This is a genomic window from Methylocystis sp. SB2 (assembly GCF_049817085.1).
In the GTDB taxonomy this organism is placed as follows: domain Bacteria; phylum Pseudomonadota; class Alphaproteobacteria; order Rhizobiales; family Beijerinckiaceae; genus Methylocystis; species Methylocystis rosea.
Genome location: NZ_CP187401.1, coordinates 275966 through 386249, shown reverse-complemented (window position 1 = coordinate 386249; position 110284 = coordinate 275966). Strand labels below are relative to the sequence as shown.

The 110284-nt window shown below is 63.3% G+C and carries 111 protein-coding genes, 1 tRNA gene and 1 riboswitch (2 of these 113 cut by a window edge); of the genes, 45 read left to right on the top strand and 67 right to left on the bottom strand.

Features of this window, described 5'->3' with window-relative positions:
- From sufB to ACPS74_RS01965, 4 genes are all read right to left on the bottom strand, one after another.
- Window positions 1-1241: the 5' portion of a Fe-S cluster assembly protein SufB gene (gene sufB, locus ACPS74_RS01980; protein WP_029651031.1), read on the bottom strand. The gene continues 229 nt to the left of window position 1, outside the view; only the first 1241 of its 1470 coding nucleotides appear in the window; its start codon is at window positions 1239-1241; its stop codon lies beyond the left edge, outside the window.
- Between the two features lie 88 nt (window positions 1242-1329).
- The gene (locus ACPS74_RS01975; RefSeq protein ID WP_036241921.1) at window positions 1330-2487 is read right to left on the bottom strand and encodes a cysteine desulfurase family protein; all 1158 of its coding nucleotides are present in this window, start codon (window positions 2485-2487) and stop codon (window positions 1330-1332) included.
- 96 nt (window positions 2488-2583) lie between these two features.
- Window positions 2584-4608: a vWA domain-containing protein gene (locus tag ACPS74_RS01970; protein WP_029651036.1), complete on the bottom strand. Its 2025-nt coding sequence runs from the start codon at window positions 4606-4608 to the stop codon at window positions 2584-2586.
- 217 nt (window positions 4609-4825) lie between these two features.
- The gene (locus ACPS74_RS01965) at window positions 4826-5365 is read right to left on the bottom strand and encodes an RNA polymerase sigma factor (protein ID WP_029648892.1); all 540 of its coding nucleotides are present in this window, start codon (window positions 5363-5365) and stop codon (window positions 4826-4828) included.
- 169 nt (window positions 5366-5534) lie between these two features.
- On the opposite strand from ACPS74_RS01965, the gene ACPS74_RS01960 reads away from it, so the two are divergent.
- Window positions 5535-6209, top strand: coding sequence for an alpha/beta hydrolase (locus ACPS74_RS01960; protein ID WP_014889742.1), 675 nt, complete (start codon window positions 5535-5537; stop codon window positions 6207-6209).
- A 77-nt stretch (window positions 6210-6286) separates the two neighbouring features.
- Here the strand turns inward: ACPS74_RS01960 and ACPS74_RS01955 are convergent, their stop codons facing one another.
- The 6 genes from ACPS74_RS01955 to ACPS74_RS01930 all read right to left on the bottom strand — a co-directional run bounded on the left by ACPS74_RS01955 (window position 6287) and on the right by ACPS74_RS01930 (window position 15302).
- Window positions 6287-7369 (bottom strand): anhydro-N-acetylmuramic acid kinase, encoded by a 1083-nt coding sequence (locus ACPS74_RS01955; protein WP_029648890.1) that lies wholly within the window; start codon window positions 7367-7369, stop codon window positions 6287-6289.
- A gap of 313 nt (window positions 7370-7682) precedes the next feature.
- Entirely contained in the window at window positions 7683-8432 is a 750-nt protein-coding gene (locus ACPS74_RS01950) for a hypothetical protein (RefSeq protein WP_029648889.1), read from the bottom strand.
- Between the two features lie 40 nt (window positions 8433-8472).
- Window positions 8473-10551 carry a membrane protein gene (locus ACPS74_RS01945; protein ID WP_029648888.1) on the bottom strand — a complete coding sequence of 693 codons (2079 nt, stop codon included), beginning with the start codon at window positions 10549-10551 and terminating at the stop codon, window positions 8473-8475.
- Entirely contained in the window at window positions 10548-13319 is a 2772-nt protein-coding gene (locus ACPS74_RS01940; protein WP_029648887.1) for a DUF4159 domain-containing protein, read from the bottom strand. The genes ACPS74_RS01945 and ACPS74_RS01940 overlap by 4 nt, the downstream gene beginning before the upstream one ends.
- Complete coding sequence (locus ACPS74_RS01935; RefSeq protein ID WP_029648886.1) at window positions 13319-14254, bottom strand: DUF58 domain-containing protein; 936 nt, start codon at window positions 14252-14254, stop codon at window positions 13319-13321. The genes ACPS74_RS01940 and ACPS74_RS01935 overlap by 1 nt, the downstream gene beginning before the upstream one ends.
- A 43-nt stretch (window positions 14255-14297) precedes the next feature.
- Window positions 14298-15302 (bottom strand): AAA family ATPase, encoded by a 1005-nt coding sequence (locus ACPS74_RS01930; protein ID WP_029648885.1) that lies wholly within the window; start codon window positions 15300-15302, stop codon window positions 14298-14300.
- Window positions 15303-15635: 333 nt separating this feature from the next.
- Here ACPS74_RS01930 and ACPS74_RS01925 point away from each other — a divergent pair, with 333 nt between their 5' ends.
- Entirely contained in the window at window positions 15636-15893 is a 258-nt protein-coding gene (locus ACPS74_RS01925; protein ID WP_029648884.1) for a DUF6111 family protein, read from the top strand.
- On the top strand, window positions 15890-17137 hold the full coding sequence (locus ACPS74_RS01920; protein ID WP_029648883.1) for a CCA tRNA nucleotidyltransferase: 1248 nt from the start codon (window positions 15890-15892) through the stop codon (window positions 17135-17137). The genes ACPS74_RS01925 and ACPS74_RS01920 overlap by 4 nt, the downstream gene beginning before the upstream one ends.
- Before the next feature lie 119 nt (window positions 17138-17256).
- Here ACPS74_RS01920 and ACPS74_RS01915 read toward each other — a convergent pair whose 3' ends face one another.
- From ACPS74_RS01915 to recJ, 5 genes are all read right to left on the bottom strand, one after another.
- Window positions 17257-18327 carry a DNA polymerase III subunit delta' gene (locus tag ACPS74_RS01915; protein WP_029648882.1) on the bottom strand — a complete coding sequence of 357 codons (1071 nt, stop codon included), beginning with the start codon at window positions 18325-18327 and terminating at the stop codon, window positions 17257-17259.
- On the bottom strand, window positions 18324-18998 hold the full coding sequence (gene tmk / locus ACPS74_RS01910) for a dTMP kinase (RefSeq protein WP_029648881.1): 675 nt from the start codon (window positions 18996-18998) through the stop codon (window positions 18324-18326). Before tmk ends, ACPS74_RS01915 begins: the two co-directional genes overlap by 4 nt.
- Window positions 18995-20182, bottom strand: coding sequence for a D-alanyl-D-alanine carboxypeptidase family protein (locus ACPS74_RS01905; RefSeq protein ID WP_029648880.1), 1188 nt, complete (start codon window positions 20180-20182; stop codon window positions 18995-18997). The genes tmk and ACPS74_RS01905 overlap by 4 nt, the downstream gene beginning before the upstream one ends.
- An 87-nt stretch (window positions 20183-20269) precedes the next feature.
- A complete protein-coding gene (locus tag ACPS74_RS01900; RefSeq protein WP_029648879.1) occupies window positions 20270-21277 on the bottom strand; it encodes a septal ring lytic transglycosylase RlpA family protein in 1008 nt (335 codons plus the stop codon).
- Between the two features lie 273 nt (window positions 21278-21550).
- Window positions 21551-23347 carry a single-stranded-DNA-specific exonuclease RecJ gene (gene recJ, locus ACPS74_RS01895; protein WP_029648878.1) on the bottom strand — a complete coding sequence of 599 codons (1797 nt, stop codon included), beginning with the start codon at window positions 23345-23347 and terminating at the stop codon, window positions 21551-21553.
- A 293-nt stretch (window positions 23348-23640) separates the two neighbouring features.
- On the opposite strand from recJ, the gene ACPS74_RS01890 reads away from it, so the two are divergent.
- Genes ACPS74_RS01890 through ACPS74_RS01880 form a run of 3 tightly spaced genes read left to right on the top strand, consistent with a single transcriptional unit; the run spans window position 23641 to window position 26303 of the window.
- Complete coding sequence (locus ACPS74_RS01890) at window positions 23641-24069, top strand: hypothetical protein (RefSeq protein ID WP_029648876.1); 429 nt, start codon at window positions 23641-23643, stop codon at window positions 24067-24069.
- A 36-nt stretch (window positions 24070-24105) separates the two neighbouring features.
- Window positions 24106-25071, top strand: a complete 966-nt coding sequence (locus ACPS74_RS01885; protein WP_029648875.1) for a tyrosinase family protein — start codon at window positions 24106-24108, stop codon at window positions 25069-25071.
- Window positions 25072-25112: 41 nt separating this feature from the next.
- Window positions 25113-26303, top strand: coding sequence for a lipase (locus tag ACPS74_RS01880; protein WP_029648874.1), 1191 nt, complete (start codon window positions 25113-25115; stop codon window positions 26301-26303).
- A 17-nt stretch (window positions 26304-26320) separates the two neighbouring features.
- On the opposite strand, the gene ACPS74_RS01875 is transcribed toward ACPS74_RS01880, so the two are convergent.
- Window positions 26321-27007 (bottom strand): MarC family protein, encoded by a 687-nt coding sequence (locus ACPS74_RS01875; protein WP_051381701.1) that lies wholly within the window; start codon window positions 27005-27007, stop codon window positions 26321-26323.
- Window positions 27008-27212: 205 nt separating this feature from the next.
- On the opposite strand from ACPS74_RS01875, the gene ACPS74_RS01870 reads away from it, so the two are divergent.
- Window positions 27213-28097, top strand: coding sequence for an aldose epimerase (locus ACPS74_RS01870; RefSeq protein ID WP_029648871.1), 885 nt, complete (start codon window positions 27213-27215; stop codon window positions 28095-28097).
- 30 nt (window positions 28098-28127) lie between these two features.
- Window positions 28128-29162, top strand: coding sequence for a cysteine synthase A (locus ACPS74_RS01865; protein WP_029648870.1), 1035 nt, complete (start codon window positions 28128-28130; stop codon window positions 29160-29162).
- On the opposite strand, the gene ACPS74_RS01860 is transcribed toward ACPS74_RS01865, so the two are convergent.
- Together ACPS74_RS01860 and mobA are read right to left on the bottom strand one after the other, a co-directional pair.
- Entirely contained in the window at window positions 29159-29728 is a 570-nt protein-coding gene (locus ACPS74_RS01860) for a hypothetical protein (protein ID WP_029648869.1), read from the bottom strand. The two genes, ACPS74_RS01865 and ACPS74_RS01860, sit on opposite strands and share 4 nt — an antisense overlap.
- A gap of 43 nt (window positions 29729-29771) precedes the next feature.
- A complete protein-coding gene (gene mobA, locus ACPS74_RS01855; protein WP_029648868.1) occupies window positions 29772-30386 on the bottom strand; it encodes a molybdenum cofactor guanylyltransferase MobA in 615 nt (204 codons plus the stop codon).
- Between the two features lie 96 nt (window positions 30387-30482).
- Between mobA and ACPS74_RS01850 the strand changes: the two genes are divergently transcribed.
- The 3 genes from ACPS74_RS01850 to ACPS74_RS01840 all read left to right on the top strand — a co-directional run bounded on the left by ACPS74_RS01850 (window position 30483) and on the right by ACPS74_RS01840 (window position 32163).
- The gene (locus ACPS74_RS01850; RefSeq protein ID WP_029648867.1) at window positions 30483-30881 is read left to right on the top strand and encodes a thioredoxin family protein; all 399 of its coding nucleotides are present in this window, start codon (window positions 30483-30485) and stop codon (window positions 30879-30881) included.
- Window positions 30882-30885: 4 nt separating this feature from the next.
- A complete protein-coding gene (locus ACPS74_RS01845) occupies window positions 30886-31617 on the top strand; it encodes a cytochrome c biogenesis CcdA family protein (RefSeq protein WP_029648866.1) in 732 nt (243 codons plus the stop codon).
- Between the two features lie 270 nt (window positions 31618-31887).
- A complete protein-coding gene (locus tag ACPS74_RS01840; protein ID WP_014889772.1) occupies window positions 31888-32163 on the top strand; it encodes a DUF1153 domain-containing protein in 276 nt (91 codons plus the stop codon).
- 54 nt (window positions 32164-32217) lie between these two features.
- On the opposite strand, the gene ACPS74_RS01835 is transcribed toward ACPS74_RS01840, so the two are convergent.
- Window positions 32218-33201, bottom strand: coding sequence for a lysylphosphatidylglycerol synthase domain-containing protein (locus ACPS74_RS01835; protein WP_029648865.1), 984 nt, complete (start codon window positions 33199-33201; stop codon window positions 32218-32220).
- A gap of 147 nt (window positions 33202-33348) precedes the next feature.
- Between ACPS74_RS01835 and ACPS74_RS01830 the strand changes: the two genes are divergently transcribed.
- A complete protein-coding gene (locus ACPS74_RS01830) occupies window positions 33349-33927 on the top strand; it encodes a Yip1 family protein (RefSeq protein WP_239754486.1) in 579 nt (192 codons plus the stop codon).
- Here ACPS74_RS01830 and ACPS74_RS01825 read toward each other — a convergent pair.
- From ACPS74_RS01825 to ACPS74_RS01800, 6 genes are all read right to left on the bottom strand, one after another.
- Window positions 33924-34391: a molybdenum cofactor biosynthesis protein MoaE gene (locus ACPS74_RS01825; RefSeq protein ID WP_029648863.1), complete on the bottom strand. Its 468-nt coding sequence runs from the start codon at window positions 34389-34391 to the stop codon at window positions 33924-33926. The genes ACPS74_RS01830 and ACPS74_RS01825 overlap by 4 nt on opposite strands.
- A gap of 1 nt (window position 34392) precedes the next feature.
- Complete coding sequence (gene moaD / locus ACPS74_RS01820; RefSeq protein WP_029648862.1) at window positions 34393-34644, bottom strand: molybdopterin converting factor subunit 1; 252 nt, start codon at window positions 34642-34644, stop codon at window positions 34393-34395.
- Window positions 34641-35249: a CDP-diacylglycerol--glycerol-3-phosphate 3-phosphatidyltransferase gene (pgsA, locus tag ACPS74_RS01815; RefSeq protein ID WP_029648861.1), complete on the bottom strand. Its 609-nt coding sequence runs from the start codon at window positions 35247-35249 to the stop codon at window positions 34641-34643. The genes moaD and pgsA overlap by 4 nt, the downstream gene beginning before the upstream one ends.
- Before the next feature lie 79 nt (window positions 35250-35328).
- Window positions 35329-35718, bottom strand: a complete 390-nt coding sequence (locus ACPS74_RS01810; protein WP_029648860.1) for a DoxX family protein — start codon at window positions 35716-35718, stop codon at window positions 35329-35331.
- A gap of 11 nt (window positions 35719-35729) precedes the next feature.
- A complete protein-coding gene (locus ACPS74_RS01805; RefSeq protein ID WP_029648859.1) occupies window positions 35730-36341 on the bottom strand; it encodes a malonic semialdehyde reductase in 612 nt (203 codons plus the stop codon).
- 17 nt (window positions 36342-36358) lie between these two features.
- Window positions 36359-37114, bottom strand: coding sequence for a tetratricopeptide repeat protein (locus ACPS74_RS01800; protein WP_029648858.1), 756 nt, complete (start codon window positions 37112-37114; stop codon window positions 36359-36361).
- 233 nt (window positions 37115-37347) lie between these two features.
- Between ACPS74_RS01800 and ACPS74_RS01795 the strand changes: the two genes are divergently transcribed.
- The 3 genes from ACPS74_RS01795 (at window position 37348) to ACPS74_RS01785 (ending at window position 41567) form a co-directional block, all read left to right on the top strand.
- The gene (locus ACPS74_RS01795; RefSeq protein WP_029648857.1) at window positions 37348-37605 is read left to right on the top strand and encodes an acyl carrier protein; all 258 of its coding nucleotides are present in this window, start codon (window positions 37348-37350) and stop codon (window positions 37603-37605) included.
- Window positions 37606-37798: 193 nt separating this feature from the next.
- A complete protein-coding gene (gene ilvD / locus ACPS74_RS01790; RefSeq protein ID WP_029648856.1) occupies window positions 37799-39631 on the top strand; it encodes a dihydroxy-acid dehydratase in 1833 nt (610 codons plus the stop codon).
- 61 nt (window positions 39632-39692) lie between these two features.
- Window positions 39693-41567: a CHASE3 domain-containing protein gene (locus tag ACPS74_RS01785; protein ID WP_029648855.1), complete on the top strand. Its 1875-nt coding sequence runs from the start codon at window positions 39693-39695 to the stop codon at window positions 41565-41567.
- A gap of 25 nt (window positions 41568-41592) precedes the next feature.
- On the opposite strand, the gene ACPS74_RS01780 is transcribed toward ACPS74_RS01785, so the two are convergent.
- Genes ACPS74_RS01780 through tsaD form a run of 3 tightly spaced genes read right to left on the bottom strand, consistent with a single transcriptional unit; the run spans window position 41593 to window position 44204 of the window.
- Window positions 41593-42582 (bottom strand): NAD(P)H-dependent glycerol-3-phosphate dehydrogenase, encoded by a 990-nt coding sequence (locus ACPS74_RS01780; RefSeq protein WP_029648854.1) that lies wholly within the window; start codon window positions 42580-42582, stop codon window positions 41593-41595.
- On the bottom strand, window positions 42579-43130 hold the full coding sequence (locus ACPS74_RS01775; RefSeq protein ID WP_029648853.1) for a phospholipase D-like domain-containing protein: 552 nt from the start codon (window positions 43128-43130) through the stop codon (window positions 42579-42581). The genes ACPS74_RS01780 and ACPS74_RS01775 overlap by 4 nt, the downstream gene beginning before the upstream one ends.
- A 9-nt stretch (window positions 43131-43139) precedes the next feature.
- Entirely contained in the window at window positions 43140-44204 is a 1065-nt protein-coding gene (tsaD, locus tag ACPS74_RS01770) for a tRNA (adenosine(37)-N6)-threonylcarbamoyltransferase complex transferase subunit TsaD (protein WP_029648852.1), read from the bottom strand.
- A gap of 358 nt (window positions 44205-44562) precedes the next feature.
- Here tsaD and ACPS74_RS01765 point away from each other — a divergent pair, with 358 nt between their 5' ends.
- The 3 genes from ACPS74_RS01765 (at window position 44563) to ACPS74_RS01755 (ending at window position 46813) form a co-directional block, all read left to right on the top strand.
- Window positions 44563-45003, top strand: coding sequence for a hypothetical protein (locus ACPS74_RS01765; protein WP_239754488.1), 441 nt, complete (start codon window positions 44563-44565; stop codon window positions 45001-45003).
- A gap of 167 nt (window positions 45004-45170) precedes the next feature.
- A complete protein-coding gene (gene hemC / locus ACPS74_RS01760) occupies window positions 45171-46100 on the top strand; it encodes a hydroxymethylbilane synthase (protein ID WP_029648850.1) in 930 nt (309 codons plus the stop codon).
- Window positions 46097-46813, top strand: a complete 717-nt coding sequence (locus ACPS74_RS01755; protein ID WP_029648849.1) for a uroporphyrinogen-III synthase — start codon at window positions 46097-46099, stop codon at window positions 46811-46813. Before hemC ends, ACPS74_RS01755 begins: the two co-directional genes overlap by 4 nt.
- On the opposite strand, the gene ACPS74_RS01750 is transcribed toward ACPS74_RS01755, so the two are convergent.
- From ACPS74_RS01750 to ACPS74_RS01730, 5 genes are all read right to left on the bottom strand, one after another.
- Entirely contained in the window at window positions 46789-48336 is a 1548-nt protein-coding gene (locus ACPS74_RS01750; RefSeq protein WP_029648848.1) for a serine hydrolase, read from the bottom strand. The two genes, ACPS74_RS01755 and ACPS74_RS01750, sit on opposite strands and share 25 nt — an antisense overlap.
- 43 nt (window positions 48337-48379) lie before the next feature.
- The gene (gene cysG, locus ACPS74_RS01745) at window positions 48380-49789 is read right to left on the bottom strand and encodes a siroheme synthase CysG (protein WP_029648847.1); all 1410 of its coding nucleotides are present in this window, start codon (window positions 49787-49789) and stop codon (window positions 48380-48382) included.
- A 142-nt stretch (window positions 49790-49931) separates the two neighbouring features.
- Entirely contained in the window at window positions 49932-52433 is a 2502-nt protein-coding gene (locus tag ACPS74_RS01740; RefSeq protein ID WP_029648846.1) for a TonB-dependent receptor, read from the bottom strand.
- Between the two features lie 392 nt (window positions 52434-52825).
- Entirely contained in the window at window positions 52826-53224 is a 399-nt protein-coding gene (locus ACPS74_RS01735; RefSeq protein ID WP_029648845.1) for a cytochrome c-554, read from the bottom strand.
- A gap of 204 nt (window positions 53225-53428) precedes the next feature.
- Window positions 53429-54052 carry an alpha-ketoglutarate-dependent dioxygenase AlkB gene (locus tag ACPS74_RS01730; RefSeq protein WP_029648844.1) on the bottom strand — a complete coding sequence of 208 codons (624 nt, stop codon included), beginning with the start codon at window positions 54050-54052 and terminating at the stop codon, window positions 53429-53431.
- 256 nt (window positions 54053-54308) lie between these two features.
- On the opposite strand from ACPS74_RS01730, the gene ACPS74_RS01725 reads away from it, so the two are divergent.
- Complete coding sequence (locus tag ACPS74_RS01725; protein ID WP_244471400.1) at window positions 54309-55916, top strand: ATP-binding protein; 1608 nt, start codon at window positions 54309-54311, stop codon at window positions 55914-55916.
- Between the two features lie 200 nt (window positions 55917-56116).
- Here the strand turns inward: ACPS74_RS01725 and ACPS74_RS01720 are convergent, their stop codons facing one another.
- The 3 genes from ACPS74_RS01720 to mog form a co-directional block, all read right to left on the bottom strand.
- A complete protein-coding gene (locus ACPS74_RS01720) occupies window positions 56117-56740 on the bottom strand; it encodes a 2,3-bisphosphoglycerate-dependent phosphoglycerate mutase (RefSeq protein ID WP_018408349.1) in 624 nt (207 codons plus the stop codon).
- A gap of 15 nt (window positions 56741-56755) precedes the next feature.
- Window positions 56756-57562 (bottom strand): 4-hydroxy-tetrahydrodipicolinate reductase, encoded by an 807-nt coding sequence (gene dapB, locus ACPS74_RS01715; protein ID WP_029648842.1) that lies wholly within the window; start codon window positions 57560-57562, stop codon window positions 56756-56758.
- A gap of 137 nt (window positions 57563-57699) precedes the next feature.
- On the bottom strand, window positions 57700-58245 hold the full coding sequence (gene mog / locus ACPS74_RS01710; RefSeq protein WP_029648841.1) for a molybdopterin adenylyltransferase: 546 nt from the start codon (window positions 58243-58245) through the stop codon (window positions 57700-57702).
- A 342-nt stretch (window positions 58246-58587) separates the two neighbouring features.
- Between mog and ACPS74_RS01705 the strand changes: the two genes are divergently transcribed.
- Entirely contained in the window at window positions 58588-59013 is a 426-nt protein-coding gene (locus tag ACPS74_RS01705; RefSeq protein WP_029648840.1) for a septal ring lytic transglycosylase RlpA family protein, read from the top strand.
- Window positions 59014-59060: 47 nt separating this feature from the next.
- Here the strand turns inward: ACPS74_RS01705 and thiC are convergent, their stop codons facing one another.
- The gene (thiC, locus tag ACPS74_RS01700) at window positions 59061-60887 is read right to left on the bottom strand and encodes a phosphomethylpyrimidine synthase ThiC (RefSeq protein WP_029648839.1); all 1827 of its coding nucleotides are present in this window, start codon (window positions 60885-60887) and stop codon (window positions 59061-59063) included.
- 99 nt (window positions 60888-60986) lie between these two features.
- Window positions 60987-61080, bottom strand: a riboswitch (TPP riboswitch).
- Between the two features lie 389 nt (window positions 61081-61469).
- Between thiC and ACPS74_RS01695 the strand changes: the two genes are divergently transcribed.
- Window positions 61470-62858, top strand: a complete 1389-nt coding sequence (locus ACPS74_RS01695; RefSeq protein WP_029648838.1) for an OmpP1/FadL family transporter — start codon at window positions 61470-61472, stop codon at window positions 62856-62858.
- Between the two features lie 87 nt (window positions 62859-62945).
- Here the strand turns inward: ACPS74_RS01695 and ACPS74_RS01690 are convergent, their stop codons facing one another.
- From ACPS74_RS01690 to ACPS74_RS01660, 7 genes are all read right to left on the bottom strand, one after another.
- Window positions 62946-64082: an Mrp/NBP35 family ATP-binding protein gene (locus tag ACPS74_RS01690; RefSeq protein ID WP_029648837.1), complete on the bottom strand. Its 1137-nt coding sequence runs from the start codon at window positions 64080-64082 to the stop codon at window positions 62946-62948.
- Between the two features lie 52 nt (window positions 64083-64134).
- Window positions 64135-64359 (bottom strand): GDCCVxC domain-containing (seleno)protein, encoded by a 225-nt coding sequence (locus ACPS74_RS01685; RefSeq protein ID WP_029648836.1) that lies wholly within the window; start codon window positions 64357-64359, stop codon window positions 64135-64137.
- 32 nt (window positions 64360-64391) lie between these two features.
- Window positions 64392-64778, bottom strand: a complete 387-nt coding sequence (locus ACPS74_RS01680; protein ID WP_239754495.1) for a VOC family protein — start codon at window positions 64776-64778, stop codon at window positions 64392-64394.
- A 52-nt stretch (window positions 64779-64830) separates the two neighbouring features.
- Window positions 64831-65766 carry a 2-oxo acid dehydrogenase subunit E2 gene (locus ACPS74_RS01675; protein ID WP_051381700.1) on the bottom strand — a complete coding sequence of 312 codons (936 nt, stop codon included), beginning with the start codon at window positions 65764-65766 and terminating at the stop codon, window positions 64831-64833.
- A 2-nt stretch (window positions 65767-65768) separates the two neighbouring features.
- A complete protein-coding gene (locus ACPS74_RS01670; protein WP_029648833.1) occupies window positions 65769-67241 on the bottom strand; it encodes a pyruvate dehydrogenase complex E1 component subunit beta in 1473 nt (490 codons plus the stop codon).
- Window positions 67242-67253: 12 nt separating this feature from the next.
- The gene (pdhA, locus tag ACPS74_RS01665) at window positions 67254-68258 is read right to left on the bottom strand and encodes a pyruvate dehydrogenase (acetyl-transferring) E1 component subunit alpha (protein ID WP_029648831.1); all 1005 of its coding nucleotides are present in this window, start codon (window positions 68256-68258) and stop codon (window positions 67254-67256) included.
- A gap of 93 nt (window positions 68259-68351) precedes the next feature.
- Window positions 68352-69128, bottom strand: coding sequence for a DUF1499 domain-containing protein (locus ACPS74_RS01660; protein ID WP_029648830.1), 777 nt, complete (start codon window positions 69126-69128; stop codon window positions 68352-68354).
- A 222-nt stretch (window positions 69129-69350) separates the two neighbouring features.
- Between ACPS74_RS01660 and ACPS74_RS01655 the strand changes: the two genes are divergently transcribed.
- A complete protein-coding gene (locus ACPS74_RS01655) occupies window positions 69351-69563 on the top strand; it encodes a hypothetical protein (RefSeq protein WP_029648829.1) in 213 nt (70 codons plus the stop codon).
- An 86-nt stretch (window positions 69564-69649) separates the two neighbouring features.
- Entirely contained in the window at window positions 69650-69958 is a 309-nt protein-coding gene (locus ACPS74_RS01650) for a TonB-dependent receptor plug domain-containing protein (RefSeq protein ID WP_029648828.1), read from the top strand.
- A 52-nt stretch (window positions 69959-70010) separates the two neighbouring features.
- Here ACPS74_RS01650 and ACPS74_RS01645 read toward each other — a convergent pair whose 3' ends face one another.
- The 4 genes from ACPS74_RS01645 to ACPS74_RS01630 all read right to left on the bottom strand — a co-directional run bounded on the left by ACPS74_RS01645 (window position 70011) and on the right by ACPS74_RS01630 (window position 73274).
- Window positions 70011-70580: an NUDIX domain-containing protein gene (locus tag ACPS74_RS01645; protein WP_029648826.1), complete on the bottom strand. Its 570-nt coding sequence runs from the start codon at window positions 70578-70580 to the stop codon at window positions 70011-70013.
- 105 nt (window positions 70581-70685) lie between these two features.
- Window positions 70686-71876 carry an elongation factor Tu gene (tuf, locus tag ACPS74_RS01640; RefSeq protein WP_018406022.1) on the bottom strand — a complete coding sequence of 397 codons (1191 nt, stop codon included), beginning with the start codon at window positions 71874-71876 and terminating at the stop codon, window positions 70686-70688.
- Between the two features lie 208 nt (window positions 71877-72084).
- On the bottom strand, window positions 72085-72726 hold the full coding sequence (locus tag ACPS74_RS01635) for a hypothetical protein (RefSeq protein WP_051381807.1): 642 nt from the start codon (window positions 72724-72726) through the stop codon (window positions 72085-72087).
- Window positions 72727-72929: 203 nt separating this feature from the next.
- Complete coding sequence (locus tag ACPS74_RS01630; RefSeq protein ID WP_029651293.1) at window positions 72930-73274, bottom strand: hypothetical protein; 345 nt, start codon at window positions 73272-73274, stop codon at window positions 72930-72932.
- A gap of 185 nt (window positions 73275-73459) precedes the next feature.
- Here ACPS74_RS01630 and ACPS74_RS01625 point away from each other — a divergent pair, with 185 nt between their 5' ends.
- Window positions 73460-73786 (top strand): DUF3611 family protein, encoded by a 327-nt coding sequence (locus ACPS74_RS01625; protein WP_244471432.1) that lies wholly within the window; start codon window positions 73460-73462, stop codon window positions 73784-73786.
- A gap of 236 nt (window positions 73787-74022) precedes the next feature.
- Here the strand turns inward: ACPS74_RS01625 and pyrC are convergent, their stop codons facing one another.
- Window positions 74023-75324 carry a dihydroorotase gene (gene pyrC, locus ACPS74_RS01620; RefSeq protein WP_029651291.1) on the bottom strand — a complete coding sequence of 434 codons (1302 nt, stop codon included), beginning with the start codon at window positions 75322-75324 and terminating at the stop codon, window positions 74023-74025.
- A 141-nt stretch (window positions 75325-75465) separates the two neighbouring features.
- Here pyrC and ACPS74_RS01615 point away from each other — a divergent pair, with 141 nt between their 5' ends.
- From ACPS74_RS01615 to ACPS74_RS01595, 5 genes are all read left to right on the top strand, one after another.
- Window positions 75466-76575 (top strand): two-component system sensor histidine kinase NtrB, encoded by a 1110-nt coding sequence (locus ACPS74_RS01615; RefSeq protein ID WP_029651290.1) that lies wholly within the window; start codon window positions 75466-75468, stop codon window positions 76573-76575.
- A 202-nt stretch (window positions 76576-76777) separates the two neighbouring features.
- Entirely contained in the window at window positions 76778-77440 is a 663-nt protein-coding gene (gene ftsE / locus ACPS74_RS01610) for a cell division ATP-binding protein FtsE (protein ID WP_018408375.1), read from the top strand.
- Between the two features lie 16 nt (window positions 77441-77456).
- The gene (locus ACPS74_RS01605) at window positions 77457-78416 is read left to right on the top strand and encodes a cell division protein FtsX (protein WP_036241983.1); all 960 of its coding nucleotides are present in this window, start codon (window positions 77457-77459) and stop codon (window positions 78414-78416) included.
- A 147-nt stretch (window positions 78417-78563) separates the two neighbouring features.
- A complete protein-coding gene (locus tag ACPS74_RS01600; RefSeq protein ID WP_029651288.1) occupies window positions 78564-79217 on the top strand; it encodes a YdcF family protein in 654 nt (217 codons plus the stop codon).
- Window positions 79218-79282: 65 nt separating this feature from the next.
- Window positions 79283-80071: a lysophospholipid acyltransferase family protein gene (locus tag ACPS74_RS01595; protein WP_029651287.1), complete on the top strand. Its 789-nt coding sequence runs from the start codon at window positions 79283-79285 to the stop codon at window positions 80069-80071.
- A gap of 25 nt (window positions 80072-80096) precedes the next feature.
- Here ACPS74_RS01595 and ACPS74_RS01590 read toward each other — a convergent pair whose 3' ends face one another.
- The 3 genes from ACPS74_RS01590 to ACPS74_RS01580 form a co-directional block, all read right to left on the bottom strand.
- Window positions 80097-80411, bottom strand: coding sequence for a hypothetical protein (locus ACPS74_RS01590; protein WP_029651286.1), 315 nt, complete (start codon window positions 80409-80411; stop codon window positions 80097-80099).
- 77 nt (window positions 80412-80488) lie between these two features.
- Window positions 80489-81058: an RNA 2',3'-cyclic phosphodiesterase gene (gene thpR, locus ACPS74_RS01585; protein WP_029651285.1), complete on the bottom strand. Its 570-nt coding sequence runs from the start codon at window positions 81056-81058 to the stop codon at window positions 80489-80491.
- A gap of 30 nt (window positions 81059-81088) precedes the next feature.
- Window positions 81089-81697 (bottom strand): arylesterase, encoded by a 609-nt coding sequence (locus ACPS74_RS01580; protein ID WP_239754500.1) that lies wholly within the window; start codon window positions 81695-81697, stop codon window positions 81089-81091.
- A gap of 113 nt (window positions 81698-81810) precedes the next feature.
- On the opposite strand from ACPS74_RS01580, the gene ACPS74_RS01575 reads away from it, so the two are divergent.
- Both ACPS74_RS01575 and ACPS74_RS01570 read left to right on the top strand, forming a co-directional pair.
- Entirely contained in the window at window positions 81811-82500 is a 690-nt protein-coding gene (locus ACPS74_RS01575) for an ABC transporter ATP-binding protein (protein ID WP_029651283.1), read from the top strand.
- A complete protein-coding gene (locus ACPS74_RS01570) occupies window positions 82497-85052 on the top strand; it encodes an ABC transporter permease (protein ID WP_029651282.1) in 2556 nt (851 codons plus the stop codon). Before ACPS74_RS01575 ends, ACPS74_RS01570 begins: the two co-directional genes overlap by 4 nt.
- Here ACPS74_RS01570 and ACPS74_RS01565 read toward each other — a convergent pair.
- Window positions 85049-85429, bottom strand: coding sequence for a copper resistance CopC family protein (locus tag ACPS74_RS01565; protein ID WP_029651281.1), 381 nt, complete (start codon window positions 85427-85429; stop codon window positions 85049-85051). The two genes, ACPS74_RS01570 and ACPS74_RS01565, sit on opposite strands and share 4 nt — an antisense overlap.
- Before the next feature lie 251 nt (window positions 85430-85680).
- Here ACPS74_RS01565 and ACPS74_RS01560 point away from each other — a divergent pair, with 251 nt between their 5' ends.
- The 3 genes from ACPS74_RS01560 (at window position 85681) to ACPS74_RS01550 (ending at window position 89053) form a co-directional block, all read left to right on the top strand.
- A complete protein-coding gene (locus ACPS74_RS01560; RefSeq protein WP_239754502.1) occupies window positions 85681-86667 on the top strand; it encodes a DUF2232 domain-containing protein in 987 nt (328 codons plus the stop codon).
- 52 nt (window positions 86668-86719) lie between these two features.
- Entirely contained in the window at window positions 86720-87283 is a 564-nt protein-coding gene (rplI, locus tag ACPS74_RS01555) for a 50S ribosomal protein L9 (protein WP_029651279.1), read from the top strand.
- Between the two features lie 264 nt (window positions 87284-87547).
- On the top strand, window positions 87548-89053 hold the full coding sequence (locus ACPS74_RS01550; RefSeq protein WP_029651278.1) for a replicative DNA helicase: 1506 nt from the start codon (window positions 87548-87550) through the stop codon (window positions 89051-89053).
- Between the two features lie 51 nt (window positions 89054-89104).
- On the opposite strand, the gene ACPS74_RS01545 is transcribed toward ACPS74_RS01550, so the two are convergent.
- The 7 genes from ACPS74_RS01545 to ACPS74_RS01515 form a co-directional block, all read right to left on the bottom strand.
- Complete coding sequence (locus ACPS74_RS01545; protein ID WP_029651277.1) at window positions 89105-89593, bottom strand: PRC-barrel domain-containing protein; 489 nt, start codon at window positions 89591-89593, stop codon at window positions 89105-89107.
- A gap of 148 nt (window positions 89594-89741) precedes the next feature.
- Window positions 89742-90161 (bottom strand): PRC-barrel domain-containing protein, encoded by a 420-nt coding sequence (locus ACPS74_RS01540; protein WP_029651276.1) that lies wholly within the window; start codon window positions 90159-90161, stop codon window positions 89742-89744.
- Window positions 90162-90225: 64 nt separating this feature from the next.
- On the bottom strand, window positions 90226-90642 hold the full coding sequence (locus ACPS74_RS01535) for a PRC-barrel domain-containing protein (RefSeq protein WP_029651275.1): 417 nt from the start codon (window positions 90640-90642) through the stop codon (window positions 90226-90228).
- 48 nt (window positions 90643-90690) lie between these two features.
- A complete protein-coding gene (locus ACPS74_RS01530) occupies window positions 90691-91749 on the bottom strand; it encodes a MaoC family dehydratase (protein ID WP_029651274.1) in 1059 nt (352 codons plus the stop codon).
- A 3-nt stretch (window positions 91750-91752) separates the two neighbouring features.
- Complete coding sequence (locus ACPS74_RS01525) at window positions 91753-92097, bottom strand: DUF167 family protein (protein ID WP_029651273.1); 345 nt, start codon at window positions 92095-92097, stop codon at window positions 91753-91755.
- On the bottom strand, window positions 92090-92386 hold the full coding sequence (locus ACPS74_RS01520) for a YggT family protein (protein WP_026222972.1): 297 nt from the start codon (window positions 92384-92386) through the stop codon (window positions 92090-92092). The genes ACPS74_RS01525 and ACPS74_RS01520 overlap by 8 nt, the downstream gene beginning before the upstream one ends.
- A gap of 93 nt (window positions 92387-92479) precedes the next feature.
- Window positions 92480-95611, bottom strand: coding sequence for a hypothetical protein (locus ACPS74_RS01515; protein ID WP_157055269.1), 3132 nt, complete (start codon window positions 95609-95611; stop codon window positions 92480-92482).
- Between the two features lie 274 nt (window positions 95612-95885).
- On the opposite strand from ACPS74_RS01515, the gene ACPS74_RS01510 reads away from it, so the two are divergent.
- From ACPS74_RS01510 to ACPS74_RS01490, 5 genes are all read left to right on the top strand, one after another.
- Window positions 95886-95961, top strand: a tRNA-Ala gene (locus ACPS74_RS01510).
- Between the two features lie 125 nt (window positions 95962-96086).
- Window positions 96087-96521, top strand: coding sequence for a universal stress protein (locus ACPS74_RS01505; RefSeq protein ID WP_029651271.1), 435 nt, complete (start codon window positions 96087-96089; stop codon window positions 96519-96521).
- A gap of 141 nt (window positions 96522-96662) precedes the next feature.
- Complete coding sequence (locus ACPS74_RS01500; RefSeq protein ID WP_018408411.1) at window positions 96663-96881, top strand: hypothetical protein; 219 nt, start codon at window positions 96663-96665, stop codon at window positions 96879-96881.
- Window positions 96882-97338: 457 nt separating this feature from the next.
- Entirely contained in the window at window positions 97339-97821 is a 483-nt protein-coding gene (locus tag ACPS74_RS01495; protein WP_018408412.1) for an SH3 domain-containing protein, read from the top strand.
- A gap of 75 nt (window positions 97822-97896) precedes the next feature.
- Window positions 97897-98820, top strand: a complete 924-nt coding sequence (locus ACPS74_RS01490) for an MBL fold metallo-hydrolase (protein WP_029648181.1) — start codon at window positions 97897-97899, stop codon at window positions 98818-98820.
- On the opposite strand, the gene ACPS74_RS01485 is transcribed toward ACPS74_RS01490, so the two are convergent.
- From ACPS74_RS01485 to ACPS74_RS01465, 5 genes are all read right to left on the bottom strand, one after another.
- Window positions 98817-99077, bottom strand: a complete 261-nt coding sequence (locus tag ACPS74_RS01485; protein ID WP_239754504.1) for an FtsB family cell division protein — start codon at window positions 99075-99077, stop codon at window positions 98817-98819. The two genes, ACPS74_RS01490 and ACPS74_RS01485, sit on opposite strands and share 4 nt — an antisense overlap.
- Window positions 99078-99182: 105 nt before the next feature.
- Window positions 99183-99869 carry a DUF2497 domain-containing protein gene (locus tag ACPS74_RS01480; RefSeq protein ID WP_244471392.1) on the bottom strand — a complete coding sequence of 229 codons (687 nt, stop codon included), beginning with the start codon at window positions 99867-99869 and terminating at the stop codon, window positions 99183-99185.
- Window positions 99870-100007: 138 nt separating this feature from the next.
- On the bottom strand, window positions 100008-101477 hold the full coding sequence (locus tag ACPS74_RS01475) for a TolC family outer membrane protein (protein WP_029648184.1): 1470 nt from the start codon (window positions 101475-101477) through the stop codon (window positions 100008-100010).
- 114 nt (window positions 101478-101591) lie between these two features.
- Entirely contained in the window at window positions 101592-102296 is a 705-nt protein-coding gene (locus ACPS74_RS01470; RefSeq protein WP_029648185.1) for a protein-L-isoaspartate O-methyltransferase family protein, read from the bottom strand.
- An 86-nt stretch (window positions 102297-102382) separates the two neighbouring features.
- A complete protein-coding gene (locus ACPS74_RS01465) occupies window positions 102383-102865 on the bottom strand; it encodes an RrF2 family transcriptional regulator (RefSeq protein ID WP_029648186.1) in 483 nt (160 codons plus the stop codon).
- A gap of 168 nt (window positions 102866-103033) precedes the next feature.
- On the opposite strand from ACPS74_RS01465, the gene ACPS74_RS01460 reads away from it, so the two are divergent.
- Together ACPS74_RS01460 and cysK are read left to right on the top strand one after the other, a co-directional pair.
- Complete coding sequence (locus ACPS74_RS01460) at window positions 103034-103837, top strand: sulfite exporter TauE/SafE family protein (RefSeq protein ID WP_029648187.1); 804 nt, start codon at window positions 103034-103036, stop codon at window positions 103835-103837.
- Between the two features lie 30 nt (window positions 103838-103867).
- Window positions 103868-104851 (top strand): cysteine synthase A, encoded by a 984-nt coding sequence (gene cysK / locus ACPS74_RS01455; protein WP_018408420.1) that lies wholly within the window; start codon window positions 103868-103870, stop codon window positions 104849-104851.
- Window positions 104852-104986: 135 nt separating this feature from the next.
- Here the strand turns inward: cysK and ACPS74_RS01450 are convergent, their stop codons facing one another.
- Entirely contained in the window at window positions 104987-105394 is a 408-nt protein-coding gene (locus ACPS74_RS01450; RefSeq protein ID WP_029648188.1) for a hypothetical protein, read from the bottom strand.
- A gap of 35 nt (window positions 105395-105429) precedes the next feature.
- Entirely contained in the window at window positions 105430-106380 is a 951-nt protein-coding gene (locus ACPS74_RS01445) for an aspartate carbamoyltransferase catalytic subunit (RefSeq protein ID WP_018408422.1), read from the bottom strand.
- A gap of 243 nt (window positions 106381-106623) precedes the next feature.
- Here ACPS74_RS01445 and nadA point away from each other — a divergent pair, with 243 nt between their 5' ends.
- The 4 genes in view from nadA to nadC are tightly spaced (at most 29 nt apart) and all read left to right on the top strand, a layout consistent with a single transcriptional unit that may run on beyond the window.
- Window positions 106624-107724 (top strand): quinolinate synthase NadA, encoded by a 1101-nt coding sequence (nadA, locus tag ACPS74_RS01440; RefSeq protein ID WP_029648189.1) that lies wholly within the window; start codon window positions 106624-106626, stop codon window positions 107722-107724.
- Window positions 107725-107753: 29 nt separating this feature from the next.
- On the top strand, window positions 107754-108374 hold the full coding sequence (locus ACPS74_RS01435) for a DUF4202 domain-containing protein (protein WP_029648190.1): 621 nt from the start codon (window positions 107754-107756) through the stop codon (window positions 108372-108374).
- 7 nt (window positions 108375-108381) lie between these two features.
- Window positions 108382-109920 carry an L-aspartate oxidase gene (locus ACPS74_RS01430; protein ID WP_029648191.1) on the top strand — a complete coding sequence of 513 codons (1539 nt, stop codon included), beginning with the start codon at window positions 108382-108384 and terminating at the stop codon, window positions 109918-109920.
- Between the two features lie 3 nt (window positions 109921-109923).
- Window positions 109924-110284, top strand: the beginning of a protein-coding gene (gene nadC, locus ACPS74_RS01425) for a carboxylating nicotinate-nucleotide diphosphorylase (RefSeq protein ID WP_029648192.1). 491 nt of this gene lie beyond the right edge of the window; the window shows 361 of its 852 coding nt (coding positions 1-361); the start codon lies at window positions 109924-109926; its stop codon lies beyond the right edge, outside the window.

Below are 110284 nucleotides of genomic sequence, written 5' to 3'. Positions count from 1 at the left end.
GGAACCGTATGCGCCCCGCAGTTGGGCCCGATCAGCAGACTGTCGCACTGGGTAAAATTGCGCGCGCGATCGGCCTTACGATGTGCGGAAACCTGGCCGCGATAGGTGTTCTGCGAACGTCCGGCTGAGATGCCTTTGGAGATGATGCGGCTTTTGGTGTTCTTGCCGAGATGCAGCATCTTGGTGCCGCTGTCGACCTGCTGATAACCGTTCGACACCGCGATTGAATAGAACTCGCCTTGCGAGCCGTCGCCGCGCAGGATGCATGACGGATATTTCCAGGTGATCGCCGAGCCCGTCTCGACCTGCGTCCAGGAGATATGCGAATTGCGGCCGCGACAATCGCCGCGCTTGGTGACGAAATTGTAAATTCCGCCCTTACCCTCGCTGTCGCCAGGATACCAGTTCTGCACCGTCGAATATTTTATTTCGGCGTCGTCGAGCGCGACGAGCTCCACCACCGCCGCATGAAGCTGGTTTTCGTCGCGCTTGGGCGCCGTGCAGCCTTCGAGGTAGCTCACATAGGAGCCCTCATCCGCGATGATCAGCGTGCGCTCGAACTGTCCCGTATTCTGCTCATTGATGCGGAAATAGGTCGAAAGCTCCATCGGGCAGCGCACGCCCTTGGGCACATAGACGAAGGAGCCGTCGGAGAAGACCGCGCTGTTCAGCGTCGCATAGAAATTGTCGGTCACCGGCACGACCGAGCCGAGATATTTGCGCACCAGCTCCGGGTGCGTGTGCACCGCCTCGGAAATCGGACAGAAAATTACGCCGGCTTTGGCCAGTTCCGCCTTGAAGGTCGTGGCGACGGACACGCTGTCGAAAACCGCGTCGACGGCGACGCGGCGGGTTTCGACGCCGGCGAGAATCTCTTGCTCGCGCAGCGGAATGCCGAGCTTCTCGTAAGTGCGCAGCAGCTCGGGATCAACCTCGTCGAGCGACTTCGGGCCGGGCGTCGATTTCGGCGCCGAGTAATAATAGAGATCCTGGAAGTCGATGCGGGGATAGTGAACACGCGCCCAGCGCGGCTCAGCCATCGTCAGCCAGCGCCGGTAAGCGTCGAGGCGCCAGTCGGTGAGCCACTGCGGCTCGCCCTTCTTGGCCGAGATGAAACGAACGATGTCTTCATTCAGCCCTTTGGGGGCCTTATCCGATTCGATATCGGTCGAAAACCCGTACTTATAGGCGTCGACGTCGATGGACTCGACGCGCGCAACGGTCTCCTGACGAGCCGCCATCTGTCTTTCTCCTCGTCACGACGGGTTCAAGGCCCGCCGGCCGATCGTTCCGCCGCCGCCTGCGCGTTGGCGCCCTGTTAGGCGTCGACTAGGCGGCGAAATGCCGGGACCTCATGCGATCCACGACACGTGCAAGAACCTTTCCGAACTGTTCTACATCCTCTTGCGTCGAAGACCAACCGAAACTGGCCCTCAGCGCCTCCCTTTCAGCCGCGCCCATTGCCGCAAGCACGTGCGACTCCGTCATTTTGCCCGAAGAACAGGCTGAGCCTGCTGAAAGCGCGACATTCTCAAGGTCAAGCGCCATCAACATTGTGCGTGGGGCGAGGCCGGGAAGCGAGAAAGCGCTGGCGTTTGGCGCGCGCGGCGCCCTTGAACCGTAGAATCGGGCGTCGGGCGCGACTTTCAAGACGTGCCGCTCCAGCGCGTCGCGCAAATCGGCGAGTCGAGACGCCTCTCCTGCCAAATCTGCGGTCGCCGCCGTCAGCGCCGCTGCAAAGCCGGCGATTCCGGCGACATTCTCCGTGCCCGCGCGGCGTCCGAACTCCTGGCCGCCGCCGCGCAGCGCCGGCGCCTCCAGATGCAGGCTCTCGTCACGAAAGCCGAGCGCGCCGACGCCCATGGGCCCGCCCAGCTTATGTGAGGAAAAGAACATTATATCCGCGTCGGTCGTCGCGAATGTCGTCTTCAGTCGGCCGATGGATTGCACGGCGTCGCAGACAAGGACGCCTTTCGCCGCATGGATTAGCGCCGCCGCCTCGGCGACGGGCTGGATGACGCCGGTTTCATTGTTGACGGCCTGCAGCGCGAGCATCGCCCGGCGGCGGGAGCGCCGCGCCAGCGCCTCTTCCAGCGCGTCGAGCGAAATGACGCCTTCCGGGGTCAACGGAAGGGTTTCAACTGCGTCGGGCGGAAAGCGATGCCCCTGCAAGACGCAGTGGTGTTCGCCGGCGCCGATCAGCAAGACATCGATGGGCGCTTCGTCGCCCTCTCGGCGAAGCGCCGGCGTAAGCGCGAGATTCGCCGCCTCTGTCGCGCCGCTGGTGAAGACGACGCTGCGCCGCTCCGCGCCGATCCCTTGCGCGATCGCGGCGCGCGCGTCTTCAAGCAGCGCCTTCGCCGCCCTGCCCTCGGCATGGACCGAGGAAGGATTGCCGAGCGTCTCCAGCGCATCGAGCATCGCCGCCCGCGCTTCCGGGCGCAGCGGCGATGTCGCGTTGTGGTCGAGATAGACGCGGGCGGACATGGGCCTCGATTTCGGTTGCCGCATTATAGCAGAGCGCGGCGGCGCAGGCGCGTTGTCGTATCTGCGCCACTCTTTCGGTAAGCACCGCGCGCCGGCTTACGGCCGCGCCAACTTCGCCAGCCGCGCCAGATTGACGAATTCCGCGCGGTAGCCGAACGGATCGTCGCCCTTGGCGCTCTGCGCCAGCGCGATGACATCATCATAGCCGTAATCGCCAAGATAGGGCGCGCCTTTCAGCAGCTGCGCGAAGGCCGCGACGGCGATGGAGAATCGCACGTCCTGCGGCGCGCGCGCCAGGCTTTCCATGCTTTGTGGGACGGCGATCGGCTGCGTGATGAGCCGTGAGGCCTCCTCCTTCGGCAGCTTGTAGCGCAGCTTGAGGAAGCCAAGCTCGCTTTCCGCACTTGCCTGCGCCACCGCCGCGGTCTTCCTGCCGTAACGCAGATCGTCAACCAGCTTCTTTTCGGCGCCGACCGGCGTGATCTCGTAGATCGCAGTGACGCGGTGACCTGAGCCGACATCGCCTGCGTCCACCTTGTCGTTGTTGAAATCCTCGCGGCGCAGCGCGCGTGTTTCATAACCGATCAGGCGATATTCGGAGACGCGCGCGGGATTCCACTCCACCTGGATTTTAACGTCCTTGGCGATAGGAAAGAGCGTCGACGACGCTTCCTCGACGAGCGCTTTGCGCGCTTCATTGAGAGTATCGACATAGACCACTGCGCCATTGCCGTTCTGCGCCAGCGCCTGCATCAGCGCGTCGTTGTAATTCCCCTGGCCGACGCCGAGTATGGACAGGAAAACGCCCTTCTCGCGCTTGCGTTCGATCAGCCCTTTCAATTCGCTCTGATCGGTGACGCCGACATTGAAATCCCCGTCGGTGGCCAGGATCACGCGATTAACCGCCGATTTGTCAAAGTTGCTCTCCGCCAAGCGGTAGGCGTCCTGAACGCCTTGCGCGCCGGCGGTCGAGCCGCCCGCGCCGAGCGCGTCGATCGCCGCCAGAATTTTGGCCTTGTCGGCGAGTTTCGTCGGCTCCAGCGCGACGCCGGAGCCCGATGCGTAGGTCACGAGCGCAACCGTGTCGTCAGGCCTCAACTCGTCGACAAGCATTCGTAGCGCGTTCTTCACGAGCGGCAGCCGATCCTGCGGCGACATCGAGCCTGAGACGTCGATCAGAAACACGAGATTGGCGCGCGGGCGCTCGGCGCTTTGCAGCGCATAGCCCTGTATCGCCACATGCACGAGGCGATTGCCGGCGTTCCACGGACTGGGCGTCACAGTGATCGTCGGCTTGAACGGCGTCTGCGCGCTTTCGGGCTTCGGATAATCATAGGGAAAGTAATTGATGAACTCCTCGACCCGCACCGAATCTTTCGGCGGCAGGCGCCCGGCGTTGAGCGCGCGGCGCGCGAAGGCGTAGGAGGCGGCGTCGACGTCGATCGAGAAGGTCGAGACGGGCTCCGCCGCCGCTGACTTGACGGGGTTCGTCTCCTTTGACTCGAACCTGTCGCGAAATTCGCTCTCAGGCGCGACATTCGTGTCGATCGGCGGCGACGGCCGGACGCCTTCTGCGTTCATCGCGGCGACCGGTTTCGCGGGCTGAATAGATCGCGTCAGTGGCGAGCTGGCGAGGCGCGGAGGCGGCGGCGCAGCGACGCCATCGGCTCGGCCGCCGAGCGCGCCCGCTGCAGTCGCGCTCTTCGTTCGCTCTTCTCGCGCCACGGGCGCTGGAGCCGGCTGAACTGCCGCCGGCGCCTCCCTGCGCGGCGCTACGGCGACCTCGGCCGGCGGCGAGATGGGGCCGACAGGATTGGATATGCTCCCACCTCCCGGCGCATAGTTGCGTGAGAGCATGAAGGCGGCGGGCGCGCCGATCATCAGCGCGGCGATCGACGCCGCGAGCGCGCGGTTGAAATAGAACGTCTGACGCATCTTTCTTTTCCCTTCCAATGGAGAGGATGCGTAGCTGAGACGTTGCGGCGCGGCCGATCCTTGGGCCTCGGCTGCGCTTTTTTCAAAAGCGGCCATCGCCGCCGCGAGCGCTAGGCGCTTCGCCTCGCCATCGGGCTGCGGGACGGGCGCGTCGTTGAGCTTTGAGAGATGGTCGCGTTCGGCCACTACGCCGTCTCCCCTCGCGCCAACAGCCAGCCAGCGACCAACCCTCCCCCCGCGAAGCGGCGGGGAGGGTGGTTCGCTAAGCGAACCGGGTGGGGGGCTAAAAGGCGTCCGCACGCGACGGAGTCGCCCCCCACCCCTAGCCCCTCCCCGCCGCAAAAGCGTGGGGAGGGGAACGCCCGGATCGTCACACTCGCGCGAATTTGCGAAAAGCGCAGCGTCACAAAACCTCCAGCATGTTCCTGAGGCGTTTTCGCGCCTCATGCAGATGCCACGACACGGTCTTCTCCGAACAACCCATGAGCGCCGCCGCCTCGCCATGCGACAGGTCCTGCGCATAGACGAGCAGCACGGCGTCGCGTTGCTGATCCGGCAGGGCGCGCACCTCGCGCCAAAGGTCCTGCCCCATGATTTCATCCTCTGGGGTGTCGCCGTCGGCGCTGTCCACGAGCGCCGACATGCGCGCCGGTTCGAGCGCCACAATTTTGCGCCGCGCCCGAATGTGGTCGACCGCGGTCGTATAGGCGATGCGATAGGCCCAGGTCGCAAAGGCGCAGTCATTGCGAAAGGCGCTCATCCCCATCGCCATCTTCACCATTGCGTCCTGAGCGATGTCCTGCGCCTCCGCGCGCGCGCCGCACCAGCGCCAGGCGAGCGCATAGATGCGGTCGTAATGGCGCTCGGCCAGCGCGGCGAAGGCGGCGGCCTCGCCGGCGGCCGCCCGTCGCGCCAATTCGCCATCGGTGTCTTCGCCCGGCAAGTCGCCCCCGTTATTCGATCCCGTCGAGCCTATTGACGGGTGTGAGCGCAAATTCCTTGGGTCGGCGCGGCGAAATTTCGCCGCGGCCCGAGGACTGCCGAATTTCCTTGCATTTTACAGTAGCCCGCGTGGTAGAAGGCGCGCCTGCCCGTTTCGCAAGGGATTCCGAATGCCCGAGGTTATCTTCACCGGTCCGGCCGGCAGGCTCGAGGGCCGGTTCCATCAGTCCGCCACGCGCGGCGCGCCGATCGCGATCATTCTGCATCCGCATCCGCAGTTCGGCGGCACGATGAACAATCAGATCGTTTATCACCTTTACTACGCCTTCGCGGAGCGTGGTTTCTCCGTGCTGCGCTTCAATTTCCGCGGCGTCGGCCGTTCGCAGGGCGCTTTCGACCACGGCTCGGGCGAGCTTTCCGACGCGGCGGCCGCGCTCGACTGGGCGCAGGCGGTCAATCCGGAAGCGCGCGCCTGCTGGATCGCGGGCGTCTCCTTCGGCTCCTGGATCGGCATGCAGCTGCTGATGCGCCGTCCTGAGATCGAGGGGTTTATCTCGATCGCGCCGCCGGCAAACCGTTTCGACTTCTCCTTCCTGGCGCCCTGCCCCTCCTCGGGCCTCTTCATTCATGGCGACCAGGACCGCGTCGCGCCGCTCAAGGAAGTGACCGGGCTGATCGAGAAGCTCAAGACCCAAAAGGGCATTCTCATCGAACATGCCGTGGTCGAGGGCGCGAACCATTTCTTCGAGAACAGGATCGAGCCGCTGATCGCGCATGTCGACGCCTATCTTGACAGGCGTCTTGGCAATCCGCCGAGGATCGCCATTCCCGCGCGGGGCGACTGACGCTTCATTGTCATTCCCCGACGCGCGAAGCGGTCAGGCCTTCGGCCTTCCGGGAACGACACTGCGATCTATGACGCTTACGCGGCCGCTCGCGCCAGCACGCCGCCGCACATGGCTTGAGGCGCGCCGGTCGTCGTCGGGAAAGTAAGCGGCAGCCCTTCCAGCACGCGCGCGGCGAGATAGGCGAAGGCCTGCGCCTCCATCGAATCCGCTGACCATCCGACCGCGTCGGCCGTCGTCACCTTGCACGGCAGGCGCATGACGAGTTCGCGCACCAGGATAGGGTTGCGCGCGCCGCCGCCGCAGACGATCAGCAGTTGCGGCTGAGTCGGCAGATGCGGAAAAAGCCGCAGCACCGAAGACGCCGTAAAGGCGGTCAGCGTCGCGGCGGCGTCCTCGGTCGAGAGCTTGGCGACCGCATCGAGCGCGAAGGCGTTGCGGTCGAGCGATTTCGGCGGCGGCTGATCGAAGAACGGATGCGCCAGCATCTTGAGCAGCGTCGCTTCATTGACGCGCCCGCGCGCCGCCATATGGCCGTGCCGGTCGATCGGCGCGCCGGTGCGCTGAAGCATCAGATCATCGATGAGCGCATTGCCGGGCCCGGTGTCGCAGGCGATCGGCTCCTCGCCGTCCGCGACATAAGTGACGTTGGCGACGCCGCCGATATTGAGCAGCGCCACTTCGCCCTTCATGCCGCCGGCGAGGACAAGCGCACGATGGAACACCGGCACGATCGGCGCGCCTTCGCCGCCGGCGGCGATGTCGGCGGCGCGAAAATCATAAGCGACGTCGAGGCCGAGACGTGCGGCCAGCGCCGGCCCGTCGCCGATCTGGATCGTGAGCCTTTGCTTGGGACGGTGCAGCACCGTCTGACCATGAAAACCGACGATATTGACGCTTGCCGGGTCGATCTCATGATCCCGCAACAACGCCTCGACCGCCTCGGCGTGGCGGTCGGTCACCATGCGCTCGGCGAAGGCCAGAACGCCGGGCCGCGCGTCGCGATCTTGGAGCGTCGCGGCTTCGGCGAGCGCATTGCGCAGCAAGGCGCGGTCGGCGTCGCTATAGGGGTAGTGCCCCGTCGGTCCAAAGACGACAGTGGCGTCGCCATCGGTTTCGATCAACGCGACGTCGACGCCGTCCATGGACGTGCCGGACATGAGGCCAATAGCGCGGTAGGTGGGCAAGGCGAATCTCTCCGAGATGATGGAGATTAGCAGAAGAGGCCTCGCCTTTCCGCAACCTTGCGAGGGTGGAGCGCCTAGGCGTGCGGAGCTTCGGAAACCGTCATGGCCGGCCTTGAGCCGGCCATCCACGTCACGACGCCTCAAACGACCCAGCACTTCGCCGCTTTGCGGCGTGGATGCCCGCGACAAGCGCGGGCATGACGGGAGCGAGGTAATTGCGGTCGATGTCCTCTGGCTCGCTTCGAAAACCAATTCGGAGGCCGGGCCTCGCCATGATGAATTGGTTCTACGTATCCAAGACTTCCGCTAATTGTTTCAATTTTACGAAGCGCACGCCGTATTCGGTCGTGAGCCACGATCGATTCAACTCGTTGAAAACAGATATTGGTGTTCCGCCAGCGCGATCGTCTGTGCATAGTATGTCATTGCGGTAGCCGACGTGCGCTGCGGCCAACTCTCCGTCTGCCCATTCGGCGTAGGCCTTGGAGAATTTTTTTTGGTGAAGCATCCCTTGTTCGATTGCCTGCCATCCTCCGGCAGCATCGAACGCTTGCTTTCCCACTCCACGCTTCCAGATTTCGACATTTACCGCAACTTGTAGCTGTTCGCGTTCGGCCCTCGAATTTTCAGTTTCTTGAACAAAGATTGCAGAGTCACTGATCTCTCGAGGCCATGGCAAACCCATCCAAGCAAGCCCGCGCATCACGAGAAAACCGTTCGATGTTGCTAATTGTAAACGATCGGCCTGAACACTCGGCAAACCGGGATGCTGCTTGTCGCTTGGGCCAATCGACATAAAATGGACGTGCGCTTTGCCCTTCATGTGAACGGTGGACAAAGGAAAAGTCACGTCCATCTTTGGATGCGCAAAATAGCCAATTCGATCTATCTTCCGGACGGCTTCAATTCGAAAAGCAGCTTCGCAAATAAATCCCTCGATTCTCTGATCGGCGAGAGCATTTCGGACCTCTACGCACTCTTTCGCATCGGAATAGAATACTTTCTCCCACACGTTGCTATCGAAGCTAACGCGCATTTCGCCTCCAAATATAGGAAAATCTCATTGTCAGGCTCCGTTACCGCCGCCCCTCCCAGCCCCACGCCGCGACCACTGCGCCGACGAGCGCCAGCATCGCCCATAGACCCAAACCCAGCGGCGCGATTTCGACGCCGACGAGCGTCGAGGCGCCGGTCTGCCTGATCCCGATCCAGTCCGAGCCGCCATAGCGGTTGGCGTCGCGCAATTCGACGACGCGCGGCATGGAGACCGTGTCGGCGCCGCCGTTCGATAAACGCCGCGCCGTGCCGCCGGTCGCTTCGACGAGCGGTTGCAGTTTCTCCGTCGTCGAGGCCACTTCGCGAAACTCGCGCGGATTGGGCGGGCCGACGTTCACAAGCGCGGTGAGGCCTTCGCTCTGGAAGCGCCACAGACCCATTTCCTTGGCGTCGAAACGCGCGCGCCACAGTCCCGGCTCGCCTTGCGCGACTGCGATTTCGTCGCGCGCGCCGGAGGGGGCCGTCGCCATCACTGGCGCCGGTCGCTCCTTCATTGTCTGGCGCTCGACGCTGACCTCGCGGCCATGCGCGGAAGCGCGCAGCGCCTCCTCTTCGAGATCCGGCTCCTTCATCAGCCAATGCGCCAGGCGGCGCGTCAGATCGACATGCGGACCGCCGCCTTCATAGCCGCGCGCCCAGAGCCAAATCTGGTCAGAGAGCAGCAGCGCGACGCGACCCTTGCCTTCGTGCGAGAGCACCAGCAGCGGCTTGTCGCGCACGCCGGACATGATCGAGTCGCCCTTCACCACATTGGCGTCGACCTGCCTGAACCATTCGCCCCAATTCGGCGGCTCGGATTTGGCGCCGGCGAGGCCACGCGTCACCGGATGCTTCTCGCCGTCCTTGCTGACGCGGGCGCGAAACGCCTGCTCAATGAGCGCGCCGTCGGGTCGCGCCGGCAGAATGTTTTCGAGCGGCGAGTAATAGAGTCCGCGTAGCGTCGCGTAATCCGGACCGACAGCCGCGAGAAAGGCGCCGCCATTCTCGACGTAATTGGCGATGTTCTCGAAATAGATCGAGGGCAGCGTCGTCTGGCTCGAATAGCGATCGAAGATGATGAGATCGAATTCGTTGATTTTCTTCCCGAAGAGATCGGCGGTCGGAAAGGCGATCAGCGACAATTCGCTCGCCGGCGTGACGTCGAGCTTCTCCGGCGGCCGCAAAATGGTGAAATGCACCAGTTCGACATTGGCGTCGGCGCGCAAGAGATTGCGCCAGCTCCGCTCGCCCGGATGCGGCTCGCCCGACACAAGCAACACTTTGAGCCGATCGCGCACGCCTTCGATCGTCAGCACGGCCTTATTGTCGAGCGGCGTCAGCTCGCCGGGCGCCGACGGAATTTCGAGTTCGACGACATTTTGTCCGCCATGTTCGATGCGCACCGGGATGCTGACGATGTCGCCCGGCACGGGGCTGAACGTCGGCAGCGCTTCGCCGTCGCGGCGCACTGAAATCGGTATGCGGGCGCCGTCGCCGCCAAGATCGACGACGCGGGCGCGAATGATCTGATCCTTGCCGACGATGCCAAAACGCGGCGCCTCGACGAGTTCGATGCGGCGGTCGCGCTCGCCCTTATGCCCGGTCACGAGCGCTTGAACGGGCGCTTTGAAGCCGAGCGCTTCGGCCTTGGCGGGAATATCGTGAACGACGCCGTCGGTCAGAAGAAAAGCCCCGCCGACGCGCTCCGACGGAACGTCTTTCAAAACTTCGGCAAGCGCGCTGAAGAGCTTGGTGCCGTCATTGCCCGAAGCGTCGTTCGACACCGTGATCGTGCGCGTCTCGACGTCGCCGAATTTGGCAAGCGCAGAGTCGAGCGCCTTGCGCGCCTCTTCCGTTTGCGCGTTTCTCGCGCCGAAATTCTGGCTGTCGCTCTTATCGACAACCACCGCGACGACGCTCTTTTGCGGATCGCGTTTTTCGCGCACGAGCGACGGGTCGGCGAGCGCCGCAATCAGCAAGGCGAAAGCGAACGCCCGGAGCGGCGCGCCACGCTGACGTTTGGCCGCCATCAGCGCCAGCGCGCCGGCGCCAAGCACGCCGAGGACGATCAGCGCCCACCAGGGAGCGAGCGGCGAAAAGGCGAGCGTGAGGTCGCTCACTGGCCCAGCCTTTCCAGCAAGTCGCGCACATGCACCTGATCGGACTTATAATTCCCGGTCAGCGTATACATCACCAGATTGATGCCGCCGCGGAGCGCGAATTCGCGCTGGCGCGCGCCGCCCGGCGTCAAGGGAAACAGCGGCTGGCCGCGTTTGTCATGCGCCCAGGCGCTCGCGAGGTCGTTCGAGGTGATGACGATCGCGGAGACGCTGTCCGTCGCGCGCACCGGACGCGCGGCCTGGTCTTTCGGCTCCGGCGGCAGCGCCTCGACCCAGGTCTCGCCATTGGCGTAACGGCCGACGAATCCATCTAGCAAATAGAAGGTCTTGGTGATGACGTGATCGCGCGGCGTCACTTCTAGCGGCGGAATGTCCAAGCCTTTTGTCAGGTCGCGCAGCCATTGCGCCTCTGGACTCGGCGCGCCGCCGACGCGTTGCGAGAGCGCGTCGCGCGTGTCGAAGATGATTGTGCCGCCCTGCTTCATATAGGCGGTGACTTTCGCCACCGTCTTCGCGGGCGGCTGCGGCGCGCTCGCGACGATCGGCCAGTAGAGCAAGGGATAAAAGGCGAGTTCGTCCTTCGCCGGATCGACGCCCACCGGATCGCCCGGTGCGAAAGAGGTGCGCGCATTCAGCGCCTGAGTGAGCGCCTCGAGGCCCAGCCGCGATACTTCGTCGACGTGGGCGTCGCCCGAGATCACATAGGCGAGCCGCGCCGTCAGCGCGGCGTCCTTGTCGCGCTGGGCGGCGGCGGATTTAGGCGCGGACTCGGCGCGCGTTTCGCCGGTCGTCATCGCCGTCGCGCACAGTAGGCAGAACAGCGCCGCGGTCGCGGCCCCCAGCGGTCGCAGCCGCAGCTTTCCTGCAAGCGCCAGCGCGATCAGCGCATCGGCGATAAAGGCGGCGAGCGCGAAGACGAGCAGCGGCCCGCGCAAATCGAGTTGGCCGCCGGCCCGCAGCACGTCCGCGCTCAGTCCGGCGCCGGCGAAATCGAACGCGCTGATCTCGTCAGTCGGGCGCAAGGTCTGCACCGCGACGAAAGCCTCCCCCGAGCCGTACAGCCCGGGCGGATGTTCGGCGCTTGCAGGCCCGTCAAAGCCAGGCGGAATGCTTTGCGCGCTTAGGCCCGGCGCGCCGAGCGCGCCAAATCCATCGAGTAGGCGCATCGGCGCGAAAGCCGACGGATCGGCGACCATGCCAGACCGTTCGCTGCTCGAAGGCGCCGACTCTCCAGCCATCGCGCTGATCCGTTTCAGCATCTCAACGAAAAGCCCCGAGATCGGCAAATTCGACCAATTGGCGTCGGCGTTGACGTGAAACAGCACGATCAGCCCCTTCCCGCGTCGTTCCGCGGTCACGAGCGGCGTGCCGTCGGAAAGTCGGGCCCAGGTCTTGTCCGCAAGTCCCGGATCGGGCTCGGCGAGCACCTGCCGCTGCACCGTGACGTCTTTCGAAGCCGGCAGGCCGAAGAAGGGGCTCGTGGCGTCAAACTCGGCGAGCGCCTTTGGCTCCTCCCAGGACATGGCCCCGCCGAGCACGCGTCCGTTTCGGCGCAGGCGCACGGGCAGCAGACCATCGTCGGCGTTGGCGAGACGCGGCCCGGCGAAACGAACGAGCGTCCCGCCTTCTTCGACGAAGCGCGACATCGCGTCGAATGTCTCGCCAGGCGCGAGACCGACATCGGCGAGCACCATGATGTTGGGATTTTCGGCGAGCAGCGCCTGCACCGGATCGACTGCGCCCGGACGCGCCGTGCGGATTTGGGCGAAAGGCGCAAGCGCTTTTTCGAGGTAGTAGAGCGGCGAGAGCAGCGGCTGCGCCTCATCGGCGGCGCCGCCTCCGATCAGAGCCACGCGCTTCACTTTCGAGCGCGCGTCGAGAAGCGCGACGGCGCCGGCGGAATTTTCCCCTTCGATGCGCAGATGACTGACGTCGTTGCGTAGTTCGACCGGCAGTTCGATTTTCGCCCGAAGGCGCGGCGCGCCGCCAAAATCCACTGCGGCTCGGCCGACCGTCCGACCTTTCGCGTCGAGCGCGTCGACGACCGCCGACGCGTCGTCGCCGATGCGCAGAACATCGACGCTCAGCGCGGCCGCATCATTTGTCGGCGCGGCGAGCGCGCGCGGCGCATGGTTTTCGACGTAAATCTCGACTCCGGCTGCGCCCGACTCTTTCAGCGCGCGCACAAAGCCTGCCGCGTCACCCTGCGCGACGCCGTCGCTGATCCACACGATGCGCGCCGTCCTATGGGCGTGGGCGAAGGCCGAGACTTGTTCGCCGATCGCCTTGCGGTCCGGCAGAAACGGCTTGGGCCGCGCCGAACGCAATTTTTCCATCGCGCGCGGCCCGTCGCCTGGGACCGGCGCCGCGGATTCGGACGCGAGCGCGACGGCGACCGGACCGCCGGCGCGCGCCACCGACTCGATGATCGACGCCGCGCCGGCAAGTCGCCGCTCCCATGTCGGCGCCGCCGTCCAGCCGTCGTCGAGGATGACGAGCGTCGGCGCAGCGGACGCGACGACGCCGCTCGGCGCCCAGACGGGTCCCGCCATGGCGAAAATCAACGCGGCGGCGAGCGCCAGCCGCAGCGCCATCAGCCACCAAGGGGTTTTTGCCGGCGTCTCTTCATCTGGCTTGAGTTCGCGCAGGATTTTCGTCGGCGGAAACACGATCTCGCGCGGACGCGGCGGCGTGACCCGCAATAGCCAATAGATCATCGGCAGGCTGATGAGACCAAACAGCGCGAGCGGCGCGGCGAAGGAAAACATCAGCGCCGCTCCTCGAAGCTGACTCCATCCGCTCCGAGCAATCCCATGGCGAGCGCCAGCGCCGCTTCGGAGGCTGGCCTGTCGGTGCGATGCTGCAGAAAGATGAAGCCGACGCGTTGCGCCGCGCGGCGCACGGCGTCGCGATGCGCCTCGAAGCGGCGCGCATAGGCCGCGCGCAAGCTGCGCGCGTCGCCTGCGTAGAAGGCGGGGCCGCCGTCGGTGTCGAGAAAAGTGGTTTCGCCGGAGAACGGCAAGGTTTCTTCGCTGGGATCGGTCACCATCAGGACCGCGCCGGAGGCGCCGGCGTCGGCGAAGCGCCGCAGGCGCGCGGCAAGCGCGTCCGGATCGATGAGGAAGTCGGAGATCAGAATGACGCGGGCGCGGGGGCGGATCGGCGCCTGCGGCGGAAGCTCGTCGCGCGTCGACTCCGCTGCGTTGTCAGCCAGTGCGCGCGCCAGCCGGTCGATCACGTCGCGCGCCGAGATCGGCGCGGTCAGGCCCAGCGCCGCCGCCCGCTCGCCGCCGCGAACGAGCACGTCGGCGAGCGCCAGCCCCAGGGTCACGCCGCGGGACAGCTTGTCGTCGGAGGCGAGAGACGAGCCGAAGGCCATGGAAGGAGAACAGTCCATCCAGAGGAAATAGTCATGCGCGGCCTCCCATTCACGCTCGCGCACATAGAGCTGATCGCCGCGCGCGGAGCGGCGCCAGTCGATGCGATGCGCCGACTCGCCCGATGCAAATGGCCGATATTGCCAAAACGTCTCGCCGACGCCCGCGCGCTTGCGGCCATGAACGCCATAGGCGAGGCTCGCCGCGATCTCATGCGCGCGCGCCACCAGCCTCGGCATCCGGCTCGCCAGATCAGCCGCCGTCGCGCCATCTGCGGGCTTGCGCTGTGCAGGATCGTAGGCGCGCGTGGCGACGTCAGCAAACATCGTCATCCTTCTCCGTAAGAGGGAAGAGCCGAGCGACGGCTCGTCACCCGATCCGCGCCACGAGCGTCTGAACCACGTCGGAAACGGTCATCTCGCGGCGCGCGGCGAAATTGAGCGCCATGCGGTGGCGCAACACCGGCGCGGCGAGTTTCGCGACGTCGTCGATCGAGGGCGCAAGCCGCCCGGTGACCAGCGCGCGGGCGCGCGTCGCCAGCATCAGCGCCTGGGCGGCGCGGGGTCCCGGACCCCAGGCGACATGCGGCGCGATTTCCGCGTCGCCCTCGTCTGGACGGGCTGAACGAACGAGATCGAGGATCGCGTCGACGACTTTTTCGCCGATCGGAAGCCGGCGCACGAGCCGCTGGGTCGCCATCAGCTCTTCGGCGTCGAGCGCCTGGCTCGCCTCGGCCATGGTTTCGCCAGTCGTTTCCAGCAGCACCCGCCGCTCGCTGGCGCGGTCGGGATAATGCACGTCGATCTGCATCAGGAAGCGGTCGAGCTGCGCCTCGGGCAGCGGATAGGTGCCCTCCTGCTCCAGGGGATTTTGCGTCGCGAGGACATGGAAGGGTCGCGGCAGGTCATGGCGCTTTCCGGCGACGCTGACATGGTGCTCCTGCATCGCCTGCAACAGCGCCGACTGCGTGCGCGGCGAGGCGCGGTTGATCTCGTCGGCCATCAGCAGCTGAGTGAAGACCGGCCCCCTGATAAAGCGGAACGAACGCGAGCGGTCAGCCCCCTCTTCGAGCACTTCAGAGCCGAGAATATCGGCGGGCAGCAGGTCCGGCGTGAACTGCACGCGCTGCTCCGCCAGGCCGAGCACGCGGCCAAGCGTCTCGACAAGCTTGGTCTTGGCGAGGCCCGGCACGCCGACGAGGAGCCCGTGGCCGCCTGCGAGGATCGTCACCAGCGCCTGTTCGACGACCTCGTCCTGGCCAAAAATGACGGCGCCGATAGCCGCCCGGGCGCGACCGATATGGTCGAGGGCGCGTTCGGCGGATTGAACGACGGCTGATTCGAGCGAGGTTGTCCTGGTGTCGAATGAAGTCATTTCAGCGTGCTCAGGCAGCCTGTCTATGAAGAGGATCGGGCGCATCGTAGCGGCGCTGCCGTGTTTCGCCGCACGCGATTCAAAGCCCCCGCGCCATTCGGCTCCGCATATAAAGCGAAGCGGCGGGGATTAGGGCCAAGCGCAATCTTCGTCTCTCCGCCGCTGCAATTCAAGCGCAACCGGCGCGTTAGGGAGGCATTTTACCGTTAAAACCGCAATTTGGACGTGACAGTTTGTTCATGCATTCCGCATTAAACGCCCTTCGACGGACGCCATGTATATTCATCGGAGTATATTCGTCGAACATCCTCATCACGAAAGGCGTTTCCGCCCATGTGGCGCGCAATCGTTGAAACCGCCCTGCTCTTCCTGACGCCCTTCGTCGCCTATGCGCTTTTCCATTCATTGCAGCTTCGCTGGCCTTTCGTGCGCGAGCTCTGGCATGGCAGGGTCGTATCGCTGCTGACGATCGCGGGCCTCCTCGTCGCGATCGTCGGGGTTGTGACGCTCGGCTTCAGCCGGCTTCACCAGGGCGCTTATGTGCCGGCCCACATGGAGAATGGAAAATTGCAGCCGGGCCGCTTCCAATGAATGCGGCGCTGAGCATGCTAGACGATCCCCGGCTGGCGACGCTGTTTGCGGCGCTCTCGAAGACGGGCGCGGAAACGCGGGTGGTCGGCGGCGCCGTGCGCGACGCTCTGCTCGGTCTGCCGCCTAACGAGATCGACCTCGCGACGACCGCTTTGCCCGACGCCGTCCTTGCGGCCGCGCGCGACGCCGGACTGAAAGGCGTGCCGACCGGCATCGAGCATGGCACGGTGACGATCGTCGTCGCGGGAACTCCCTTTGAAGTCACGACGCTGCGTGAGGACGTCGAGACCGACGGCCGCTTCGCCAAGGTGCGCTTTGGCGGCGATTTCGAGCAGGACGCGAAGCGCCGCGACTTCACCATCAACGCGCTGTCGCTCTCTTTCGATGGCGAGATTCACGATTATACCGGCGGGCTTGCCGATATCGAGGCGCGGCGCATCCGCTTCATCGGCGACGCCGCGACGCGGATTCGCGAGGACTATCTGCGGATCCTGCGCTTCTTTCGTTTCAACGCCTCTCATGGCGCGGGACCGTTCGATCGCGAGGGCCTGCATGAGTCGATCGTCGCGCGAGAAAATCTGTCGCGCCTGTCGCGCGAGCGCATCCGCGCCGAACTGATGAAGCTGCTGCTCGCGCGCCGGTCGCCGGACGTGCTGCGCGCCATGTCGCACGCCGGCGTCATCGAAGTCATTCTCGGCATCGGTTATCCGGCTCGACTGCAGCGCCTCGCCGAACACGAAGCGGCCTTGGGCAACCCGGCGGACGCAGTGTTGCGGCTTGCCGCCTTTTCGGTGCTGACCGCCGAAGACGCCGAGCGGCTGCGCGAGCGGCTGCGGCTCTCCAACGACGAATTCGCGCGGCTTGCGGCGGCGGCGCGAACGCTCGCGCCATTGCATGGAAGCGAGGCTCCGCCGCCGGCGTCGCATCTGCGCGAAATGCTGTTCCTGTGCGGCGCGCGCGCGGCGGCCGACGCGCTGGCGCTGGCGCATGCGGAAAGCGCCGCGGCGGCGGACGATCCGGATTGGCGGGAGGCGGCGCGCTATCTCGAGGAAACGCCGACGCCCGCCTTCCCCATCAAGGGCGCGGATCTCATCGCGCGCGGCGTCGCGCCGGGCAAGCAATTGGGCGATGCGCTTAGAACGCTGCAAGCCGAATGGATTCGCGCTGGCTTCCCGCGCGACCCCGCAGTCGTTCTGCAGCTTCTTGAAAACGCCATGGCGAACAGCGGCCGGGAGGCGCGCTAGCGCCCGCCACGAGAGCGCTCTGCGAAAAAGTGGGAACCGGTTTTTTCGCCTAGAGCGCGCTCTAAACTTTGGGAATCGATCCCGCTGCATTTGGGCGATTCCGCCCAGTGAAGCGTGATCTAGCCGGCTTCGGCTTGCGCCAGCCGATCGAATATCCCCAGCACCAGCGCGCGCTTGTCGAAATTGAACACTTCGGTTTCCCTGGCGGCGTCGCGAATGGCGTCCCAGGCGCTCGCGTAGCGGGCGAGTCTCATCGGCGCGGCGCCGGTCTGCGCGAGCGCGCGGACGCGGGAGTCAAGATGGCGCTGCGTCGCGCGCATGAAGGTCTCATAGGCCGCTTCATTGTCGCGGCCGGTAAGCTTGTCGGCCAGCATATGCGCGCCGAGCCAATCGACCTGCGGCAACCGTTCGAAAAGACGGCGCACGGCCGCGTCGAAGGCGACGCCGTCATCACCCAGCAGCCGCAGCGCCTCCCGCACCGAGCCCTCGGCGCGCGCGGCGGCGACGAGCAGGTCGGATTCAGGCGCGTTGGACCAAGGGGACCCAAGATTTTTCACGGCGGCGATCGTGTCTTCCGGCGACAATGCGCCGAGAATCAACTTGCGACAGCGCGAACGGATCGTCGGCAGCATGCGGCCCGGCTGATGCGCGACGAGCAGAAACAGCGAGCGCTGCGGGGGCTCCTCAATGAGCTTTAAAAGCGCGTTGGCGCTGGCGCGATTGAGATCGTCGGCGCAGTCGACGATGGCGATCCGCCAGCCGCCGGTTCCCGACGCCTGATGGAAGGCTTGAATAACCTTCCGCACGTCCTCGATGCGAATTTCGGTGAAGTGCTTTTTGGTCTTGTCGTTCCAGGCGCGTCGCAGCAGAAAAATATCGGCGAGCGCCATTGACGCGATCCGACGCGTCGCCGGATGGTCCGCCGGCACCGCGAGGCTCTCCGCGGACTGAACCGCCGCTGCGGCGGGTTCGGGATGCGCCAGGAGAAACCGCGCCAGGCGCCAGGCGAGCGTCGCCTTGCCGACGCCTTCGGGCCCGCCGATGATCCACGCCTGCGCCATCTTGTTGCGGCGGTAGGCGTCGAGAAATTCATGCTCCGCCTCAGCATGTCCGAAAAGCGCCAGAGTCTCCCGCGGATGCGGGGCGTCGTCGTAGCGATCGCTTTCCGGATTCCCCTCTTCGCGGCTCATTGCGCGGCTTGTGCGGCGTGCGCCAGGAAGCGATCGTGAACGACACGCTGCACCGCGCGCGCGACGTCGTCGATGGACATGCCGGCGTCAATCACGCAGCAGCGTTCCGGCTCGCTTTCGGCGATGTCGCGGAAGGCCTGCCGCAGCTCCTCGTGAAAGGCCGGCGCTTCGCTTTCGAAACGATCGACCTCTTCGCCGTTTCGCCGCGACGCGGCACGCGTGAGGCCTTCTGGCGCCGGCAGATCGAGCATGATCGTCAGATCCGGCCGCGTATCGCCGACCGCCGCTCTCTCCAGCAGCGCCAGAGTCTTGGCGTCGACGCCGCCGCGCGCGCCCTGATAGGCGCGGGTTGAATCGGCGAAGCGGTCGCACAGCACCCATGCGCCGCGCTTCAAGGCGGGCGCGATCAACGTCTCAACATGATCGGCGCGCGCCGCCGAGAACAGCGCCGCCTCGGCGAGCGGGCCAAGCGGCGCAGCGCGGCCTGACAGCAGGAAGGCGCGCAGCTTCTCGGCTTTTGGCGTGCCGCCGGGCTCGCGCGTCGTCACCACCTCGAAGCCACAATCGCGCAAATGTTCGGCGAGCCGCTCAAGCTGCGTCGACTTGCCGACGCCCTCGCCGCCTTCGAAGGTGATGAAGCGGCCTTTTTCGGGCGTCGCCTGGAAAGTCATTTCTTGCCGGAGAGTTTCTGGTGAATCGCCGCGGCGGCGGATTCGTAAATAGCGTCGAAGGCGCGCCGCGGCAGCGATCCCTGCTCGACCGCTTCCGCAGTTTGCAGCGGTTGTTCGAGCACGACGGAGTTTCCGCGTTTCACTTCGAGGCGTCCAACCGGTGCGCCCGCCTCGACCGGCGCCAGCACCGGGCCTTCGTAAACGATCTTGCCCATCAGCCTCTCATTGGCGCCGCGCGGCAGGAGCACCTTGACGTCTTCCTTGGCGACCAGCTCCACGGAGCCCTGCGTGCCGCCATAGACCTGCGCCGGGCCAACCGGCTCGCCGGCCTTGAACAGCTCCTTCTCTTCGAAGTTGCGGAATCCCCATTGCAGCAATTTGCGCGCTTCTTCGGCCCGCTCCTTCGCGCTCTTCGCGCCGTAAACGGCGACGATCAGGCGTCGGCCGTCCTGCGTGGCGGAACCCACCAGGCCGTAGCCGCTGTCTTTATCGATATTGCCGGTCTTCAATCCGTCGGCGCCGATGCTCATCGTCAGCAGCGGATTGCGGTTCTGTTGGCGGATCTTGTTCCAGGTGTACTCCTTCTCGCCAAAATAGCGGTAATACTCGGGGTAGGTCTTGATGATATGCGCCGCGAGCTTCGCCATTTCGCGCGCCGTCACCTTTTGGTCAGGCCCATCCATGCCCCAGGGATTACCGAAGCGCGATTTAACAAGGCCAAGCTCGGCGGCGCGCTTGTTCATCCGCGTCACGAAGGACTCTTCGGCCCCCGCGAGGCCTTCGGCGAGCGTAATCGCCGCGTCGTTGCCCGACTGGATCACCAAGCCCCGGATGAGATCCTCGACCCGAACGCGGCTGTTGAGGGCGAGGAACATCGCAGAGCCGCCAGCCGGCGCGCCGCCAGTGCGCCAGGCGTGCTCGGAAACCGTGAATTCGTCGTCGAGCTTCAGTTTTCCTTCCGCCAAAGCCTGAAAGATCAGCTCCGCCGTCAGAATTTTGACGGTCGACGCGGGCTTGGCGTAGTCGTCCGCGCCTTTCTCGAACAGAACGGTGTTCGTCCCAGCGTCGATCAGGATGGCGTGCGGGACGCTCGTTTGAAAATTCTGGGCGCGCGACGGCGCTGCGCCAAGCACACACAATGCGAAAAGCGTCAGAATAAAGTGAAGCCCGGGAAATTTCGGCAAGACGCGCTCCCGATTTACGCCGCAGCGCGGCAAGCCGGGAGAAGATGGCGCGCGACGCCGAAAATTGCAATCGCGCTGTGAGGCCGCTCAGTTCGTCCGAACCGAGGAGTTCAGCGCCTGTCGGACGGCGTTGTGAGCGGAAGCTTGACGGGCGCCGCCGAGATGCGCGGGCCGCACTGGCGGCAGCGGCGCCGCAGCTTTCCTAACCTTCTGCGTCGAAGCGACGGGTTCCTCGTCGATGCTGGCTTGCAGCCGTGAGGGAGGCAGGGGCGCGTCGCTCTCCTGCCTGGCATAGGCTCGCATCTGATCATCTGACGCCTGCCCATTCTCATTGGCGACGCGCGCCGCCAGTTCGGCGACTTCCGCCCTTTCATCATAGCGCGCCGCAGGCGCCGGATCCTCGTTCGCCGCCGTCATCACCGGGGCGTCGATCTGCGCGGGTTGGCCATCGTCGCGCAGGGTCGCAAGCAGTTTTTCGTCGTCGTCGCCGGCAAGATCAGCTCGGCCGATCCATTCGACCTTGACGCGTGCTGTGCCGACGCCATGAAAATCAAGCGCATGCGCCACGCGCTGCGAAACGTCCATGACGCGTCCGCCGTGATAGGGGCCACGGTCATTGACGCGCACGACCATGGAACGGTCATTGCGCAAATTGGTGACGCGCGCATAGCTGGGGAGCGGCATTGTCGGGTGGGCGGCGGAAATCGACGCCCTGTCGAATATTTCGCCATTGGCGGTGCGACGTCCGTGGAAATCCGAACCATACCAGGAAGCGGTTCCGACCGAGGAATAGGGCCTCTCGCTCGGGTAATAGGTTCGGCCGGCGATCTTATAGGGCTTGCCGACCATATAGGCGCCGCCGCCCTTCGGCACTTCTTCGCCATCGGCGATGACCCGCGGGCTGGGACGCACCCCGTAACGCGGGTCGATCTGTCCGAATCCGCCGAGGCCGGCGCTCCGATGCGATCCCGTGGTCGAAGAGCATCCGGCGAGCGCGCCGAGACAGACAAGAGGCAGCAGTTTGGAAAGGATGATTGAGGAGCGAACGAGCGGACGCGGCGCATGAGCAGCGTTTTTAAAGACGACAAATCGCATCCAGACGGTCCTTGCCACCAACTTCGATCCGCCGACTGCACTGAAGCCCGCCCCACAAGCGGCGGCGCTTCCTTCATTTTCGACGCGACCTAGAGCCGCCGCGCGGTACAACCTGCGGAGTGTCTCGTTGATGTGTGAAGTTGTCGTTAAACGCAGTTACGCTGGGTCAGCAGGCGTCGCGAATGAGACCAAAATGCGACACATGCCCTCCAAAAGCGCGCGCTCATCGAGATTGAAAACAGATGTGGCCTTGGCGCCACAGTCTGCTCGGCTTCATTGAACGCGCGCGAGGTCGACGATTCGCGTCTCGACGCGCTCTATGCCGCGAAAGACATTGCGTGACAGTTTCGCGGCGACGTGAAGCTGCGCCCCGTCTCCCCTCAAGAGCGCTTCGCCCAGCGGCGACTGCACGGCGCGAAAGGCGATGGCGTCGACCGTCGCGCCGTCGCGCGAGCGCAAGCGGACGCGCACATGATCGGCCCCAACCGTCTGGGCGAATGTGACCTGCTGCTCCGGGAGAGCAAACAGAGGTTCGGGGTTGCCCTGCCCGAATGGACCGGCTCGCTCCACCCGTCGCAGCAGTTCAAGACAGACCCCTCGTCCCGCGACCGCCGCGTCGACAACGAGCGCATCGTCGAGACGCGCGGCTTCGACGGACGCCTCCAGCGCCTCATCGAGAAAGGCGCGAAACTCGTCGATCTTGCCCCGGGCCAACGTCACGCCGGCGGCCATCGCATGCCCGCCCCCCTTGACCGCCAGGCCCATGTCGACCGCGCGCCGGACGGCGGCTCCAAGGTCGACGCCACTTAAACTCCTACCTGAACCTGTTCCATATTCTCCATTGAAAGCAATTACAAATGCTGGAGTATTAAAGCGTTCCTTTAAGCGTGACGCGATCAGTCCGACAACGCCCGGATGCCAGTCCTGTCCATGCACGACGAGACAGGACAGTCGATTGGATCCCGCCAACTGCGCTTCCGCCTCGGCGACCGCTTGCTCCAGAATCATCCTTTCGACGACCTGCCGCTCGCCATTCAGCCGGTCCAGCTCGTCGGCGATGCGACGGGCTTCCACGCCGTCAGCGAGAGTGAGAAGCCTTGCGCCAAGGCCCGCGTCGCCGATCCGACCGCCGGCGTTAATCCGCGGCCCGAGCGCGAAACCAAGATGGTAGGCGCGCGGCGGGCCATCCAAACGGGCGGCGTCCATCAACGCGGCAAGCCCCGGACGGGATCGCGCCGCCATCACCATCAGACCCTTGGCGACGAGCGCCCTGTTGAGCCGCGCCAGCGGGGAGACGTCGGCGACCGTCGCCAGCGCGACGAGATCGAGCGCGGCGAGAAGATCCGGTTCTGGTCGATCATCGCTCCACCAGCCGCGCGCGCGCAGCGTCCTCGACAATCCGATGAGGACAAGAAAAACGACCCCGGCCGCGCAGAGCGCCCCCTGCCCAGAAAGATCATCGAGTCGGTTGGGATTGACGACCAGCGCGTCCGGCAGGATTTCCGGCGCCTGATGATGGTCGAGGACGATCACATCGACGTCTAGCGCGCTTGCGGCGGCGAAGGCGTCGTGACTCGAGGTCCCGCAATCGACGGTGACCAGCAGAGTCGCGCCCCGCGCCGCGAGATCGCGGATCGCCTCGACGTTCGGGCCATAGCCCTCGATGATCCGGTCGGGAATATGGAGCAAGGGCTCCGGCGCGCGGGCCGCGCGCCAGAAGTCGATAAGCAGCGCCGAGGAACAGGCGCCGTCGACGTCATAATCGCCAAAAACGGCGATCTGCTCGCCGCGTTCAATCGCGTCCGCGAGCCGGTGCGTCACGGCGTCCATGTCGCGCAGCGACGAGGGGTCGGGCAGAAGATCGCGCAGCTTGGGATCGAGATAGCCGGCGGCGTCGGCGACCGTGACGCCGCGCCCGGCGATCACCCGCGCAAGAAAATCGTCGATGCCATGCGCCTGGGTCAGCGCGAGCGCTTGCGCCTCGCCTCTGGCGTCGAGCCGCCAGCGCCAACGTCGGCCAAGCACGGAACGCTCGACCCCAAGAAAGGCGGGAACCATCGAATCGGACATTGATGCCTCAAATCGAATCGCTAAGCGCTTGCGGCGAGCGACGCAAGCTGCTCGATGACCATGACGGCGGGAATGCCCGAGTGGCGCAACACCCGATCAATTTTTGACCGCTGGGAATTCACTTGACATCGCTGTCCATTGGCGACGTCATATTCTCGGTGGAAAATCTTCGATCCAATCCGTTTTGATGAGGCGAACGTTCGGCTGAAGTCTTTAGATTTTTCGGGCGCTTAACGAGCGCGTTCGCGCCACGGTTGCAGCAGATTGCATAAAAGAAATTGAGCGGAGACCTTATGGAGTCAAAGAAGCTGGCGACGGGCGCCGCCCCTCGCAAACTCAGCGACTATCTCACGCGTGCGCGCGACAAAGCGCCCGCGCATGTGGCTCATAGCGCCGGCGGCGCCCAGTCCGTCCGCAAGGACAGCTATCGCGACCATGAGATAGAAATCGTCACGACTTACGCGATCTTGGTCGATGGAAAGAAGATTCGCGCGCCGCTCGGCGTCGACGCCTCCGGCCAGGTTCATTGTCATTCATTGCCGAACTACCAAACCGCGTCGGCGGTCGACATGGTGCGGGCGCTGATCGACGGCTTTCCCGAAGAATTCGAGCGAAAGCCGGCCCCGAGCAAGAGCCGCCCCCCAGCAAGCCACAAGCGCCGGCCCGCTCCTGCTCGCAAAAGCAAGCCGGCAGCGAAGAAAACTTCAAAACACGAGCATTGATTTTTCAGGCGAACATTGATTTTCAGGAGAGAGACGATGGCCGTCGTCCGAAGCAATATTTCAACGAATGCAGGGGTTCGCGATCAATATATTGAGGGCGTCAAACTATTGAAAAAAGAGGCGTCCGGCCGAACGACCGATGAATTCGGCATTCCCGGCGCGGCGCGCTCAGTGAGCACCTACGATCTTTTCGTCGTCTGGCACGTCACCGCAATGATGATCGAGACGCCGCCAGGAAATCCCGCGCAGCGGAACGCGGCGCACCGCGGGCCAATTTTCGCGCCATGGCATCGCGTGATGCTGATGGTCTTCGAGCAAAACCTCCAGCGGGTTCTGAACGACGCGAATTTTGGTCTGCCCTACTGGGATTGGGCGGAAGACGGCGACCTGCCGCCGCAGGAGCAGAGCTCGGCCGCCATCTGGGGGGCGGACTGCATGGGCGGCGAGGGAAATCCGGTCTCTACCGGCCCTTTCGCGTTTCACGCGAGCGATCCGTCCGCGTTCAGAGTGCGCATCTCCACGAACATCTCTGGCGAGTTGCGTTCGGTGAACCGCGGCCTCCGGCGCGCCTTCGGCGTCAGCACGGATGCGCTTCCGAGAACGGCGCATGTGACCAATGCGCTGGCGCTGTCACCCTATGATTCGCCCGACTGGGACGCTGACGCGAACAGCTTCCGTAATCGGATCGAAGGGTGGATGAACGACGACGGCGTTTCCGCGACCTGGCTGCACAATCTCGTCCATGTCTGGATTGGCGGAGAGATGTTGCTTGGCTCCTCGCCTAATGATCCGGTTTTTTTTCTCAATCATTGCAACATCGATCGCCTCTGGGAGAGTTGGATGTCCCGAAATGGGCGCGTCTATGTTCCCGACATGACGGCGGGCGCGGATCTCAAAGGTCATCGCATCGACGATCCGATCAGCTCGCCGCTCGGCCGCAGCGCGACGCCGCGGGAGACGCTCGACGTCAGCGCGATCTACGAATATGACGCGCTCGCCTGAGCGCCAAAGCTTATTGATTTTCAATTGAATTCGGATCGGCGATGGCGCTTAAATCCACTCATATTATTTTCGTGCATGATTTCTTCGGCTGGGGGCCTCAAGAGTTCGGCCTTCCCTATTGGGGCGATGCGCTCGATGAGGTCGGCGAACCCTTCGCGGTTCACGAAGCGAAGGTGGGACCGATCAGCTCGTTCCACGACCGCGCCTGCGAGCTTTTCGCGCAAATCGGCGGCGGAAGGGTCGATTACGGCGCGCAGCACAGCAGCGAGGCGCGCCACGCCCGCTATTCGCGGGAATATACAGAGCCTTTCGCGCCTGAGTGGTCGGCGGAAAATCCAGTGATCCTTATCGGCCATGGCGCAGGTGCCCAGACCGCCATGCAGCTGCAGGCGCTGCTCGCCAGCGATTTCTGGGGGCAAGGGACAAACGCTGGCTGGGTCGAAGGGGTGGTCAGCGTCGCCGGCGCCATCAACGGCTCGTTGCTTCCCTATGGCTTTGGATGCGACCGGGTAAATGGCCGGCTTAACCGCAAGCCAAGCCGGCTTATCGCGGAGTCGTTCAACTTTCTTGGAATGGCCGCCGGCGTGCCGAGCGCCATGCGCAGGCCCTTCGATCTCCATCTCGACCAATGGACCGACGGCGAAGTTGACTCGAAAACGGCGATGGCGCGCCTGGACGCTGGCGCCTTCGTTGCGGGCGAGGACAATCTCGCCTTCGACATGACGCTGCAGGGCTGCCGCAACGCCAACGCGCGGTTCAGATCGCATCCAGGCACCTATTATCTGTCGCTGGTGACCAACGCCACGCATGTTCGGGCTTCGGGCTTTTTCAGCAGGACCTGGCGGCCCGACCCGACGATCCATCCCATTCTCTGGCAGCCGGCGCTCTATCAGGCGCTTGAGGCCAACTTCGCCAAAGCGCCGATCGTGGGTTGGGGCGGCGGCGACCTTTCGCTGCCGCAGTGGCGGCCCAACGACGGCGCGGTGAGCGTCATCTCGCAAAGATATCCCTTCACGGCCCGGGAAGAGCCGGTGGGAGGCGAAGGCGTCTTTAAACGCCAAAGACTTAAGCCGGGGCGCTGGTATTACGAATATCTCGACAAAGCCATCGGACAGCGGTTCGACCATTTCGACGCGGTGGTCGGCGCGCAGCTCAAACCATGGGTGCCCGGACTGCGCGACGCGCATCGGGAGATCTATCTGAGGCTCGGCGAAACCTTGCGCGGCCTCTAGCCTTGCACGAAGAGCGGCTAATGCAAGCCGCCAAAGCCTGCCGACCGAAGCGCGTCCATGACGCCGTTAAAGATCAATGACACGCCCATCGCCGAGACAAAGAAGCCGACGATCCTGGTCGCCGCGTCAATGCCCAGCGGCCCGAGCGTTGTGGTCAACCGCGTCGCGAAGGCGAGGCAGGCATAAGTGACGCCCACGGCGAGAAAGATCGCGGCGAGGATGACGCCGAACGCCAACGCCTCGTGGGACGAGTGCTCCACGGTGGCCATCATCCCCAGCACGGTGGCGATCGGCCCGGGGCCGATCATAAGCGGCATCGCGAGCGGCATGAAGGCGATATTGCCCGTCGATCGGGCGAACGCCGGCGTTCCGTCGCCGTCCGACGAGGGTAAAAAAAGCTCAAAGCCGATCTTCATCAGCACGATCCCGCCGGCGATGCGCACCATGCTGAGCGAGACGCCGAAGATTTTTAAGATCACCGCGCCGAAGAACAAGAAGAAGAGGATCAGCAGCAGCGCATAGAGACAGGACATGAAGGCCACGCGACCGCGCTCCTGGTTGCTTTTCTCGCGCAGGAGCAGAAGGAAGACCGGTAGCACCTCAAAAGGATTGATGACCGCCAGCAGCGTCGTGAACGTCGAGAAAAAGAGCGTCAACTCCGTTCTGAAAACGCCGGCGCCGATGTCCGAGACGAGACTATTCATAAGGCCTTCTCATTGGCGTTGCGCTGCGCCAACATGCATTGCGGGTGTGGAGGCTGGCGGCGCGGAGGCGCGGAGGCGCGACCTTATTGCGGCGGGCGCCGCCGCTCAAGCGCCGCACTGGAGGATCGCGCTGATTTTCGAAGCTTCGCTTGAAGCTGATTTTCGAAGCTTCGCTTGGACTTGTGTCCGACAATGGAACTGACCCATGACCGACGCGATTCAGCTCACCCATTCCTCTGGCGACGGCGCGGAGATCCGGACTTTTGGCGCGGAGCTTTTGAGCTGGCGCGCGCGGGAAGTCGACATGATCTGGGCGAAGAACCCTAAGGTCTGGGACCAGACCGCGCCCGTGCTGTTTCCTGTCGTCGGCTGGACGCGCGACGGCCGCGTGCGCGTCGACGGCGAGACCTATCCGCTGGCGCTCCACGGCTTCGCCTGGAAAAAGCGCTTCGACGTCGCCGAGCGGCGCGACGACTATTTGCGCCTCGCGCTCGTCGACGACGCCGAGACCCGCGCGCTGTATCCCTTCGCCTTCCGGTTTGAAGTGGAATTCCAGCTTCGCGCCGGCGCGCTCGAAAATGCACTCATCGTGACGAATGCCGACTCGCGGCCCCTTCCCTACGCTTGCGGACTACATCCCGCCTTTCGCTGGCCGCTCGCCGGCTCTTCTTCGCCGCATACGATCATATTCGAGAAGGCTGAGCGCGCCGAAGTTCCTATCATCGGACCGGGCGGCCTTTTCTCGAAACCCATCCGCAAAACGCCGCTCGTCGGCCGGCGACTGCCGCTCGAACCAGAAATGTTCACGCGCGACGCGCTGTGCTTTCTCAATCTTGCGAGCCACAACCTCGTTTTCGACAATGGCGAAGGCGCGCGTCTTTCGGTCACGCTCGACGATTTCCCCCATGTCGGATTTTGGACGCTGCCGCCTGCTCCTTATCTGTGCATAGAGCCATGGACAGGCCATGGCGATCCGGACGACTTTTACGGCGACCTCTATGAAAAGCCCTCGATGCGAATTCTGGCGCCGGGCGCGCAGGCGCGGCATGGCGCGATTTTCGCCTTTGAGCGGGAGCCGCCGGTCGGCTAGGAACGAACCGCCACTCGCCAGGAATCATCAATGACTGTCGTCGCCTCCAGCGTCATCGAAGCCATCGGGCGCACGCCGCTCATTGAATTGCACGGCGCCTCGAAGGCGACCGGCTGCCGCATTCTCGGCAAGGCCGAATTCATGAACCCGGGCGGTTCCGTGAAGGACCGCGCGGCGCTGTCCATCGTCGAAGACGCCCGCGCGAAAGGATTGTTGAAGCCGGGCGGGGTCATCGTCGAAGGCACCGCCGGCAACACCGGCATCGGGCTCGCGCTCGTCGCGAACGCGCTCGGCTTTCGCACGGTGATCGTGATTCCCGAGACTCAAAGCCAAGAAAAAAAAGACATGCTGCGCCTGCAAGGCGCGCAGCTCGTTGAAGTGCCGGCGGTTCCCTACGCCAACCCCAATAATTATGTGAAGCTTTCCGGCCGTCTCGCCGAGCGCCTCGCCAGGGAAGAGCCGAACGGCGCCGTCTGGGCCAACCAGTTCGACAATGTCGCCAACCGCGTCGCCCATCTCACCACCACCGGGCCCGAGATCTATGAAGCGCTGGAGGGCGCGGTGGACGCCTTCATTTGCGCCTGCGGCACCGGCGGCACGCTCGCCGGCGTCGGCATGGCGCTCAAGGAGAGAAATCCCGACGTAAAAATCGGGCTGGCCGATCCATACGGGGCGGCGCTCTATTCCTATTACACAACCGGCGAGTTGAAGGGTGAGGGCTCATCCATCACGGAAGGGATTGGCCAGGGCCGGATCACCGCCAATCTTGAAGGCGCGCCGGTCGACGTCGCCTACCGCATCCCCGATGACGAGGCGCTGCGCATCGTTTTCGATCTCGCCGAGCAGGAGGGCCTGTTGCTGGGCGGCTCTTCCGGAATCAACATCGCCGGCGCCATCAGGCTGGCGCGCGATATGGGTCCCGGCAATACGATCGTGACCGTGCTGTGCGACGGCGGCGCGAGATACGCTTCGAAGCTCTTCAACGCCGACTTCCTGCGCAGCCAAAACCTGCCGACGCCGCCCTGGCTCGAAGGCGCCGTCGCGATGGATCCGGGCTTCGTTTAGCTCTCTATCGGTTCCGCGGGCGCGGGCGACGCCGCCGGCTCGGCTTCGCGCTGCGGAACGAAATTCTCGCGACGCACGAAGAGCACCTTTCGTAGCTCCGCCTCCCCGACCAGCTTGGCGAATTCGCGGAAGCCAAAGAACGGGATCAGCGCGGCGAAGGTGACCAATCCGACCGACAGGAGCGTGCGCAGATTGTGGAGGTCCACGGGGTCATGGTCCGCATGGGCCGGCCAAAAATGCTCCAGCAGCGCCTGCTCGAGAATGTCCATGTCGATGAGCAGCACGCCGAAAAGAAACGACTTTATCAGGATGGGAACGATCAGCGGCATCGTATCGAAGACGCGCCAGACCCCGAATTTGTTGGCGATGAACAGCACCTTGGCGAAAGCAAGCGCCTTGGCGACCGCAAAGCCCTGATGCTGCACGATATGCGCCTGTGACAGGACGATCGACTTGTGCACCCCGAGCACGGCGAGCAGGAACCACACGTAAAGGAACACCGGAAAAAAGGCCCTGGCTTCCTCCTGAACCTTGTCCTTCAATCCCTTTTTTGTCTGCTCGCTCATGTCCATCCTGCGCCGGTCTCTTCAGCCTTGGCTGCGCGTCAATTTAGCTGCGCGACTCCTCCTTGGCTATCGCATCGGCGCGCGCCAGATCCTCCGGTCGGTTGACGTTAAAAAAAGGGTCGTAGGGCTCGATCGGCCAATCGACGACCGTATTCGCATAACGCCCGATGAAGGCCGACACTCGGCGCTCGTCTTCCGCAACGAGCGCGCGCCGCAAATCTTCGCGCAGCGCGATCGGCCACAGCGCCACGGCGTGATGGGTTCGCCCATTCGAGGCGGCGACGGCGATCGTCGCGCCCGTCCGGCTTCGTGCAGCTTCAAGCCGGGTGAGGAGATCGGCGGGCAGGAACGGGGTGTCGCCCGGCGCGCTCAGCACATGCGCCGCGCCTTTCGCGGCGCCAAAGTCCATGCCGGCGAGAATGCCTGCGAGCGGCCCCGCGAAACCTTCAACGCTGTCGCAGATGACGGGCAGTCCGAAAGCGGAAAAGCGTGCCGGATCGCCGTTGGCGTTGATCGCGAGAAGGCCGCACTGCGGCTTCAGGCGGTGGATCACATGCTGAAGGATCGGCCGACCGGCGATCTCGACGAGCGGCTTGTCGCCCCCGCCCATGCGCCGCGCCAACCCGCCGGCGAGGATGACGCCGATGCAGTCGTTCATGCGCTGTCCGGTTTGGTTTCAAAGAGGGGCGCCATTATGTTCGTTTCATAATCCTGAGCGCCGCTCGCGCAAGGGGCAGCCTTTCGAGGGAAGCACATGATTTCGCGCCGCAGACTCGCCGTTTTCGCCTTTCTTTTTGCTTCCGCGATCCTTTATTCGACGGCGCCCGCCGGCGCCGCGGAACAGAGTTTTACGCCGCAGGCCTTCGCCGCCGCGCAAACGGCCGGCAAATCGATCATCGTGCATGTCTATGCGCCGTGGTGTCCGACCTGCCGGGCGCAGGAGCCGGTGGTGCGGCGCGTCGAAGCCGATCCGAAATATGCCGACGTCGCCATGTTCCGCGTCGATTTCGACAGCCAGAAGAGCGCTCTCCGCACGCTGAAGGCCAACCGGCAAAGCACAATCATCGTCTTCAAAGGCGATAAGGAAGTTGGGCGCTCTGTCGGGGAGACTGATCCGGCCGCAATTTCAGCGCTTCTCTCGAAGGCTCTGTAAATCGATGGACGCGAGCGCGCTTGGCGCCCTCGGCGTCGCCTTTGTCGCCGGCCTGCTCTCGATTTTGTCGCCCTGCGTGCTCTCGCTTTTGCCTTTGGTGCTCGGCGCCGCCGCGGCGGAGCATCGCTACGCGCCTGCGCTTCTGGCGCTGGGCGTCGCCCTGTCCTTCGTCGCGATCGGCCTTTTCATGGCGACGATCGGCTTCGCCGTCGGCCTCGACGGAGACGCGCTGCGGCTCGTCGCGGCGGCTTTGCTGATCGGACTGGGCGTGATCCTGCTTGCGCCTGAGCTGCAGGCGCGCCTCGCCGCCGCCGGGGGCCCGATCAGCGACAAATTGAGCGCGGCCTTTGGCGACGGGGCTCACGGCGGAATGTTCGGTCAGTTTGGCGTCGGCCTATTGCTTGGCGCCGTCTGGAGCCCCTGCGTGGGTCCGACGCTCGGCGCCGCGTCAGTGCTCGCGGCGCGCGGCGAAGACCTGAGCGTCGTCGCGGCGACCATGGCCGCGTTTGGTCTCGGCGCGGCCGCGCCGCTGATGATGCTTGGAGCCCTCTCGCGGCAAGCGATGGCGCGTTGGCGGGACCGGCTGCTAACCGTCGGGAAACAGGCGAAGCAAGCGCTCGGCGCGTCGCTCGTCCTGATTGGCGCGTTGATCGTGTCGGGCTACGACAAGACGTTGGAGACGGCGCTTGTCACGGCTTCGCCAGAATGGTTGACGCAGTTAACGACGCGTTTTTAGCGCTTCGCCAATTTCAATACGGTCGATGCTCGAGACGCTAACCTTGCCGAGCAGGCGCAAGACGCTCGATGCAAGCAAACCCAGGCAAAAGCGTAAGCGGCTCTGGTATTGGCGGGCGAGCGAACGGCGCGCCAAGTCTCCGAACGCCGCATATTCCTAAAATTTAGTTTATTTTCCATTGCTTATAGAGGCTATCCGTTTAGGCAATTCTTAAAGCGACGCCTTTATAAAGACGCTACAACGTGGCTGTTTGAGTAGCGAGTGAGTGAGATGACCGAGACGCACCGTCCCCGTGTCAAATATGTCATCGGTCCCGATGGCAGTCCGCTGACCATTGCGGATTTACCTCCCGCTTCGACCAAACGCTGGGTGATACGGCGTAAGGCGGAAGTGGTGGCGGCGGTGCGCGGCGGCCTGCTCTCGCTCGACGAAGCCTGCAGTCGCTACACGCTGACGGTGGACGAATTCCTGAGCTGGCAGATGTCGATTGACCAGCACGGCCTCGCCGGACTGCGGACCACGCGCCTTCAGCAATATCGTATGTGAACGCGGCGACAGACGCCGAGACGTTCGAAACGCCGGTCCGCGATGGCCGGCGTTTTATTTTTGAGGCTGTTCCTCTATCCGGCGCCAGCGCTCGACGAGTTTCTTGCGCTCGAAAAGCGCGACGACGACGAGCGCGATCAGCAGCGGGACGATGAGGTAGAAGAGGCGCCAGACGAGCAGCGCAGCCAACACTTTCAGCCGCGGCACATCCGGCATGACATTGATGAACAGCAGCTCGAAGACGCCCAGCCCGCCCGGCGCATGCGACACCAAAGCCGCTGAAAAGGACAAGAGAAACGCGCCGAGCACGACGAGAAAGCCCGGATTGCCCTGCTCCGGCAGCGCGAAATAGATGATGCCGGCGGCGCCGATCAATTCCAAGGGAGCCGCGAAGAGCTGGCGGAGCATGATGCCGGGGCGCGGATAGAGGATCTCGAAACGCCCGAACAGCCGGATCGCGCGAAAATGCATGAGCGATCCGAGAATGTATAGAACGACGAAGGCCAGGCAGGACAAACCGACGACCAGCGCGGTGTTCGGGTTCGTAATGATGTCCGGTAGGAAGCCCGACAGTCTTTGCATGATCGCGGGATCATAGGTCAGCAAAAGGCCGGCGAGCAGCACATTGCCGAAACCGAACGTGTAGGAGCACAACACCACCAGCGTGGCGACCTGCGTCGCCGTCAGTCCCTTGGTGGAATAGGCGCGATAGCGCACCATGGCGCCCGAGAAAACGCTTGCGCCGATGTTGTGCGACAGGGCGTAGGTCGTAAACGAACAGACCGAGATAAACAGCCAATTGATGTGTTTGACGCCCAGGTGCAGGAGCGCGATTCGATCGTACCAGGCGAGCGCCGCATAGGCGACAAGCGTCGACAGGCCAGCGAACAGATAGCGGCTCGTCGGAATGGCCTGAAGATTGGCCCAAACCTCTGCGCCGACCGATTCTCCTTTGAATTCGTGATAGAGAAGGAAAAAAGAGGCGACGACCGCGACAAGGCCGACGAGCGGCCAAAAATATTCCAGCAGTTTTCTCATGCGGCCCGTCGCGTTAGATTTCACCGTCGATCATCAAACCGGCCGCAGCTGGCCGCACTCTCCCTCGCATGGAGGCCCGGCGCCCGCAAGCCCGGCTCCATGACCGCCTCGGTAATTAGCGCTTGCGGCAAATCAATGGAGGCCGGAATGCAGTTGCTATCGCGGATCAAGGGCTTAATCCTGGCGCCACAGAGCGAATGGGCGAAGATCTCCGAAGAGGAGACGTCCGTCTTCGATCTCTATCGCAACTATATTGTGATATTGGCGCTTCTTCCGCCCTTCGCGAGCTTCTTCAGCTCATGGCTTTTCGGCTTTTCCCACGGCCCGCAGGGAATCATGCACCCGACGTTCACGGGCGGGCTTTATCGCGCCTTCGTCCAGTATCTGCTGAGCCTGCCGGCGTTTTTTATCGTCGCCTTCGTCATATCGGCCATTGCGCCGCATTTCGATGGGAAGACCGACGACCGCCGCGCTCTGATGCTGACCGCCTATTCGTACACGCCGGTCTGGCTCGCCTCGCTGTTTGGCCTGATTCCGGGCCTTCGATGGCTGGACGTGCTCGGCTTCTATGGAATCTATGTTTTTTCCGTCGGGCTGCCGACGATGATGCGCGTGCCAAAGGAAAACCTCGACGTTTTCACGCTCGCGACGCTGTTTCTGGTCGTCGCGACCGTCGCGCTCCACGGGTGGGTCGTGCATCTGATCGCGCCGCAGCAGCTGATCTAGCGCCACCGGTCCGCAGCCGCATCGTCCTCGGATTTCGCGCTGACCCAGTCGCCGGGCGCGCCATCCGCGCGCCGTTCCTTTTTCCAAAAGGGCGCGCGGGTTTTAAGAAAATCCATCAAAAACGCCGCGGCGGCGAAAGCGTCCGCGCGGTGGCGCGCCGCGGCGAGCACTAGAACGATCTGTTCGCCCGGTTGGATGCGGCCGAAGCGGTGAATGACGGTCAATGCCTGCAAAGGCCATCGTTCGAGCGCTTCATCGGCGACGCGACAGATCTCGGCCTCGGCCATTCCGGGATAATGTTCGAGCTCCAAAGCCTCGAGCGCGCCGTCCTCGTCCCTGCAGAGGCCCACGAAGCTGACGAGCGCGCCGATGTCTCGCCGCCCCTGCGTCAGCAGCGCCTGTTCCCGCCCGAGGTCGAAATCCTCCGCTTGCACGCGCACCGCCGGAGTCGGCCGCGGCGCCATCTCAGCCGCCCGTCATCGGCGGGAAGAAGGCGATCTCCCTTGCTGCGCCGATTGGCGCGTCAGGCGCCGCATGCGTCTTGTCGAGCGCCGCGCGGATCGTCGCCGGGTTGGCGAAGGCGGCCGCATATCCCTCGTCCCGCGCCGACAGCCAGTCGATCAGCTCACGGACCGTGACGACTTCACGCGGCGGCGCGATCTCCTCTTCCGCCAGACCGATGCGCTCGCGCACCCAAGCGAAATACAGCGCCTTCATGCCGCCTCGTCTTCCCCGAAATGGTTCCACGCCGACTGGAGGTAGTCGAACCCGGTGTACAGCGTCAGAATCGCCGCCGCCCACAAGAGCGCCGCGCCGATCTTGACCGTGCCGGGGAGAACGACTTCGCCGGCCGGTCCGGCGATCAGAAAGCCCAGCGCCACGAGCTGCGCCGCCGTTTTCCACTTGGCGATCGCGGAGACGGGCAAGCGCACCTTGAGCTCGGCCAGATGTTCCCGCAGGCCGGATACGAGGATTTCACGGCACAGGATGATGATCGCCGCCCAGATCGTCCAGCCCGCGACCGTTCGATCGGCGACAAGCGCCATCAGGGTCGTCGCGACGAGCAATTTGTCCGCGATGGGATCCAGCATCCGCCCGAGCGGCGACTGCTGCTGCCAGATTCTGGCGAAATAGCCGTCGAGAAAGTCCGTCACCCCGGCGGCGATGAAAATGCCAAGCGCGCCCCAGCGCGCCCAATGCTCCGGAAAGCCGAGGAGCAACCCCGCCACCACCGGGACGGCGGCCATGCGGCCATAGGTCAGCAGATTAGGCAGCGCCAAGGCTTGTGACCGACGCTTGGCGGTGAGGGCCGTCTGGGACATACCGCAAGGGAATATGGCCCCCGTCCCCAATGTCAATAGAAAGGGCGTCGCCGCCGGGAATCGCTTGCGGAAGGCGAAGTCAGTCGCGGTCGATCGCGAATGCGCCGGGTCCGGCCGCTGCAAAGAACAGAAATACGAAGCAGTAGAGCGCGGCGAGTTCTCCCTTGTTGAGGAGCGGCCACAAATCCTGGCCGGCGTGGAAAAAGAAATAGGCGACCGCCATCTGACCCGAAAGAATGAAGGCGACAGGCCGGGTGAAGAGGCCCAGCAGCAGCAGCAGGCCGCCGAAGAGCTCTAGGAGCCCCGCCGCGCCCAACAGCGAGAACAGCTTCAGGTCGTCGAACATCGCAACATGTGGGACGCCGAAGAGCTTGGCGGCGCCGTGCTGCATGAACAGCAAAGCGGCTGCGATGCGCAGCAGCCCTTGGGCGTGCGGGGCGAAGCGCTGGGGAATGATTCGTAGAGTCATAAATTGGCCTCCTAAAGAATACTGGCGATCTCCTCACAAGCGAGCCGCGGGCCGCGAGGATAGAGCTTTGCGTGATCACCGTATCCGATGTTGATCAGAAAATTGGACTTTATCCGCGTACCTTGGAAGAATTCCGCGTCGACCTTCACCCTGTCGAAACCGCTCATCGGTCCGCAATCGAGACCCACCGCGCGCAGCGCGAGAAGAAGATAGGCGCCCTGCAACGAGCCGTTGCGAAAGGCCGTCTCTTCAATCAACGTCTGATTGCCGACGAACCAGGAACGCGCGTCCGTCGCGGGATAAAGGTGCGGGAGAGTCTCTGCGAAATCGAGATCATAGCCGACGATCGCCGTGGCGGGCGCGGCCATGGTCTTGGGACGATTGGCGTCCGACATCGCTGGCGCGAGCCGGGCCTTCGCCTCCGGCGAGCGCACGAAGATGACGCGCATCGGCGAGCAATTGGCGCTTGTCGGCCCCCATTTCGCGTAGTCCACGGCGAGTTCGAGCAGGCTGTCAGGCACGTCTATGGGAAGCCAGCCATTGTGGGTCCGCGCCCCCGTAAAGAGCTGCTCCAGCGCTTCGGGCGCAACCGCGCCCGCGGCCTGCCTGTCGGTCGTCGTCATCGCATTCCCCACAGCGTTCAGATGTCGCGCCCCTCGACTTCGATATGCAGGCGCTCCTCGATCTTTTGAAGCGACTCCTGCCGGGGCGAGATCGCGAGCGACTTTCGATAGGCCGCGAGCGCCCCTTTCTTGTCGCCGGTCTTCTCCTTGAGCGCGCCAAGAGCGGCGAGCGCGTCAAAACGCTTCGGCTCGAGCGTCGCCGCGGTCTCGAGGTCGGCGATCGCGCCGCTGTCGTCCCCCTGCTCCGCCCGCACCTTGGCGCGCTGAACATAGCCCTCCGTCCATTGCGGCGAGAGGGCGACCACATAGTCGAGAAGCTTCAGGGCGAGAGGCGGCGCGCCGGCCGCGTCCGCCGCAAGGGCGCGCGCCGCAAGCAGATTGATCGTGTCCGACTCGGAATGCGCCCAGCGGCTCAGGATCGCCGCCGAAACGCCCTTCGCCTCCCGCTCGTCTTCGGCCTGCTCCAGGCGAAGATAAAGCCGCGCCATCTCTTCGGCGCGCTGCTGGGCGGGGTCCTTGGGCGGGGGCGGCGCTGCGGCGGCCGGCGCGCGCCGCTCGGGAGCAACATCGCGTCCGCCCTGTCCCGGGCCGAGCGCGCGGGTCCCAGGCGGCAGCGGAATCCTTCCGATCCCTGGGATGAAGAGGAAATCGCCCTCCTCCTCGCCCAATGATTCGATCGAAGGCGTTTCCGATGCCTGCGCCAGCGCGATTCCGGCCGGCAGGGCTCCAAGAAAGACCATGATCGTCAGCGGAAGAAGCAGCGGGGTTCGCATTGCCGCTAACATAGCGCAGGACAATAGAAACGGCCACAGCGCCGCGCGCAGCGGAGAGTTAGATTAACCATTTGTAAGCCACGACTCGACGCACGCTCGGCGAATTCATCCTGCGTTCAGGCGAGGCGCCCGAATCCTTTGCGCGCTAGTTAAGGTTGTTAGGAAACCCTCGCGCTTATCGCGACAACAACGCTGCAGCCCGCCTCAACGGCGGAGCTCCTGGAGTTGGATCAATGATTGATACGATACGCCGTTTGCTGCAAGAGCACGGCCGTCTGCATACCCCCGTGGAACATTTGTCGGATTCGGACGATCTCTACAGTGCAGGGCTGACGCCCTTCGCCGCGATCCGCACCATGCTCGCGCTGGAAGAAGCCTTCGACGTCGAGTTCCCGGTCTCCATGCTCCGGCGACAAAGCTTCGCTTCAATCACCGACATTCGAGACTGCGTCAGCAAATTGGCGCCGTCGTCGGAGCGCCGCGCCGCTTAAGCAGCGCGAGTTTTAGGTAGGTCTACGCCAAACTCGCGGCCACGCTGACCGTGTCCGCCCGGCGCACGCGCAGGGCAAACACCACGAAAGCCGCGGCTTCGGCTGCTCCAACCATAGTTGCGGCGGTGCGTTCGCTGCGATAGTCGTCTTTGGAAAGGCTCGAATGACGGGCCTTCGCGACGGCGAGAGTTCAATGCCTCCTTATCATTCACGCACGACGACCCACGGCCGCAACATGGCTGGCGCGCGCGGCCTCTGGCGCGCGACTGGCATGAAGGAGGAGGACTTCGGCAAACCGATCATCGCGGTCGCCAATTCCTTCACCCAATTCGTTCCGGGCCATGTGCATTTGAAGGATCTCGGCCAGCTTGTCGCCGCCGAAATCGAAAAGGCCGGCGGCGTCGCGAAAGAGTTCAACACCATCGCGATCGATGACGGCATCGCTATGGGCCACGACGGGATGCTCTATTCGCTGCCCTCGCGCGATCTCATCGCCGACAGCGTCGAATTCATGGTCAACGCGCATTGCGCCGACGCGCTGGTCTGCATTTCGAATTGCGACAAGATCACGCCCGGCATGCTGATGGCGGCGCTGCGCCTTAACATTCCGGCGGTGTTCGTTTCCGGCGGCCCGATGGAGGCCGGCAAGGTCGTGCTCGCTGGCAAGGAGCACGCGCTCGATCTTGTCGATGCGATCGTCGCCGGCGTGGACGACACGGTCAGCGAAGCCGACGTCGCCACCATCGAGCGCTCCGCCTGTCCGACCTGCGGATCATGCTCCGGCATGTTCACGGCGAACAGCATGAACTGCCTGACCGAGGCCCTGGGGCTGTCGCTTCCCGGCAATGGTTCGACCCTCGCGACCCATGCGGATCGCCGGCGGCTGTTTGTCGAAGCCGGCCATCTCATCGTGGATCTCGCGCGCCGCTACTATGAACAGGACGACGAAAGCGTGCTGCCGCGTTCGATCGCGAGTTTTGAAGCTTTCGAGAACGCCATCACGCTCGACATCGCGATGGGCGGCTCGACGAACACCGTGTTGCATCTACTCGCGGCAGCGCACGAGGCGCAGGTCGATTTCACCATGGCCGACATCGACCGCCTGTCGCGGCGGGTGCCGGTGCTGTGCAAGGTCGCGCCCTCCGCGCCCGACGTTCATCTTGAAGACGTGCATCGCGCCGGCGGCGTCTTCGCCATTCTCGGAGAATTACTGCGCGCCGGTCTGCTGCACGGCGAGCTTCCGACCGTCCACAGTCCTTCGGTCAGCGACGCCGTGGCGCGCTGGGACATCGCCGTCACGCAGAGCGAAACCGCGCGCACGTTCTTTCGCGCCGCGCCGGGCGGCGTGGCGACGCAAGTCGCGTTCAGCCAGGACCGCCGCTATAAAGAGCTCGACGCCGACCGCGAAAAAGGCGCGATACGTGACGCGGCGCACGCCTTCTCCAAGGATGGCGGCCTCGCCGTGCTTACCGGCAATCTCGCTATCGACGGCTGCATCGTGAAAACGGCCGGCGTTGACGATTCGATCTTGAAATTCGCCGGCCCCGCCAGGGTCTATGAAAGTCAGGACGCGGCGGTGTCGGGCATTCTGACGGGCGACGTAAAGGCTGGCGAGGTGGTCGTCATCCGCTACGAAGGCCCGCGCGGCGGGCCCGGCATGCAGGAAATGCTCTATCCGACGAGCTATCTGAAATCGAAGGGACTCGGCAAGGTCTGCGCGCTGGTGACGGACGGAAGATTCTCCGGCGGCACGGCCGGGCTTTCGATCGGCCATGTCTCTCCCGAAGCGGCCGAGGGCGGCGCGATCGCCTTGGTGCGGGACGGCGACAGAATAGAAATCGACATTCCGGCGCGAAGCATTACGCTCGCCGTTAGCGAGGACGAACTGGCGACGCGGCGCGCCGAACAATCCGCGAAAGGCTTCGCTCCGGCCAAGGCGCGGCCTCGCAAAATCACCACGGCGCTACGCGCCTACGCCTCAATGACGACGAGCGCGGCCAAAGGCGCAGTGCGACAGGTCCCCTGAACTTTCGCATTTGGGACGTGCGTCGTAGAGTGGCGCGCGTCCATCCAGTCGCCGGAACAAAATGTCTCCGACACGTAAACTCGTCGCTTCTGGACTGTTTGGCATAGCGCTCGGATTCGCGGTGCTTGCGCTCGCCAGCTATGTCGCCCTGCGCGCCGAATTGCAGCGCCGTGAAGCTGGCGCATGGCTGCGCCACACCATTCAAGTGCAAAGCGATCTTTATCAGCTTTACGGACTGCTGCAGGCCGCCGAGAGCGGTCAGCGCGGTTTTATCATCACCCAGGACGAACGCTATCTGGACGCCAGCTCCGAAGCGATGCGCAAATTGCCCGTCATTGTCGACCGGCTGTCAGAGCGCGTGAGAGACAATCCCAAGCAGCTCGAGATCGTCGCGGAAATGCAGCCGCTGCTTGGCGAAAGGGTCGAGATCATCAATGAGGCGATCGCAGATACGCGCGCACACCGGCTCGACGAGGCGGTGCAGATCGTCAAGTCCGGGCGCGGAAAGGCGCTGATGGACCGGCTCCACGCGCTCATCGACACGATGACTGAAAATGAGCAAAACTTGTTCGATGCGCGAGAGCGCGAGGTCAACGCCGCCGGCGGCGAATTCGACGCGGCCGTTTGGGCCATCGGCGGCATCATCTTCGCGCTTGCCGCTTTTTCGTTTCTCAATGCCCAGAAGCAGATGAACGCGCTGCAAACGTCACGCGACTCATTAAAGACCGCCTATGACCAGCTGATTGGGGAAACGACACGCCGGGAAGCGCTCGAGTCGCAGTTGCGGCAGTCGCAAAAACTCGAAGCGCTCGGCCACCTGACCGGCGGCATCGCGCATGACTTCAACAATATGCTCGGCGTCATCGTCGCGAGTCTGCATCTGTTGCGGCGAAAGCTTGCGAACTCGAGCGACGATTATATTCAGCTGATCGATTCAGCGATGGACGGCGCCGATCGCGCCGCCGCGATGGTTCGCAGGCTTCTCGCATTCTCGCGCCGCCAGCCTTTGTCGCCGCGCCCGCTCGACCCCAACAAGTTCGTCTCCAGCGTCTCGGACATGGTGCGCCGCGCCCTCGGCGAAAAGATCGAACTTGAAACCGTTCTCGCCGGCGGCTTGTGGGCCACAAAAATCGATCAGCACGAACTGGAAAGCGCCATCGTCAATCTCGCGGTCAATGCGCGCGACGCCATGCCGGACGGCGGCAAGCTGACGATCGAGACGGCCAACTGCTATCTTGATGACGCCTACGCCAGCGAAAACATGGAAGTGAACCCAGGCCAGTATGTGATGATCGCCGTGACCGACACCGGACAAGGCATGCCGCCCGAGGTCTTGTCGCAAGCGTTCGATCCGTTCTTCACCACCAAGCCCGCAGGCAAGGGTACCGGGCTCGGCCTTTCGCAGGTCCATGGATTCGTCAAACAATCTGGCGGCCAGGTCAAAATCTATTCCGAGCCGGGACGCGGAACCTGCATCAAGCTCTATCTGCCGCGTTTCAATCAGGTCGAATCGCCCACCGAGCTGCCCCTACCGCGTCCGAGACCTCTCGAACTTCCGCTCGGAAGACCGGAAGAACTCGTGCTGATCGTCGAAGACGACGACACGGCGCGCCGCGTCACCGCGCAAGGCGTGCGGGAATTGGGTTACTCGGTTCTGGAGGCCGAGAACGGACGCGCGGCGATCGACATCATTCGCCGTCGCGCCGACATCGCGCTGATGGTCACGGATGTGGTTATGCCCGACATGGACGGCGCCCGGCTCGCGCGCGAGGCGGTGTTTCGCAGACACAGCCTGCGCGTTCTGTTCATCACCGGCTATACGCGCAACGCGATCGTGCACAACGGCGTTCTTGACAAGGACGTCAAGCTGCTCACCAAACCGTTCACTTTGGAGCAGCTGGCGATGAAGATGCGCGACATCCTTGACTCGAAATAGCGAGCGTTCGTTGCGGCGCTGACGATCAGTCTTCAGCTTTGAGGGGACGCATCAGCAGCGCTTCGATGGCGCCGTCAACGCTCAGCCGCGCGGAGAGAATGGAGTCGACGGCTTCAGCGATCGGCAACTCGACGTCATGCGCGCGCGCCATTTCAACTAACACGCGCGCCGTAAAGGCGCCTTCCGCAAGCTTGCCATGCGTGGCGTCTTCCACCGACTGTCCCTGCCCCAGCGCTTCGCCGAGCGCAAAGTTACGCGACTGCGACGATCCGCAGGTGAGCACGAGATCGCCCAATCCGGAAAGCCCCATCAATGTTTCCTGACGCGCGCCCAACGCGCGCCCGAGACGCATCAGTTCGGCAAATCCGCGTGCGATGAGCGCCGCCTGCGCGCTCGCGCCGAGCCCACGGCCGTGGCTCATTCCAGCGGCGATGGCGAGAACGTTTTTCGCTGCGCCGCCGATCTCGGCGCCGCGCACGTCGGTCGAGCGATAAAGCCGAAACGTCTTCGTCGAAAGCTCTTCGCTCAAGCGCCGCGCCAGCGTTTCGTCATGCGCCGCGAGAGTCACCGCCGTCGGCAATCCTCTGCACACGTCCGCCGCGAAGCTTGGTCCCGAGAGCACGGCGACATCGACGTGGGGCAGTTCTTCCTTCGCGACTTCGCTCAGGAACTTGCGTCGATCGCGTTCAATGCCCTTGGCGCAAATCACAAAGGCGGCGCGCTCGCGCATATGCGGTCGCGCGGCGCGCGCGGTCATGCGGATCGCTTGTGCGGGCGTAACGGCGAGCACGATGTCCGCTTCACGTACGACGGAAATGTCGCTCGTCGGGGCGACGGCTGCAGCAAGCGGCAGACCTGGCAATCGGCGCGTATTCTCGCGGTCGCGCGCCAGGGCTTCGGCGGCTTGAGGGTCATGCGCCCATAAGGGCACCCGCGCGCGGCCTTGCGCGGCGACATTGGCGAGGGCGACGCCCCAGGCGCCGGCGCCGAGAACAGCGACAGTCGCGCGCGTCATCGCACGCCGATCCGCTGATTGTCGGGACGCGACCATAGCCTTTCAAAAGTTTGATGAAACCGCGCGGCGGCCTGTGGGCTCTCGATCACGATCAAATCATTGTCCTGATAGATTTCGCCGGAGACGCTGAAATTCGCGGAGCCGCTGCGCAAGACGCGACCGTCCACCTGATATGATTTCAGATGCATTAAATCGCGCGCGTGGCCTTTGCGGCGCACTTCGACATTCGGGGCGTCGGCGATTTCCTCGACCACAGACGCGCCGCGCCCCATCTCCTCACCGTCGAGATAGATCCGCACCTTGACGCCGCGCATGGCCGCGCGGCCGAGCGCCGTCGTCAGAGAGCGGTCGGTCAGAACATAGGCGGCCATGTCGATCGAGCGGCGCGCGTCGTTGATCAGCCGCCCGTCGACCGCGCCGAAACCGTCGCCGGGCCCGTAGAAAACGCGCACGCCCGCGAAGGTCGGCTCCTCGGTGAGCAGTCCGGCCGGCTGCGGCGTTGGCGCAAGCGTCATGGCCGCAAGCGCCGCAGAAAAAAGGAGGCGCATCGAACCGCCCTAGGCCTTGCCGTGGTGTGATCGGCTCGGCGCGGCGTCGAGCGGCCATCGCGGCCGCGGCGCAAAGTCGAGGTCATCGGTCAATCCGCGTTTTAAGCGCTCGAGACCGGTCCAGGCGATGATCGCGCCATTGTCGGCGCACAGCGCCGCCGGCGGCGAAATGAACCGGAGACCGCTTTCGGCGCAAAGGCGCATAAGAGCGCGGCGAATGGCGCCGTTGGCCGCGACCCCGCCGCCGATCACGAGGCCTTGCGGGGCTCGCCCCTCGCTTGCCGTAAAGAGGCGCACGCCGGAGCGCACCCTGTCCACGATCACGTCGACGATCGCAGCTTGGAAAGAGGCTGCAAGATCCCTGACGTCCTTTTCGCTCACAGTCGGCAGTCTGAGGATTTCCTGCCGCACCGCGGTCTTGAGGCCAGAAAGGGAAAAGTCGGCGCCTTCCCGGCCAAGCATCGGGCGCGGAAAGTCGAATCGTCGCGCGTCGCCTTCAAGCGCGAGCTTCTCGATTTGCGGCCCCCCGGGATATGGCAGCTCCAGCATTTTGGCGACCTTGTCGAAGGCCTCGCCGGCAGCGTCGTCGACGGTGGAGCCCAGCCGGCGGTAGTCGCCGATGGCCTTCACCGCGACGATTTGCGTGTGCCCGCCGGAGATGAGGAGCGCCAGAAAAGGAAAGTCCAGGCGGTCCGTCAGACGCGCGGTTAGCGCGTGGGCTTCCAGGTGATTGACGGCGATGAATGGCTTGCCCAAGGCAAGCGCCATGGCCTTGCCGGCCGTGAGCCCGACGAGAACGCCGCCGATCAGTCCCGGACCAGCCGCGGCGGCGATCCCATCAAGATCTTTCGCCTCGGTCTTGGCCCGCTCCAGCGCGCGTCTGATCAGCCGGTCGAGGACATCGATATGCGCCCGCGCCGCGATTTCCGGAACGACGCCGCCATAGGCGGCGTGGCGGGCGATTTGGCTCAACACCTCATTGGAAAGGATCTCTCCGCCTTCGCCGCCCAGCCGCTCCGAGACGACCGCGACCGCAGTCTCATCGCAAGTGGTTTCAATGCCCAAAACGCGCATGCGAACTCCCTGCGCAAGAAAGCCGCGCCGTTGAACTTCTCAGCGGCGGAACGGAGCTTATACCGCCGTACGGCGGGAAGTTCGAAAATTGTGATTGGAAAAGGGTTTACACCAATCATTCTTAGCTGTTTCGTCCAATCCACGTATACTAATGCAACGCTAAAGATAGTTCCATTAAATTTCTAAGAATTCGCTGACGTCCCTCTTGACACGATCTCGATAGATACAAGTTGGCACTGCAGATCGTTGCTTCCCCGACGACGCCATATCTTGAGCTTAATAGAATTATGGCTAAGGCGAAGAGGTAATTAGCGTCAAGGTTGAGGTTGCTGTCGGTCTAAACTGTATGGAGGTGAAAATGGCGTCGAACAAAATTAAGGCCTTGGCGTTTACGTCCGCGATTGCAATGACGGCCGTGATCGGCTCCACGAGCATCGCCGAGGCGAGGCATTACTGCCGTGCCCATTACGGCTGGCATCGGCACTGCGGAACCACCTGGGGTTACGCGCGTCCGGTGCGCACCTATTGGGGTTACGCGGCGCGGCCCACCTATTGGGGTTCGGCGTATCGTCCGATGCGCTACTCCCGCTGCTACCGTCCGGCCTATTATGGCTATGGCGGCGCCAGCTATTATGGCTCCGCTTGGCCGACCTATGGCAGCTCGTATGGTTGGGGCGGCAGCCCGGGCTATTACGGCTATGGCGGCGGTGGCCTGCTCGGCGCAGGATTGGGCGGTCTCGGCGCGGGCATTGGCCTCGGCGCGGGTCTCGGAAGCGGCCTGTTTGGTGGTTGGTGGTGATCAGTTTAGCAGTCCGCCGGGCCGCGTAGAGTTCGCCCGCGGAGCTAAAAAAGAGCGTCCGCTCCGACGAGCGGACGCTCGCTTTTTGAGGAGTTCCGTCGCCGCGTTTGTTCCGCTTGCGCCTCGCGCGTTCCCGCCTATAGTCGCGCGGATAACGGCGGCGGATAATGACATCTCCCCCTTCCCTTTGCATCGGAACGCGCGGCAGTCCGCTTGCGCTCGCGCAGACGCACATGGTCCGCGACTCGCTGATGCGCGCCCATGGCGGAAGCGAATCGGATTTTCCGATCGAGATCATCCGCACGACGGGCGACCAGATCCAGGATCGGCCTCTGTCTGAATCAGGAGGCAAAGGGCTTTTCACCAAAGAGCTCGATTCAGCGCTCATCGCGGGGACGATTGATCTCGCCGTGCATTCCTCGAAGGATCTGCCGACGCATTTGCCGAGCGAAATCATCATCGCCGGCTATCTGCCGCGAGAGGATGCGCGCGACGCCTGGATATCGCGCGGCGGTCTCGCGCTCGATGCGCTTCCCGCAGGCGCCGTCGTCGGAACCGCCTCGCTGCGCCGCGCCGCGCAGGTGAAGCGCCGGCGTCCAGATCTCGTGACGACGCTGCTTCGCGGCAATGTCGAGACTCGCCTGAATAAAGTCGAGAACGGGGAGATCGACGCGACCCTCCTCGCGGTCGCGGGGTTGAAGCGGCTGGGTCTCGCCGATCGCGCGACGACGCTGCTTTCCTTGGAAGAGTTTCCCCCCGCTTGCGGACAGGGCGCAATCGGCCTCACGCGGCGGGCCGGCGACGACGCCACGCGCGATCTGCTCGCGCCGCTCTTCGACGAAGCCACCGGCTTCGCGCTCATCGCCGAACGCGCCTTCCTTGCGGCGCTCGATGGGTCCTGCCGCACGCCGATCGCCGGCCATGCGCAGGTTCACGGCGCCGAACTGTCCTTCGTCGGCGAGGTGCTCAGAGCCGACGGCGCGGAAGCCTATGTCGTGCGCCGCCGGGGCCTCGCCATCGACGCCGCGCTGATCGGCGCGGACGCCGGCAAGGAAATTCTGCTGCGCCTGCCGCATGGCGTCGCGGGGCTTATGTGAATCTTGTCCTGGTGCTGCGCGCGGCTGAAGACGCCGCGCGCACCGCGGGGAAGCTGCAGGCGCTGAATTGTGCAGCCGTGCTCTCGCCGGTGCTGGAGTTCGCGGCCACGGACGCCGTCATTCCCCATGGGGATTATGACGCCGTCATCGTGACCAGCGCGAAAGGCGTCGAGTTCGCTGGCGATGCGCGCCAATTCAGAGCGGCGCCGCTGCACGCCGTTGGCGAGAAAACCGCCGAAGCAGCGCGCGCGCTTGGCTTCCACCCAGATATCGTCGCCGGGAACGCCGAGGCCATTCTTCCGCGTCTTCTCGAGCGGTATCAGCGAGCGGCGCGTTTCCTTTATCTGGCCGGGCGCGACCGACAGCCGATTCTGGAGGCGGGCCTGCGCGCCGCCGGCCACGAGGTCCACACGGTCGAAGTTTACGAAGCGCGGGCGGCGCGGGCGCTGACCGCCGAGGCCGTATCCGACATCGCCGCCCGGCGCGTCACCGCCGTCCTGCACTATTCCCAGCGCAGCGCGGAAATCTTCCTGCAGCTCGCGCAGTCCGCCGGCCTCGCCGAGGCGTTGCACGACATGACGCATGTCGCGCTGTCCGAACATGTGGCGACGCCGCTTCGAAAACTCGGCTTGCAGACGCTTGTCGCGGCAAAGCCGGACGAGGAAAATCTTCTGTCGCTTCTATCGATTCAGCTGCGCACGAAAACGCCCTGACCGTTCGCGTTGAAATAGTCGATGACGACAGACATCGCCTTTTCGCCGCTACGAGAGAACCTAACCGGACTGACGCCGCTGGCGTTTTCTCCCGGAGGCTGAAAGGTGAAAATGTCGCCTGAATAGTGACGCAGCGGATAGGGTGTGGGCGCCGGGCCGAGCGTCAGCGAAAGCCCGTCGGCCGTTTCGACGACCCCGATGGGTCCGTAAAGCTCATTGCGGTAGGCGCCGACATATATCGCGCGCGACGCGCGCGCCGGCGCGCTGGCGAGCGGCTTCGCGTAATCGGCGTCCCGACCGTATGTGGGGACCGCCATTTTCGCAAAAGCCTCGCCAAAGAGCGCGAGCCAGTCCCGTTCGATCTTCCCCGTCAGCACGATGTCGAGGAAGCTGCGGCAGATGGTTTCTGGCGCGCCGACCGGCGCGGAATTGCTGAGCACGACAATGCCGAACCGCTCCGCCGGCATGACATAGACGCAGGTGGAGGCGCCAAGAGAGAAGGCGCCCGAATGGCTCCAGCGCACCCGCGCCGGACCGCCATAGTCGATGTCCCAGCCAAGACCGTAAAAGGTTGGTCCGCGCATCGGGTCATGGGCCGGTCCCGTGGCGATCTGCGGGAAATGCGTGTCCGCGAGCGCCTCCGGCTTGACGATCTCGCGGCCGTCGAGGGCGCCGCGTCCGAGCTGCATCCTTACCCATGTCGCCATGTCGCGGACGGACGCCGACGCGCCGCCCGCCGGCGCCTGAGCGTCAGGATTTCGCTGTTCGCCGACCACCCATCTGTCGCCGCGACGCACATGGCCGAAGGCGCGGTTCCTGCGCGCGGCGAAATCGGCGTGGCGCGAACTGGCGTTCGCCATTCCGAGCGGCCTGTAGAGATGTTCCTCGCAAATATCTTCCCAGGACTTGCCTGCCGCTTTCGCCGCCGCGAAACCCGCCGCCGAAAACCCCATATTGTTGTAGGCGTAGTGCGTGCGAAAGCTGGTGTCCGGTTTGATGTAGCGCAGCCGGCGAATGATTTCGTTGCGGTCGTAGCCGATATCTTCGACAAGATCGCCGGCATGGTCGGGTAGTCCGCTGCGATGGCAAAACATGTCGCGCAGCGTGATCTCGCGCGTGACCCACGGATCGCTCATCGCGAAATCCGGCAGGCTCCGCACGATCGGATGATCCCACGAAACGACGCCGTCTCCGACGAGGCTCGCGACAGCCGTCGTGGAGAGTGGTTTGGAAAGCGAAGCGAGCTGGAAGACCGTGTCGGCGTCGACGCGTTCGGCCGCGCCGGCGCGGCGCACGCCGAATCCTTTCAAATAGAGCACGCGATCAGGCGAAACGACGGCGACCGACATCCCTGGCACGCCGGTTTTTCTCATGACGTCGACGACGAGGCCGTTGAGTTCGTTCAGATGTTTTTGGGTTGGCTCGCGAACGGGCGACGGTTTGGAGTTCTCCTTGGCGAGCGCTGTGGGGGACAGCAAGCCAAGCCCCGACGCAAGCAGAGCGGATCGTCTCGTGAAGGCCATATCGCTTCTCCGCTCGCGCCTGTTTGCCAACAATAGCGCTGATTCAGTTCTCCGCCAGCGCCCAGCCGATCAGCACCATCACCGGCCCAACGATGGTCTGTTCAGCCGCTTTTGACGGCAAATCCGCGATCGTGCCCTTGACCACCCGCTCTTGCGGCGTGGACGCGCGTTCAATGAGGAAGGCGGGCGTATCATGCGACATGCCCTCCTGCAGCAGACGACGCGACAATTCCGGCAGCGTGCGGTTGCCCATATAGACGGCCGTCGTGGCGCGTTCGTCAGCGAGCGCGCCCCAATCGAAGTCTTCGGGAAATTCGCCGTCCTTCGTGTGCGCGGTGATGAATTGCAAACGCCGTGCCGTCTCCCGGCTCGTGAGCGATGCGCCGATCGCAGCGCCGCCGGCGCAGGCGGCGGTTACGCCGGGCACGATCTCTATGGAGAAGCCTGCTTCGCGCAGCGCGGCGATTTCCTCATTGGCGCGGCCGAAAATGAGCGGATCGCCGCCCTTCAGCCGCACGACGTTCTTTCCCTCCCGCGCGAGTTCGACGAGCAGAGCGCTGATTTCCTCCTGGCGCACCGAGGGCGCGTAGCCGCGCTTTCCCACGTTGATGCGGGTCGCTTCGCGGCGGGCGAGATCGAGAATGCTCGCCGGAACCAGGTCGTCGAAGAGCACGACGTCGGCGCCCGCGAGCGCGCGCATGCCCTTCAGCGTCAGCAGCTCCGGATCGCCGGGCCCTGCCCCGACGAGCGTGACGCGTCCGCGCGCCGTGGCCTTGGCGCCGGCGCGCGCCTCTTCTATCAGCGCCGCGCGGTCGTCCTCTTGCGGCGCGCGCTCGATGTCGCGGAAGGCGAGCCGCGTGAAGCGGCGCCAGAAATCGCGCCGCGCCAGAAAGTCGAGTCCGGACGTGCGCACGAACGGCCGCCAAGCCTGCGCCGCGCGCGCCCAGGCCTGGAATGTCGCGGGCACCAGCGTCTCGATCCGGCCGCGCACCGCCTGGGCGAAAACCGGCGACGCGCCGCCCGTCGAGACCCCGATCACGAGCGGCGAGCGGTTGACGATAGCGCCCATAATGAAATCGCTGAGCGCAGGCCGATCGGCGAGATTGATCGGCACGCCGGCCGCGCGCGCCCACTGATGGGCCTGACGCGCGAGCGAGTCGTCCTCCACTGCGCCGAGCGCCATCGCCGCGCCGGCGAAATCTTCCGGCGCGACGGCGCGCGGATGGATGGAGACATTGTCGCGCGCCGCTCCGATCTCGCGAAGCTTGTCACAGGGCGCCGGCGCAAAAACGTCTACCCGCGCGCCGGTCGCGGCCGCCAAATCGACCTTCCAGGCCGCCGCTTCGCCGCCGCCAATGACCAGCACGCGACGCCCCGCAAGGGCATAGAACACCGGCAGAGTCGCCAGCGGCTGCATCAGATCGGCGGATATTTCGTCGGGTTTGCGGGTCACGGCGCCCTAGGTGCAGGACCAGCGGGCGCGGCGCAAGAGCTTTAACCCGGCGCCGCATGCTTGCGCGGCGTCGAGTTACGGATTTTCACAGGCGCCAAGGCCGGCCATGCAAGCCAATCCGCGGCCGGCAATGTTTCGCAGGCTAGAACCTCGCATTGACAGTGACATAGGCCGAGCGCGGTGCGCCGGGCATGATGTTGTTGTTGTTGTGCGCCGATGCGTAGTAGTAGGCGCCGGTGAGGTTCTCGATGTTGAGCTGGCCGGAGATGTTTTCCGTCACCTTCACGAAAAGCGCGCCGTCAACGCGCGCGTAACCGGGCACGATCACCCTGTTGTCGAGAGACGGGTAGAAGCTCGAAGCATAGATCACGCCGGCGCCGACTCCGAGAACGCCGGGACCCCCGCCAACGAACGACGACAAATCGTAACGGTTCCAATATGAGAATGTGTTTCTTGGAACCGACGGATTAACCTTGCCGACATCCGTCAGGAAGGGCTGCCGCGGATTGAAGGCGGCATCGGTCGACACCACGCGCGCGTCCTGATGTCCGTATCCGAGCGAGACCTGCCATTCGTCGGTCACATTGCCGGTGAGTCCGAGTTCCGCGCCTTGCGTGCGCGTATTGGCGAGAACGGAGGTCAGCGCAGTCAGCGTCAACGCCTGGTTCGAACGGTTCAATTGATAGATTGCGCCAGTGAACAGCAACGTCGGCAGAAGCTGCGCCTTGAAGCCGAACTCGATATTTTCGAAGCCCTGCGGCGCCAGACTCGCGGCCGACCTCGGCAGCTGATTGAACTGATCGCCCGACTGCGGCAGGAACGAGCGCGAATAGGTTCCGTATAGGGAAACGATCTCCACGGGTTTGAAAATCAGACCGAATCTCGGCGACCACTTGTTATCGAGGCGGCTCTGGTTTTCGAAGGTGATCCCGTCGTTGAACCTCATATGGAAGCTGTCGAACCGTACGCCGGCGAGAACATCGAAATATTTGGTCACCTCGATCTGATCCTGGACATAGCCAGAGCCAATGTCGAGGTTCGTGTTCCAACGCCGCGTCGCCGTATCAAAGTAGTTGTCGAAGAAGACCGGCGCGTAAACCGTCGGAGCCCAGAACGGAGTCGTCAGCCTTCGCGGCCCGTTGAACGGATTGTTGAACCGCGAGATGTCTCTTCCCGTAAAAGACCATTGATTGCCGAACTCCGCGCCCACGAGCAGCAAGTGGCGGATCTCGGGCGCCATCTCGAATTTATAGGTCAAGTCCGTCTGGTTGAAGATATTGCGTCGCGGCGTCGGCGCGAGGTAGCCGTCGAGTCTCGCGACACCCACCGGCGTGATCGTGATCGGACTTAGCCCGTTCAGCGCCGGATTGAGTTGCTGCGACAACTGTCCCAGCGTCTGATCGGGGAATGTGTTCTGATATAGCTTGTCGTAATTCGCCCAGGCGAGCTGATTACGGATGTTCAACCCGAACTCGGTCGTATGATCGATCACGAGAGCGGCGCGGTCCATGTTGATTCTGGAGTAGTTCACGTCACGCACGGATGGATTGCCGACGCCGAAGAAAGCCGAACGCGGGGTTGGCAGCGGATAGCCCGGATAAATGTTCTCGCCGAGGAACTGGAACCCACCGAATGACGGCACGCCGCGATCCACCGTTCGGCGATCGCGGAAATGCTCGTAATTGAACAGCACGAAGGTGTTCTCGAAAGGCTTCCATGACAGCGCCGGATTGACGCCCCAGCGCTCGAGCTTGTCGAAGTCGCGATAGCCGTAGGACTGTTCGTAGAGCGCGTTGAGACGCACGGCGATCGTGTCGGTGACCGCCCGCCCGAAGTCGGCGGTGATGCGCTTGCGGCCGAAGCTGCCGGTGACGAACCGAAGATCGTTTATCGTTTCGCCGTCGGCCTTCTTGGTGACGCGGTTGACCACGCCGCCGCCGCCGCCGCGGCCGAAGATCAGCGCGCTGGGGCCTTTCAGCACTTCGACCGCCTGGATGTTGTAGAGATCGCGATAATATTCCGCGTCGTCGCGCACGCCGTCGATGTAGAAATCTGCTGTCGTATTTTGCCCGCGAATGGTGATCTGGTCGCGGTTACGCTCGCCCTGCGCCACCGTTACGCCGGGGACGTAGGCCAAGGCGTTTTCCAGCGCGAGACTGTTGCGATCGTCGAGCTGCTGTCGCGTCAGAACGGTGACCGACTGCGGTATGTCGAGTATCGGCGTGTTGGTCTTCGTCGCGGTTGAAATTCTCCCTGCGAAGTAGCCATGAACGTCGGTCGGGTTACGGCCGACATTGGCGACGGCCGCAGCGAAGGCCGCGCTGCCCGCGCCGGTCGAGGCCGCTCCGACAGTCCCGCTCGAGACGGTCGCCCCTGTGACCAAGGCGGAGCGCACGGGCGCGACCCGAGCGCTGCGCCGCGCGCCTCCAACGTCGATGGGCGGCAACTTTTGGGCGCCGCTCGCGGAGCGCGCCTGCGAAGCGACAGGTTTCGGCTTCGCCTGCGCGACCGCACGGGGTTTCTCCGGCGGCGCCTCGACTCGTATCGGTGGCAGGGGCCCGGACTGGGTTTGCGCAAGAGCGGGAAGCGTGGGCGTCAGCGCTGCGGCAAGAGTCAGTGCGCCGACCGAAGCCGCACCTGTCATCCGGTCAAACGCCCCTGCAAGGGAGGAGAGCGTCTGTACTGACAGGGATTGCTTCTTAATCATGTCTGCCCCTTCCGCGCGGCTCAAGACGCGACTAGGCAATGGTTAAGGTTTGTCCTTGAAAACTGTCAATTATGACAACGACATAGAATGGAAGGCTTCCAACTATTGTTTCCGATTGTAACTGAGTGTTGCTGAATTACGACGTAAAAACGATATTCATCTGGAATTCTTCTAAAGACGAACTCGTTACTCTATTCTTGACTGTTGTATTTTCCACACACCCTGAACCTTGCGTATCGCGCCTGATTCGCCTCCTTATGCGAGAGCGCAACAAAAAAGGCGGCCCTGAGAACAGGACCGCCAGAAACGTCACGTCAGATGATGCGCGCTTACTTTTTCTTGCCGTCGGGGCCGAACTGAACGAGATAGGCCCACACGTTTTCCTGGTCCGCATCGTTGGGCAGGCCCTGGAAGATCATCTTGGTGCCAGGGATCTTGGCCTTGGGATTCTTGATGAACTCCTTGAAGCTGGCCTCATCCCAGACGATGCCGGAATTCTTGTCAGCCTCGGAATAGTTGTAGCCCTCGACGGAGCCCGCCTTGCGGCCGTCGATGCCGTTGAGCTGCGGCGCGACGGCGTTCTTGGCGGTTTCACCGACCTGATGGCAGGCTTTGCACTTCGCGAAGATTTTTTCGCCCGCAGCTGGATCGCCAGCGGCGAGAGCCTGGCCGGCGGATGCGGCGAAAGCGACGCTCGCGGCGAACGTCAGCAGGGAAATTGTCTTCATCCTTGTTCCTTTCCTCTTCCCGGCGTTCGCGTCGCGCCCGCCCTTTTTAAAAATGCGCCCGGCCAAATGTTGGCGCCTCGCCGACGCTCTTTAGACCGGTTAGAAACTACAACGAAGCCGGCGTTCAAGACAACTACGCCGGAGGTTAGGTTTACTTCTTGGGACATTATCCCGAAAGCGGTGAACGCCCGCTGAACCCGAGGCTTAAGTCACGCGCCGAAGCGTCAGATTGACGCGCGCGCCAAGCGCCGCGAGCGCTGGCGGCATAGGCGCCCCGATCGTCGGCAATATCCTGTCGACGCCGTGGTAGCGCATTCTGGCGGGTCCGGAGAGGACGAGCGCGTCTCCGGACGATAGCGTCAGGGCGATCGCGCGATCGCCGCGCCGCGTTCCGCCAAGCTTAAAGCGGCAGTCGGCACCAAGCGACAAAGAGAGAATCGGCGCGTCGAAATCGGCTTCATCCCTATCCTGGTGGGGGCCCATGCGCGCCGTTGCGTCATAGACATTCACCAGACAGGCTTCAGGCGGCTTGTGGTAATGCGCGAGTTCGTTCCACAATTCGAGAAGCCTTTGCGGCATCGCCGGCCAGGGATTCCCGGTCTGGGGATGGCGCGGCTCGTAGCGGTAGCCCCGTTCCTTATCGCTGACCCAGCCGAGCGCGCCGCAATTCGTCGTTCGCACCGACATTGGAGCGCCGGTCTTCGGCATGGTCGAGACATAGAGCGGCGCGGCGGCGATGACCTTTGCGATCTGTTCAGCCAGGGCCGCCTGCGCCGCAGCGTCGAGAAAGCTCGGATAATGGAACGCGCCGGGCGCGATTTCAGACATGAAGCGAGATGTGGCGCCGAACGGGCGTTTCGTCTATCCGGCGCTATGGCTGAAACGCCTCGCGCACGGCTGAACCAATCTGCAGCGCATTGTGGGTGAGCAGCATTTCGACCGAAATGTTGCTGGGCGCCGCAGCGACAACGATCGTGCTAGAAGATTAAGCGAGATCTTTCATGTGAGGCAAAGGCACAGGCGACACTAAAGCGTTCGCGCAAAGCAACGCTGAAGGCTTCGTCCGTCACGCGCCCAGCTCTCAATGCTTCTGCAATTCTTTTCTGGAGCTGGTTACATGCTATCTGCACTGAGCGAGTGGCTTTTTGACACCTCTGGCCTGTCGCCGCATGGATACTGCTTGCTATGGGAACCGGGACTGATCTGGCTCTATGCGGTTTCCGACGCCACTATCGCGCTGGCGTATTTCTCCATCCCCCTGACGCTCGTGATTGTGGGAAAGCGGAGGAGCGATCTCATATTTCGGCCGCTGTTAGGGCTATTTGCCGCGTTCATCCTGCTGTGCGGCATGACGCATTTGTTCGATCTTTTCACCCTCTGGGCCCCGCTCTACGGCTTGCAGGGGCTCGTCAAAGCGGCAACTGCGATCGCCTCCGTAGCGACGGCGGTCGCATTATGGTGGGCTATGCCGAATTTCCTCGCCCTTCCTTCCATGGAGCAGCTACGTCACGCTAACGCTGCGCTGCTCGCGAGCGAGGAGCAGCTGGCCCAGGCGCAAAAAATGGAAGCGCTCGGCCAATTGACCGGCGGCATCGCGCACGACTTCAATAATGTGCTTCAAGTCATCGTCGCTTCCCTTAATGTGATCGAACGCCAGATTGCACTTGGGCGCGCGAACGCGATTGACGGCCCCCTGGCGGCGATACGGAAAGCGTCGACGACCGCCTCCAGCCTCACCAACCGCATGCTGGCCTTCTCGCGTCGACAGACGTTGTTGCCGCGGGAGATCGACCCCAACAAGCTCGTGGCAGGCATAGAGGAAATGCTGCGCCGAACGTTGGGGCCCGAAATCCATCTGGATCTACGCTTGGGCTGCCGCTGGAGCGTGAGCTGCGATCCCTCCCAGCTCGAGAGCGTCTTGTTGAATCTCGCAATCAACGCGCGGGACGCCATGCCGCAAGGCGGCGCGCTCAGGATCGCGACCGCCGATCGGACGTTAGCGCGCGATTCTTCCGATCCCGATGTGGAGCCAGGAGACTATGTTGAGATCGAGGTGACGGATAGCGGCGTGGGGATGAGTCATGATCTGCTCAGCCGCGTTTTCGAACCGTTTTTTTCAACAAAGCCCACGGGACAGGGGACGGGTTTGGGCCTGTCGCAGGTTTACGGCTTCGTCAAACAATCTGGCGGGCACGTGCGAATCGAAAGCGCCCCTGGCGAGGGGACCAGAGCGCGAATTTATCTGCCGGGACACGCGCCGCTTCCATCCCCAGCCGCCAAAGACCAGCCGCCGACCGGGGCAAAATTCGATTCCCCCCGCGCTACGCATCAAGGAAAAACCCTGGTCGTCGAGGATCAAGAGGAGGTGCGCTCTCTAATTGTCGGCGCCCTCGCTGAAATGGGCTACGATACAATTGAAGCCTGTGATGGGACGGCAGGATTGAAAATAATAGAGTCAGGCGCGCCGTTGGACCTCTTGATCAGCGATGTTGGCCTCCCCGGGTTGGGCGGACTTCAATTGGCTGACGCCGCCCGAGCCGCGCACCCTCATCTGCCGATCCTGCTTATTACCGGATACGCGGGCAAATCGACGGAGACATTACAACTGGCCCCGAATATGGAGCTCTTGCGCAAGCCGTTCACGCTCGATGAATTGGCCGAGAGGGTTCAGGCGATGTTCAAAGGGACCTGAGTGACCCGACTTGCGACGCCGTCCACACGCCGCTGAGTCATCGGTGAGTTCCTCGATTACATTGAAATTCGCAAACCACAACGCGCTTCCGCCAACATCACGCGTCGCGCGAAGAGCTGATTCTGACCTTGTTGCAGCGGCACGCCTTCGCGCACCGTCCCGTCGCGCTGCATGAGATTGACGCTTCCGCCGCGCCGACGCTAAGCCAACACCGTCTTCGACGCCACCGTCGAATCGGCGTTGAGCTGATAGATGATCGGAACGCCGGTCGTGAGTTCGAGGGTCGTTACGCTCTCGGGCGTCATCTGTTCCAGCACCATGCAGAGCGCGCGCAGCGAATTGCCATGCGCGGCGACCAGCGCCCGTTCGCCGCGCATCACCGGCGGCAGAATGCGCTGGACATAGAAGGGCACGACCCGCGCGACGGTGTCCTTCAGGCTCTCGCCGCCGGGGGGCGGCACGTCATATGAGCGTCGCCAAAGATGCACCTGCTCTTCGCCCCATTTGTCGCGCGCCTCGTCCTTGTTGAGCCCGGAAAGATCGCCGTAATGGCGCTCGTTCAACGCGCGATCCTTGATGGTCGGGACGTTCGTCTGGCCCAGCTCCTCAAAAATGAGATCGATCGTGTGTTGCGCGCGCAGCAAAGCGGAAGTGAAGCCGACGCTGAACAGAATGTCCCGCTTCTTCAGCTCGCGGCCAGCGCGGCGCGCCTCTTCAATGCCGAGCGGCGTCAAATCGGGGTTTTTCCAACCAGTGAAAAGGTTTTTGGCGTTCCACTCGCTTTGACCGTGGCGAACCAGAACGAGAGTGCGATTCATGCTCATAAACTCTCGTCGATATCAGGCGCCGGTAAGGCCAAGCACGTCAGCCATGGAGTAGAGCCCCGGGGCCTTCTCGCGGGTCCATAGCGCCGCGGCCAGGGCGCCGCGGGCGAACACGCCCCGATCCTCGGCGCGGTGCGAGAATTCGATGCGCTCGCCGGCTCCGGCGAAGACGACCGTGTGATCGCCGACGACCGTGCCGCCGCGCAGGCTCGCAAATCCGATCTCGCCGATCCGCCGCGGACCTGTCAAACCATCGCGCCCACGCGCGCTGTTCTCGCCGAGATCGATTCCGCGACCGTGCGCGACCGCCTCGCCGAGCAGCAGCGCCGTTCCTGATGGCGCATCGACCTTGAGGCGGTGATGCATTTCGACGATCTCGGCGTCCCAAGCCGGTCCAAGCGCGCGCGCCGCGCGTTCGACCAGCACGGCGAGGAGATTGACGCCGAGGCTCATATTGCCGGAACGCACGATCGCCGTTTCGCGCGCACATTCGGCGATGGCGGCCAGATCTTCCTGAGACAGTCCGGTCGTGCCGATAATATGCGCCACCCGCGCGCGCGCCGCCGCCCGAGCCAATTCCACGCTGGTGCTCGGGGTCGAAAAGTCGACGATCGCGTCAGCGTCGCCGAGGGCGGCGCCGACGTCACTCGTGATCGGCACGCCGTTCGGCGCGCCGCCGCCGCTGTCGGCGCCGAGCGCCGGAGAGCCGGGACGCTCCAAAGCGGCAGTCAATCGGACGCCCAAAGTATCGGGTATGATCTGGGTCAGCATCCGGCCCATGCGGCCCGCCGCGCCGACTACCACCAAACGCAGTTCGTTCATGTTCAGTCGCCCCCGCCTCCCGCAGCTTAGCGGCTTCGATTCGGTTTTCGTGACGCGCCATTTTCCTATACAGGCGAGGCGCCGCGATGAGAAGCGCGCAGCTTGAGTCCGCCGTCACAGGCTGCCCGAACGGGCGGTTATTTGGGTTTGGGACGGACGCTTTTGACGCGCGCCGGATCGGTCTCGACATAGGCCGCGCCGATGAGATCGAGGCAGTACGGCACCGCGGGCATGACGGCGTCGAGACAGAGTTCGATCGCCCTTGGCTTGCCCGGAAGATTGATCACCAGACATTTGCCGCGATGGGCGGCCAATTGTCGCGACAGGATCGCCGTTGGCGTCTGCGCCAGGGAGACCTGTCGCATCAGCTCGCCAAAGCCGGGCAGTTCGCGCGGGCAGGCAGCGAGCGTCGCCTCGGGCGTCAGATCGCGGGGGCTCGGGCCTGTGCCGCCGGTGGTGACGATGAGGTCGCAGCCGACAGTATCGGCCAAGTCGATAAGCGTATCGCGCACGCTTTCAAGCCCATCGGGGATGATCCGCCTCTCGATGCGGAAGGGCGTCGTCAACGCGGCGCGTAAATAGGCCTCGATCGCCGGACCGCTCTCATCTTCATAGACGCCGGCGCTGGCGCGATCTGAAGCGGTGACGACGCCGATGATCGCGGCGCGCTTTTCGTCTGTCATTGGCGAGTCTCCCCGGCGCGCATGTTTGCCGCCTCTGCTCGCTCTTGTCACTCCCCGTCGCCGCAGCGCTTAAGCCAGTTTAGACTGCACAATTGTTACGCAAAAAGCAATATGTAAAAGTCATTTAGCGCCAGTAAATTGAATACATTGGCACGCTGTCGAGAATAATTGGCACAGACAGGAGCATATAAGCCTGGCTATTGGCGACACATATTTTGCCACAATTCACAATTAACTAATTTGTCTTCGCCTCCATTCAGACGGATGGAAACTGTGCGCTTGACGAAGCCAACGCGCTCGTCAGCATCCCTCACGCATTGTGCGTAAACGGAGCAATCCTGAATGAATCGTATCTGTGGCGTACTGACGATCCTTGCACTGACGACGGCGCCGGCTCTGGCGCATCACCATCACGCCTCACGCCATGACTTGCATCATGCTTCGCATCACGCGGAGGCTTCGCAGGGCTTCACCGCCAACGCGTCATTCTACGGCGGCGGCCCGCGCCGCTACGAACCCAACAGCCACACCGCCAATGGCGAACTGTTCAACATGTGGGACATGACCGCGGCGCACCGGAGCCTGCCGATGGGCACGCGTCTGCGCCTGACCTACGCCGGGCGTTCGGTGGTCGTGCGCATCAATGACCGCGGACCGGCGGTCTGGACGGGGCGCAGCCTCGACGTCTCGCGCGGCGCGGCGACCCAGCTCGGCCTCATCGAACGCGGCACCGGACAAGTGCGCGTCGAAGTCATCGGAAAGAGCTAAGCAATCTAAAGCGCCCGGCTTCGGCCGGGCGTTTTCGCCTTACGGGCCTACTTCGCCTCGACGTATATGCTGGCGCCCTTTTCCAAAAATTCCGCGCTCTTTTCGGCCATGCCCTTCTGGCGTTCGATCTCTTTCGCCTCCTCGCGCAGATCGCGAGTGATCTGCATCGAGCAGAATTTCGGTCCGCACATCGAGCAGAAATGCGCGACCTTATGCGCCTCTTTCGGCAACGTTGCGTCGTGGAATTCGCGCGCCGTGTCGGGATCGAGTCCGATCTCGAACTGATCCTCCCAGCGGAAGTCGAAACGCGCGCGGCTCATCGCGTCGTCACGTTCGCGCGCCGCCGGATGGCCCTTGGCGAGATCGGCGGCATGCGCCGCGATGCGATAGGTGATGACGCCGGTCTTGACGTCGTCGCGATCCGGCAGGCCGAGGTGCTCTTTCGGCGTGACGTAACAGAGCATCGACGTGCCGAACCAACCGATCATCGCGGCGCCGATGCCTGACGTGATGTGATCGTAGCCCGGCGCAATGTCGGTGACGAGCGGCCCGAGCGTATAGAACGGCGCCTCGCCGCAGACTTTGAGCTGCTTGTCCATATTGGCTTTGATCTTGTGCATCGGCACATGGCCGGGGCCTTCGATCATCACCTGACAGCCCTTGTCCCAGGCGATCTTCGTCAATTCGCCAAGCGTCTCCAGCTCCGCGAATTGCGCCGCGTCATTGGCGTCGGCGTTGCAGCCGGGGCGCAGACCGTCGCCGAGCGAGAAGGACACGTCATATTTGCGCATGATGTCGCAAATCTCGTCGAAGCGCTCGTAGAGGAAGCTCTCCTTGTGCTTCGACAGGCACCAGCGCGCCATGATCGAGCCGCCGCGCGAGACGATGCCGGTGACGCGATTGGCGGTCAGCGGCACATAGGCGAGGCGCACGCCGGCGTGGATGGTGAAATAATCGACCCCCTGCTCCGCCTGCTCGATCAGCGTGTCTTTGAAAACTTCCCAGTCGAGCTTCAGCGCGTCGCCGCCGACCTTTTCCAGCGCCTGATAGATCGGCACGGTGCCGATCGGCACGGAGGCGTTGCGGATGATCCAGTCGCGGATATTGTGAATGTTGCGGCCGGTGGAGAGGTCCATCACCGTGTCGGCGCCCCAGCGGATCGCCCACACCATCTTTTCGACCTCATCCGCAACGGAAGAGGTGACGGCCGAGTTGCCGATGTTGGCGTTGACCTTCACCAGGAAATTGCGGCCGATGATGACCGGCTCGAGCTCCGGGTGATTGACATTCGCCGGAATGATGGCGCGGCCGCGCGCGACTTCCGCGCGCACGAATTCCGGCGTGACGAATTCGGGAATGGCGGCGCCAAAGCTCTCGCCGTCGGCGATACGTTCCTTCGCGACATCGAGCGCGCGCTCGCGGCAGAGATTCTCGCGATGCGCGACATAGATCATCTCCTCCGTGACGATCCCGGCGCGAGCGAATTCGAACTGAGTGACGGGGCAGGCCCCGGCCGCTCGATGAAGCCTACGCTCCGCCGGGCAAGGCGGCACCAGACGTTCGCCTTCAGCGAAGCCATTGTCTTCGGGCTTGATTCCACGTCCCTGGTAGGTTTCGAGACCTGTGCGCGTCGCGAGCCAGGGACGCGCCGAGGGCAATCCCGCCGAAAGATCGGGCGTGAAGGATGCGCAGGTATAGGGACCTGACGGATCATAGACCCGGAGCGGCGGCTCGCCCGAAGACGGGTCCAACGGGATCTCGCGGCAAGGCACGCGAATGTCGTCGCGGCCCTTGGGCGAGGAATAGACCTTGCGCGACTTTCCGATCGGCCCGGTGGTGACGCTCGCCGGCATGCGCTTGTCGTGGACGTTCATGATCGCGCTCCTTCATCACGCTTCTTCAAGGGAAGCGGACGCTGAGTCAGGAAGACGAAGGAGGGATGCGCTATCGTAGCGTCGACGCGGGCGCGCCGTTCGCTCTTTCGCTGGCCTTCCCTACGCCGGCATGACCCGGATCAGGTTCGACGGGTGCTTCTCAGCCGCGCTAGCGGCGCCCCTCGCCATTATGGAAAAATTACCGCGTTCCCGCGCGTGTCGCAAGTTTCGCGCGGCGTACCGGCAAATAGCGTCTGACCCCGCTGAGCCTAGACGCTGACGATTTAGAATTTCCAGGCCTATGGAAGCCTGGAGCGGCGATTGAATACGGGCCAACGCGCGGTCGAAGCCCCATCCCGCCATTTGGCGACTCCCCCCGTGTCCGACGCGACGTGAAAAAAGCGCTTGTGTTGCAAAGACGTAACAGGCGGACGAAATCTGTGCATGTGAAGCGATAATTACGCCGCAAGATCGACGTGTCTGCTAAATTGTAAAGCAACGTGAACATGCGTCGGTTCGGCGCGACGGCGAAGACAGCCCGTCGCCCGAACTGAGGGACATTGCGCTCGGGACTCGCCCCCAATGAAAAACATTGTTTCACGCGCCTTCCTGTTCACATTGACCATCTCAGCGCTCGCGCCGTCCGTCTCGTTTGGCGCCGACGGCTATTTCCTGACAGGCTATGGTCCGCGTCAGAGAGCCTTGGGCGGCGCCGGCGCCGCCGACTCGCGAGACGCGATGGCCATGTCGATCAACCCGGCTGGCATTGTCGGACTGGAACGGATGTTTCAAGTCGGACTCGGCGTAAGCCTGCCCGAGCGCGGCTATTCGACCGTTGGGCAACCGGTGGTCCTTGCGCCTGGCGACGTACGGAGCGGTCGACCCATCTTTCCGGTGCCAAACGGCGCCTATGTCCAGCCGATCGACGCAGAGTCTGCTTGGGGCCTCGCCACCTACGGCAACGGCGGCCTCAACACCACCTATGACATTGGGCACTTCAAGCCGCCGGTCAAAGCAGGCCCGGGAGGCATTATCACTGTCGCTCCGACGTTTGGCGGCGTGCTCGGCGGCGGCGCGGCCGGGCTCGACCTCCAGCAGTCCTTTATTAGCGCCACCTACGCCAGAAAATTCGGTTCGTTCAGCGTGGGCGTCTCACCCACTTTGGCGATCCAGATGTTCAACGCGCAAGGGCTGAAAATTCTCTCTCCCTACTCCTCCAACATGTACAACTTTACCGACATGGCCTACGATTGGTCAGCCGGAGGGGGCGTGCGCGTGGGTTTCGAGTGGCGCGCGACAAATGAGCTGCGCATTGGACTTGCCGGCGCGACGCCGATGTTCATGTCCAGATTTCTGAAATACAGAGGGCTTATCGCGGACCAAGGCAGTTTCGACATTCCGGCGAACGTGACCGCGGGCGTCGCTTATGACGTGCTGCCCAATCTTACGCTGATGGCTGACTGGAGACACATCTTTTACTCCGCGACGACCACCGGAAATTCGAGCTTTCCGATTTGGTTCGGGTCCTTCGGCTCATCCGGCGGCCTTGGCTTTGATTGGCGCGACACGGACTCAGCCTCGTTGGGCGCCGAATGGCGGGCCACGCCAAAGCTGACCTTGCGTGCTGGCTACCACTACTCAACCATTCCGATTAGAGACCGCGCCGCCACGCTTGCGGCGCTGGCGCCAGCCGTCGCCGCTCACTCCATCACCGGCGGCTTTGGCTATCAGTTGACGAAAAATTCGTCGATCGACTTCGCGGCCATTTACGACTTCAAAAATTCGGTCAGCTACGCCGAAAACATTCCCTTTGTCGGCAGGGCGTTCTCTCCCGCGATTCCACTGAACGTTCCTCCCCACTACAACCCAAACGCCACAATCACCGCCTGGGGTCGCGCCTCTCAGTTCACGGTCGGCTACAATTACAAATGGGATGCAGGCGACACTTCCTGGATTCCTAGTCATTTCTGAAACATAGCGCTCCCTGACGGCCGGGGTTGATCGGCCCGCCTGGCGCGCCTCCCTAAAAGGAGGCGCGATTTTTTTATGCGTCTTCCCTCAGCCGACGACGATCTTTGGCGCAGCGCGCCGCTTCTGCGTTTCGAGCAGCGTTTTCACCTTCGCCGCGAGATTGAGGTAGACGGCGGCCTGCGGGCTGTCGGGCTCAGCGCCCACGACCGGATTCCCGGCGTCCGAGGTCTGACGGATTTTGATGTCGAGCGGCGCCTCGCCAAGAAAAGGCACGCCCATCTGTTCGGCGTCGTGGCGCGCGCCGCCATGCGCGAAAATTTCCGAGCGCCCGCCGCAGTGGGGGCACAGGAAGTAGCTCATATTTTCAATGACGCCGAGGATCGGCGCCTCGACTTTCTGGAACATCGACACGGCGCGCCGCGCGTCGATCAAAGCCAGGTCCTGCGGCGTCGAGACGATCACCGCGCCGGCGAGCGGGACCTGCTGCGCGATGGTGAGCTGAACGTCGCCGGTGCCGGGCGGCATGTCGATGACCAGCGCGTCGAGTTCTCCCCAAGCGACTTCGCCGAGCATCTGCGAAATCGCCTGCGACACCATCGGGCCGCGCCAGACCATCGGCACGTTCTCGTCGACAAGAAAACCCATCGACATGATCTTCACGCCATAGGCTTCGAGCGGCGTGAGTTTGCCGCCTTCGACCTTGGGTTTGTCCGTCAAGCCGAAAAGCCGCGGCATCGAGGGGCCATAGACGTCCGCGTCGAGCAGGCCGACGCGCCAACCCTGAGCGGCGAGGCCGAGCGCCAGATTGGCCGACGTCGTCGACTTGCCGACGCCGCCCTTGCCCGAGGCGACGGCGATGATGAAGCGGATTTTTTCGAGCGCCGGAATTCCGGTTTTTTGCTGAGGCGGCGGCGCGCCGGGCCCATGCGCATGGGCATGGGCATGAGCTTGCGCTTGAGCCCGAGGCGGCGGCGCCTCCGGGCGCGAGGCCCGTTCAGCCGTCAAGGTCACGATCGCCTGCTCGATGCCCGGGGCCGCCTTGATCGCGCGCTCGGCAGCGACTCGCGCCGCCTCCCAGGCCTGCGTCTGGCTCGGATCGCCGGCCAGAGAAACGAAGGCTTTGGCGCCCGACAGATTGACGCCGCTTACCGCGCCGGCGAGCGGAGCGCCGCCCGGGCCGTAGAGTCCCTCCAGAGACTTCAAAATGTCAGCTTCCGTCGCCACGCGCCCGCTCCTTGCCTGTTTAGAGCTGTTCCAGGCAAGCCATATGCCGCGATTAGGGGCGCGCGTCCATCGGACGGCCGCAACAATCGCCCTCCTTCTGCACGGGCGGGCATGGAACGTCGCCATAGGAGCAGAACACGCAGCAGTCTCCCGTCTTTGGCGTCAGCCGCGCGCCGCATCCGGCGCAGACATGCACGACGACGCAAGCGTCCTGCGGCATGTCGAGCATTTCCGCGCGCGCGCAGTGCGGACAGGTGAGGGTCGACTGAAGGTGCAAATCCGCCCTCTGTGCCCCTGATCCGAATCTGGTCAGGCGGCTGTTCCTATCACACAGAATCCATTGCCGAACGGGTCGGCGCAAAATGCGATGGGCGGCCGGGCGCCGCCTTCGAATTTCTGCTCACATTTCGCGCCAGCGTTCACCGCATTTGTCAAAAAGGCTTCAAAATCGTCGACGTGAAAGTCGATATGAACGGGCGTCCAGTGACGCTCATATCGACGAACCTCGTCTGTTCCCTGGGCCGGTTTGCTTCCAGCCGATTTCTCGATCAGTCCGATTTGGGAGTTTCCACATTTGAGCAGGACATATGTGGGAACAGGTCGAGCGATCTCGGGAAGTCCCAAGGCGTCGCGATAAAATCGCAGGCCGTCTTCAAGCTGCGGAACGTCGATTGACACTGAGTAATTCATGCTCATGCCCGGTTCGCCCGACCCTCAACAATCATCCGAATAATTTCAAATCGCGCTCTCACGCGAACATCATCGCCGGATGTTCGATGACATGTTTGAATTCCGCCAAGAGTTCGGCGCCGAGCGCGCCGTCGACGGCGCGATGATCGCAGGACAGCGTCACGCTCATCATTGTCGCCACAACGGGCGCACCGTTCTTGACGATCATGCGCTGCTCGCCCTGCCCGACCGCCAGGATCGTCGACTGCGGCGGATTGATCAGCGCGGTGAAACTCTGCACGCCATACATGCCGAGATTGGACACCGCCGAAACGCCGCCTTCATATTCTTGCGGCTTCAGCTTGCGCGCGCGGGCGCGCCCGGCGAGCTCCTTGATCTCCTCGGAAATCTCGCGAACGGATTTCGCCTGCGCCTTACGGATGATCGGCGTCACGAGCCCGCCGGGGATCGACACGGCGACGCCGATATCGGAGGATTGGTGGCGCAGCAACGCGTCCGGCGTATAGGTGACATTGGCTTCGGGCTTGCGCTGCAGGGCGATGGCGAGCGCCTTGACCACGTAATCGTTGACCGACGTTTTCCATGTCGGTTTGCCGTCCGACCCGAGCGGCGCGGCGGCGTTAAAATCCTCGCGCAGGCGCAGCAGCGCGTCGATCTCGCAATCGACGTTGAGATAGAAAAGCGGAATGGTCTGTATGGCCTCGGTCAGCCGTCTCGCGATGGCCTTGCGCACATTGTCATGCGGAATTTCTTCGTAGGAGCCGGCTTCGAAGAATTTGCGGGTCGCGTCAGCAGACGGAGCTGCGGCAAGCGGCGCCGCCTTGGCCGTCTCGCCGCGCGCGAGCGCCGATTTTACATCGCGTTCGACGACCCGGCCGTGCGGCCCTGAGCCTTGCAGCGCCTCGAGATCGAGCCCGCCTTCCTTCGCCAAACGGCGCGCGAGAGGCGAAGCGAAGATGCGCGGCGCGCCGCTGTCGGGAGTGACGAGCGCCATTATCAGGACCTGTAAAGGACGGCCTTCGCCGCCGTGATGACATCCGCGACGCTCGGCAAAGCGAGCTTTTCGAGATTGGCGGCGTAGGGCATCGGCGTGTCCTTGCCGGTGACGCGCAGCACCGGCGCGTCGAGATAGTCGAAAGCCTCTTGCTGAACACGCATGGCGACCTCGGCCGATATGCCGCACTGCGGCCAGCCCTCTTCGATCGCGACGCAGCGGCCGGTCTTCTTGACGGACTCGATGATCGTCGCCGTGTCCATCGGCCGCAGCGTGCGCAAATCGATCACCTCGGCGTCGATCCCCTCTTTGGCGAGTTGTTCGGCGGCCTGCAGCGCATAGGTCATGCCGATCGAGAAGGAGACGAGCGTCACGTCTTTGCCCGGCCTTGCGATGCGCGCCTTGCCGATCGGCAGAACGAAATCCTCGAGCGCCGGAACTTCCGACGTCTTGCCGTAGAGAATCTCATTTTCGAGAAACACGACCGGATTGTCGTTGCGAATCGCGGCCTTCAGCAGGCCTTTCGCGTCGCTGGCGTTTGACGGCGAAATCACGATCAGCCCCGGCACCTGCGAATACCAGGCGGAATAATCCTGGCTGTGCTGCGCGGCGACGCGCGCCGCGGCGCCGTTCGGTCCGCGAAAGACGATCGGACAGTTGATCTGTCCGCCGGACATGTAACGCGTCTTCGCCGCCGAATTGACGATGTGGTCGATGGCCTGCATCGAAAAATTGAAGGTCATGAATTCGAGGATCGGCCGCAGCCCGGCGAAAGCCGCGCCGACGGCGACGCCGGCGAAGCCATATTCGGTAATCGGCGTATCGACGACGCGTCTGGCGCCGAATTCCTGCAGAAGACCCTGGGTAATCTTGTAGGCGCCCTGATATTCGGCGACCTCTTCTCCCATTACGAAGACGTTCGGATCGCGCCGCATTTCCTCGGCCATGGCGTCGCGCAAAGCTTCGCGCATGGTCATCGACACCAGCGTCGTGCCTTCGGGCACCTCCGGCGCAACGCGCGGGGACGGCTGCGCGGCGACGCGCGTCGCCTTGGGCGCGGGCGTCGCGGCCTCGACGGCGGCTTTGGTCGCGGCCTTATTGGCTTCGCCGGGTTCGTCCTGCGGCGCGGTCTGGCCCGGAACCGGTGGGGCGGCTTCAGCCTGCTTTTGCGCTTTGTCCTCTTCGCCGAGCCGATCGGCCGGCGCGTGGTCAGCCGTATCGGCGACTTCCTCGCCCTCCTCAGCGATCACCGCGATCGGCGTGTTGACGGCGACATTCTCGGTGCCGCCCGGCACGAGAATGCGCGCCAGCACGCCCTCATCGACCGCCTCGACCTCCATCGTCGCCTTGTCGGTCTCGATCTCGGCGATGACGTCGCCGGCTTTCACCGCGTCGCCTTCGTTCTTGAGCCATTTGGCGAGCTTGCCCTGCTCCATCGTGGGAGACAGCGCGGGCATGAGGACATTCACGGTCATTCAATCAATCTCTCACGCCAGCACGTCCGTCCACAACTCGCTCGGATCCGGCTCCTTGTCCGCAGTGGCGAAATCCGCGGCTTCGGCGACGATCTTGCGCGCATTGGCGTCGATCTTCTTGAGTTCGTCCTCGCTCATGCCGTCGGCGATCAGCCGCGCGCGGACTTGCTCGATCGGATCGTGCTCCTCGCGCATCTTTTGGACTTCTTCCTTGGAGCGGTATTTCGCGGGATCGGACATCGAGTGGCCGCGATAGCGATAGGTCTGCGCCTCTATGAGATAGGGACCCTTGCCGGCGCGGCACCATTCGATCGCCTCGTCCGCCGTCGCCTTGACGATGCGCACGTCCATGCCGTCGATCTGCTTGCCCGGAATGCCGAAAGCCGCGCCACGTTTGGAGAGGTCGATTTGCGCGGAGGCGCGGGAAATCTCCGTGCCCATCGCATAACGGTTGTTCTCGACAATGAAAACGACCGGCAGTTTCCAGAGCGACGCCATGTTGAAGGCTTCGTAGACTTGGCCTTGGTTGGCGGCGCCTTCGCCGAAAAAGGTCAAAGATACGCGGCCGTCGCCGCGATAGGCGTTGGCGAAAGCGACTCCCGCGCCGATCGGCGCCGGCGCGCCGACGATGCCGTGCCCGCCGTAGAAATTCGCTTCGCGCGAAAACATGTGCATCGAGCCGCCCTTGCCCTTGGAATAGCCGCCGCGCTTTCCGGCGAGCTCCGCCATGACGCGCCTGGGCTCCATCCCTGAGGCGAGCATATGTCCGTGGTCGCGGTAGCTCGTGGTGAACTGATCGCCGTCGCGCGCCGCCATTTTGACGCCGACCACCACGGCTTCCTGGCCGATGTAGAGATGGCAGAATCCGCCGATGACGCCCATGCCGTAAAGCTGTCCGGCCTTTTCCTCGAAGCGCCGGATGAGCAGCATTTCGCGAAAGGCGGTGAGCTCCTGCTCGCGGGTGAAAGGGGGAATCATTGACGCGCTTGCTGAAGCGACGCCGCTTTCCTCGACCATATCACCGCTCCCGTCGCTAAGCTTTGCTGTGCAGCATAATCGAAGACGCCGTCGAAAACGAGCGTCTCGCCTGCCTTCAATTTGGGGAGCGCGCTACCGCGCGTCGAGTTGCGACTGTAGTTCCTCGGCGAAAGCGGTGATTCTTTTAGCGTTCACGCCAAAGTCATGGCGTCCGTAACGCGACGCCGAGCGCAGATCGATGCGCGTCTGACCGGGCAGCGGCTTGAAGCGGACGGTGATGTCGTCGTCAAATCCCATGACGAGCGTTTTGTCGATGAAATCGATATGGCCGTCGCCACTGCGTCCGCCCGGCGGCCGCTTGTCGACGAGCGTCCAGCCGCGGGCTTTGGCGGTTTTCAGCACCAGTGCATAGGCCTCGTCCGTGTCGAGATCGACGACGATCGGTTCGACGTCGGGATAGGCCGGCCGCTGCGCCTCCCGCGCCCGGGACGGGAGACCCGGAGGCTGGAAGCCGCTGCGCGCCTCAAAGGCGGCTTTGGAGAAGGAGAAATAGGGAGGATCGGCGACGTCCGTCGAAATGTCGGAAAGCACCGGCAGACGCACCGCCTCGAAAGCCAGATAGGCGGGGTAGCCCAGCGTCAACGCCGCGATGACGAAGGCGGTCGCCGCTGCGCCCGCCCCGCGCCGTCCTGTCCGCCAAATCACGTTGCAAGCGGCGCAAAACAAAAGCAGCGCGATCAGCGCCAAGGCCATGGCGCCTCCAAGCGAGGCGAGCGCGGACGCCGGGTCAAGGGCGCCAAGTCGCCCCAGAACGATCGCCAAAATCGCCACCGTCGCGGCGAAAATCGCGAACCGTCGGCTCCACAGCGCGACTTTCGACCAGGGCTCGGGCGGAAGATGACGTCGCATCGGTTCAAAGACTCGCGTGACCGCCGCCAAAGGGTCAAGGGGCCAAGGGGCGGCTCGGGCGCATTTTTCGCAATTTCACGGCGAATGCAACGGCTCTCGCGCATTTGAAAAAAAGTTGGGCGAGCGCCGCCTCGGCCCCGGTTCCTTAGCGGCTCGTTAACTTGCCGAGGACAATCCTAGGAAAACGTCCCTTGAGTTCCCCTCCTGTCGTCGAGCGCGCCCATGTCCGACAAGTATTCCGTCGAGTTCAACGAGCCCCAATCCAACGGCCATCCCCATGACCTTCTCGCGCGGCTTTACCGCGAGATCGGCATTTCCGCCGTCGCCGCGGCGCTGGAAGTCGAGCAGTTCGCTCAGCAGCCGACGGCCACGGTCGAGCGCCTAGACGAGCGCCGTCTGCCCGCGGTGCTTCTGGGCGACGAACTCGCCGCCTGAACTGGCGCTAAGCAGGGCGGCCCTTTTGCCGGCCTGCTTCCTTACGACCCCGGACCCCTATATGCTTCGGGCAGGAGGACTACGCCATGCGCAAGGCTGTCGCCCTATTCCTGCTCATCGTCCTGGCCACGGTTGGTCTGACAACCGCCGCCGCTGCCGACGTGCGCGTGCGCGGCGCGCACGCCCGGGTTCATCGCGTCGCGCCGCCGCCGCCATATACTGACGACGGCTATTTCTCGGACTATGTGACCGGACCGACGGGGGCTCCAACCCCCGTCATGCAAGTGCCGGGCTCCACCAGCGTCATCACGCGAAAAATGATGGACGACTTCCAGTCGCGCAATCTCTGCGACGCGCTGCGGCTCGCGCCTGGGGTCAGCGGCGGAGGCTGCTAAAGGTCACCGGCGTTCGCATCCGCCGGCTTTCGTCGGCCTGCGGTCGCGCGCGTCACTCGAAGAGTTCAGGACGGCGAAGCTGCAGCGCCTGAACCAGCGTCAGCGTTTTCATGTCGACGATGCCGTCCGCCGCCATCAGCTCGGCGAGTTCCTTGAGGCTCAATTCGACGACGCGAACCTCTTCATCTTCATGCGCGACGCCGCCGCCGTCGCCGACGCGGTCCTCGGCGCGGTATTCGGCGAGATAAAGCGCCATGCGCTCGGTCGAAACGCCCGGCATCGACCAGGCGGTCGCGACATGCTCCAGCGCGCCGAGCTGCAATCCGCCTTCTTCAAGCGCCTCGCGTTTCGCCGTCACCGCCGCGTCATCCTCGCCCTCGACGAGACCGGCGATCGCTTCGAGCGACTCCGTCGCGCCGACGGCGATCAGCTCAGCGGCGCGGAGCTGATCGACGAGCAGCGCAGTCTTGCGCAGGGGATCGTATGGCAGCACGGCGGCCGCGCAGCCATGGTCCTCGACATCGCGCAGGAAGGTTCTTCCGTCGGGCATGCGGACGGTCGCGATCGACATCGTCGCCCAGCGCTCATGCGTGCGTTCGAGTTTGATGACGGAAGGCTTCATTGGAGAGTTCAATCTCTTGCCGCTATCTGAAATTGAATAGACCAAAAAAAGGGGCAAGAGCGCGGCTCCTGCCCCTGTACCGATGTTCTCAGCCCGCGTCAGCGGTCATTCGATGATGCTGGCGACGACGCCGGCGCCGACCGTTCTGCCGCCTTCGCGGATGGCGAAGCGCAGCTTCTCCTCCATGGCGATCGGCACGATCAGCGCGACTTCCATCGTCACATTGTCGCCCGGCATCACCATCTCCACGCCCTCGGGCAATGTGACGATGCCGGTCACGTCCGTCGTGCGGAAATAGAATTGCGGGCGATAGTTGGTGAAGAACGGCGTATGACGGCCGCCCTCTTCCTTGGTGAGGATATACGCCTCAGCCTTGAACTTCGTGTGCGGCTTCACCGAACCCGGCTTGCACAGCACCTGGCCGCGCTCGACGTCCTCGCGCTTCGTGCCGCGCAGCAGGCAGCCGACATTGTCGCCCGCCTCGCCCTGGTCGAGCAGCTTGCGGAACATCTCGACGCCCGTGACCGTCGACTTCGTCGTCGGACGGATGCCGACGATCTCGACTTCCTCGCCCACCTTGATCACGCCGCGCTCGATGCGCCCCGTCACCACCGTGCCGCGGCCCGAAATCGAGAACACGTCCTCGACCGGCATCAGGAACGGCTGATCCTTCGGACGCTCCGGCTGCGGGATGTAGGCGTCGACCGTCTCCATCAGCTTCAGGATCGCGTCATGGCCGATCTCGGGGTTCTTGCCCTCAAGCGCGCACAGCGCCGAACCCTTGGTGATCGGAATGTCGTCGCCGGGGAACTCATACTTGCTGAGCAGCTCGCGCACTTCGAGCTCGACGAGCTCGAGAAGCTCCGGATCGTCGACCATGTCGACCTTGTTGAGGAACACGACGAGCGCCGGCACGCCGACCTGGCGGGCGAGCAGAATATGCTCGCGGGTCTGCGGCATCGGGCCGTCGGCGGCCGAGACGACCAGGATCGCGCCGTCCATCTGCGCCGCGCCGGTGATCATGTTCTTCACATAATCGGCGTGGCCGGGGCAATCGACGTGGGCGTAATGGCGGTTCTTCGTCTCATATTCGACATGCGCCGTCGAAATCGTGATGCCGCGCGCCTTCTCTTCCGGCGCCTTGTCGATCTGATCATAGGCCGTAAAGGTCGCGCCGCCCGTCTCCGCCAGAACCTTGGTGATCGCCGCCGTCAAAGACGTCTTGCCATGGTCGACGTGTCCAATCGTCCCAATGTTGCAGTGCGGCTTCGTGCGTGAAAACTTTTCCTTGGCCATGATCCTCGTTCCGAGTGGTCACGAGCCCGTCGCTCGCGCGCGGCGAGGCTTTAAGGCCATTGGCGAAATTCTTCAAGGGGCGGCGGCGCTGGCGCCTATGGCCACCAATCCCAGCACATCGGGAATGGGAGCTTTCGCATTGCGCAAGAGCACGGGCCATAATCCTACGAAGCGTGGAAGAGGTGTGCTCCAAACTTGAGCGCCACCTCTACTTCGTTGGGTCCTTGCCCTGGAACGCGGGACTTCCTTTGGCCGGGAAGTCCATGTGTCGTTTAATCTCGGATTTGGGCTCGCGCGCGGTTAAGGAAACCTCTTCGCTGATCTGCCGCTCGCGAACCGCATCGACGTCCATGGTTTCCACTTCGCCATCGGAATGGCGGGCGGTGTAGACCCCGACCACATCCAAAGGCTCGGGGCTCTTGATCACGACGAACCCCTCCAGAAATGCGAAATCGACGCACACGCCGTTGATCGGGCAAAAATAGCCCGCGATGTCGAAACAATTCAGTTCCGTCGCGCCGTCGGCCTGAAGTTCAGCCTTCTTGAATGGCGTGACGCTGAACGGACCGGGGTCTGACCCGAATTCCGTCGCGAGCGCCACTTTCGCGGCGATGGCGAAGCGTTTCCTGGTCGGGTTATGAATGTTGACGATGGTCCGATAGACGCCCTTCGCCAACGTCCCGTCCTGATGCGGAAACCGCAACGAGCAGACAACTTTCGCGGCGTATTGATATTCGGTCTTTATGGTTTCGTTGGATTTCACCGCCTGCGCGCGTGAACTCTCGGGCATTCCAGCGAAAGCAAGGCTTAGTGCGAGGAGAGCGCTGTTGAAAGCATGCGCGCGTTTCATAATCCGCACTCCACGAAATATGGGTTTTGCGAAATATCTGTTCCTGTCGGCCTGCCCAGCCCCAATGCCTCTGGCGCCAAGATTATCGGGCGCCAGAATGAGCTTTGCTCATCGAAAAATCGTTCGCTTGGGCTAACGTGCGAACGCGCGAAATCGTTCCGCGGATAACTGGCATCGCCAAAGGTCGATGTGCGGCCGAGAGATCAACTACATCCGGAATGACAGGCCACTTCAGTAATCACCGGCTCCGTTTCGCCGACCGTATTGACGTCGATCACGACGCCCTGGCGCTTCCAGCGGAAAATGCAATTGGCGTTCCCCGTTCCGGCGCACGAGACCGTCTCTGGTCGTCCCTTGCAGCGAGGATCGCCTTTTTGACAGACGAATCCCGCCTCGGGCGCGTGAACAGGCTTCCAACCTTTTTTGATGAGAGCCTTTCGCGCCTTCGCGTAGGGCTCATCCTTTGGGAAGCTTGGGACATGCGCGAGCGCGCTCGAACAGAGAGAGATTGCGACGAAAACGGCGGCTGTGGCGAAAAGCGCTTTCATAAATTCACTCCTAATTCTTACAGCCCTTTAATTCTTTGAAGCAGTCGTATGTTCATAAGGCGGCACACGCATTCCTCAAGAGTCGCCGATAGCCTTCCCAGCGAGCATCATCGCAGGAGTCTTCGCCTTATTTGGCATTTGTTCAAGCGCCGGGCGCCGATGGCCCGCGACTAAAGCGCTGCGCGTTGAAATCGCCGGCCAGCGTGCTCGGCGCCGACCAGTCCGCGGCGCTGTGGTTTCTCGGGGCCGGTTCACTCGTCAATGCGCTCGGCTCGGTAGTCTCGTTCATCGGCGTCGGCTTGAGCATCGCCCTGCTTGTCGCCAAGACCGTTTCGCAGCCGCCGGGAATCGCAATTACCGATCCGGACAGGATCGTGCGCGCGCTCGACGTCTTCATCTTAATGGCGAACTTTAACTTGCTACTTGCTCATTTCATTGGGGTTGGAGCTGCGGTCTGGCTCAGTATGCAGGCGCTGAAGGCGCGTCACAGATTTGCTGTCGCATTGGGATGAGGAGCTGCGACGGGCAAAAAAAGGGCGCTCGACGGAACCTCGAACGGTCGCCGCGGTTGAAGGCGAGCTGGGGATTCGACCAAGGAGAATGTCATGACTGATAGCTATGGCTGGTTCGTTCCCGCCTGGATCCTGGGCGCCCCGTTTCTGCTGATGATCGCGGAAGCCGTCCGGTCGTCGAGCCGACACGGCCGCTGACTCTGGCCGGCGACAAGCGCCAAGCGCTGTCGCGGCCTTTATTCCTCGTAGACGATTGTCCCCGCGACGACGGTCGTCCTAACGACGCCCTGCAATAACGCCCCGTCGAAAGGCGTGTTTTTGGATCGCGAGTGCAGCGTCGCGGGATCGACCACGAAGGGCGCGTCTGGGTCGAAGCGGATGACGTCCGCGGGGGCCCCTTTTTGCAGCCTGCCCTGCCGCAACCCTAAAATTTCGGCCGGGCGCGACGTCATCGCCTCGAGAAGGCGGATCAGCGTGACGTCGCCCGAATGCACGAGCCGAAGCCCCGCCGCGAGCATCGTCTCGACGCCGATCGCCCCATATTCGGCTTCGGCGAAAGGCAACCGTTTGGTTTCGACGTCTTGCGGATCATGGTCGGAGACGATGACGTCGATCAGACCTTCGCCGAGCGCGCGAACGAGCGCCTTACGTTCATCCTCATGGCGTAGCGGCGGCCTGAGCTTGAGGAAGGTGCGATAGTCGCCGATGTCGTTCTCGTTCAGCGTCAGATGATTGATCGATGTCCCGCAGGTGACGGCCAAGCCCTCGTCCTTGGCTCTGCGCAACGCGTCCAACGATAGCGTCGTCGTCACGATCGCGGCGTGATACCTCGCGCCCGTCAGCGCGACGAGCCTCAAGTCGCGGTCGAGCATGATCGCTTCTGCTTCACGCGGCGCGCCAGCGAGGCCGAGCCGATGCGCAAAATCGCCTTCGTTCATGACGCCGACGGAAAGATCCGGGTCTTCGGCGAAATGAATGACCAGCGCATCAAAATCCCGCGCGTAGGTGAGCGCCCGTCGCATGACCAGCGCGCTTCGCACAGAGCGCGCGCCGTCGCAGAAAGCGATCGCGCCGGCCTGCTGCAGCAGGCCCAGTTCGGCGATCTCCCTTCCCGCGCGGCCGCGGGTCAGCGCCGCCATCGGCGCGACGCGCACGCGCCCGGTGTCGCGCGCACGGCGCAGAACGAAATCGACGACGGCGGGATCGTCGACGGGCGGCGCCGTCGCCGCGGTTGACACGATTGTCGTCACGCCGCCCGCCGCGGCGGCGAGAGTCGCGCTGGCGATGGTTTCGCGATGCTCCGCCCCCGGCTCGCCGACAAAGGCCTGCATGTCGATGAGGCCTGGCGCGACGACGTCGCCGGCACAATCGATGACCCGCGCGCCTTCGGGAGCGTCGCCCTGGCGAACGGATTCGCCGACCTCCGCGACGACTCCGTCGAGCGTCACGAGACCGCCGCGCATGTCGCGACCCGAGCCCGGATCGACCAGCCGTGCGTTGAGAAAGAACAGCGGCGCTGAGGCTTGTGTCGGCGACATGGCGTCTGCTTAGGCCATTTCTCGGCGGTTGAAAATGCGCCTGGGACGGGGGTATGGGGTTGAACTCGTCTCGCCAGCGCCTAGCTACCGCGAGTTGGGGCTGCGAGCGGCGCGTGCCGGGCGCCCCCCGGGGGAAAACGTATGCGTTCCCTCAGCCTTCGAGACTCCCCACTCGCGCCAAGCGTCGCGGAAGGCGAAGAACGCCCTGATCTGCCCGCGATGATGAACGCCGCCTTCGACGGAATCATTGCGCTCGACGAGCACGGCGTGGTGCGCTCGATCAGCGCGGAGGCGGCCTCGCTTTTCGGCTATGCGCCTGGCGACATTGTTGGGCGGGATTTCGGCATGCTGACGCCAGAGGCGACCCAGCGCCACCGCGACTATCTGCGGCGGGGAACGCCAAGCATTCGCCGACAGATCGAAGGCTTGCGCGAAGACGGCTCGGTTTTTCCCGTGGAGCTCGTCGTCAGCGAAGTCGCCTGCGACGGGGAGCGGCTTTTCATCGCTTTGATCCGCGATCTCAGCTCCAGGCGCCGCTTCGAGCAGGGGGTTCAGGAACTTCAGGCGAATCGACTTGAGTTGATTGAGAATATGGCGACCGGATTGGCGCATGAGCTCAAGCAGCCTTTGACGGCGATCGGCGCCTATCTCAATTTCGCGCGTCGGCATTTGAACGAAAAAGACCTCTCGATCGAGAAGGTCGAGGAGATGTTGGACAACGCCGATGCGCAAGTCTTCCGCGTCGCCGAAATTATGGACAATCTGCGCCAGTTCATCGCGCGCGGAGAGACCTCAAAAGCTCCCCAAAATCTCAACGCCGTCATCCGAACCGCCTGCGAATTCACCGATGCGCTCGCCAAGGAACATCATGTCCAAACGGCGATCGACCTCGAAGCGTCGCCGGACACGGTTGTGATTAACAAAGTTCAGATTCAGCAGGTCGTCGTCAATCTTAAGCGTAACGCCGTCGAAGCGATGCAGAACTGCGAGCGACGCGAGATGAGGGTGTCGACTCGCCTGATTGAAGGCAAGCTCATTCGCGCCGATGTCACCGACACCGGCCCAGGATTGCCAGAGGAGATCAAAGACAGGCTCTTCGAGCAGTTCACGACGACGAAGCCGCACGGTCTGGGGGTCGGCCTCTCCATTTCGCGCTCGATCATCGAAGCGCATAATGGGAAGATCTGGGCGGAGCCCAACCCCGGGGGCGGAACCATCTTCAGCTTCGTATTGCCTCTGGAAGATCGCTGACGGGTCAGGCCGGTTATGGCGACGCCGCCGGCAATCGGCGGCGCAAAGCGCCGCTGCATGCCGAGAAGCTCCAAGACAAGAGATCGTTGAGAGTGATGATGGCTAAGCAGGGCTGAACTGCTATTGTCGCGACTCGCGCATCCGTCCCGAGCGTCATTCGAACCCCCGCCGTTGGGGCCATCTTTGGGGAGAAGACGGCGTCGTGTTGACCTTTGAGAATGTCGGTTTGCGCTATGGCGTCGGCGCCGAAACGCTCCGAGACGTGAATTTCCAGATCGAACCGCGCTCTTTCCAGTTCCTGACGGGCCCGTCAGGCGCAGGCAAGACCACCCTGATGCGATTGATCATCATGGCGCTGCGGCCGACGCGCGGGTTGATCAACATCTTCGGCAAGGACACGGCGGCGCTCAGCAATGAAGACGTCGCCGAGACGCGCCGCAAAATCGGCGTCGTCTTCCAGGACTTCCGCCTTCTGGATCATCTGACGCTTTACGAAAACGTCGCCCTGCCCTTGCGCGTGCTCGGGCGCGAAGAGTCGACCTATCGCGCCGAGGTGCTCGAACTGTTGCGCTGGGTGGGTCTCGGCGAACGCGCGCATGCCTTCCCAACGGTCCTTTCGGGCGGCGAGAAGCAGCGCGCGGCGATCGCTCGCGCGCTGATTTCGCAACCCAAACTGCTGCTTGCCGACGAACCGACGGGCAATGTCGACCCGACGCTCGCGCGCCGGATCCTGCGCCTTTTTATCGAACTCCACAGATCCGGAACCGCCGTCATCATCGCCACTCATGACTTAAGCCTGATGGACCAGTATGAAGATGCGCGGCGTCTTGTGCTTGCCGACGGCCGGCTTCACATCTTCGAATGAGCAGACGATGGCCCTGATGCGATTTTGGTCCTCGATTCGCCCGGCCGCGTCTGACGTCGATGAAGACGCCGAAGAGATTCCAGCGCAGAGCGCGCTGGTCCCCGCCGATTCCGTCGCCGGCCGCTCGCTCGTCATCGTCATCGCGATCATGACGTTTCTCGCCGCGCTCGCCGCTAACGTCGCCATTCTGGTCGCCGATGCGAGCGTCGAATGGCGCAGCGACGTCGCGCGCGAAGCGACCGTGCAGGTGCGTCCGGTCCCCGGCCGCAACGTCGAGGCCGATGTTAAGGAGGCGGCGGAGGCGATGCGGCGAACGCCCGGCGTGCGGGAAGCGCGGGTCTACGCCAAGTCGGAATCCGAGGCGCTGCTGACGCCGTGGCTCGGCGAGGGTCTGGATCTCTCCGAACTGCCTACGCCCCGCATGATCGTGCTGAAGCTCGACGTCGAAAATCGGGCGGATTTTGACAAGCTGCGCATGGAGCTCGAGCGCGCCGTTCCGAACGCCGTGCTCGACGATCATCATGTCTTCATCGAGCGCCTCGGCGATATGGCGCGCGCCGCCGTGGCCATAGCGGCCCTGATCTTCGTATTGATCCTCGCGGCCATGGCCGTCGCCGTGGCCTCAGCCACCCGCGCCGCGGTGGCGACTAACCGCGAGATCGTGGAAGTGCTCCATATCGTCGGGGCCGCCGACTCGTTCATCTCGCGAGAATTTCAGCATCGCTTCATGGCGTTGGGATTTCGCGGCGCGCTGATCGGCGGCGGCGGCGCGATCGCCTTTTTCGCCCTGGCGCAGTTCTTGGCGCAGCGGTGGCGCGCGACCGGCGGCGGCGATCAGATGGAGGCCCTGTTCGGCGATTTCACGATTGGCCCGAGCGGCTTTGTCGTCATCGTTCTGCTCGCGGGCGGCGTCGCCGCGCTGACCGGCTATCTCTCGCAGTTCATTGTGCTGCGCCATCTGCAGCGGCTCGGTTAAGCGCATTCACCCAAAACAGCCGCCCCGATAACATCGGCGCAGAAATAGCCCTATAGTCGCGTCAGAATCGCGCCTCGCGCGTTCTGGACAGGAAGCATGGGCGAAGGACCCCAAGATTGACGACCTTCGCACGCCAGGGAGTGAAGAATGGGTAGCGCCGTCCGTAAGGCCGCGTGCGCGATCCTTGCCGGCTGCGCCTTTCTCGCCGCGGCGCTCCTGTTGGGTTTTGTCGGCTTCGCGCTGTCGCTGCCGCGAGAGGAGTTCTCCATTCCGGTGCAGGCGGAAGGCGTCGTCGCGCTGACTGGCGGCTCGGATCGCGTGCTCGACGCGGCGACGCTTCTCGCCAGCGGTCAGGCGCGACGCATGCTGATCACCGGCGTCAATCCCTCTACCCGCAGCTCCTTGCTCGCGAAAATACTCCCCATGTCGCGCGAGCTCTTCGACTGCTGCGTCGATCTCGGCTATCAGGCGCTCGACACCGCCGGCAACGCCAAAGAGACGCGCGATTGGGCGCGCGAGCACAACATCACCCGCACGCTCATTATCGTCACGTCGAACTACCACATGCCGCGTGCGCTGGTCGAAATCTCAGCCGCCTTGCCGAATGTCGAGCTCTATCCCTTTCCGGTCGTCAGCGAACATATCGACGTCGCCGACTGGATCAGCGATTTGCGCGTCGCCCGTTTTGTCGGCAAGGAATATGTGAAATACGTCGGGTCTCTGCTGCGCACCAAGCTTTTCAGGAGATTCGAGGAGTCGGAGCCCCCCCCGCAGCTTCGCCACAGCGTCGCATCTGAGTGAGAGCTTGTTCCAACGCCTCCTGGCGCCGTAAAAGCGCGCCACGCTCCTCCGCTCAGATCTCGCCCATGCTCCTCCTGCGCTCCCTCATTTTCCAGATCTTGTTCTTCTTGAACATGTTCACGCTCATGATCATTTGGCTGCCGGGCCTGATGATGCGGCGCCAGATCAACCAGGAGCTTGGACGCACCTGGGGGCGCACGAATCTCTGGCTGCTCGACAAGATCTGCGGCGCGAAGATTGACTGGCGAGGTCTCGAGAATATCCCCAAAGGCGCAGTGATCGTCGCCTGCAAACATCAGTCGATCTGGGAAACCTTCGTTCTGCCGATCAGATTTCCCGACTTCAGTTACATCTTGAAGCACGAACTGATTTGGCTGCCTTTTTTCGGCTGGTATTTACTGGCGGCCGAGCAAATCGCCATCGATCGCGCTAAGGGCGGCAAGCTGCTGCCGCAGCTGATCGCCAAATCGAAGAAAATTTTCGCCCAGGGACGGCAGCTCTTCATTTTTCCCGAAGGCACGCGTCGCCCGGCCGGCGCGCCGCCGCAATATAAGTTCGGCATCGCCCATCTTTACGCGGCGACCGAAACGCCGGTGCTTCCCGTCGCCGTGAATTCCGGGCTGTTTTGGCCGCGCCGCTCGTTCCTCGTCCGGCCGGGGACCGTCGTGATCGAGTTCCTGCCCTTGATCGCGCCCGGCATGGAGCCTCGCGCTTTTTTCGACAAGCTCTCGACGGAGATCGAAGCCGCGTCCGATCGATTGATCGTCGAAGCGCTTGCGAAAGACCCGTCGCTCGCCGAAGTCGTCGCCAAAGGACGTGAGAGCGCTCAAAGTATGGCGTCGGCGCAGGAATGAACGACGCTGTATCCTCCGGCCGAATCTAAAGAGTGTCCTGTTCAAGGTTGAGATGCTGCTCGACCCGCCGAAGACGCGCTTCAAGTTCACTGATAAGGACGCCGTGGCCGATCGCGGACGTATGATATTCGATCACCGCTCGGCGCAATCCGACAATCTGCTCGCTTAAATCCTTGCGGGTTGCATCGACTTTGGCGTCGAGCGACATCAGATCCGAAGCGACATCGGCGCGCAAGGAGCGCGACTCAGCAGCTATCTCCGCCAGGTCATTCTTTGTGGCCATTTCCGCGCGCATGTCGCGAAGCAGCTGCAGGATCAGACTTTCGGGCGCCTCGGCCAAAATCAGCTACCTTTCGTTCGCGAGCATATTAAGCGGTTCTTAATCTCCTGCAATTGTTTACACGTTTCTGCGTGCGCCTAACCTCGCGCCGTTCCTGTCAGCGCTTGCGGCGCCACAAGCAGCGGATATTCCGCCTCGACGATGTAGGGGCCGCCCCCCACGGAATCGCGCGACGAATAGAGCACGAACCGCTCCGCGGTGAAGCGCAGCGGCGGGAAATAGCCGCGCGCGCCAAGATAGGCTGCGACAGCGCCGGCGCTGGCCCCGCGCAGACGCGCGAGCGTCACATGCGGGATGAATTTGCGCGGCTCGGGCGGCGCGCCGAGCCGGCGCAATAGGCGCTCCTGCTCCGCCTGCATGTCCATGAGGGTCGGCTCCAGCCGCGCGCGCGCGACGATGGCGCGGGGCTTGTCGCCGCCAAACGACGTCAGCTGGTCGAAGGTGACGGTGACTTCCGGACGGCGGATGAAGGACAGCGCATTCGCCGCGTCGCGCGCGAAAGCATCGTCGACGTCGCCGATGAAGCGCAAGGTGACATGATAATTCTCGACGTCGATCCAGCGGCCGCCGGGGATTCCGCCGCGCAGGCGCGCGAGGCTTTCGGCGATTGAGCGGGGAATCTCCAGGGCCGTAAACAGTCTGGGCATGACATCCTCCCCAAGCGGGATCGCGCAGCCTCATTGCGCGCGCGAGGTCCTACTCGCCCCCATGGAAACGAGCGTTCTTTCAACATAGGGTGCGATTTTTTTGACGATCTTCGCCACGCCGGCGGCGTTGGGGTGAATGCCGTCCGAGATGAGGAGCGCGGGCGAGCCCCAGACGCCTTCCAAGATAAAGGGCACGAGCGGCGCCTCATGTTTGGCGGCAAGATCCGGATAAACCGAATCGAATTCCTTCTTGTAAGCTTGCCCGTGATTTGCGCTGGAGACCATCGCCGTCAGCACCGGGCGAACGCCTTTCTGCTTTAACGTCGCAAGAATCCGATCGAGATTGGCGCGCGTGATCTTCGGATCATGCCCGTTCAACATGTCATTCGCGCCGAGCTCGACGACGGCGATGTCGAAAGGCCCGGCGCCAAGGGTATAGTCGAGGCGCGCGAGCCCGGTCGTCGTCGTGTCGCCGGAAACGCCCCCTTGGACGACTTCGACATTATATCCGTCCTCGCTCAGCCGTCTCTTGAGCTGCGCCGGAAGCGAATCTTCGGCCCCGATGCCGGGCCCCGCCGTCAGGCTGTCGCCAAAGGCCAGGATGCGCACGGGTTCGGCGCGCGCGGAAGTAAGCGCCATGGTCAACAGGGCCAAGGAAGCGAGAGCCGCGGCTTGGAGAGAACGGCGGAAAGCGCAATAAGGCGACTGGACTGCGGGCGTCGAATGCGGCGCATCATTCAAGGTTTTGCTCCGTGCTGCGACAAGTCATCGAAGTGGAAGGCGTCGATCTCACGCTCGGCGAAGGCGCCGCCCGCGTGCATGTGCTCAAGTCTGTCAGCCTGAGCGTAGACCAGGGCGAAACCGTCGCTCTTCTGGGACCGTCCGGCTCGGGCAAATCGACGTTGCTCATGACCCTCGCCGGACTGGAGCGACCTGACGCCGGAAGCGTCAGGATTGACGGGCGCGATCTTGGCGCCCTTTCGGAAGACGCGCTCGCGCGTTTCCGCGGAGAAAACATAGGGATCGTCTTCCAGTCTTTCCAGCTGATCCCCACCATGACGGCGCTGGAGAACGTCGCCATTCCACTTGAACTCGCCGGAAAATCAGACGCTTTCGAACGCGCCGAGGCCGAGCTTGCGGCGGTCGGGCTCGCTGAGCGCCTGGCCCACTATCCAGCTCAGCTTTCGGGAGGCGAACAGCAGAGGGTGGCGCTCGCCCGGGCGCTTGCGCCCGACCCGCTGATCCTCGCGGCGGACGAGCCCACGGGCAATCTCGATTCGGAAACCGGGGCCGCCGTGATTGAACTTATTTTCGCGCAGCAACGGCGCCGCGGCGCGACGCTTGTGCTCGTCACCCATGATGCGGCGCTCGCCGCACGCTGCAGCCGACGCGTTCTGCTGCGCTCGGGCCGCATCGAGGCGAGCGAGCGGGCGCCGTCATGAAGCCGGTGCGCTTCGCCGCCCTGCCCTTCGCCTTGCGCTTCGCCCTGCGCGACCTGCTCGGCGACCCGCGCGGCTTTGGGGTCTTCATCGCCTGCATCGTCATCGGCGTCGCCGCGATCTCCGGCGTGTCCGGGCTTTCCCGCTCGCTGGCGCAGGGACTTGCGCGGGAGGGCCGAACCATATTGGGCGGCGACGCCTCCTTCAGCCTCGTCTCGCGGGAGTTTTCGCCGGAGCAACGCGCCTTCTTCGAGGCGCGCGGGCGGCTTTCCGAAATTTCGCTGATGCGGGCGATGGCCCGGCGCGACGACGGCGAGGCCGCGCTGGTGGAGATCAAAGCCGTCGATCCGGCGACTTACCCAACGTTCGGCGAGGTCGCGCTCGATCCCGACATGGCTTTGTCCGAGGCGCTTGAGGTGCGAGACGGGCTGCCGGGCGTCGCGGTCGATCCGATGCTGCTCGCACGCCTCGACGCCAAGCTCGGCGAGACCGTGATGATCGGCGTTTCGCGCTTCACGCTGCGCGCAATTCTGCGCAGCGAACCCGACAAGCTCGCGGGCGGCATTGGCTTCGGGCCGCGCGTCATGATGACGCGCGCGGCGCTCTCAGGCGCGGAACTGGCGACGCCGGGCTCCATCGTGCGGCATGTCATCCGCGTCACGCTGCACGGGGGCGCCGACGCCGACCTCAAGGCGTTCGCCGCCGACGCTGCGAACGCCTTTCCGCAAGCCGGATGGGAGTCGCGCACGCGGGACGCCGTCTCGCCGCAGTTCTCGCGCAATCTCGACCGGTTCGCCCAACTGCTCACCCTCGTCGCGCTCACCGCCCTTGTCGCCGGCGGCGCCGGCGTCGCGAACGCCGTACAGGGCTTCGTCGAGCGCAAGCGCGCGCAATTCGCGATTCTCAAGGCGCTCGGCGCCGAGGGGTCTCGGGTCTTCAAGATCGCGCTCGCTGAGGTTTTGGCGGCGGCGTCTTTGGCTATCCTGCTGGGACTCGTCGTCGGCGCGGCGATTCCCTGGGGAGCGGCGCAAGCGCTGCGCGATCTCGCCGATCTCCCCGTATCAGCGTCGCTCGACGCGCAAGGCGCGCTCTATGGGGCTCTGTACGGGCTGCTCGTCGTCCTGATCTTTGCACTCGTTCCTCTGGGCCGCGCGCATGAAATTCCCGTAGCGGCGCTGCTGCGCGACGACCCACGGGGCGCGACTCTCGCACGCTACCGCGCTGGCGCAGGGGCCGCGGCGATTGCGCTCGCCGCGCTGGTCATGGCCACGTCCTTTGACGTGAAGCTCGGCGCGGCCTATGTCGCCGCCGCTGTCGCGGCCTTCGCCCTGCTGCGCGGCGCGGCCTGGGTCGCCATGCGGCTGGCCCGCAGCCTTCCCCGTTTGCGTGACGCGCGGCTGCGATTCGCGCTCGCCAACATCTGGCGGCCGAAAAGCCTGACGCCGGCGCTGATGATCTCCATCGGCCTGACGCAAACGCTGCTCATTTCGCTCGCGCTGGTTGAAGGCGCGATTCACAACGAGTTGGCGCGGGCGGACGCCGGAGAAATCCCCAACTTCTTCTTCATCGACGTGCCGAAGGCGCAAACTGAGGCGTTTGTTGATTTCCTCTCTGCCGAGGCGCCCGGCGCCCGCATTGAACACGTGCCGATGATGCGGGGCCGCATCGTCGCCGTGAAAGACGCGTCTATCGACAAGACCGCGGTGGCGGACGACGCCAAATGGGCGCTCGAGGGCGACCGGGGCGTGACGTTTTCCTCCACAATTCCGGCAAACTCCGCGCTCGCCGAAGGCGAATGGTGGCCGGCCAATTACGTCGGTCCGCCGCTCGTATCGCTGGAGCAGAAGGTCGCCGAAGGATTGGGTCTGACCGTTGGCGACTCGATTCGAGTCAATGTGCTCGGCAGGGAGATAACGGCGAAGGTCGCCAATATGCGCCGGGTGGATTGGCGCAGTTACGCGATCAATTTCATCATGGTGTTTTCGCCCAATGTTTTTGCCGGGGCGCCCTACACCGAGCTCTTCACCGTGGCTTACGGCGCGCCATCCGTGGCGGCCCGCGACGCAAAAGACGCGCGGCTCGCGCGCGAGGCGGCGAAACGCTTTCCGAGCATCGTTTCGGTGCGGGTCAAGGATGCGCTCGCCGCGATAGACAAGATCGCCGGACAGTTGGCGCTGGCCGCGCGCGCCGCGGCGGGACTCGCCATCGTCACGGCGGTGCTGGCGCTAGCGAGCGCGCTCGCGAGCGGCCAACGCGCAAGGCTGCATGACTCGGTGGTGCTCAAGACGCTCGGCGCGACCCGCCTCTGGCTCGCCTCAGCCTACGCTCTGGAATTTGGGCTGGTCGGCCTCGCCGCCTCCTTGATCGCGGTGGCCGCCGGATCCGCCGCCGCCTACGCGATGACGACGATCCTCATGAAAATCGATTTCGCCTTCCTGCCCTGGACAACGGCGCTGATCTCGCTCGCGACCCTCGCCATCACCGTTGGCCTTGGCCTTGCCGGGACATGGCGGGCGCTCTCCGGCCGTCCCGGTCCGGAGTTGCGCCAGCCTTAGGCCGAGAGGGAAGGCTCGACGATGAAGGGAAACGCGCCCTCGACAATCGTTCCATCCGTCGCGAGCACACGGTAGTCGACTTCATAGAGTCCGGGCTGCAGAACCGGCGTGTCGAGGATCAACTCTTTGGAGGCTTGTTTCTGGATCGCTTTGGCGATCACCAGGCCGTTTCTGCTCTTGAGCGTTATCGTCGAAATGACGGCGTCAGCCTTGCCCTCAAACACCAGCTTAATCTGACGCACTGGCTTAACAACCCGCTGTTTCGAGGCAGGGAAGGACTCGACGAGGAACTGATGATGAGCCAGCCCGGCCGTCGCAGAGCAAAAGCTTAGCCCGGCGGCGAGGAACGCGGCCCAAGCGTATCTGATGAGCTTCATTGTCTTTCTCCTGACCGGCGAACCGCCGCCCGCCTCGATGTCTGGAGAAGTAACTTTCCCACGCGCGATTTGTTCGAGCGCGGCGCGCGCAAGAGGCGCGGCGCGACGACAGGAAATTTGCCGGAAATTTGCCAACGGCTGCGCCGCCTTGCCCTTTGGGCTGCGACCTCCTAAAACCCATGGGCGTCGACGGTCCCGGCGCCTTTCGCGTCATGCGCCCATGCGCGACGCGCCGTCAGCGGAACCCAATTTTGTCCGACAAGAACGCCCTCTCCTGGCCGAATTTCGCCGTGTCGATTCTCGGCGGCGTCGCAGCGGCCGTGATCTTCGCCGTCGTCGCGCGCGGCGGGGTCGGCGGGCTCCTCTTGGCGCATCTTGCGCCCCTGCCGATTATGATCGTCGCCTTCGCCTTTGGCCTGATCCACGGCGCGACGTCGGCAATCCTCGCCACGATCATCCTGATTTTCTGGCCGCATCCGGTGATCGGCATGGGCTATGCGCTGCTGATCGCTGCGCCGGCGTGGTCAGCTGTGTACGCGGCGCTCGGGGCGCCCCGCGGCGGCCGGAACAGGCTGACGCGTTATCTGCCGGCCTGGTCGGCGCTCGCGCCAGCGACCTTTCTGGCGACGGCGATCATTCTCTGGCTGATTGTCGCCACCCTCACGTTCGGGTCGCTCGACGAAGCGCTAAATCCGATCCGGGCGCGCGCTTTCATCCTGCTCGACATGATGGTGAAAGAGCGCGAGCTTGGCGATAAGATCGATCCGACGACGCTTTCAGGGTCCGTCGCGCGCGCCATCCCCGCCTTTCTTGCCGGATATGGCCTGCTGATCCACGTTATCAATTTGTGGCTCGCCGCAAGGATTGCGCAAGCATCCAAGCTGCTCAGCCGCCCCTGGCCGGACATCGCCAATGAATTCCGCCTGCCCAAGCCGGTGGGCGGCCTCTTTCTGAGCGGAATCGCCCTGGTCTTCTTCCAGGGCCTCGCCGGCGCGATTGGACTGGTGCTGGCGACGACCATGGGATTGCTCCTTGCGTTCCAAGGGCTCGCCGTCGCGCATATCTACCTGCGCGGTTCGCGCTCGAGCGCCCTGGTGCTGGCGGTCATCTATTTCACCCTCGGATTTTTGGGGTGGCCACTCCTGTTTTTCGCCGCACTCGGCGTCGCCGACCTGATCTTCAACTATCGCGCCCGAAAGACGGACGCCGGGCCCACCGCGATGCAAAAACCGGATTGACTTTCGCCCGGTTTTTCTCGACATAGCCCGCAATCTCGGAGAAATAGCAAAGATGGACGTCATTCTGCTGGAACGCGTGGCCAAGCTCGGCCAGATGGGCGAGACCGTGCGCGTGCGCGACGGCTACGCCCGCAATTTCCTGCTGGCGCGCGGCAAGGCGCTGCGGGCGACGGAAAACAACAAGAAGCATTTCGAGACACAGCGGGCGCAGATTGAAGCGCGCAATCTCGAGGCTAAGAAAGAAGCCGAAGCCGTCGCCGAAAAGCTCAACGGACAAAGCTTCAATATCATTCGCCAGGCGGGCGAGAGCGGCCAGCTCTATGGCTCGGTTTCGGCGCGAGATATCGCCGAGGCGGCGACCGCGGGCGGTTTCTCGGTCAATCGCGATCAGATCGTCCTGGTGCACCCCATCAAGACTCTCGGCCTTCATCAGACGCCCGTGCATTTGCATCCGGAAGTCGATGTGAAGATCACGATCAACGTGGCCCGTTCGGAAGAAGAGGCCGAGCGGCAGGCGCGCGGCGAAAGCGCTACGATCCGGGAAGAGACGTCGATGGACGATCTTGGCCTGGAAGTCGGCGCGGCTCTTGCGGAAGCCGGCGACGTCGAGATGTGATCTCCCGTAATGCGAACGCCATCGCCGGCGGCCTTTTGGCCGCCGGTTTCGTTTTCCGGGCCGATCTCTGATTCTCTGTTCAATGCAAGAGCAGTCGGGCACGCGCCGAACGAATCTTTTTTCTCCGTGTGAATAAGACTCGCTTCTCGCCGCGGCGGACAAAAGCCTCTGGCGGCGCCGACGCGTTAATGTATTGTTAACCGCGTCTCAGGCTCGCGCGTCGCGTTCGCAGCCCGGAACAGTCTCAAACAAGTCCGATCATCGATGCCACCAATCGAACAATTGGCGGGCCGGCGCGCGTTTCAGGTCGCGCAGCCGGACGCGCCTGCCTATCGCGCGCCGCCACACAATATCGAGGCCGAGCAAGCGCTGCTCGGCGCGATTCTCGTCAACAATGACGCTTTCGACAGAGTCTCGGACTTCCTGAAGCCCGAGCATTTTTCCGAGGACTTGCACCGCCGCATCTATGAAATCGCGGCGCAGCTCATTCGCGCCGGCAAGCTCGCGACCGTCGTGACGCTGAAGACGTTTCTCGCCGACATCGAGCTTCCGGCCGGCGTGACGATCCAGGCCTATCTTGCCCGACTCGCCGCCGAAGCGACGACGATCATCAACGCCGAAGACTATGGCCGCACCGTTCACGATCTCGCGGTTCGCCGGGATCTCATCGTCATCGGGCAGGACATCGTCAACACGGCCTATGATTCGCCGATCGATTCGCCGCCGCGCGCGCAGATCGAAGAAGCCGAACGGCAGCTCTATTCGATCGCCGAGACGGGACGCTATGACGGCGGCTTTCAGCGATTTGCCGAAGCGCTCACCACTGCGCTCGACATGGCGAGCAGCGCCTATATGCGCGACGGGCATTTGTCCGGCGTCGCCACGGGCCTGCTCGACCTCGACGAAAAGATGGGCGGTCTGCAAAAATCCGACCTCATCATCGTCGCCGGGCGACCGGGCATGGGCAAGACCGCTCTCGCGACGAACATCGCCTTCAATGTTGCACGCGCCTATCAATTCGAAGCTGAGCCCGACGGAACGCATAAGACGATCGATGGCGGCATCGTCGGCTTCTTCTCTTTGGAAATGTCGGCCGAGCAATTGGCGACGCGCGTCATCGCCGAGCAATCGGGCGTGCCGAGCTACAAGATCCGCCGCGGCGACATCAATGAGGACGATTTTCGCCGCATCGCCGACGCCGCACGGGAAATGCAGAGCATTCCCTTCTACATCGATCAGAGCGGCGGCATCTCGATCGCGCAACTCACCGCACGGGCGCGGCGCCTCAAACGCCAGAAAGGCCTGGACCTGCTCGTCGTGGACTATCTCCAACTGCTCGCCGGTTCGCGTTCCCGCAATGAAAATCGCGTGCAGGAACTCACGGAAATCACGACCGGCCTCAAGGCGCTTTCCAAAGAGCTCAACGTACCGATCATCGCGCTGTCGCAGCTCTCTCGCCAGGTCGAGAACCGGGACGATAAGCGGCCGCAGCTTTCCGATCTGCGCGAGTCAGGCTCGATCGAGCAGGACGCCGACGTCGTCATCTTCGTCTATCGCGAAGAATATTATCTGCGTAACCGTGAGCCGCGCGAAGGCACCGAAGAACACATTCAATGGATGGCGGAGATGGAGCGCGCGCATGGCCGCGCCGAAGCGATCATCGGCAAGCAGCGTCACGGTCCGACAGGGACGGTGCAGCTCGCCTTCGAGGCTGAGGTGACACGCTTCTCCAATCTTGCCGACGAGGACAAGCTGCCGGCGCGTATGTGAGAAAACCTCGCCGCAGGGCGGCGAGGCTAGCGTCAAACAGGCCGGCGGCGTTTACTTGCTGCCGAGGGTCCAAAGGCCCTTGTTCTTGTCGAAGCGGAAGCCCGTTGCGTTCTTCAGCTCGTCCTTCGTGGCGTTAATCGTCAGCCACCATTTGTTGTTGCGCTCAGTGGCGCGGAGATCGCTGAAGGCGACGGCGATGTCTTTTTCGCCCATGCCAAGGAATCCGCCGACTGAGATGATAGCCGCGGTGACTTTGCCGCCGCGATCCAGCACGAGATCCTTCACTTCGCCGATTTTGTTCTCCTGCGGATCGTACACGTTCTGGTCATGGATATTCGAGACCAGCAGCGCATTCTGCGGAAGCGTGGTCAGGAAATCCGGCCGACCCGCCGCCCCCGTGGTCGAACGATCCATCGTCCCGGTCGTGGAGCGGTCCATCGCCCCGGCGGGACGGTCAGTCGTGCGATTCATCTGCTCGGCCAAAGCCGCGCCTGACAGCGTCGCGATAAGCGCGCCTGCGAGGAGGTAGGACTTGAGCATGGCTGTCTCCGGTCATGTTGTTAGCGCCACACGAACGGCGTTCGTGTGTGTGCCTAGAACAAGCATCGAAGATCGATGTTCCAAGCTTCACGGCAGATATCCAAAAGAAGGACACCCCGCCGCGCGCGTCTGGAAACAGTTCAGCGGATCAAATCGGGTCCCACAGACCGGTCGCTTTGTCGAACTTATACGCGAGGGCCTTCTTCAGCAGGTCCTTCGTCGTGTTCAGCGTCAGCCAGCTCTTGTTGTTTTTCTGAGTGATGGTGATCGCGGATACGGGAATCGCAATATGCTTCACGCCGAGCCCGAGAAAGCCGCCGACGTTCAGCATGACGGCGTTTATGGAGCCGTCGGCGGAAAACAACATGTCCGCAATCGAGCCGAGCTTCTTTTCATTGGGATCATAGACCGGCTGCTTGTACCAGGCGGAGACCACCGAACCGTAGACCGGCAGCCTTTCGAGCGGAACGACCACAACGGTTTCGGTTTGGGCGCTTTGCGCGCGGGCCGGTAGCGGCGCAAAAGCGGCAAGAGCGAGCGAGGCTGTGACGAAGACGCGTTTCAGCATTAGAAAAGATCCTTTTTTGGAACGAGCGGCAGCCGGACGGCGAGCTATCGGCGCCGCGCCCTTGCTACTTCACCTTCCAGGCGTGTTCGGCCGCATCATATTTGTAGCCGGTCGCCTTCTTCACGATCTCCTTTGTCGTGTTGATGGTCAGCCAAGTCTTGTTGTTCTTTTCTGTGACCGTGATGTCGTTGGCCGGAATGGCGACGTGCTTCGCGCCGATGCCGAGAAAGCCGCCGACGTCGAGCATGACGGCGTTGATCTCGCCGCCTGAAAACAGCATGTCGGTGATCACGCCGACCTTCTTATCGTTCAAATCGTAGACTGGCTTTTTGTACCAAGCGGAAACCAGCGAGCCATAACGCGGCAACGCTTCCATAGGCACGACGACCTTGCTGTCGGGCGCGGCGGTTTCCGCGCGGACAGGATGGGCGACCGCGATGGCCATGCAGAATGAGAGCGCAACAAGCAAAGTTCTGTTCATTCGACCAATCTCCCCAACATCCTTGATACGACGGCGATCATAGCTGATTCATCGCGGCAGCACGCCCCAATAATCAAGATCAAGCAGCACCGCCGGATCGGGCTTGCCGTCCGCGCCGTGGAGCGGGAAATAGGCGCAGGGCTTGTCCTTGGTTGCAACGAGCCGCAGGCGCAACGCGCCGATATCCTGGCGCCCGGGGATCTCCGCCTTCTCCAGAACCTCCGACCAGGCGAAGACCGTGCCTCCGGCGAACAGCGGGTTGACGTGGCGTCCGCCGTTCACGGCCGAGATATGGAAGACGTTCTCCAGGCCGTTGAAGGACAAGGCCCGGGCGAGGGAAATCACATGGCCGCCGTAGATGATGCGCTTGCCAAAACGACCCTGCGCCTCATAGTACTGATTAAAATGAACTTTCGAGTTGTTCTGGTAGAGCCGGGTCGCGAGTTGGTGCTCCGCCTCCTCGACCGTCATGCCGTCGATATGGTCGATTTTCTCGCCCTCTTCGTAATCCCCCCAAAAATAGCGGGAGCCGGCGAGCGCCTTGTCATAGGCGCCGACATTGATCGCCGGCGCCGCCTTGCCAAGTTCGGAAGGGGCGACGGACTTCGGCAGATCGGGCACGACCTCCGGTCCCACAGGGGCGTCCCTGTCGCGCTTTTTCACCATTACCCAGCGCGCATAGCTCAGCACGGTCTCGCCGCGCTGATTGGCGCCCGTCGTGCGCACATAGACGACGCCGGTTTCCTTGTTGGAATTTTCCTTAAGGCCGATGACTTCCGAGGTCGCCGACAACGTGTCGCCCGGGTAGACGGGGATCAGAAATTTGAAATCGGCGTAGCCGAGATTGGCGATGGCGTTGAGCGAGACGTCGGGCACGGTCTTGCCGAGCACGAGATGAAATACAAGCAGATCGTCGATCGGCGCGCGCTCATAGCCGATCGCCTGCGCGAAAGCGGTCGAGGACTGCACGGCGAAGCGCGGCAAATACAGCGCCGTATACAGTGCGACCTCGCCGACCGTGACCGTCCGCGGCGCCGCGTGGCGAATGACCTGGCCGATTTTAAAGTCTTCGAAAAAATTGCCGACATTGATCTTCGACTTGCTCATGTCCTAACCGTTTGTTGGCGCCAGCTTCGCCAGCGCATCTAGATAAAGCGCGGGCGCGCCCGCAACGAAAACTGTTTTGACGCGGCTGGTCGCGCCGGCGCGGATCGAAACCGCGCTTTTAGGGGTTCTTAGCGTCGAGGCGATCAGCGCGATCAGCGCCGCATTCGCCCGGCCGTTCTCCGGCGCGGCGCGCACCCGTGCCTTCAGGACGCTGCGGCCGTCGGCGAGAGTCTCCACGCCTTCGACGGCGTCGCGTCCGCCTTTCGGCGTCAGCCGCACGTAAACGGCGACGCCCCCCGATTCGATCGCCCAGGCGGAGGATGCTTTCTCCGCGCCTCCTTCATCCAAGCGCGTAGGCGCCGGCGCTGTTGGCGATGAGATCGCGCAGGAACTGCATGAGCAGCAGCAGAATGAGCGGGGAGATGTCTAATCCGCCGACGCTGGGCAGCACCGAACGGATCGGTCCCAGCAGCGGCTCAGTCATGGCGTTCAGCCATTTCCAGATCGAATAGGCGACGTTCGAGCGCATATTGATGACGTCGAAGGCCGTGAGCCAGGACACGACCACCGTGGCGAGCAGAATCCACCAGTAAATATCGATGATCGTGAGAAGAAGTTTGACCATAGCGTAGGACATGACCGGCTTCCAGCGGATGAGGTTCCGCCCTGTCTAGCCTCCCTGCCGCGCCGCGGCAATCCTTGGCCGGCGCCCTCCCCGAAGCCTGCCCCGCTACAGTCCCGGCAGGAGCCGGTAGTCGAGTAGCGCCGTCCAGCCGAGTCCGCCGATCGGCAGAAGCAGCGCGCGAATGGGCGGCTGCTGCGAAAGCGGCACGAACGAGCCTTGACGTAATCCATCGACGAGCTTGAGAAGCGTTTCGAGCTGGGAGACCTTCTTTTCGGAATCGTCCGCGGCCTTAACCGCAACAAGCCGCTTCGTCAGCCGGGACTTTGCCGTCTCTCGCGCCTTTTCGGCGCTAAAGCAAAGCGCCATGGCGCACCCAAAAATGATGATGAACCCGACGATTTGCGTTGCAAGAATTGGCACGCTCAACGCGAATTCGGCGAAAGCGGTGCTCCGGGACATGATCATCAACGCAAAAATCGCGAAGGGGAAATAGATCAGCTTGCTAATGCAATTCGTGCGACTCGCGATGAAATTAAGGTCGATCCATTCATCGAGCAAGGGATCTTTGAGTTCGAGCTTCTTCTCGAAAGTCTGATGCGTCTCCGGCGGCCAGAGTGTCTTATGTTTTCGCAGGGCGTTCACGAATTGCAGGCAAAGCAGCGTGGAATCGACAACCAAGAAAATCAATATCAACATGAGAAACACGACAGGCGTCGTGACGTCATAATATACTTTACGCAGTTCGCCCCGCCATGGCACGTTTGGCGTCCCGAAGATGAACGACAGAAACGTGAACAGCATCAGCATCAAAATCACGTACACGGCTATGCGATATACGATTGGCCAGACTCCGCTTTTCGCCAGGTAGGCGTTCCAGATCTGGCTGATGTGAACTCTTCCATTCCCATCCTCGATTTCGGGCAGATGATAGGAGAGCTTATCCCAGGTGACCGAGAACGGTCCTCGCCGGCTAGAAGCGGACTTTTTGTGTGCTTCATCTGCGGGTCCGAAGAATCTCGCATTGACCTGCGTAAGATTGGCCTGAAGCTCCCGCCAAGCATCGAAGATCAAACAAAATGCGAGTATTGCGGCGATGACCCGTAGCGCGATCGAAGGCCAAACGCTGATCCCCTGAGTCCAGGCTAGCGGCTCGCCCAAGCCATGCTCAGTGGCCGCCTCCGCGAAGTAATCCCATCTCGCGATCACCCCAGCTCCGAGCACCAGTATCGCTGCGAGGCCGATGCAGGTCGCACGAAGAAATGGAAAGACCATCTTGTTCCAATAGAATGCCGAGATCACGACTGTCAGGAGCGCCAGTATCCCAACGATCCCAACAGTGCTTTTGGTCGAAAGTTTAGTATACAATGACGGTATCGTCGGATGGATTGCATCGCTTGCCCGCTGCGCTTCGCCGCTCACCTCGACTTTCGTAGGCAACGGGACAACTCCCCCACGCCTGTCAATTTCGAACATTCGTGGGTGGGAAATGCCGTCGCGTATTTTCTTGCGCAGTTCGCTATTCTCCTTGGCATCCTCTTCTTGCGCGGCCACACGGGCTGCAAGAAAAGCGGCCGTCTGATAAGTCGATCGGAATGGCGGGATATCCTGCTGGAGTTCTTCGGACAGCGTGGGTCCGTAGCTCGAGGCGATAATGAGATTGCGAGTCCACTGCAGCTCTTCCTGCCCGGCGAGCGCAGCATCGTAGTCGGTCGTGAAAAACACCGCCTCAGGGAAAAGTGGTTTAAGCGCGCGTAGAACGAGGAGCTTGTCGAACACGTCATTGCCGAGCACCCCGATCGCCACGATTCCTTCCTTTTCCTGGGCTCGGAGCTCCTCGTCCTTCTCTTTGAGGCTAGCCGCCAGCCTGCGCAGATAATCGAACTGGTCTTGCCCGAAAGGACGCTCAAGCGCCTTGGTGTCCTCTTTCGCCTTTGAACTCTCGTTTCCGCTCCTCTTTTCCGCGTCCTCCCCTTTCGAATTGCCGCCGGTGCTCGTCGTCGGCAGCATCCCGTCGAGGCCCCGATGATAAGTCTTGGTGTAAATCCAATCTGGCGCCCCGTTTCTTGCAATTTCTTCTAAGCACTTTTGAGTATCTCTCCCGAAAATCCCCGGACACTGCAGCTCTCGAGCGAGCGCGTTTATCATGGAGCGTCCGTAGAGACTGTCACGGTCTGAGATCAATACGATCTGCTGTCCCTTGCGGCCATTTTGAAAGCCGGCGGAACCGGGATTAACGCCTCTCTGGTTCAATTCAGCTGTAATAGCCCGCGCCAATGCATCGTCCTGGCCGTTCACGCGGAAGAGTCGCTCGTAATAGCTCCTGATTCCTAGCTGCTCGTCGCTTACTGTCGCCCCGAACACGTAGAACTGAGCGTCCTCGGGCATCCCGCCGCTTTCCGACCGGTTGGTTACGGGCGACAGCGATGCGATTCTTGTTCTGCTTCGGTTCGGTGGCGCCGCTTTCACCACCTCGGGCTTACGAGCCTTTGCTAAGGCGAGCTGCCGAAGAACATCGGAAGAGTATGGGCCTAACACTTGATAGCTTATTGCAGCGCATTGGGCGGCGGATGCTGATGCGCAGAGCATTGTCTTAAATGCCGAGATTCTTTTCAGCGGATCGTGAGTGTCGGACAAAACATCCTCATCGATCCACAGCAGAAGTATCCGTTTGGATTTTTGTTTGTCCTGATCAAACCATTCGTAGGGAACGGCGACCGGAAATCCTTTCATTTCATGGTCGCGAGGCCGAAAATATCCAATATGCTGCTCGTTGCGGGGTTCGTAACCTTCTAGATGGAAGCCGCTAAGTACGGCATATCGCAATCGGCGACGCGTTTCGCTGTCCTCGAAATAGGAGGCGCCCGGCGCAGTCACCGCGATGATGCGCGCGCTCTCGAGTTCGGAACGAAAATTTCCCCTATCATCGGCGAGCGGCGACCGGCAATGCAGCGGAATTGTCGACGCTTTCTTTGTCCACGCGTCCTCGCATTCCTTCCTTTCGTCGGGATCTACCTTCTTGATTTGCCGGGCGACGGCGTCAAACGGATCCTGCCACAGCCGCGCCTCAACGTCCTCCGAATGAAACTTTTCCTCGATGCGCGATTCCATCGGCGGCGGGCGTAACACTGTGAAGGGCGCTTGCTGCGCATAGAAGTAGGCGCCAGTAGCGAATAGAGCGACGACAATAGCGCCATTCGAGCCTAACCCCGCGGGGCTCTTTTTATCGTCTTCAGACATAACGCTACTCCAAAATTAGTTTTGCGCCGTGCGGCGCCAATATTAAAAAAAGTCTCGCGTGGCCCGGCGAATTGGCCGAGAATCGGAACGCAAGACGTCCGCAATCAAAAAATTCTTTCAAGCGCCTAATGGGCGCGGCTGGCTTAGCCTTTGCCGAGCGCAGCTTCAGCAGTCAATCTAAGCATTATGCGACAGGAAATCGCGATGGCAAGCGCTTGGCGACGCCAACCCGATTGACAGGTTATCGCCCCCCGTGTACCCCACGCGCCGGAGCGGGGCTGTAGCTCAGATGGGAGAGCGCTGCAATCGCACTGCAGAGGTCCGGGGTTCGATTCCCCGCAGCTCCACCACCCGATCGATGGATTGCGAACGGCTCGCGATCGCCACAGACAGCGCCCGCGGTCCGCGCGCCGCCTCATCATTGTTTCGAGCGGGTCCCGCGCCATATCCGGTGAGAATCTCCCGGAGCGCGCCGATGTATCGCAAAATTCTGCTGCCGATTGATCTCACCGAAGCTCAGATGACTGACCGGGCGATCGCCGTCGCACAGGCGCTGGCGAAGACGTTCGAAAGCGAGTTGCGCGTCGTCAACGTCCAATCGCTCCTGCCCATCTCATTTCTCGACTACGTGCCTGAAAATTTTAGCGTTCAGGTGCGTCGCGGCTTGGAGAAGGAAATAGCGGCGGTCGCCGCCAAGATCGACTGCGCGCCCGAACGCGTGTCCACGACGCTGCTGTTCGGCCCCGTTTATCAAAAGGTCTTGGCCGAGGCCGAGGACTGGGGCGCCGATCTCATCGTGCTGTGCTCGCATCGGCCGGGCATGGACCGTTTTCTCATTGGCTCCAACGCAACGACCATCGTCAATCACGCGCAATGCTCGGTGCTGGTGGTGCGCGGGCTCGTATCCTAAGGCCTTACGGCATTGGTTCCGAAACGCCGCGACGACCGCGCGTGTGAACCTAAAGTGGCGCCCGGGTGACGCGGCCTTCACGAAACTCTCATCACGCTCTCACATGACTTTGCTACCGACGCCTGGATGCGGCGATCAGTGATGTCTCGCGAGGATGCCATGTCGAAAGAGGCGATGCAGAACGCCGGCGGTTCGGCGACGGAAAAACCTGAGAGCAACACCGGCAAGATCGTCGGCGGCGCGATCGCCGCGGCGATCGGCGGCGTGATCGGCGCGCTGCTGATGGGCAGTTACGCCATCCTGCCGGCGGCGGTCGTCGTCGGCCTGCTTGGCGTCGCGCTGGGCTCGGTGTTCGACTAGATCACGCTGCATTTGGGCGGAATCTCCCAAATGCAGATAACGTGATCGATTCCCAAATTTTAGAGCGCGCTCTACGCGAAAAACCGGTTCCCACTTTTTCGCAGCGCGCTCTAGCAGAATTTCGGGCCGGGCGTCGCGCGCACGCGCGTCCGGCTCGGAAGCGTGCGTTTCGAGTTCGCGCGTGAGAAACTTGGCGGCTGAGTCTTCCTTAACCGGCAGGCGAAGCCGCTTCTTTTTTGCCTTGCCATGATCTTTTGCCCTGCCCCAGAGCGCGATCGATAACTCTAATGGAATTTGGTCGGCGCACAGCTCGGCCTTTCGCTTTGCTAAAGCCAGGCGTAGGAATATGTGTGTTTCGAGGACTGCGGTCTTGGGCGGAACCGTTTCGCTCCGGTTTCGTTAGTCTTCGGAAACGGGCCTTGCTAATCGGCCAAGTTTTCATCTGGGGAGGATAGAAATGAAGAAAATTATCGGATTCGCTGCGGCGACTGCCGTTCTGTTCGGCGCTTCCGCTTTTGCCAGCCCGCTGACCAGCGCCGCAAACGTCCGGTCCGGCCCGAGCCCCAAGTGGCCCGTGATCGGCCAACTGCCCGCCGGCGTCGACGTCACGGTGCTCGATTGTGGCGGCGGCTGGAAGCGCGACTGGTGCCAGATTCAGGCCGGCGACATGAAGGGCTTCGTCGCCGCGGGCGTGCTCGGCACGCAAGGCAACAATGTCGTCGTCGCGCCGGTGACCACCAACAACGATGTCGCCATCTACAAAGGCCCGGGGGTCAACTACAAGATCCTCGGCAGCATCCCCGAGAACACGACGGTCAACATCGGCTCCTGCGTTTATGGCTGGGGCGAGACGACTTGGTGCAAGGTGAACTACGGCGGAAAAAAAGGCTACGCTCTGCAATCCGAGCTGCAGCGTCAGAACTCCCTTTTCCCGATGTAATCTGCGCGGCGTGGCGCTGGGACGTCCCACCGCCGCGCCGCTCTTTCGAGCGCGCCTCCGACACCTTATGATGACTTGCGGCCCCTCGGTCGCGATGAGGGCGCCGTCATTCAAGCCGGAACACACCCAGCCGTTTCGGCGCGCCTGTCGGCGCTGACGCGACGCGCGCTCGCGCCAAACCCCGGTCCATTCACCTTCACAGGAACATGCAGCTACCTCGTCGGAAACGGCGATGTGGCGATCATCGACCCCGGACCTGACGACCCGCGTCACATCGGGGCGCTGCTTGCAAGCATCGGCGGCGAAAGACTGCGTTACGTGCTGGTGACCCATACGCATCGCGACCACTCGCCGGCGGCGCGCGCCTTGAAGGAGGCGACGGGCGCAATAATCGCCGGTTGCGCTTCCTACACGCCCGGCGAGGCGGGACATCACGGCGCCCCCAACCTCGACGCAGCCCACGATCGGACCTACGCGCCGGATATCGTGCTGAGAGACGGCGACACGCTCGAAATCGGCGACGCTTCACTCGTGGCCGTGGCGACGCCGGGTCATACGGCGAACCATCTTTGCTTCGCGCTCGCGAAGGAGCAGGCGCTCTTCACTGGCGACCATGTGATGGCCTGGGCGACCACCGTGATCGCGCCGCCGGACGGCTCCATGGGGGCCTATATGGCGTCGCTCGAACGGCTGCGCGGGCGCGGTGACCGCATCTATTGGCCGGGGCACGGCGAACCGGTGCACGATCCCCAGCGTTTCCTGCGCGCCCTGCTTCATCACCGGCGCGCGCGCGAGGCCGCCATTCTTCAGCGTCTCGAATTGGGGGACGAAACGATCGCTGAGATCGTCGCCCACATTTACGAAGGCGTCGACAAACGTCTCCACGTCGCGGCGGCGATGACCGCCCTCGCCCATCTTGAAGATCTGATCTCCCGGGACCTTGTCGACTGCGCCGGACCGCCCGGCTTACAGGCGCGTTTCTCGCCGCGCCGAGGTTAGGGCGCGCCCGGCGCCGGCAAAAAGATCACGACGTCGTTCTTGTGCGCCCGCCCCAGTCGCTTGCGCGCCTCCTCGTCGAGGATGTCGGCGTCTACGGTCTCGCCCTTGATGAGCGCCAGGCGACTTTCCCAATGCATGCGTTGAAGCTTGAGCAGGTTGCGCTCCAGACGCAGCTGATCGAGCTTCTGCTCGTATTCTTCACCAATCTTCAGCCCGCGCTGGCCGTTAACGCCATGCCAGATGAAATAGGCGGCCAAGACGCCAGCCACTGTGTAGAGGCTAAGCGGGAGGACGAGCGTATGAATCATGACTCGAAGCCGATGCATGGCCGCGAGGATAGCTGCGACCCGTTTAAAGCGTCGTTAAGGCTGACTGGGTTTCCGCGCCGAAGCCGCAAGACGGTTTGCAGGCCTGGCGATCCGTTCGATTTCGGCGCGCACCAGCTGCTCCACGAGCGACGGCAGATTGGCCTCGAGCCATTGCTGCATCATCGGCTGCAGCAATTCTTTTGCGCATCTGTCAAGAATGTCGGTCTCGCTGAACGCTACGCCAGCGGCGAGCGCTTGAAATTTTGACGCGACCGTTACAGCGGATTCATCCGACAGCAACGCCCTCTCAACGACCGGCGCAACATCGCTGATCTCCATGCCCGCCTCTTCGTGCTCAGCCACGCGTTCAACCTCCGAGGACTCTTGGCCCTCCGACAGTTCGGCTCCCGTCTCTTGCCCAGCGGCCTCGCCGGCGACATACACCAGCCGAACCTCCCCTGCGTCCTCGATCCCATCGCGCAAGTCGTCGTCCAGGTCGTGATCGAGGAGCGACAACGGCGGTTCGTCCTCGCGTCGCTCAAGCACGGGCGCCGGATAGGCGCTGCGCGCCGCGTCGATGTCGCGCGCACGCCGGCGATCATCGCGACGCGCCTCGGGCAGGCTGTCGTCGTCGGCGATGATACGACGGATGGAAGCGAGTATTTCCTCCATCGACGGCTCGTTCGCGCGCGCCTCGTCCTGCAACGAGTGCGACGGGGCGGATGCGTTCGCTGCGCTCATGGAGTTCTGCCGCTTTGCGGGGAAAGGCCGCGCATGAGGGTGGATCGGATCTCTGATCGCGCGAAATCCGCGAATCAACTCGGTCCGAACGAATTCCACACTTTTCGCGCTATGATGTCACCCGCATTCGCGAAATTCTTATCGGCCGTCGGGCGTGTCGAGACCGAACCACAGGTCGTGCACCTGATTGAGATGAACGCTCGGGTCATAGAGCGCGACCGCGAGGTCGAGTTCTTGCGCCGACAAGCGTCCGATCGACCCCAGCGCCGCATAAGAGGCGACGACCCGATCGCGCTGCGACGTGACGAGGTTGACCCTGGCGTTGAGCAGCGACTGCTGCGCGTTCAACACATCGAGGGTGGTGCGTTGCCCGACTTTGGCCTCTTCGCGCACCCCGGCGAGCGCGGTCTCCGCCGCCTTCACCGCCGCCTGCCCAGAGATAATCGACGCCTTGGCGGTGTCGAGGAGCCCATAGCTCGAAACGACGCTCGCGCGGACGCTCTCGCGCTGAACATCGGCATTTAGCCGCGCCTGGCCGAGTTGCTCCTTGGCTTGGCGAACTGAGGCATATTCGACGCCGCCCTGATAGAGCGGGACATTCAACTGCGCTGTCGCTGAAGCGGTGAACTGCTTCGATCCCGGCAAGCCGAGAAACGAGTCATATTGATTTGACACCTGGCCGTTGACGGAGAGATTGGGCGCCAGCGCGCCTTCCGCGACCTTGACCGCGAGCGCCGCTGCGTCCACCTGGTGAAAGGCCGCGGTCACGCCGGGATGCTCCACCAATGCGATGGCGATCGCCTGCTCCAAAGATTTGGGCAACAACGGCTCGAGGCTGCGCCCCGGTTCAAGGTGTTTTGGCTCAGCGCCGATGATTTGGCGGTAGTTCGCCATGCTGTTCTTGAGCTGCGCCTGCGCGGCATAGAATTCCGAACGCGCCAGCGCGACCGAGGCTTCCGCCTGGGAGACGTCGGTTCGAGTCACTTCGCCGACCTGGAAACGGTCGCGGCTCTGCTTGAGCTGTTCCTCCAGCACCGAAATGTTGTTCTTGCGCAGCGACACCACCGCCGTGTCGCGCAGCACGTTCATATAGGCGGTTGCGCCGTTCTGAAGGGTCGCCTGCTCGGTCAGGCGCATGGTGGAGCGCGCCGCGAAGACGCCCGATTCCGCCTGGCGCACGGAGTTTTCAGTGCGGAAGCCGTCGAACAGCGTCTGCGACATGTTCAGAGTCGCGCCGCGTGGGTAACCCACGTAAGTGTCCTGAAAATCGCCGCTCCCGCCGGCCGCGGCGCCGGCCTGCTGGCTGCTGCTGCCGCCAAAGGGAATCTTGATCGCCGCATATTGCGCGCCAGCCTGTGCGGTGATGCTGGCTTTCGGTCGCAGGCCCGATTTTGCTTTCGGCGCGTCTTCGTCGCGCACCCGCACATTGGCGCGGCTCTGGTTGAGATCCGGATTGCCGTAATAGGCCCGCGCCAGAGCTGACCTCAGGCTCTCCGCAGAGGCCCGGCCCGGCGAAAGAGCGACCGCTGCAAGCGCCAATGCGGCGGACGTGCAGGACAGGACGTTGGCCGACCGCCGCCACCCGAGGCCAAACCCGTCGATTCTCATTGTCCTCAACCTATCTTCGCGCGTCGACGTGCACGCCAATCTACGGCAGCGATCAGTCTCGACGATGACACCCGAACGCTACGCTAGGAACGCGATTAAGGCGAAATGGCGGCGCTAGAGGTTGAAGGCGGGCGCCTGTTCGAAGCCATCGAGCACCGGCGCCGTCGCCGAGAACAACGGCAGTTCGCCCGCCGAACGGCCGTCCTGGCGCTCAAAGCGTACGACCTGCTGGCCGGCGCGCGTCTCCGGCGTGACGATCGCCAGCAGCCGACCATCGGGCGTCAGCTGTTCGAACAACGCCTCGAGTCCTGACTGAACGCGGCCTTGAATAATGATGACGTTGTAGGGGGCGCCGCCGGCGAAGCCCTTTTCCAAAGGCCCCAGCTCAAATTGCACGTTGTCGCAGCCCAGGGCCGCCAGGCCAGTCTTGGCGCGGGCGGCCAGACCGGAATCGCATTCCAGCGCGACCACCTTGTCGGCGAGGCCAGAGAGCAGTGCGGACGAGTATCCCACGCCCCCGATATCGAGCACCCTATCCGTCGCTTTGACATCGGCGCTTTGAAGCATCCGGGCCAACACGAGCGGCGGCAGCAGGTTGCGTTTGCGTCCGCTGGCGCCCTTTACGGAGATCGCCATATCCGAATAGGCGAGCGAGGAGAGTGAATCCGGCAGGAAAATCTCGCGCGGCGTCTCGAGGAAGCGCTCAAGCAAAGGCACATCGGTCACATCGAACGGACGAAGCTGGCGTTCGACCATGGTGTGGCGCAAAATCGCTGTCGCCTCGCCCGTCTTCGTCACTTGCGCCACCCTGTCCAACATTCGCTTTCCGGCCTTGCGCCGGTCCCTTGGAGGAAATGCTGCGGCGCAAGAAAAGAATCTGCCGCCAGCGTTTTATAGGAGCCGGCTCACGCCATGTCCATGGCTTGGCGCGCAGCTTCCCCACCGACGAGCAGACGGACGCCGTCGCCGCTCTCGCCCAATTCGCGCATCTGCTCAAGCGACGTCTTGTCGAGCACTTCGGCGATCGCCTCTCGCGCCCGCAGCATGACCAGGCGAACCGCGCATCGCGTCTCGTCCGTGCAGTCGTCGCAACGACGATACACGGTTTTACTTGCGCATTGGATGGGCGCCAGCGGTCCGTCGAGCGCGCGCACGATATTGCCAACGCCAATGTCTGAAGGAGGCCGCGCCAACATATAGCCGCCGCCCTTGCCTTTTTTCGAATGGACGAAGCCGGCATTGCGCAGTTCGCCCAAAATTGCGTCGAGAAACTTTTTCGGAATTTGGTTGGAGGCGGCGATTTCCGCGACCAAAGCGGTTTCTCCCGGCCGTACCCCCGCGAGGTGAACCATGGCCTTGAGGCCGTATTTGGCTTTCTTTGTCAGCATTTCCCGTTTTGACCTTTAGGGCCTAGGTCCCGACCGGACGCCCTTTTGCGCCGGCATACTACTGCAGTCGACCGGCATGTTCATCTTTTCCCAAACTGTGGCGCGTCAGATTTGACAAAGTTGACTAGATTTATAGAGTTGAATTAGCACTGCCGACGAAAGAAAGAAATGCCCGCCTTTTTGGACGCGCTCAGCGCGATCAATCTCCTTTATTCCGCTTCTGGCTTCTTCGTTGGCGCGCTTGTCGGCTTCACGGGCGTCGGCGGCGGTTCGCTGATGACGCCGATTCTGATGCTGGTTTTTGGCGTGCCACCGACGACCGCCGTTGGCACCGACCTGCTTTACGCCGCCGTAACCAAGACGAATGGCACGCTCGTTCATGCCCTGCACGGCACCGTCGACTGGCGCATCACCCGCCGTCTCGCCTATGGCAGCGTGCCTGCGAGCGTCGCGAGTCTTCTCGTCCTCTCTTGGCTCGGCAAGTCTGGCGGTCATGCGGCCAATGGGCTCATCACTTCGGCGCTTGGATTCGCGCTGCTGCTGACCGCCTTCTCGATTCTCTTCCGTCGGTGGATCCTCGATCACATCGCAAGACACACGAACGACATGAGCGACCGGCGCTTGCTATGGCTGACGGCGACTCTCGGCGTTATTCTCGGCGTGCTGGTCTCGATCTCTTCGGTTGGCGCCGGGGCGATCGGCATGACGGTGCTGCTGGCGCTGTATTCGCACACGCCGACCGCGCGTCTTATCGGCTCCGATATCGCCCACGCCGTGCCGCTGACGCTGATCGCCGGCTTCGGGCACTGGTTGATGGGCGGCGTCGACTGGTTGCTGCTGCTTTCGCTCCTCATCGGGTCTCTTCCAGGCATCGCCATTGGCGCCCATTTCGCTGCTCGAGTGCCCGACCGCTATCTGCGGCCCGCCCTTGCCAGCGTCATGGCACTGGTCGGAATCAAACTCTCGATCTAGACCTCATTCTTCTTTCCCTGGGGGCGAAACATGTCGCAGGCAGCACCGAGCTTCACGCCGCCGGCCAAACCTGGCCGAGGCCGAATCTATGATTCCATCACACAGACGATCGGCGATACGCCGCTCGTCCGGCTCGATCGGTTCGCGCGAGAGCGCGGCGTAAAGGCGAATCTCCTCGCCAAGCTCGAATTCTTCAACCCAATCGCGAGCGTCAAAGACCGCATCGGCGTCAGCATGATCGAATCGCTCGAGGCGAGCGGCAAGATCACGCCGGGGAAAACGGTGCTGATCGAACCGACGTCGGGCAACACCGGCATCGCGCTCGCCTTCGTCGCCGCCGCGCGCGGCTATCGACTCATTCTCATCATGCCGGAATCGATGTCGATCGAGCGGCGCAAGATGCTGGCGCTGCTCGGCGCCGAGCTTGTGCTCACCCCCGCCTCGCAGGGGATGAAAGGGGCCCTCGCCAAGGCCAGCGAACTCGCCGCCCAAAATCCCGACGCCGTTATTCCCCAACAGTTCGAGAACCCGGCCAACCCCGATATTCACCGCGTGACGACGGCGGAGGAAATCTGGAACGACACGAACGGCGAGGTCGACTATTTCGTGTCGGGCGTTGGCACCGGCGGCACGATCACGGGCGTCGGCCAAACGCTGAAGGCGCGCCGGCCCGGCTTGAGAGTCGTCGCTGTGGAGCCCGAAGATTCCGCCGTGCTTTCCGGACGTCCGCCCGGTCCCCACAAGATTCAGGGCATCGGCGCGGGCTTCGTGCCGCCCATCCTTGATCGCAGCGTCATCGACGAGATCATCACCATCGGCAATCAAACGGCGTTCGAGACGGCGCGGCTGCTCGCCAGGGTGGAGGGAATTCCCGGCGGCATCTCATCGGGCGCCGCCGTCGCCGCCGCCTTGGAGATCGCCGGCCGCCCCGAGGCCGAGGGCAAGAATATCGTTTTGATCATCCCGTCCTTCGCCGAGCGCTATCTCTCGACGGCGCTGTTCGAAGGGCTGTGACGAAACGCGCCGAAAGCCCGGAGCGCTTATCGATCACATAGAGTCATGTGATCGATAAGGCATCGTTCAAATCAAAATGGTGGAGCAGGTTCTCATCGAAAAAGCTGTCAACCGTGAGAACCTGCTCTAAGGCGGTCAGCTGCGTTTGCGCTTTTGCGGCTGCTTGGTCGCCGCGCTCGCGGCCTGCGGCTTCGCCACGGGGCTCGGCGTCGCCTGCGCGATCTTGCGGCGATGCACCGCCCCGCGCGCATAAGCGCCTGTGACATAGCCGACGGCGACAATGACGATGTAAACGATCACCAGGAAGCCGCCGCGCTGATTGGCGGACGCCGCCCGTTCGAGAAGGGCGATGACTTCCGTCTGGTCAATGAATTTGTCGGCGATGATGCCGCAGACAATGCCGACGATTGGCACGAGCCAGGACGGCAGCCGGAAATAGCCGAGCGCCGCGGCGAGAAGAAACGCCACGAGCCCGAAGACGTGCAAAAACTCGATCAAGATTGACTGGATGATGAGCCCAACAAAGCGGATGAGCTTGATCATTTCTACTCCCCTACGATCATTGATTTTGGAGAAGCTTACACATTTGGCAGGTGCTGCGCGAGCGCTTCAAGCACCGCCATGCGCACCGCAACGCCCATCTCGACCTGTTCGCGGATAAGCGAGCGCGGGCTGTCGGCGACGGCGGTGTCGATTTCCACGCCGCGATTCATCGGCCCGGGATGCATGACCAGCGCATCGGGCGCCGCATAGGCCAGCTTCTCTTCGTCCAGCCCGAAGAAGTGAAAATATTCGCGGGCGCTCGGCGTCAGCGCGCCGGCCATGCGCTCGCGCTGAAGGCGCAGCATCATGACGATGTCGGCGGCCTCAAGTCCGCGCCGCATGTCGTGAAACACTTCGACGCCCAGCCGCGACAGACTGTCCGGCGCAAGCGTCGAAGGCCCGACGACGCGCACCCGGGCGCCAAGCGCGCCAAGCAGCAGAATGTTTGAGCGCGCGACGCGCGAATGGAGAATGTCGCCGCAGATCGCGATCGTCAGCCCTTCGATGCGGCCCTTGTTACGCCTGATCGTCAGGGCGTCGAGCAGCGCCTGCGTGGGATGTTCATGCGCGCCGTCGCCGGCGTTGACGACGGAACAGTCGACCTTGCGCGCCAGAAGATGCGCCGCGCCTGCATGCGCATGGCGAACGACGATGATATCCGGCCGCATGGCGTTCAGCGTCACCGCCGTGTCGATCAGCGTCTCGCCTTTCGACTCCGAGGAGCGTGCGACCGACATGTTCATCACGTCGGCGCCTAGACGCTTGCCGGCGATCTCGAAGGACGCCTGGGTGCGCGTTGACGATTCGTAGAACAGATTGATTTGCGTCCGCCCGCGCAAACTCGAACGCTTCTTATCGACCCGCCGCGACACTTCGATCGCCTCCTCGGCCATGTCGAGGAGGGTGACGATGTCAGGACGGGTCAATCCTTCAATGCCGAGAAGGTGGCGGTGCGGGAAAGAAGCTGGCGTCGCCCCTGATTGCATGCGCCGTCTATAGCAGCTTTGACCAGCGCCGAAAGCGCCATCAGCGGAAGCCAGAACGATCCCCTCGCCGATCCTTCCCTTGACATATACTCGTGCCGAGCACATGTCTTGCGCGACGAAGTTGCGAGATCCTCGTCCGCGGCTTAATCTTGGAAGCTTGAGCGCTCCGAGCGGGGATCCGTCTCGGAGATTTATTGGGGGCTACTTATACTCACTATGAGTATAAGCGTGAGGCGCCAAACAATGACACTCTTGACCAGCGACGTTCGAAGCGCGCCGAGCGCGAGGCGCGAGCCTCCGGCGAGCGCCCTTGGCGTTGGCCCTCGCGGCCGCTTCCCCGTGCTGCCACGCCCTGATCTGGAATGGACGCCGGAGGTTCAAGCCGCGACCGCTCATCTTTACGAGCGCGTGGCGCGAGTCATCCCGCCCGTCGAATGGCCATTCCACGCCCCTTACGTGAAGGCCATCAACGATCTCAAACATGTGCGCAACGCCACCATCCTTGCGCATAATTACATGACGCCGGAGATCTACCACTGCGTCGCCGATCACATCGGCGACAGCCTGCAGCTCGCCAAACTTGCCGCGAAATCCGACGCCGACATCATCGTTCAAGGCGGCGTGCATTTCATGGCCGAAACGTCGAAGCTGCTCAATCCGAACAAGGTCGTGCTCACCCCGGACATGAAGGCGGGCTGCTCGCTTGCGGAGTCGATTACTGGCGCCGATGTGCGCGCGCTGCGCAAACAATATCCCGGCGTGCCGATCGTCGCCTATGTCAACACCTCAGCCGACGTGAAAGCGGAGGTCGACATCTGCTGCACGTCGTCGAACGCGGTAAAGGTCGTCGAGAGCCTGGGCGCCGAGCGCGTGATCATGGTTCCCGACCGCTATCTGGCGCAGAACGTCGCCACGCAGACGAAGGTGGAAATCATCGCTTGGAGCGGCGCTTGCGAGGTGCATGAGCGCTTCACCGCCGAAGAGATCGAGAACTATCGCGCCGATCATCCAGGCGTGCAGGTGCTCGCGCATCCGGAATGTCCGCGCGAGGTGATCGAGGTCTCAGATTTCGCCGGCTCGACGGCGGCGATGATCGATTTCGTGCGCAATAGGAAGCCGGCCCGCGTGCTGCTCGTCACCGAATGCTCGATGGCCGACAATGTCGCCGCCGAAACGCCGGACGTCGAATTCGTGCGGCCGTGCAACTTCTGCCCGCATATGAAGCGCATCACGCTGCCGAAAATCCTCGACAGCCTGCTTTACGTCCGCGAAGAAGTGATCGTTGACCCCGCAGTGGCCGAACGCGCGCGCCGCAGCGTGCAACGGATGATCGATCTGGGCTAGGCTGTGGCCTAAACTGAACAGGGCGGACAATGCCGGCGCTCGATGCGACGATTGCGGCCATCGACGCCGCCAATGCCGACGATCCGCGCCGGCTCGAGGGCCGAGCCTTTGAGCTTGTTTACGCCGAGCGCATGAGCGCGCGGCTTGCCGCGCTCTACCCTGACGCCTCCGATCTGCTGAAGATTGCGACTCGCGCGCAACATCTGCGGCGCTGGGAGATCGCCCGTGCGAATTATGAAGAAGGCCGTCGCGGCTACAATGACTGGCGGCGCGCCTGCCGGATCCACCACGCCGATCTTGCTGCCGATATCATGCGCGCGCATGGCTACGACGAAGCGGCGACCGCGCATGTCGGCGCGCTGATCCGTAAGGAACAGCTCAAGAAAGACCCGGAGTCGCAGGCGCTCGAAAACATCGCCGCGATTGTCTTTCTCGAGCATTACTTCGACGAATTTCTCGAAAAGCACCGGGAGTATGCCGACGACAAGCTCGTCGACATTCTCGGCAAGACCTTGTGCAAAATGTCGCCCAAGGGCCATGCGGCGGCCCTCGCCCTGCCCTTGCCGCCGCGCGCCCGTAGCCTAGTCGAAGCGGCGATCGCCCGTGAGGCCGCCGCGCTCGCGCGGCTCGCCACAGTCGCGATCGACTAAGCGGTCGATGCGCGAGAATTTACCTCCCATACTCATCATCGGCGGCGGACTTGCAGGCGTGTTCTGCGCGCTGAAACTGGCCCCGACTCCGGTGGCGATCTTCGCGCCGACGCCCGTCGGATACAGCGGCTCGTCCTTTTGGGCGCAGGGCGGCATCGCCGCGGCCGTCGAAGAAGGCGACACGCCGGAAAGCCACGCCGACGACACGGTGGCGGCGGGCGGCGGCCTCGTCGACCGCGACATCGCGCTCGGCATGGCGCAAGAAGCGCGCGCACGCGTCGAAGACCTCGCGGCGATGGGAACGCCGTTCGATCGTTCTGCCCTCGGCGGCTTCCTCCCGTCCCAGGAGGCGGCGCATTCGCGTCGGCGCATCGTGCGTGTCCAAGGCGATGTCGCCGGGCGGGCGATCATGGACATTCTGGCCAAGGAAGTCGCCAGAACCCCATCGATCCAGATCGTCGAAGGCTATTCGGCGCAGGAGATCATGGTGCGCGGGGGGCGCGCGGTTGGCGTGCGCGCCCGCGACAACGCCGGCATGATCCACGAGACGCCCTGTTCGGCGCTGATTCTCGCGACGGGCGGGATTGGCCATCTGTACCGGGTCACGACCAACCCGTTGGAGGCGCGCGGCATCGGCGTCGCGATGGCGGCGCGGGCGGGCGCGCTGATCGCTGACGCGGAGTTCGTTCAGTTTCACCCGACGGCGATCGACATTGACGCCGATCCGGCGCCGCTCGCGACCGAGGCTCTGCGCGGCGAAGGCGCGACGATCGTGGATCGGGATGGCCGACGCTTCATGCTCGACATTGATCCACATGGGGAGCTTGCGCCGCGCGACATTGTCGCCCGCGGCGTTTTCGCCAGCGTCAAGGCCGGAAAGGGCGCGTTTCTCGACGCCCGTTCGGCCATCGGCGCCGAATTCCCGACGCGCTTTCCGACAGTTTACGCAAGTTGCATGAGCGCCGGGATCGATCCCTCGCGCGAACTTATTCCGATCGCGCCGGCGGCGCATTACCATATGGGCGGCGTATGGACTGACGACCGCGGGCGCACGAACCTGGATGGCCTCTGGGCGGTCGGCGAAGTCGCGTCGACCGGCGTTCACGGCGCGAACCGGCTCGCCTCCAATTCTCTTCTCGAGGCGATCGTTTTCGGCGCCCGTGTCGCCGCGGACGTGCGCGCGACGCCCCTTTTGCCGGTCGAATGGCTCCCGAAGGCGGAGCGCATCGAGCCCGTGCCGCGCGACACTGATTTCGCGGTCATCGAAGAGCTGCGCGATCTGATGTCGGCGAATGTGGGCGTCATCCGTAACGGCGCCGGGCTCGCCGTCGCGGTAAGGTCGATCCGGCGCATGATCTCGCGAACGAGCGATATTGAGGCGCGCAACATGTTGACCACGGGTCTGTTCATCGCGGCGGCCGCGCTCCAGCGGCGCGAGAGCCGCGGCGCGCATTTCCGCTCTGACTTTCCACAGCCGGTCCCCGCGCTCGCGCGCCGCTCGCTCACGACGCTCGACGCGGTCTTGCGCATCGCCGACGAGGTTTAAGTCATGATCCCCGATTTGCCCCCGATGCTGATCGAGGAGGCGGTTCGCGCCGCGCTCGCCGAAGATTTGGGGCGCGCCGGCGACGTCACGACGCAGGCGACCATCCCCCAGCGCGCGCAGGCGCGGGCGGGGATTGTCGCGCGCGATTCAGGGGTGGTCGCAGGACTTCAGGCGGCGCGCGCCGCCTTCGCGCTGATGGATCGAGAGATCATCTTCGAAGCGCAGGCGGCCGATGGCGCCCGCGTCGAGCCGGGAACGCTCGCAGCGATAATTTCCGGCCCGGCCCAGCCCATTCTCTCGGCCGAGCGGGTTGCGCTCAATTTTCTTGGCCGGCTGTCCGGCGTCGCCACGCTCACGGCGCGCT

Coding starts and splice junctions, on each gene's coding strand:
- ACPS74_RS01975 (WP_036241921.1), bottom strand. CDS start 2,487: ATGTCCGCCCGCGTCTATCTCGACCACAACGCGACATCGCCGCTGCGC.
- ACPS74_RS01960 (WP_014889742.1), top strand. CDS start 5,535: ATGCCCGAGGTTATCTTCACCGGTCCGGCCGGCAGGCTCGAGGGCCGG.
- ACPS74_RS01955 (WP_029648890.1), bottom strand. CDS start 7,369: ATGTCCGGCACGTCCATGGACGGCGTCGACGTCGCGTTGATCGAAACC.
- ACPS74_RS01950 (WP_029648889.1), bottom strand. CDS start 8,432: ATGCGCGTTAGCTTCGATAGCAACGTGTGGGAGAAAGTATTCTATTCC.
- ACPS74_RS01940 (WP_029648887.1), bottom strand. CDS start 13,319: ATGTTTTCCTTCGCCGCGCCGCTCGCGCTGTTTGGTCTCATCAGCCTG.
- ACPS74_RS01935 (WP_029648886.1), bottom strand. CDS start 14,254: ATGTTTGCTGACGTCGCCACGCGCGCCTACGATCCTGCACAGCGCAAG.
- ACPS74_RS01930 (WP_029648885.1), bottom strand. CDS start 15,302: ATGACTTCATTCGACACCAGGACAACCTCGCTCGAATCAGCCGTCGTT.
- ACPS74_RS01925 (WP_029648884.1), top strand. CDS start 15,636: ATGTGGCGCGCAATCGTTGAAACCGCCCTGCTCTTCCTGACGCCCTTC.
- ACPS74_RS01920 (WP_029648883.1), top strand. CDS start 15,890: ATGAATGCGGCGCTGAGCATGCTAGACGATCCCCGGCTGGCGACGCTG.
- ACPS74_RS01915 (WP_029648882.1), bottom strand. CDS start 18,327: ATGAGCCGCGAAGAGGGGAATCCGGAAAGCGATCGCTACGACGACGCC.
- tmk (WP_029648881.1), bottom strand. CDS start 18,998: ATGACTTTCCAGGCGACGCCCGAAAAAGGCCGCTTCATCACCTTCGAA.
- ACPS74_RS01900 (WP_029648879.1), bottom strand. CDS start 21,277: ATGCGATTTGTCGTCTTTAAAAACGCTGCTCATGCGCCGCGTCCGCTC.
- recJ (WP_029648878.1), bottom strand. CDS start 23,347: ATGTCCGATTCGATGGTTCCCGCCTTTCTTGGGGTCGAGCGTTCCGTG.
- ACPS74_RS01890 (WP_029648876.1), top strand. CDS start 23,641: ATGGAGTCAAAGAAGCTGGCGACGGGCGCCGCCCCTCGCAAACTCAGC.
- ACPS74_RS01885 (WP_029648875.1), top strand. CDS start 24,106: ATGGCCGTCGTCCGAAGCAATATTTCAACGAATGCAGGGGTTCGCGAT.
- ACPS74_RS01880 (WP_029648874.1), top strand. CDS start 25,113: ATGGCGCTTAAATCCACTCATATTATTTTCGTGCATGATTTCTTCGGC.
- ACPS74_RS01875 (WP_051381701.1), bottom strand. CDS start 27,007: ATGAATAGTCTCGTCTCGGACATCGGCGCCGGCGTTTTCAGAACGGAG.
- ACPS74_RS01870 (WP_029648871.1), top strand. CDS start 27,213: ATGACCGACGCGATTCAGCTCACCCATTCCTCTGGCGACGGCGCGGAG.
- ACPS74_RS01865 (WP_029648870.1), top strand. CDS start 28,128: ATGACTGTCGTCGCCTCCAGCGTCATCGAAGCCATCGGGCGCACGCCG.
- ACPS74_RS01860 (WP_029648869.1), bottom strand. CDS start 29,728: ATGAGCGAGCAGACAAAAAAGGGATTGAAGGACAAGGTTCAGGAGGAA.
- mobA (WP_029648868.1), bottom strand. CDS start 30,386: ATGAACGACTGCATCGGCGTCATCCTCGCCGGCGGGTTGGCGCGGCGC.
- ACPS74_RS01850 (WP_029648867.1), top strand. CDS start 30,483: ATGATTTCGCGCCGCAGACTCGCCGTTTTCGCCTTTCTTTTTGCTTCC.
- ACPS74_RS01845 (WP_029648866.1), top strand. CDS start 30,886: ATGGACGCGAGCGCGCTTGGCGCCCTCGGCGTCGCCTTTGTCGCCGGC.
- ACPS74_RS01840 (WP_014889772.1), top strand. CDS start 31,888: ATGACCGAGACGCACCGTCCCCGTGTCAAATATGTCATCGGTCCCGAT.
- ACPS74_RS01835 (WP_029648865.1), bottom strand. CDS start 33,201: ATGAGAAAACTGCTGGAATATTTTTGGCCGCTCGTCGGCCTTGTCGCG.
- ACPS74_RS01830 (WP_239754486.1), top strand. CDS start 33,349: ATGCAGTTGCTATCGCGGATCAAGGGCTTAATCCTGGCGCCACAGAGC.
- ACPS74_RS01825 (WP_029648863.1), bottom strand. CDS start 34,391: ATGGCGCCGCGGCCGACTCCGGCGGTGCGCGTGCAAGCGGAGGATTTC.
- moaD (WP_029648862.1), bottom strand. CDS start 34,644: ATGAAGGCGCTGTATTTCGCTTGGGTGCGCGAGCGCATCGGTCTGGCG.
- pgsA (WP_029648861.1), bottom strand. CDS start 35,249: ATGTCCCAGACGGCCCTCACCGCCAAGCGTCGGTCACAAGCCTTGGCG.
- ACPS74_RS01810 (WP_029648860.1), bottom strand. CDS start 35,718: ATGACTCTACGAATCATTCCCCAGCGCTTCGCCCCGCACGCCCAAGGG.
- ACPS74_RS01805 (WP_029648859.1), bottom strand. CDS start 36,341: ATGACGACGACCGACAGGCAGGCCGCGGGCGCGGTTGCGCCCGAAGCG.
- ACPS74_RS01800 (WP_029648858.1), bottom strand. CDS start 37,114: ATGCGAACCCCGCTGCTTCTTCCGCTGACGATCATGGTCTTTCTTGGA.
- ACPS74_RS01795 (WP_029648857.1), top strand. CDS start 37,348: ATGATTGATACGATACGCCGTTTGCTGCAAGAGCACGGCCGTCTGCAT.
- ilvD (WP_029648856.1), top strand. CDS start 37,799: ATGCCTCCTTATCATTCACGCACGACGACCCACGGCCGCAACATGGCT.
- ACPS74_RS01785 (WP_029648855.1), top strand. CDS start 39,693: ATGTCTCCGACACGTAAACTCGTCGCTTCTGGACTGTTTGGCATAGCG.
- ACPS74_RS01780 (WP_029648854.1), bottom strand. CDS start 42,582: ATGACGCGCGCGACTGTCGCTGTTCTCGGCGCCGGCGCCTGGGGCGTC.
- ACPS74_RS01775 (WP_029648853.1), bottom strand. CDS start 43,130: ATGCGCCTCCTTTTTTCTGCGGCGCTTGCGGCCATGACGCTTGCGCCA.
- tsaD (WP_029648852.1), bottom strand. CDS start 44,204: ATGCGCGTTTTGGGCATTGAAACCACTTGCGATGAGACTGCGGTCGCG.
- ACPS74_RS01765 (WP_239754488.1), top strand. CDS start 44,563: ATGGCGTCGAACAAAATTAAGGCCTTGGCGTTTACGTCCGCGATTGCA.
- hemC (WP_029648850.1), top strand. CDS start 45,171: ATGACATCTCCCCCTTCCCTTTGCATCGGAACGCGCGGCAGTCCGCTT.
- ACPS74_RS01750 (WP_029648848.1), bottom strand. CDS start 48,336: ATGGCCTTCACGAGACGATCCGCTCTGCTTGCGTCGGGGCTTGGCTTG.
- ACPS74_RS01740 (WP_029648846.1), bottom strand. CDS start 52,433: ATGACAGGTGCGGCTTCGGTCGGCGCACTGACTCTTGCCGCAGCGCTG.
- ACPS74_RS01735 (WP_029648845.1), bottom strand. CDS start 53,224: ATGAAGACAATTTCCCTGCTGACGTTCGCCGCGAGCGTCGCTTTCGCC.
- ACPS74_RS01730 (WP_029648844.1), bottom strand. CDS start 54,052: ATGTCTGAAATCGCGCCCGGCGCGTTCCATTATCCGAGCTTTCTCGAC.
- ACPS74_RS01725 (WP_244471400.1), top strand. CDS start 54,309: ATGCTTCTGCAATTCTTTTCTGGAGCTGGTTACATGCTATCTGCACTG.
- ACPS74_RS01720 (WP_018408349.1), bottom strand. CDS start 56,740: ATGAGCATGAATCGCACTCTCGTTCTGGTTCGCCACGGTCAAAGCGAG.
- dapB (WP_029648842.1), bottom strand. CDS start 57,562: ATGAACGAACTGCGTTTGGTGGTAGTCGGCGCGGCGGGCCGCATGGGC.
- mog (WP_029648841.1), bottom strand. CDS start 58,245: ATGACAGACGAAAAGCGCGCCGCGATCATCGGCGTCGTCACCGCTTCA.
- ACPS74_RS01705 (WP_029648840.1), top strand. CDS start 58,588: ATGAATCGTATCTGTGGCGTACTGACGATCCTTGCACTGACGACGGCG.
- thiC (WP_029648839.1), bottom strand. CDS start 60,887: ATGAACGTCCACGACAAGCGCATGCCGGCGAGCGTCACCACCGGGCCG.
- ACPS74_RS01695 (WP_029648838.1), top strand. CDS start 61,470: ATGAAAAACATTGTTTCACGCGCCTTCCTGTTCACATTGACCATCTCA.
- ACPS74_RS01680 (WP_239754495.1), bottom strand. CDS start 64,778: ATGAGCATGAATTACTCAGTGTCAATCGACGTTCCGCAGCTTGAAGAC.
- ACPS74_RS01675 (WP_051381700.1), bottom strand. CDS start 65,766: ATGGCGCTCGTCACTCCCGACAGCGGCGCGCCGCGCATCTTCGCTTCG.
- ACPS74_RS01670 (WP_029648833.1), bottom strand. CDS start 67,241: ATGACCGTGAATGTCCTCATGCCCGCGCTGTCTCCCACGATGGAGCAG.
- pdhA (WP_029648831.1), bottom strand. CDS start 68,258: ATGGTCGAGGAAAGCGGCGTCGCTTCAGCAAGCGCGTCAATGATTCCC.
- ACPS74_RS01660 (WP_029648830.1), bottom strand. CDS start 69,128: ATGCGACGTCATCTTCCGCCCGAGCCCTGGTCGAAAGTCGCGCTGTGG.
- ACPS74_RS01655 (WP_029648829.1), top strand. CDS start 69,351: ATGTCCGACAAGTATTCCGTCGAGTTCAACGAGCCCCAATCCAACGGC.
- ACPS74_RS01650 (WP_029648828.1), top strand. CDS start 69,650: ATGCGCAAGGCTGTCGCCCTATTCCTGCTCATCGTCCTGGCCACGGTT.
- ACPS74_RS01645 (WP_029648826.1), bottom strand. CDS start 70,580: ATGAAGCCTTCCGTCATCAAACTCGAACGCACGCATGAGCGCTGGGCG.
- tuf (WP_018406022.1), bottom strand. CDS start 71,876: ATGGCCAAGGAAAAGTTTTCACGCACGAAGCCGCACTGCAACATTGGG.
- ACPS74_RS01635 (WP_051381807.1), bottom strand. CDS start 72,726: ATGAAACGCGCGCATGCTTTCAACAGCGCTCTCCTCGCACTAAGCCTT.
- ACPS74_RS01630 (WP_029651293.1), bottom strand. CDS start 73,274: ATGAAAGCGCTTTTCGCCACAGCCGCCGTTTTCGTCGCAATCTCTCTC.
- pyrC (WP_029651291.1), bottom strand. CDS start 75,324: ATGTCGCCGACACAAGCCTCAGCGCCGCTGTTCTTTCTCAACGCACGG.
- ACPS74_RS01615 (WP_029651290.1), top strand. CDS start 75,466: ATGCGTTCCCTCAGCCTTCGAGACTCCCCACTCGCGCCAAGCGTCGCG.
- ACPS74_RS01605 (WP_036241983.1), top strand. CDS start 77,457: ATGCGATTTTGGTCCTCGATTCGCCCGGCCGCGTCTGACGTCGATGAA.
- ACPS74_RS01600 (WP_029651288.1), top strand. CDS start 78,564: ATGGGTAGCGCCGTCCGTAAGGCCGCGTGCGCGATCCTTGCCGGCTGC.
- ACPS74_RS01595 (WP_029651287.1), top strand. CDS start 79,283: ATGCTCCTCCTGCGCTCCCTCATTTTCCAGATCTTGTTCTTCTTGAAC.
- thpR (WP_029651285.1), bottom strand. CDS start 81,058: ATGCCCAGACTGTTTACGGCCCTGGAGATTCCCCGCTCAATCGCCGAA.
- ACPS74_RS01580 (WP_239754500.1), bottom strand. CDS start 81,697: ATGGCGCTTACTTCCGCGCGCGCCGAACCCGTGCGCATCCTGGCCTTT.
- ACPS74_RS01570 (WP_029651282.1), top strand. CDS start 82,497: ATGAAGCCGGTGCGCTTCGCCGCCCTGCCCTTCGCCTTGCGCTTCGCC.
- ACPS74_RS01565 (WP_029651281.1), bottom strand. CDS start 85,429: ATGAAGCTCATCAGATACGCTTGGGCCGCGTTCCTCGCCGCCGGGCTA.
- rplI (WP_029651279.1), top strand. CDS start 86,720: ATGGACGTCATTCTGCTGGAACGCGTGGCCAAGCTCGGCCAGATGGGC.
- ACPS74_RS01550 (WP_029651278.1), top strand. CDS start 87,548: ATGCCACCAATCGAACAATTGGCGGGCCGGCGCGCGTTTCAGGTCGCG.
- ACPS74_RS01545 (WP_029651277.1), bottom strand. CDS start 89,593: ATGCTCAAGTCCTACCTCCTCGCAGGCGCGCTTATCGCGACGCTGTCA.
- ACPS74_RS01540 (WP_029651276.1), bottom strand. CDS start 90,161: ATGCTGAAACGCGTCTTCGTCACAGCCTCGCTCGCTCTTGCCGCTTTT.
- ACPS74_RS01535 (WP_029651275.1), bottom strand. CDS start 90,642: ATGAACAGAACTTTGCTTGTTGCGCTCTCATTCTGCATGGCCATCGCG.
- ACPS74_RS01530 (WP_029651274.1), bottom strand. CDS start 91,749: ATGAGCAAGTCGAAGATCAATGTCGGCAATTTTTTCGAAGACTTTAAA.
- ACPS74_RS01520 (WP_026222972.1), bottom strand. CDS start 92,386: ATGTCCTACGCTATGGTCAAACTTCTTCTCACGATCATCGATATTTAC.
- ACPS74_RS01515 (WP_157055269.1), bottom strand. CDS start 95,611: ATGTCTGAAGACGATAAAAAGAGCCCCGCGGGGTTAGGCTCGAATGGC.
- ACPS74_RS01505 (WP_029651271.1), top strand. CDS start 96,087: ATGTATCGCAAAATTCTGCTGCCGATTGATCTCACCGAAGCTCAGATG.
- ACPS74_RS01500 (WP_018408411.1), top strand. CDS start 96,663: ATGTCTCGCGAGGATGCCATGTCGAAAGAGGCGATGCAGAACGCCGGC.
- ACPS74_RS01495 (WP_018408412.1), top strand. CDS start 97,339: ATGAAGAAAATTATCGGATTCGCTGCGGCGACTGCCGTTCTGTTCGGC.
- ACPS74_RS01480 (WP_244471392.1), bottom strand. CDS start 99,869: ATGAGCGCAGCGAACGCATCCGCCCCGTCGCACTCGTTGCAGGACGAG.
- ACPS74_RS01475 (WP_029648184.1), bottom strand. CDS start 101,477: ATGAGAATCGACGGGTTTGGCCTCGGGTGGCGGCGGTCGGCCAACGTC.
- ACPS74_RS01470 (WP_029648185.1), bottom strand. CDS start 102,296: ATGTTGGACAGGGTGGCGCAAGTGACGAAGACGGGCGAGGCGACAGCG.
- ACPS74_RS01465 (WP_029648186.1), bottom strand. CDS start 102,865: ATGCTGACAAAGAAAGCCAAATACGGCCTCAAGGCCATGGTTCACCTC.
- ACPS74_RS01460 (WP_029648187.1), top strand. CDS start 103,034: ATGCCCGCCTTTTTGGACGCGCTCAGCGCGATCAATCTCCTTTATTCC.
- cysK (WP_018408420.1), top strand. CDS start 103,868: ATGTCGCAGGCAGCACCGAGCTTCACGCCGCCGGCCAAACCTGGCCGA.
- ACPS74_RS01450 (WP_029648188.1), bottom strand. CDS start 105,394: ATGATCAAGCTCATCCGCTTTGTTGGGCTCATCATCCAGTCAATCTTG.
- ACPS74_RS01445 (WP_018408422.1), bottom strand. CDS start 106,380: ATGCAATCAGGGGCGACGCCAGCTTCTTTCCCGCACCGCCACCTTCTC.
- nadA (WP_029648189.1), top strand. CDS start 106,624: ATGACACTCTTGACCAGCGACGTTCGAAGCGCGCCGAGCGCGAGGCGC.
- ACPS74_RS01435 (WP_029648190.1), top strand. CDS start 107,754: ATGCCGGCGCTCGATGCGACGATTGCGGCCATCGACGCCGCCAATGCC.
- ACPS74_RS01430 (WP_029648191.1), top strand. CDS start 108,382: ATGCGCGAGAATTTACCTCCCATACTCATCATCGGCGGCGGACTTGCA.